Genomic DNA, 111,412 nt, shown 5'->3' on the forward strand with positions numbered 1-111,412 from the left:
CGCTGCCCGCACGGCACGGCCGGTGCGCAGCATCGAACGCTTCGCGCAGATGATGGGCCCCGCCGACGGGCCCAGCGAAATACTGACTTCGCGCCGCACCAGCTCGCCGGTGTTCGCTGCGCTGGTCAATGCGGCGGCCTCGCATTTCGTGGAGCAGGACGATGTGCACAACGGCTCGGTGTTCCACCCGGCGGCAGTCGTCATTGCCCCAGCACTCGCCGTTGCGCAGAGCATCGGAGCGAGCGGTGCGCAACTGCTGACCGCTGTTGTCGCGGGCTACGAGGTTGGCATCCGTGTCGGCGAATTCCTCGGCCGCTCGCACTACAAGACCTTCCACACGACCGCGACGGCAGGCACGCTCGCGGCAGCCGCTGCGGTGGGCAGTTTGCTGAACCTCACGCCGCAGCAGATGCTGCATGCCTTCGGCTCGGCCGGCACCCAATCGGCCGGTGTGTGGGAGTTTCTGCGCGACGCGGCCGATTCCAAGCAACTGCACTGCGCGCATGCGGCAGCGAGCGGACTGATGTCGGCTTACCTGGCGCAGGACGGTTTCACCGGCGCGGCGAAGATCCTCGAAGGTGCGCAGGGCCTGGGCGTCGGTATGTCGAGCGATGCAGACCCGGCAAAGCTCACCGACGGCCTCGGCACGCGCTGGACGCTGGCCGAAACTTCCTTCAAATATCACGCCTCCTGCCGCCACACCCACCCCGCCGCCGACGCGCTGTTGCAGGTGATGACGCAGAACAAGCTGAAGCCCACCGACGTGTCGCACGTGACCACGCACGTGCACCAGGGCGCCATCGACGTGCTCGGCCGCGTGACCGTGCCGGCCACCGTGCACCAGGGCAAGTTCTCGATGGGCACAGTGTTGGGCCTCATCGCCGTGCACGGCCGCGCGGGTCTCGGCGAGTTCGACCGCGACTTTCTAGCGCCCGAGGTATCTGCCTTCCGCGACAAGGTGACGATGCAGCTCGACGAAGAAGTCGACACCGCCTACCCCGCACGCTGGATCGGCAAGGTCAGCGTGCAGACCACCGACGGCCGCATGCTGCAAGGCCGTGTGGACGAACCCAAAGGCGACCCCGGCAACAGCCTGGATCGCGCGGAGATCGAAGACAAGATGCAGCGCCTGGCGCACTACGGCGAGGGCGTGACGGCCGACGAGGCGAAGGCGCTGTGCCAGCGCATCTGGCAACTGGCGAGCGCCGACAAAGTGGGCCGCTGGCTGCCCTGAGTCCCGCTACGGCGCGACGAGGTGGTCGAACAGCTCGCGCGCGGAGGCCGGCAACTGCTCGCGGTTACGCGCGATCAGCTTCAGCTCGCGCTCGGCCCAGGCATCGCTGAGCGCCACGGTCGAGATGCGCATCGCCATCGACAGCCTTTGCGCGGAAGACGCCGGCAGCACGCCGACCCCCACGCCCGCTTCGATCATCAGGCAGATGGCCTCGAAGCTGCTGACCTGGATGCGCGGGTTGAATCCCCGCCCAGCGAGTTCGGCGCGCCGCTGCAGGAAGCGGTGGATGGCGCTGCCGTGGTGCAGGCCCACGTGCTGCTCGTCGAGCGTGTCGGCAAAGGCCACCGAAGATGCGCCCGCAAGGTGGTGCGTGGTGGGCACGACCAGCACGAGCTGGTTGCTGCCAAACGGGCGCGCATCGAAATCGCCCGTGTGCACGTCGCCAGCAAGGATGCCGATGTCGGCCTCGCCGTCGGCCACCGCGCGCACGATCTCTTCGCTCAGGTATTCGCGCAGGTCGACCTGCACGGCGGGATGCTGCGTGAGGAAGCCGGCCAGCTTCTGCGGCAGGTATTCGGTGATCGAGGTGGTGTTGGCGAACACGCGCACATGGCCCTTGATGCCCTTGCCGAAGTCCTGCATGTCGCAGCGCAGGTGCTCCATCTGCTGCATCACGCGCTTGGCGTGGTACAGCACCGCCTGCCCCGCAGCCGTGAGGCTCACGCCCTGCGCGCTACGGTGCAGCAGCTTGCCGCCCACGGCCTCTTCCATCTGCTTGATGCGGGTGGAGGCGGCGGCCAGCGAGATGCAGGCCTTCTCGGCGCCGCGCGTGAGGCTGCGCGCGTCCGCCACGTAGACGAACAGTTTCAGGTCGAACAGGTCGAAGTGCAGGTTCACCGGGCGCGGGCATCAAAGAGGAAGGGAACGCGCATTGTCCGGCGAATGGTGCCGCGTACGCCCTCTTGCGGGTTTGTCCTCAGACCGGGTCCCAGCTGAACACGTCGGCCGAGCGGTCCAGCGGGAAGAAGCTGGCGCGCATCGCGGGCATGGCGTGCTCGGCAATGCTCTGCGGCGTCCAGCCCTCGGAGCGGTGGATGGAGCGCACCGGGCGCGGCTGGCTGATGAGCGAAATTTCGTTGTTGCGCACCGAAAAGATCTGGCCGTTGACCGCGCCGGCCGCATCGCTCGCGAGGTACACCGCAAGCGGCGCGACCTTGGCTGGCGTCATCTGCTTGATCTTGTCGACGCGGGCGCGCTGCTCGTCGGTGTCGGTGGGAATGGCGCCGATCATGCGGCTCCAGGCAAAAGGTGCGATGCAGTTGGAGCGCACGTTGAATTTCTGCATGTCGAGTGCAATCGACTTCGACAGCGCCACGATGCCGAGCTTGGCGGCCGAGTAGTTGGCCTGGCCGAAGTTGCCGATGAGGCCCGAGGTCGATGTCATGTGCACCAGCGCGCCCGAGTTCTGCTCCTTGAAGTGCGTGGCTGCCGCGCGGCTCACGTAGTAGGAGCCGTACAGGTGCACCTTGAGCACCGAGTCCCACTCATCGGCCGACATCTTGTGAAAGAAGCGGTCGCGCAGGATGCCTGCGTTGTTGACCACCACATCGATGCGCCCGAAGCTGTCGACCGCGCACTGCACGATGCGCGCCACGCTGGCGGCGTCGGCCACGTTGTCGGTGTTGGGCACGGCCTGCCCGCCGGCCGCGCGAATCTCGTCGACCACCTGCTGCGCGGGGCCGGCGCTTCCGCCAGCGCCGTCGAGCGCGGCGCCGATGTCGTTGACCACCACCTTCGCGCCATGGGCCGCCATGGCCAGCGCAATGTCGCGCCCAATGCCGCCGCCCGCGCCCGTGACAACGACCACTTTTCCTTCAACCATGTTTGTCTCTGCTCCGGATGTTCCGCCCGCAGGTTCGCGGGCGAATTTCAGAATGCCACAGGCGGGACAGGAGCGGGTTTCGGGTTTCCGAAGAGGGGCTTAAGGGAAGCTTCGGCCTATTGCCGCGCCGTACGGATATTCAACGGCAGCGCCTGCGGCGAACTCGTGCGGAACGGATTGATGTCCAGCCCGCCGCGCCGCGTATAGCGCGCATACACCATGAGCTTGGTCGGCTTGCAGCGGTTCCAGATGTCCGTGAACATGCGCTCGGCGCAGGGCTCGTGGAATTCGTTGTGGTTGCGAAAGCTCACGATGTACGCGAGCAGCCCGGCCTGGTCGATGGGCGGGCCGCTGTAGCGGATCTGCACGCTGCCCCAGTCGGGCTGGCCGGTGACGAGGCAGTTGCTCTTGAGCAGGCGGCTGGTGAGGGTTTCGTTCACGTGCACCTGCGTAACGTCGCTGCTCAGCAGTTCGGGCGCGGGCTGGTAGTGGGTGCACTCGATGTCGAGGCGGTCGAGGTCGAGGCCGTCGAGTTCGTGCACCGGCTCGCGGTCGAACATGTCGGGCGCCAGCAGCTTCACGCCGATGCCGGCCGACTGGTCGCTGCCGCGCCATGCGGCTTCGGACAGGTCGGCGCGCAGGCGCTCACGCACCGCGTCGACGCTCGCGAACTGGCTGTTGTTGAAGCTGTTGAGATAGAGCTTGAAGCTCTTGCTCTCGATGATGTTGGGCGTCTCGCACGGAATGGTGAAGTGCGCGATGGCCAGCTGCGGCTTGCCGCGCAGGTTGAGCCAGCTCACTTCGAAGGCGCTCCACAGGTCGGCGCCGAAGAACGGCAAGGCGCCGGTCTTGATGCCCATGGCCTCGCGCTGCGTGGCGCGCGCGATGGGGAACAGCAGCGTAGGGTCGTAGTGGTCGGCATAGGCCGAGGCGCGGCCGAGCTGCGATTGCTCGGGCGTGTTGGGGTTCGTCGGGTCGTGGCTCATGGCTTGGCTTCTCTGGATTCCTTGGCTTCGGCCGCATGCGCGAACGGAGCGATGTGGTTGGCGAGGATGGTGCACACCTCGGGCGGCAGGTCATGGCCCATGCCGGGAACGGGGACGAATTTCGAGCCCGGAATGCGTTTGGCAGTGTCCTCGCCGCAGGCGATGGGCACGAGCGCATCGGCGTCGCCGTGCAGCACCAGCGTGGGCGACTGGATGCGCGGCAGCACCTGGGGGCGGTCGGCATCGGCGCCGATGGCCAGCATCTGCCGCATCAGGCCGGCCGGGTGGTACGAGCGCCGCATGCCGAAGGTAAGGCGCTCGGCCAGTTCTTCGTCGGTCTGCGGGTAGGCGGGGCTCTGGATGAGCCGCAGCAGCCTGATGCTGTGCGCGACCAGTTCGGGCTCGCTGTTGCCCGACGGACGGCGCATGAGCATGGAGGTGACTTCGCGGCGCGGGCCAGGCAGGCCGCGCGCACCGCTCGAACTCATGATGCTCACGAGGCTGGTCGCGCGCTGCGGCGCGGTGGCGGCCAGGCGCTGGGCAATCATGCCGCCCATGGACGCGCCGACGATGTGGGCCTTGGCTATGCCCAGCGCGTCGAGCACGCCGAGCGAGTCGAGAGTCATGTCCTGCAGGGTGTAGGCCGAGCGCACCTTCAGGCCGAGGCGGTGGCGAATGGTTTCCCACACCAGGTTGCCGACGCCTGCGTGGTCGAAGCCCTGGCTCAGGCCGATGTCGCGGTTGTCGTGGCGCACCACGCGAAAACCCGCCTCCACCAGTTGCTGCACGAAGCCGGTGGGCCAGGCCACCAGCTGCATGCCCAGGCCCATGATGAGCAGGATGACTGGGCGCCCTTCGCCTCCGGTGTCGTCGACTTCGATCTGCAGCCCGTTGGCGGTGACTTTCATTGGTTCCCTGGTCTTCTTTCCTTGGTCTTCTACTTGAACTCGCGCTCGCGCAGCCACTTGGTGGCGACCCACTTCTCGCCCGCCAGCACCGGCGCGCCGCCGTGCAGGGTACGAGTGACGGGGTCGGGCCGGTCGTAGCTGAAGAACACGCCGCAGCCGCGCACGGGCGCCACTTCGAGGCCCACGTCGGGGAAGGTGGTGGCGCCGCCGCCTTCGGGCTCCTGCAGGTACATCACGAGCGTGGCAACGCGCTGGCCGCCACGCTTGAGGATGGTGGGCGTGCCCGGCTCGTTCGGGTCGAAGTAGTCGTAGTGCGGGCGGTACTGAGCGCCGGGGGCATAGCGCAGGATCTGCAGGCCTTCGCCGAATTCGAGCGGCCAGCGCAGCAACATCGCGATGCGCTGCTCCAGCCGCGCGACGATCTCGTTCTCGCCGCGCTCGAAGAACATGCCGTCGCTGGTGCGGTCGACGTTCAGCACCTCGCCGCCGGTGCGCGTCTCAACGGTGAGCGAACGGGCGAGTCGCACGCGCGCAGCCGCGATCAGGCCTTCGCACTCTTCGGCAGACAGCAGGTTGCCGAAGACGATGACACGCGGATGCCGCATGGTCTGCAGCACCTGCACGCGGCGGTCGCCCGCGTCGAGGTGCAGCGGCGCGCCATCGAGGTCGGGGCCGGGCATTTCTGTGTGCACGGGCGGCAGGGCCACTTCCACATTGGGGAAGCCGGCTTCGAGCTGGGCCAGCGCCGTGTCTGCGGCAGCATCGTGCCAGCCGGCCGCGCGCATGGACGCACGCAGCGCCGGCACCGAGTGCCCGGCCGCGAGCTGGGCCACCAGCCACTCGCGCAGTTCCGGACTGATTGGTTGGGACATCAGACTTTTCTCCTGAACACCAGCCTTTCGGCTGTGGACACATCGGCGTCGAAACCATAACCCTCGAGGTCGAACTTTTCCAGTGCCTTGGGCGTGGCCGCCTTGTGCTGCACGGCCCAGCGCGCCAGCAGCCCGCGGGCTCGCTTGGCGAAGAAGCTCACGATCTTGTACTTGTCGCCCTTCCACTCCTCGAACACGCATTCGACCACACGGGCCTTGAGCACCTTTTTGTCGACCGACTTGAAGTACTCCTGCGAGGCGACGTTGACGACCACCGGGGTGCGGTCGGCCGCGAGGCGCTCGTTCAGGTGCTCGGCGATGCGCGAGCCCCAAAAGGCGTAGAGGTCCTTGCCGTGGCGGTTGGCGAGCGACGTGCCCATTTCGAGGCGGTAGGGCTGCAGCAGGTCGAGCGGGCGCAGCAGGCCGTAGAGGCCGCTGAGGATGCAGACGTGGTCTTGCGCCCAGTCGAGCTGCGCCCTCGTGAGCGTGCGAGCGTCGAGGCCGCCGTAGACGTCACCGTCGAAGGCAAAGGCAGCCTGGCGGGCATTCTTCGCGCTGCTCTTGCTGGACCAGGCCTCGTAGCGGGCCACGTTCAGGGCCGAGAGCTTGTCCGACAGGTGCATGAGCTCAGAAATCTGCTGGGGCGACTTCTCGCGCAGCAGCTTGATCAGTTCGACAGAAGGGCCGCGCGGAGACTCGAAATGGGGTTGGGTGGAGGGGAGTTCGGAGGGGAGCGGGGTGTCGTAATCGAGCGACTTTGCAGGGGAAAGCAGGAAGAGCATGCCGGAATTATCAGTGGCTGCCGTGACGCCAGGCCGCCCCGGTAAAATCGCGGGCTATCCCACCCTGTCCCCCCAACGGCTCCCTGAAGGGCCGTTCTGCATTTCCCATGAGCGAACCCATCACCCCTTCCGCCCAGCCCGGCCTCGACAGCCTGTCGAAATCGTTCGAACCCGCCGCCATCGAGGCGCACTGGGGCCCGGAATGGGAAAAGCGCGGCTACGCCAAGGCCGGCTTCCGCGGCACGCAGCAGCCCAAGGAAGGCGCCGAGTCGTTCGCGATCCAGCTGCCGCCGCCCAACGTGACGGGCACGCTGCACATGGGTCACGCGTTCAACCAGACGATCATGGACAGCCTCACGCGGTATCACCGCATGAAGGGCGACAACACGCTGTGGGTGCCGGGCACCGACCACGCCGGCATCGCAACGCAGATCGTGGTGGAGCGCCAGCTGCAGGAGCAGAAGGTCAGCCGCCACGACCTGGGCCGCAAGAACTTCGTGGCGCGCGTGTGGGAGTGGAAAGAGAAGTCGGGCAACACCATCACCGAGCAGATGCGCCGCATGGGCGACACGGTGGACTGGAGCCGCGAATACTTCACGATGGACGACGACCTTTCGGCAGTCGTGACGCAGACCTTCGTGAAGCTGTACGAAGAAGGCCTGATCTACCGCGGCAAGCGCCTGGGCAACTGGGACCCGGTGCTCAAGACCTCTGTGAGCGATCTCGAAGTCGAGAGCGAAGAAGAAGACGGCTCGCTCTGGCACATTGCCTACCCGCTGGAAGACGGCAGCGGCACGCTGACCGTGGCCACCACCCGGCCCGAAACCATGCTGGGCGACACGGCCGTGATGGTTCACCCGGAAGACGAGCGCTACAAGCACCTGATCGGCCAGCGCGTGAAGCTGCCGCTGGTGGACCGGCTGATTCCGATCATTGCCGACGACTACGTCGACAAGGAATTCGGCACCGGCGTGGTGAAGGTCACGCCCGCCCACGACTACAACGACTACGCAGTCGGCCAGCGCCACAAGCTCGAGATGATCGGCGTGCTGACGCTGGACGCGACCATCAACGACAACGCACCCGAGAAGTACCGCGGCCTGGACCGCTTCGTGGCGCGCAAGGCCATCGTGGCCGACCTCGACGCGCTGGGCCTGCTGGTCGAGGTGAAGAAGCACAAGCTGATGGTGCCGCGCTGCGCGCGCTCGGGCGCCATCGTCGAGCCGATGCTCACCGACCAGTGGTACGTGGCCATGACGCGCCCCGGCGCCGACGGCCAGTCGATCGCGCAGAAGGCCATCGACGTGGTGAAGTCGGGCGAGGTGCGCTTCGTGCCCGAGAACTGGGTCAACACCTACAACCACTGGATGGAGAACATCCAGGACTGGACCATTTCGCGCCAGCTGTGGTGGGGCCACCAGATTCCGGCCTGGTACGACGAGGAAGGAAATGTGTACGTGGCCGAGAACGAGGCCGACGCGCAAGCCAAGGCGCCGGGCAAGAAGCTCGTGCGCGACGAGGACGTGCTCGACACCTGGTACTCGTCGGCGCTGGTGCCCTTCTCTTCACTGGGCTGGCCTGAAAAGACGCAGGACCTCGACCTGTACCTGCCCTCGACCGTGCTGGTAACGGGCTACGACATCATCTTCTTCTGGGTCGCCCGGATGATCATGATGACCAAGCACTTCATCGGCAAGGTGCCGTTCAAGCACGTGTACATCCACGGCCTGGTGCGCGACGCGCAGGGCAAGAAGATGAGCAAGTCCGAAGGCAACGTGCTCGACCCGGTCGATTTGATCGACGGCATCGAGCTGCCCCAGCTGCTGGACAAGCGCACGCAGGGCCTGCGCAAGCCCGAGACGGCGCCTGCAGTGCGCAAGAACACGCAGAAGGAGTTTCCGGACGGCATTCCGGCCTTTGGCGCCGATGCGCTGCGCTTTACCTTCGCCTCGCTGGCTTCGCTGGGCCGCAGCATCAACTTCGATTCGAAGCGCTGCGAGGGATATCGCAACTTCTGCAACAAGCTGTGGAACGCCACGCGCTTCGTGCTGATGAACTGCGAAGGCCAGGACTGCGGCCTGCTGGAGCACACGAAGGAAGAGTGCAAGGTTGGCGGACCGGCGCATGGCTACCTGAAGTTCAGCCGCGCCGACTACTGGATCGTGTCGCAGTTGCAACGCGTGGAGGCCGAGGTGGCCAAGGGCTTCGAGGAATACCGCCTCGACAACGTGGCCAATGCGATCTACCAGTTCGCCTGGGACGAGTTCTGCGACTGGTACCTGGAAATTGCCAAGGTGCAGATCCAGACCGGCGACGATTCACAGAAACGCGCCACGCGCCGTACGCTGATCCGCACGCTCGAAACGCTGCTGCGCCTGGCGCACCCGGTGATTCCGTTCATCACGGAAGAGCTGTGGCAGAAGGTGTCGAAGGTTGCAGGACGTGAGGGCGAGTCGATCATGATCGCGGCCTATCCGAAGAGCCAGCCGGAGAAGATCGATGAAGCGGCCGAGGCGCATGTGGCGCGGCTGAAGGCGCTGGTCGATGCATGCCGCACGCTGCGCGGCGAGATGAATGTCTCGCCCGCAACGCGCCTGCCGCTGTACGCAGTGGCCGACGATGCCGAGGGCGCGGCCTTCCTGCGCGAATCGGCGCCGGTACTGCAGGCACTCGCCAAGCTGAAGGAAGTGAAGGTCTTCGACGACGAGGCCTCGTGGTCGGCCGCTGCCGAAGCGGCGCCGGTGGCGGTGGTGGGCGCTGCGCGCCTGTGCCTGCACATGGAGATCGACAAGGCTGCAGAGAAAGTTCGCATCGGCAAGGAAATCGCGCGCATCGAAGGCGAGATCGCCAAGGTGCACGGCAAGCTCAGCAACGAAGCCTTCGTCGCAAAGGCTCCGCCGGCCGTTATCGAGCAAGAACGTAGACGTCTGACTGACTTCACGGCCATGCTGGAGCGTTTGCGCGACCAGCTTGTGCGCCTCGGCTGACAGACGCAGGGCTTTGAAGGCGTTTAGGATTCCAAGAGCGGCTGCGCGCCGCTGCGCCTCCTAACTCCCCTCTTCAAGAAAGACGCTGAGCTGCCCATGTCCACTCCTTCGACCCGCATCCGCAAGGCCGTATTCCCCGTTGCAGGCTTTGGTACTCGCTTCTTGCCAGCCACCAAGGCTCAGCCCAAGGAAATGCTGCCGGTGGTCGACAAGCCGCTGATTCAGTACGCCGTCGAAGAGGCTTACGCCGCGGGCATCCGCGACATGATCTTCGTGACCGGCCGCAACAAGCGCGCCATCGAGGACCACTACGACACCGCCTACGAGCTAGAAAGCCAGCTCGAGGCCAGCGGCAAGACCGCCCTGCTCAACATCGCGCGCTCGGTCATGCCCGACGACATGACCTGCTCCTACGTGCGCCAGCCGCGCATGCTGGGCCTGGGCCATGCGGTGCTGTGCGCCGAACACCTGGTGGGCAACGAACCCTTTGCCGTGCTGCTCGCGGACGACCTGATGGTCGGCCCCGATGGCGGCGAGCCCGTGCTGGCACAGATGACCTCGGCCTTCGCCCGCCTCGGCGGCTCGCTGCTGGCGGTGCAGGAAGTGCCGCTGGCACACGTCAAGCGCTACGGCATCGTGGCCGGCGACGCGGTCGAAGAAGGCCTGATAAAGGTCAACCGCATGGTCGAGAAGCCGAAGCCCGAAGACGCACCCTCGCGCCTGGGCGTGGCGGGCCGCTACATCCTCACGCCGGGCGTGTTCGATGAGATTCGCAACCAGCCCAAGGGCGCAGGCGGCGAGATCCAGCTGACCGACGGCATCGCGGCGCTGATGAAGAAGGAATCGGTCTACGCGTATTCGTACAAGGGCATCCGCTACGACTGCGGCAGCAAGGAAGGCTTTCTGCAGGCGTCGGTGGAACTGGCGCTGGCGCACCCCGAGGTGGGTGCGGAGTTCCGCGAATACCTCAAGAGCCTGAAGCTGTAATCGCCTCGCCTCTGCTTCGAGGTGCCATCACGAACAAAGGGCCGCTGCTGCGGCCCTTTTGTTTTGTTTCTTTTGCTTTGTCAGCGACGCTTGAGCACGTGGATGAAGTCGCTGCCGACGGTTTCCTGCTCCATCAACTCGTTGCCCGTCTGGCGCGCGAAGGCCTGAAAGTCGCGGATCGATCCCGGGTCGGTCGACACCACCTTCAGCAATTGCCCGCTCAGCATCTCGTTGAGCGATTTCTTCGCCTTGAGAATGGGCAACGGGCAGTTCAGCCCGCGCGTGTCGAGCTCACGGTCAACTTGCATTGCCCGGCTCCGGCGGCAGGTTCAGGCCACGGCGGCGCTCTTCGTTTTCGGCGGCGGTGAAGAACACGGGCTCGTGCCCGCGCGTGCGCAGCCAGTCGGCCAGCGCATAGCCGGTGCCGGCGGGCCAGCACCTGAGATCGGGCAGGTCATAGAGGCGGTAGTCGACCAGTTCGGGCGAGAGCTTCACGTCGCCATCGGCCACCACGTGGTACGCGATGATGATCTGGTTCATGCGCTGGAAGTCGTACGCGCCGACGAGCTTGGTGGCGCTGACGTCGAGGTTGGTTTCTTCTTTCACCTCACGCGCAATGCCTTCCTCGGGCGTCTCGCCGGCTTCCATGAACCCGGTGATCAGCGCAAACATCTTGCCCGGCCATGCCGCATTGCGCGCCAGCAGCACCTGGCCGCGGTACTCGACGATGGCCGCAAGCACGGGGGTCGGGTTGTTCCAGTGTGTATGGCCGCAGTTGGGGCAGCGCAGGCGCTCCTTGGGGCCGCCGTCTTCCATCAACGCGATCCACTCGAGCGGCGTGGCGCAGACCTGGCAGAACTTGGGATGGGGCATGGGGTCTCTTTTCTTTTTTGTGGCTGCCTGAGCGCCTTGAGCGGGCGCTGCTGCCGGTCGTTGCTTATGCGGGGAAAACGCCGGTCGACAAGTAGCGGTCGCCCCGGTCGCAGACCACGAACACGATGGTGGCGTTCTCGACCGTCTTCGCCACTTCGAGCGCGGCCCACAACGCACCTGCGGCCGAGATGCCGCCAAAGATGCCCTCTTCGCGCGCGAGACGCCGGCACATTTCTTCCGCGTCGTCCTGGCTCACGCTGATTTCTTCGTCGACCCGGCTCGGGTCGAAGATCTTCGGCATGTATTCGGCAGGCCATTTGCGGATACCCGGAATGCGCGAGCCTTCGGCCGGCTGCGCGCCGATGATGCGCACTGCCGGGTTCTTCTCTTTCAGGAAGCGCGAGACGCCGGTGATGGTGCCGGTGGTGCCCATGGCGCTCACGAAGTGCGTGACCTTGCCCTTGGTGTCGGCCCAGATCTCGGGGCCGGTGGTCTCGTAGTGGATGCGCGGGTTGTCGGGGTTGGCGAACTGGTCGAGCACGCGGCCCTTGCCCTGCGCGACCATCTGCTCGGCGAGGTCGCGCGCGTATTCCATGCCGCCGCTCTTGGGCGTGAGCACAAGCTCGGCGCCGAAGGCCTTCATGGTCTGGGCGCGCTCCACGGAGAGGTCCTCCGGCATGATGAGCACCATGCGATAGCCCTTGATGGCCGCGGCCATGGCCAGGGCGATGCCGGTGTTGCCGGAAGTGGCTTCGATGAGGGTGTCGCCGGGCTTGATCTCGCCGCGCTCTTCGGCGCGCCGGATCATCGAGAGGGCCGGCCGGTCTTTGACCGAACCGGCGGGATTGTTGCCCTCGAGCTTGCCGAGAATCACGTTGCCGCGCTTGGCGTTTTCTGCGGCGTTGATGCGTTGCAGTGCGACCAGGGGGGTCTTGCCAATGGCGTCTTCGATCGTCGGATAATTCATGGCAGCCACTGTGCCATAATTTTAGGCTTCGTTCAGAACCCTGCCCGGGTGGTGAAATTGGTAGACGCAGGGGACTCAAAATCCCCCACCGAAAGGTGTGCCGGTTCGATTCCGGCCCCGGGCACCATACTTTGGCTCTCCCCCAGGCTACGCGCACTTCGTGTCGCTTCGCCTTCCCCCTACCGGGGGCGACACCGGTGGCCCGGCGAAGCCGGTTCCACGGTGTCCCTGGAATGGGCCCTGCTCTCCCCTATGTCGGCTCGTTCTGTTCGCGCAGGCCTGTATGCACCGTCGGGTGCGAAAGCCGCACCCGCAGTTCGCGCTTGAGACGTGTGTTGTCCAGCCGGCGCGATTCCCCCATGAAACTCAGCAGTTGCAGCGGCAGTTGCCGCTCGGCCTCGCCGCGGGCCACACGCGGCGGGCGCGGCATGCCGTAGAGGTCGGCGGCCAGGTCTACGTAGTCGCCCATGCGCAGTTCGGTGTCGTCCGAGGCATGCACGATGCGCTGCGGCTTGCCGCGGAACAGCGCCGCCACGCAAGCGCGGGCTAGGTCGTCGGCGTGGATGTGGCTGGTGTAGACGTCGTCTTCGTGCCTCAGCACGGGCGTGCCGCGCTGCAGGCGGCCGCGCGGGGTGCCGTTTTCGCGATCGGGTGCGTAGATGCCCGGAATACGCAGGATGCTGGCGCGCACGCCGGCGCTGCGGCCCAGCCAGCGCACTGCGCGTTCGGCGTCCACGCGGCGGTGGGAGCGTGGGGTGTCGGGGCGCACGACGCGGGTTTCGCTCACGCGGGCGCCGCCGCAGTCGCCGTACACACCGCTGGTCGAGCCGTAGACGAAGGTGGAAGGCACCGACCGCAGCCGCAGTGCCCGCGCCAGTGCGGTGGTGCGCTGGTCGCGCCACCAGGCCGCGCCGCCGTCACGGGCGGGCGGTGCCAGGTGCAGCACTCGCGTTGCGATGCCCGCCAGGCGGCGCAGGGTGGCTGCGTCGTCCAGATTGCCCACCAGCGGGCGGATGCCGGCCGTGCGCAGGGCGCCCACGCGGTCGGCCGACGAAGTGAGCGCCACCAGTTGCATGCGGCCGCGCAGGTCGCGCGCCACGCGCTGGCCGACGTCGCCGCATCCGACGATCAGCAGGCGTTCGCGCCGGAAACGCGCTGGCAGAGCGCCGGAGGGGCTATTGATTGAAGGCAAAATCCTGTTCCTGTCCCAATTCAGTGCTCACCGGGTCTTACGCACGGCCCGGGCTGAGTTCACCCTCGAAGAATACCGATGACTGCTACAGCGCCGCATGAGGCGGGCTTTTCCATCCACGTCGAACCCAGCGGGCGCCATTTCGTGGTCCACGGCGACGAAACCATCCTGGCAGCCGGCATTCGCCAGGGCATCGGCCTTCCCTATGGCTGCAAGGACGGCGCCTGCGGCTCGTGCAAGTGCAAGAAGCTCTCGGGCGAGGTCACCCTCGGCCCGCACCAGAGCAAGGCCCTGAGCGCCGAGGAACAACTCGCCGGCTACGTGCTGACCTGCTGTGCCCACGCCAAGAGCGACGTGGTGCTCGAATCGCGCCAGGTCACGGAGGCCGGGGCGCTGCCGATCCGCAAGATGCCGGTGCGGGTGCTGGCCCTCACGCGCCAGTCGCACGACGTGATGATGGTGCGCCTGCAGTTGCCGGCCGGCGAGCCGCTGCAGTTCTACGCAGGCCAGTATGTGGAGTTCATCCTGCGCGACGGCGCGCGCCGCAGCTACTCGATGGCCAATGCGCCACACACGCTGGGCGAGCCCGGCACGGGCATCGAACTGCATCTGCGGCACCTGCCCGGCGGCAAGTTCACCGACCATGTGTTCGGCACGATGAAGGAAAAGGAAATCCTGCGCATCGAAGGCCCCTTCGGCAGCTTCTTCCTGCGCGAGGACTCCGCCAAGCCGATGATCCTGCTGGCCTCGGGCACGGGCTTCGCGCCAATCAAGGCACTGCTGGAGCACATGAAGTTCAAGGCCATCGACCGGCCCGCCACGCTCTACTGGGGCGGCCGCCGGCCCGAAGACCTGTATATGGACGGCTGGGTACGCGAGCAGATGGCACAGATGCCGAACCTGCGCTACGTACCCGTCATCTCCAACGCCACGCCCGAAGACAACTGGACCGGCCGCACCGGCTTCGTCCACCAGGCCGTGCTCGAAGACTTCGCCGACCTGTCGGGCCACCAGGTCTATGCCTGCGGCGCGCCCATCGTGGTCGACTCGGCCAAGCGCGACTACGTGGCGCTGGCGGGCCTGCCTGAGGAAGAGTTTTTTGCCGACGCGTTCACCACAGAGGCCGACAAGGCCCTTCCCTGAGACAAACCCGAAAAAGATCCCCAAGAAAAAATGAAAACGAGACACTTCCTCCTCACCCTGATCGCAAGCACCACCGCCCTGCTGGGTGCCGGCCACGCCATGGCGCAGCAACAGCGCCCCATCCGCCTCGTCGTTCCGTATGCGGCGGGCGGCCCGATCGACAACACGGCGCGCATCCTGGCCGAACGCGTCAAGGACACGCTGGGTCCGGTCATCATCGACAACAAGCCCGGCGCGGGGGGCAACATCGGCGCCGACATCGTGGCGAAGGCGCCCACCGACGGCCTGACGATCGGCATCGCGGCCACCGCCACCAACGCGGTGAATCCGTGGCTCTACAACAAGATCCCGTTCAACGCCGCAACCGACTTCGCGCCGATCACGCAGATGGTCCGCGTGCCCAACGTGCTGGTGATGAACGCCGACACGGCCAAGCGCCTGAACATCAATAGCGTGGCCGACCTGATCCGCTATGCCAAGGCCAACCCGGCCAAGCTCAACTACGGCAGCGGCGGCAACGGCAGCGCCGGCCACCTCGCGGGCGAGCTGTTCAAGAAGGAAGCGGGCATCTTCGCGCTGCACATTCCGTACAACGGCGGTAGCCCGGCGCAGTTGGCGCTGATCTCGGGGCAGGTCGATTTCAACTTCGACAACCTCGCCACCGCCGCACCGAACATCCGCTCAGGCAAGCTGAAGGCGATTGCGGTGACGACGCTGCAGCGCAGCGCCTCGCTGCCCGACGTGCCGCCCATCGCCGACACGCTCAAGGGCTTCTCGATCGACACATGGTGGGGCCTGGTCGCGCCGGCGGGCACGCCGCACGACGTGGTCGTGAAGCTCAATCAGGCCTTCGTGGCAGCGCTGAATGCACCGGAAACGAAGACGCGCTTCGCCGGACTGCTGGCAGAGCCGGTGGCCAACTCGCCGGAGCAGTTCGGCGCTTTCATGAAGACCGAACTCTCGAAGTACGAAGCGGTGGTGAAAGCCACCGGCGCGAAGGTCGACTGAGTTATTCGCCCAAGTAGGCGGCCCGCACGCGCGGGTCGCTCAGCAGTTCCTTGGCGTCACCGTTCATGGTGATGAGCCCCGACTCCATCACGTAGCCACGGTCGGCCAGCTGCAGTGCGCGGTTGGCGTTCTGCTCCACCAGCAGGATGGTCACGCCCTGCGAGGCCACGGTCTGCACCACCTCGAAGATCTTGTCGCACATGATCGGCGACAGGCCCATGGTGGGTTCGTCAAGCAGCAGCACCTTGGGGCGCGCCATCAGCGCGCGGCCCATGGCCAGCATCTGCTGTTCGCCGCCCGACATGGTGCCGGCCAGCTGGTCCTTGCGCTCGCGCAGGCGCGGGAAGGTGACGAACACGCGCTCCATGTCGCTCGCGATGGCGGCCTTGTCCTTGCGGATGTAGGCGCCGATCTGCAGGTTCTCGGTGATGGTCATGCGCGTGAACACGCCACGGCCTTCGGGCACCATCACGAGGCCCTCTTCCACCAGGTCCCACGCGCCGCGGCCCTTGATGCTGCGGCCCAGGAACTCGATGTTGCCGGCCCCGGCCGGCAGCGTGCCGGTGATGGCCTTCATGGTGGTGGTCTTGCCGGCGCCATTGGAGCCGATCAGCGAAACCAGTTCGCCTTCGCGCACCTCGAAGTCCACGCCCTTGACGGCCTGGATACCGCCGTAGCCGACCTTCAGGCCGGAGACCTTCAGCAGCGTCTTGCCGGTGGCCTTGGCTTGTGCGGCATTGGCCCGGGTTGCTTCTTCAGCGCTTGTCATGGTTGCGGTGCTCATTTCAGTGGCCTCCCGTGCCGAGGTAGGCCTCAATCACTTTTTCATTCTTCTGCACGTCGGCGGGCGTACCTTCGGCAATCTGCTTGCCGTAGTCCAGCACGGTGACGCGGTCGCACAGGCCCATGATGAGCTTGACGTCGTGTTCGATGATCAGGATGGTGCGGTCGTCGCGACGGATGCGGTCGATCAGCTCGCGCAGCAGTACCTTCTCGGTGGAGTTCATGCCGGCGGCGGGTTCGTCCAACGCGATGAGCTGCGGGTCGGTGGCTAGTGCGCGTGCAATTTCGAGGCGGCGCTGGTCGCCGTACGACAGCGTGCGCGCCTTGTAGTCGGCAAACTTGCCGATGCCAACGTAGTCGAGCAGTTCGTGCGCGCGGTCGGCAATGGCTTTTTCTTCGGCCTTGAAGCTGCCGGTGCGCAGCATCGCGCCGAACACGCCCGACTGCGTGCGAATGTGGCGCCCGACCATCACGTTCTCGAGTGCCGTCATTTCGGCGAAGAGGCGGATGTTCTGGAAGGTGCGTGCAATGCCGGCCTTGGCCACTTCATGCACGGCCGTCGGCTGGTAGGGCTTGCCTGCGAGTTCGAAGGTGCCGCTGTCGGGCGTGTACAGCCCGGTGATCACGTTGAAGAAGGTGGTCTTGCCTGCGCCGTTGGGGCCGATCAGGCCGTAGACCTGGCCGCGCTTGATGGTGATGCCCACGTCGGACAGGGCTTGCAGCCCGCCGAAGCGTTTTGAAATTCCACGAACGTCGAGGATGGTGTCTGTCGTCATGTTGATTTTTCCTTCGGCGTTCAGGGATTGATCGACATGGGACGCTCGGCACCGCCGGGCAGTTCGTCGGCGGGAGAGTCAATGCCCGGCGCATGCGTTTGCAGCGATCCGGGGGCCACGGCCGCATGGGTCGGGTCGACGGGCACGCCGCCCTTCTTGGTCAGGGACTTGCCATGCTCCGGCGACGGCCACAGGCCGCGCGGACGCACCAGCATGATGATGATCATGGCGAGCGCAATGAAGAGCTGGCGCAGGATGGACGCGTCAAGGCGGCCACCGGTCAGCGACTGCAGCGGACCGGCAACGTAGCGCAGCACTTCGGGCAGCGCTGCCAGCAGCACGGCACCGAGAATGACGCCGGGCAGGTGGCCGATGCCGCCGAGCACGACCATGGCCACGATCATCACCGACTCCATCAGGCTGAAGGACTCGGGCGACACGAAGCCCTGGAAGGCCGCGAACATCGCGCCGGACACGCCGCCGAAGCTGGCGCCCATGCCGAAGGCCAGCAGCTTCATGTTGCGGGTGTTGATGCCCATCGCCTTGGCGGCGATTTCATCTTCGCGGATGGCCATCCAGGCGCGGCCGACGCGAGAGGTCTGCAGGCGGTGCGAGATGATCACCGTGGCGACCACCAGCGCGAGGAACAGGTAGTAGTACAGCGAGACCGACGAGATCGTGAAGCCGTCGAACTTCCATGCCTTGCCGAGGTCGAGGCCCCAGAACTTGATGGAGTCGATGGCGGTGATGCCCTTCGGACCGTTGGTGATGTTCACCGGCTGGTCCAGGTTGTTCAGGAACACGCGGATGATTTCGCCGAAGCCGAGCGTGACGATGGCGAGGTAGTCGCCGCGCAGCTTGAGCGTGGGCGCGCCGAGCAGCACGCCGAGACAGCCGGCCACCACCAGCGCCAGCGGTATCACGATCAGCAGCGAGGTGTGCATGCCGTTCGGGAACATCTGGGCGAACCACGGGAAGGTCTCGGTCAGGTGCGACGAGCCCATGAGCGCGAAGAGATAGGCCCCCACCGCGAAGAAGGCGACGTAGCCCAGGTCGAGCAGGCCGGCGTAGCCGACCACGATGTTCAGGCCCAGGGCCAGCAGCACGTAGAGCAGTGCGATGTCGGCGATGCGCACCCAGGCGTTGCCCTGCATCTGCAGCAGCAGGGGCAGCGCGAGCACCGCGATGATGCCGATGACGTAGAGGGCGAGGTTCTTGCTGTTCTTCATGTCTCGCTCCTTACGCACGGTCCGCCACGCGTTCGCCGAGCAGGCCGGACGGACGCAGCGTGAGCATGACGATCAGCACGATGAACGCGAAGATGTCGCTGTAGTTGCTGCCCAGCACACCGCCCGTGATGGTGCCGATGTAGCCCGAGCCGATGGCTTCGATGAGGCCGAGCAGGATGCCCCCGACCACCGCGCCGGCCAGGTTGCCGATGCCGCCGAACACAGCCGCGGTGAAGGCCTTCAAGCCGGGCAGGAAGCCCATCGCGTGCTGCGCGATGCCGTAGTTGGACGCGTACATCACGCCGGCAATGGCCGCGAGCACGGCGCCGATGATGAAGGTGGCCGAGATGACCATGTCGGGGCGGATGCCCATGAGCGCGGCGACGCGCGGGTTCTCCGCGGTGGCGCGCATTGCGCGGCCGAGCTTGGTGTAGTTGACCAGCCACATGAGCACCACGAGCGAGAACGCCGTGACGCTCAGGATCATGACCTGCGTGGGCGAGATCACCGCGCCGCCCACGTGGATGGGGTCGGTCGGCAGCAGGTTGGGATACGCCTTGTTGGTCGGCTTCCAGATGATCATTGCCAGCGTCTGCAGCAGGATCGACATGCCGATGGCGGTGATCAGCGGCGCGAGCTTGGGGCTATTGCGCAGCGGCCGGTAGGCCACTTTTTCGATCACGAAGTTGAGAGTTGCCGCGACGACGCAGGCAATGATCAACGCGATGAGGAGGATCAGCCAGCCCGGTGTGTTGGGCATGCCGTCCTTCATGAGTCCGATGATGGTCCAGCTCGTGAGAGCCCCGACCATCAGCACTTCTCCGTGCGCAAAGTTGATCAGATTGATGATGCCGTACACCATGGTGTAGCCCAAGGCTATCAAGGCATACATGCTGCCGAGAACCAGACCGTTGATGATCTGCTGCAGCAAAATGTCCATATCGCGATTCCCTATGTGTTGCACCGTTGCGGGGTGCCATTCACCCACCAGGGCACCGGTTTGGCGCCCCTGAGCTGACAAGCAAAAAACCAGCCAACATGTGTCGCTGGCGGATTTGTGGGCGGGATTGTAAGCACGCACCAGCGCTGATTTGGTGCGCTCGGACCGGGGTTTACCCGCTCACGTCATGCTGTATGCGCGTGGGGTCATGCACGCTTTGCGCGCACGCTGCAAGATGGTATCGATGCCGGTATCGACGATCTTGTCAGCCGTTGCCTTCGGCATTCCGGCGGCGCAGTTCGCGCAGCTTTTCCGCGATGCGGATCTCGAGTCCACGCTCTACGGGTTCGTAGAAAACCTGGCCTTCCAGCCCGTCGGGAAGGTAGCGCTCGCCGGCGGCGAAACCGCCCTCCTCGTCGTGCGCATAGCGATAACCCTTGCCGTAGTCGAGCTCCTTCATGAGCTTGGTGGGCGCATTGCGCAGGTGCATGGGCACCGGGCGTGTGCTGTCCGTCTTCACGAGGGCGCGCACCGCGTTGTAGGCCTTGTAGACGGCGTTCGACTTGGGCGCGATCGCGAGGTAGACCACGCATTCGGCCAGCGCCAGTTCGCCCTCGGGCGTGCCGAGGCGCTCGTAGACCTCCGCCGCATCGAGCGCCAGGCGCAGCGCGCGCGGATCGGCCAGGCCGATGTCTTCGCTGGCCATGCGAACCAGCCGGCGCGCCATGTAGCGCGGATCGGCACCGCCGTCGAGCATGCGCACGAACCAGTAGAGCGCCGCATCGGGGTCGCTGCCGCGCACGGATTTGTGCAGCGCGCTGATGGTGTCGTAGAACTGCTCGCCGCCCTTGTCGTAGCGCCGCATGCGCTCGCCGAGCACACGCAGCAACCACTCGTCGGTGATGTGGTCGAGCTTTTCGGCACGGGCCGCGACGGCGAGTGTTTCGAGGGTGTTGAGGAGCCGGCGCGCATCGCCGTCGGCATAGGCCACGAGGCGGTCGACCGCCGCGGCATCGATGGCGGGCACGGCCTGGATGGCCTGCGCGCGCGCCACGATCTGCTTGAGATCGTCTTCGCCGAGCGACTGCAGCACGTACACGGCTGCGCGCGAGAGCAGTGCCGAGTTGACTTCGAACGAAGGGTTCTCGGTGGTCGCGCCGATGAAGGTGAAGAGACCCGACTCCACGTGCGGCAGGAAGGCGTCCTGCTGGCTCTTGTTGAAGCGGTGCACCTCGTCCACGAAGATGATGGTGCGCCGCTGCTCCAGCCCGTCGCGCGCGGAGGTGGCGCGGTCGACGGCTTCGCGGATGTCCTTCACGCCGCCAAGCACCGCGCTGATGCTCAGGAACTGCGCATCGAAGGCATCGGCCATGAGCCGCGCGATGGTGGTCTTGCCGGTGCCTGGCGGCCCCCAGAGGATGCAGGAATGCGGCTGGCCCGACTCGAAGGCGATGCGCAGCGGCATGCCCGGGCCGAGCAGGTGCTGCTGGCCGATCACCTCGCCCAGCGTCTTGGGACGCAGGCGCTCGGCGAGGGGTTGGTGGGCGGTGTTGGCCAAGCCTGTGGGCTTACTGCTTGACGACATCCGCGCCGGCCGGCGGCTTGAAGTCGAACACGCTGGCCGGCAGCGAGGGGTTGACCTCGACCTTGCTGAACTTGAGCACCGAGCGCTGGCCGAAGCTGTCGAGAATCTCAAGCGCCGCCAGCGCATCGCCCTGGAAGCCGACCTGCACGCTCTGCAACTGGCCGTCCTTGTTCTTCGGCGTTGCCTTGACCCACTGCAGGCCATCGCGCTCCGGCGCGGCTTCGAGCGTGAAATCGGCCTGCAGGGCTCGCAGATCGGGCGCGGCGGCAATCAGCGCCGCGGGCGTGGAGCCCAGCGCCTGAGCCTGCGCGCGCTGCGTGACCTGGTTCAGGTCGGCGTCGTAGAGCCACAGCGTCTTGCCGTCGGCCACGATGTTCTGCGCAAAGGGCTTCTGGTAGTCGAACTTGAATTTGCCGGGGCGCTGGAATTCGAAGGTGCCGGTCGATGTCTTTGTGCGGCCGGGCTGCCCTTCGCGCGCCGGGGCGGTCACGGTCTGGGTGAAATCGGCGCGGCCGGATTTGACCGTCTTCACGAAGGTTTCAAGGCTTTCGAGCCCGCCGGCCCAGGCGTTGGCGGAACTCAGGAGGCCGATCAATAGCCAATGACGCAATTTCAATTTGGATTCCTCTGAATAGCTGTGGCACTGGGCTTCGACCCTACCCGCCGCGAATTGCGGCAGGTGTAGGCCTTGATGAAGATTTGCAATGCCGCAAGGCGTTTTTGCAAATTGCCTTTCAGCACGTAACCTGAATTACGAAAGCTCGCAGCGAATTACTCCGCTGCGCGTGCCGGCACCAGAATTTCGCGCTGGCCGCTGCCACTCATGGCGCTGACGAGGCCAGCCTTCTCCATGTCCTCGACAAGGCGCGCGGCGCGGTTGTAGCCGATCTTCAGGTGGCGCTGCACCAGCGAGATGCTGGCCTTGCGGTTCTTGAGCACGACCTCGACCGCCTGGTCGTACATCGGATCTTTCTCGCTGTCGCTGCCGCCCAGCAGGTCTCCTTCACCGTCGCCATCGACCGTACCGCCTTCGAGCACGCCCTCGATGTAGTCAGGCTCGCCCTGGCTCTTGAGATAGGCCACCACGCGGTGCACTTCCTCGTCGCTGACAAAGGCGCCGTGCACGCGAATCGGCAGGCCCGTGCCGCTGGGCATGTAGAGCATGTCGCCCATGCCGAGCAGCGCTTCGGCGCCCATCTGGTCGAGGATGGTGCGGCTGTCGATCTTGCTCGACACCTGGAAAGCGATGCGGGTCGGGATGTTGGCCTTGATGAGGCCGGTGATCACATCGACGCTGGGACGCTGCGTGGCCAGAATGAGGTGGATACCGGCGGCGCGCGCCTTCTGCGCGAGACGGGCGATCAGCTCTTCGATCTTCTTGCCGACCACCATCATCAGGTCGGCCAGTTCGTCGATCACGACGACGATGTGCGGCTCTCGCTTGAGCGGCTCCGGATCGTCGGGCGTGAGGCTGAAGGGGTTGTAGATGAACTCCTCGCGCGCCTTGGCTTCGTCGATCTTGGTGTTGTAGCCGGCCAGGTTGCGCACGCCGAGCTTGCTCATGAGCTTGTAGCGGCGCTCCATCTCGGCCACGCACCAGTTCAGGCCGTGGGCGGCCTGGCGCATGTCGGTGACCACCGGCGCCAGCAGGTGCGGGATGCCTTCGTAGACAGACATTTCGAGCATCTTCGGGTCGATCATGAGCAGGCGAACGTCGCGTGCCTCGGCCTTGTAGAGCAGCGAAAGAATCATTGCGTTGATACCGACCGACTTGCCCGAACCGGTGGTGCCGGCCACCAGCACGTGCGGCATCTTCGCGAGGTCGGCCACCACGGGGTTGCCGATGATGTCCTTGCCAAGGCCCATGGTGAGCATCGACTTGCCTTCGTTGTAGATCTGCGAGCCCAGGATTTCACTGAGCTTGATCGACTGGCGCTTGGCGTTCGGCAGTTCGAGCGCCATGTAGTTCTTGCCCGGAATGGTTTCGACCACACGGATCGACACCAGCGAAAGCGAACGCGCCAGGTCCTTGGCCAGGCCAAGAATCTGCGAGCCCTTGACGCCGGTGGCAGGCTCGATTTCGTAGCGGGTGATCACCGGGCCGGGCGAGGCCAGTACCACGCGCACCTCGACGCCGAAGTCCTTCAGCTTCTTCTCGATCATGCGCGAGGTCATCTCGAGCGTATCGGCCGACACCGTTTCCTGGCGTGTCTGTGCGGCGTCGAGCAGGTCGACCTGGGGCAGCTTGCTGTCGGGCAGCTCCTTGAAGAGCGGCTTCTGGCGCTCCTTGACGACGCGATCGCTCCTGGGCACTTCGGTCATCGCGGGCTCGATCTGCACCGGCGGCGAAGGGGGGCGGCGCTTCGGGCGTGGCTCGACGCGGATTTCTTCTTCGTCGTCGGTGAAGGCGCCGGACGACGGCGCCAGCGAGGGCTCAGAGCGGCCCTGATCGCCGCCGCGCGTGAACGCCGGTTCGTCAGCCTCGGCACGCTCGCGGGCGGCCTGCTTGCCCATGGCGATGTCGGCGGCCAGTTCACGCTTCTCGCGGCGCGACTCGAACAACGAGTATGCGCGCGCACCGATGCGCTCGGCGATCAGGCTCCAGGAGAAGCGAAACACCAGCGCCGAACCGATCACGCCGCCGGCGATGGCCACCAGCGCCGAACCCGTGAAGCCCATCCAGCGCACGCTGGCCGGCCCCACGAGGTAACCCAGTGCGCCGCCACCAGAGCCCGGCAGATGGGCTTCGAGCCGGTACAGGCGCGACCATTCGAGCACGGTGCTCGCGCACAGCAGCAGGATGAGACCGAACCAGAAGGCGAGACGGCTGCGATTGAAGCGACCGCGCGGCACAGGTTGTTCGCCGGACGACGGCTCGCCACCGCGCAGCCAGTTGGCCAGCGACGACAGCCAGGCGCGCAGCCCGGCGAATAGGCACCACCAGACGGAATAGCCTGCAACGTAGTAGCTGCCATCGGCCAGCCAGGCGCCGATGCGGCCGCCCCAATTCTTGATTTCGCCCCCGGTGCCCGAAGTCGACCAGGCGGCGTCGGAAGGCGTGAAGCTCAGCATCGCGAGCAGCCAGAACAACAGCGCGGCAAATCCTGCGATCAGCGTGATTTCGTGGGCGAAGCGCATCGCGCGCATGCGCACGGGTTGCCCCTCGGCAGCAGAAGAAGATTGAAGCGTATTGAGCGAATAGGTCATGAAAAACACGGCACCCGGCCCGGGAAATCGAGAGCCGGAGGCACGAACACTACAACAAAAGGCCGGGACCGCCGGCAACGGCGGGCCCGGCCCCGGAGGCTCAAGCCAGTGACAGGAGCCGTTCCTTGACGATCATCGATCCGTCATCCATGGTCTGCACGAAGCCGCGCTCTTCGAGATCCTTCATCACGCGGCTCACCATTTCGCGTGAGGCACCGACCATCTTGGCCAGGTCCTGGCGGGAGATCTTGTCGCGCACCTTGAGATTGCCGGCACCGTCGTCGATTGCGAATTCGAGCAGCGAGCGGGCCACGCGTCCGTAGACGTCCATCAGCGCCAGCGACTCGATCTTTCGGTCGGCATGGCGCAGGCGCTGCACCAGGCCGCGCATGATGTTGTAGGCCATCGAGGAGTTCTCGGGCAGGCAACGCGCGAAGGCGTCGCGGCCCAGCATGAGCACGTCGCACTGGATTTCGGTGCGCACGGTGGCCGAGTGCGGCTCGTCGTCGATCAGGCTCATCTCGCCCAGGTAGTCGCCGGGATGCAGCGTGGCAAGGATGACCTCGCGCCCGCGGCTGTCGGCGCTGGTGACGCGTGCGCGCCCGGTCAGGATGATGTAGAGCGCATCAGACTTCTTGCCCTGCTCCACGACGACTTCTGCACGCTTGAAGCGCTTCTTGATGATCGCGTCCGCGATGCTGGCGGACTGCGTGGCCGTCAGCGACGCGAACAAAGGAACGCGCCGAAGCAATTCGAGGTTGGACAGCATCGACATTTATCAATCCCTGAGACAGCGCACGGAGCGACCCAGAGGGCAAGCCAATGGATTACTACAATCGCGCGCATTGAAAACACCGTTCACCCGGTGTTGAACCGGGCAGTGATACTCCATATATATCGCTACCACCCTGAAAATGTACACGCTGACGCAGCGCATATCCTAGGTTTTCTACCCATGTCCGCTTCCCAACACGCCAAGGTTTTGATTCTCGGCTCCGGTCCGGCCGGCTATACCGCCGCCGTCTATGCAGCCCGCGCAAACCTTCAGCCCCTGCTCATCACTGGCATCGCCCAGGGCGGGCAATTGATGACCACGACCGAGGTCGATAACTGGCCGGCCGACGTTCATGGCGTGCAGGGCCCCGACCTGATGCAACGCTTCCTGGAGCACGCCGAACGCTTCAAGACGCAGATCGTGTTCGACCACATCAACAAGGTCGACCTGAGCAAGCGCCCCTTCACCCTCACCGGCGACAGCGGCACCTACACCTGCGACTCGTTGATCATCGCCACGGGTGCTTCCGCGAAGTATCTGGGCCTCGATTCCGAACAGAAGTTCATGGGCCGCGGCGTCTCCGCATGCGCGACCTGCGACGGCTTCTTCTACCGCGAGCAGGAGGTCTGCGTGATCGGCGGCGGCAACACGGCCGTCGAAGAGGCACTCTATCTCGCCAACATCGCAAACAAGGTGACGCTGGTCCATCGCCGGGACAAGTTCCGCGCCGAACCCATCCTGATCGACAAGGTCAAGGAGAAGGTCGCCGAAGGCAAGATCGTGTTGAAGCTGCACAACGAACTCGATCAGGTGCTGGGCGACGACTCGGGCGTGACGGGCATCCGGATCAAGAACACGCAAACCGGCGCCACCGAGCAGATCGACCTCAAGGGCTGCTTCATCGCCATCGGGCATCACCCCAACACCGACATCTTCCAGGGCCAACTGGAGATGAAGGACAACTACATCCTGACCCGCTCGGGCCTGCAGGGTTTTGCCACGATGACCAGCATTCCGGGCGTCTTTGCCGCCGGCGACGTGCAGGACAACGTGTACCGCCAAGCCATCACGAGCGCGGGCACCGGCTGCATGGCGGCACTCGACGCCCAACGCTTCCTGGAGCAGGACGGCGCCCTGTAGCCAGTGCGGGGCCCAAAAGGGCTATAATCCGAGGCTTTGCCGAAACTGGGCTCTTTCACGAGCTTCGGCAAAGTCGGGGTACCGCCACCCGTTTCTGGCGAGGTCAAGCTGCAAAACACCCTGCAATCGCCCTGATTGCGCCGGTGCCAGCTGTTCAAGAAAGAGTGTCCTCATGGCACGCGTATGCGACGTAACGGGCAAAGGCCCGATGGTCGGAAACAACGTTTCCCACGCCAACAACAAAACCAAGCGCCGGTTCCTGCCGAACCTGCAATACCGCCGTTTCTGGGTCGAGACTGAAAACCGCTGGGTTCGCCTGCGTGTTTCGAGCGCTGCACTGCGCCTGATCGACAAGAACGGCATCGACGCCGTGCTCGCAGACCTGCGTGCACGCGGCCAAGCTTAAGGAGCTGAAACATGGCAACGAGCAAAGGCGGACGCGAAAAGATCAAGCTGGAATCCACCGCGGGTACCGGCCACTTCTACACGACCAGCAAGAACAAGAAGACGATGCCTGAAAAGATGTCGATCATGAAGTTCGACCCGAAGGCGCGCAAGCACGTCGAATACAAGGAAATCAAGCTGAAGTAATTCGGCTCCGGTTTTCTCAATAAAAACCCGCTGCTAACCCAGCGGGTTTTTTTGTTGCCCGTCGATTTGCAATGCAAGGATGGCGGGCACAAAAAAGCCGACCCTGAGGTCGGCTTTTCATTAAGCGCGGAACCGTTAAGCGCGAGCAGCGCGCAGGCGGGTCGAGAAGTCGCGCAGACCGGCAATGCCGCTGGCTTCTGCCCGATGGCACCAAGCCGCCAGATCGGCCGCCAACTGCTCGCGCGATTGCGAGGTGTTCAGCCAGAGCTGGCGCAGCTCTTCGCGCATCGTGACCATCTTGTCGAGCACCGGGTGGGCGGCGCGGGCCTGCACGACATGCGAGCGGGCCGAAGCAGGCACCTTGTCGTCGTCGCGGTGCAGCCAGCGCTTGGCTGCCTTGAGCACCGACAGGTCGGCACCCTTGGTCTTCAACGCATCCAGCTCCTGGCTGGTGGCACGGCGCATTTCGCGCGCATAACCGGCCATGACTTCGTAGCGGTTGGCGATGACGGCCTCGAGCGTCTTCTCGTTGGCCACAGGCTGGATGTCGCCCATCAGCATCTTCGGTGGCACCTTCTTGACCTTGGCCCAGCCGAGCTTCTGGAACGCCTGGATGTAGATCCAGCCGATGTCAAACTCGTACTTCTTGACCGAGAACTTGGCCGAAGTCGGGTAGGTGTGGTGGTTGTTGTGCAGCTCTTCGCCACCGATGATCAGGCCCCAGGGCATGATGTTGCGGCTGGCGTCGGGCGCCTCGAAGTTGCGATAGCCCCAGTAGTGACCAATGCCGTTGATAACGCCGGCAGCGGTGATGGGGATCCAGAGCATCTGCACAGCCCACACGGCCATGCCGAGCGTGCCGAACAGCGCCAGGTTGATCACCAGCATCAGGCCCACGCCTTGCCAGCTGTAGCGCGAATACAGGTTGCGCTCGATCCAGTCATCGGGCGTGCCGTGACCGTAGCGCTCCATCGTTTCCTTGTTCTTCGACTCGGCGCGATACAGCTCGGCGCCGCGCCAGAGCACTTCGTCGATGCCCTTGACCTGCGGGCTGTGCGGGTCGTCCTGGGTTTCGCACTTGGCGTGGTGCTTGCGGTGAATGGCGACCCATTCCTTCGTCACCATGCCGGTGCCGAGCCACAGCCAGAAGCGGAAGAAATGCGACGGGATCGGGCCCAGATCCATGGCCCGGTGTGTTTGCGTGCGGTGCAGGAAGATCGTGACCGCGGCAATCGTGATGTGCGTGGTGACGAGCGTGTACAGCACGACTTGCCACCATGCGATGTCCCACAGGCCGTGTCCGAGCCATTGGATGGCCGCGTTCAAAACGGCGGAGTCAGGAAGCAACATTGAGTCAGGTACTCCATGGCCACACGAAGGTGCAGCCTTCAGATAACCCGCGATTTTAAAGCGGCAGGCCTAAAACAAAGCCTTTAAACCTTCAAGAAAAGCGCAGATTAACCCTAGTTTGGAGTCCCGCCCCTATTTGCGGTTCCACACCGCGGCAAAGAAACCGTCGGTCGAATGGCGGTGCGGCCACAGCCGCAGGTAGCGCTTTGCGCCCTCCCCGCCGGCGCAAAGCGCCTCGAAACCTTCGATTTTCAGGCCCTGCAGCAATTCCGCCACATCCACGGGCATGAAATCGGGATTGGCGGCGCTGAAAGCCTCCGCAATCGCCTCGTTTTCCTCCGGCAGCACGCTGCAAGTGGCGTAAACCAGACGACCACCCGATTTCACGAGCCGCGCCGCGCTTTGCAGGATAGCGGTCTGCTTGACCGTCAATTCCTCGACCGATTTGAGCGACTGGCGCCATTTCAGGTCGGGATTGCGCCGCAGCGTGCCCAACCCCGAACAGGGCGCGTCGACCAGCACGCGGTCGATCTTGCCCGCCAGCCGCTTGATGCGGTCGTCGCGCTCATGGGCGATGGCGGCCGGATGAACGTTCGAGAGCTTGCTGCGCGCCAGCCGCGGCTTGAGCGCGTCGAGCCGGTGCGCCGACGTGTCGAAGGCATACAGCCGGCCAGTGTTGCGCATCGTCGCGCCAATGGCCAGCGTCTTGCCGCCCGCGCCGGCACAGAAATCGACCACCATCTCGCCGCGCTTGGCATCCAGCAGCAGCGCCAGCAGCTGCGAGCCCTCGTCCTGCACCTCGATGGCGCCACGGACAAAGGCATCCAGCTTGGTCAGCGCCGGCTTACCGTCGATGCGCAAGCCCCAGGGCGAGAACGGAGTCGCTTCCGATTTGATAGCAGCCTTGGCAAGCTCAGCATTCACTTCGGCGCGCTTGTCGGTCAGCGCGTTGACACGCAGATCGAGCGGCGCAGGCTGTTGCAGGGCTTCGACCAGCGGCCAGAAACCATCGCCCAGTTGCGCCTTCAGCGGGGCCACCAGCCACTCGGGCAGGTTGTGGCGATGGCGCTCCAGCAAGTCGTCCGGTTTCACGGCGTCGCAGTTGTCGAGCCAGCGCTTCTCGGTGTCGTTGAGTGCGCTCTTCAAAAAGTCGCGCGGGCCGTGAAAGCCCAGGATCGCCATGCGGCGCTCCTTCGAGCCACTGCCCGAGGGCGAGAGGTGGTCGAACAACAGCTTCTTGCGAAGCACGGTGTAGACGGTTTCTGCAAGCGTCGCGCGCTCGCGCGGACCGAACTCGCGGTGGTCGCGGAAGAACCGCGAAACGACCTGGTCGGCCGGGTGATCGAATTTCAGGACAAGGCCGACCAGATCGGCGGTGGCCTCCAACAGGGCTTTGGGGTGCATCCCCCGATTGTCTCAGCCGCCGCCCTGTCCGCCCCGAAGGGCTATGCGCCGCGCGTCCAGACCGCCCCGAAGGCTTCCCGCTCGATGTCTTCCAGCTTGGGCGAATGGCCGGCCCACAGCACCAGCGCAGCCCCCGGCAGGGTAAGTGTCTGCTCCAGCTGGCGGCACAGGTTCCAGCGGTCTTCGTCGTCGAGCCCCGGCAGCTCGACGAACACGATGTAGGCACGGCGCCACGGGAATTCGCGCAAGTTCTTGCGCACCAGCCAGGCCCGCGAGGCGGGCAGGCAACGCACGAGGTCAGCCCGCAGTTCGCCCAGTTCGTAGTCGTTGAGGTCGTGCCGCGAGATCTGGCTGAAAAACGGCGTGCCGGTGATCTCTTCCCAGGCGCGCTCCTCGGCCTCTTCCGCTTCCTTGAGGCGGCCGCGCCACAGCTTCAGCGCCTCTTCGTCGTGCGGGCCCGCGTCTGGATCTTCTAGCGAGGCCACTGCGCTCCTGGCCGCCCACCACCGGCTGGCCGCGCCGGAACCATGCAAGCGCTCGAGCACGGCAAGACGCGCCTCGCGATCGCTGGCGGGCAGCATCTGCGCCAGTCCCCGCAGCGCGCCAGGATGCTCCGGTGCGATCTGCAAGGCACTCTCGTAACGCAAGCGCACAGGAGCCGCCGGATCGAGCCGCCGCTCGGAGTCGGCCCATTCGACCATCTCGTCCGGCGTGTTGCGCTCGCCGCGCGCAGCCAGCACCGCGATGCGCTCTCGGATGCGTGCCCGATGCGCATGGTGCTGCTTCCAGTCGGCAGCATGAGCGCGGCGCCACTGGCTGTCGAAATACTCGATCCACTTCTTGCGGTCGGCCAGCAGTTCGAGTGCCGGGCGCATCGACCACTCGGGCATGACCGCCTTCTGGCCGAGCGCCTCCAGGCGGTCCCGCAAGACCGGGTGGGTGTCCTCCAGGTCGCTGACGCGGCGCATCGCCTCGCGCAACGCCTGGCGCGCGAAGTCGTCGCCGGGCGGTGTGCGCACGCGCTTGCGCAGGGCCGCGAACGGGCCCGGCGGCTGCGGCTCGTGCTCGGCGCGGGCCCAGTGCCAGGGCCAGAATTCGTTGGCGTACCAGTTGCCCTTGATCGCGATTTCGGTCAATGCGGCCGCCGCCACGGAAGCGCCCAGCAGCCTGCCCGAGATGCGGTCGGCTTCGTACTCGTCCTGGCGAGCCAGCGCGAAAGTCTTGGCTGCGAAGCGCGGGAAGTACCAGCGGAAGAAGGCCTGCGAGAACAGCGCCATCACGCCCTCGTTGCGCTGCAGGTTGGCGTCGAGCTTGAGCCACGACAGCCGGGTACGGTAGATCCACGCGCTCAGCTTGCCGTGGTTGCCACGCAGATGGCCGTACTCGTGCGCCAGCACCGACAGCAGCCGCCGCCGGTCGAGCATCATCAGAAGCGGCAGGCCAATGCTCAGCGAGTTGACCGCGCCGCCGAACAGCCCGAAGCGCGGCACCTGCCGGATGCTGGCGTTGAATTCGTCGTCTAGGTAGACGTGGTGGACCGGCGGCCCCTTGATCTTGCTGCGAATGCGGTCCAGCGCCTCGAAGAGTGCCGGCGCGTCTTCCCGATGGAGCTCGATGCCCTCAGGCTCATCGAAGCGCACCCAGAGCGCGCGCAGCGTGGCCCACAGCAGGCCCGCGGCGAACAGCAGCAGCCAGCCCCGCGTGAAGTTGAATCGCACCTCTCCGATCGAGGAAAGCACCCAGACGATGAGGCCTACCGAGAGCCCGAGGCAGCCCAGCACCCACAGGTAGCCGAGCGCGGCAAAGGCCGCGACGCTGCGTCGATAGCGCGCACTGTCGTCCGCACTGGCATGCTCGCTCAGTCGAACCAGGTGAACAAAATCAGCGCGATCCATCCGACTCCCGTCAAATCAAGCCCCGACAGTTTTTGAAGAAAGAAGCCCCGTTGAACGACGAAGACCTCCCACCCCTGATCGAAACGCCCCTCGGCCGCTACCGCCATTACAAGGGCGGCGAATACGAAGTGCTCGGCACCGTGCGGCACAGCGAGACGCTGGAGCCGATGACGCTGTACCGCGCCCTGTATGGCGCCCACGGCCTCTGGGTCCGGCCAGCCGCCATGTTCGGCGAAACCGTCGAGATTGACGGCGCGCTCCGGCGAAGATTCATTCCGATCTAGCCAGTCAGGCTGCGCACGCCCGTCCTGACTCAAAAGACTGCTACTTTTTCAGTAGCAATCCGCATTCCATCAACCGCAGCGGACGTCCGTCACGCGGCCGCGGGCGTCGACATCGAGATTGAGCCGGCCGCCGTTGAGTTCCATCGTGGCCGCATCGCCAGGCTTCAGCACGCGCACGACTCCGGCGCCCGAGCGCACGCGGGCAGCAGCTTCGAGCTGGGGCGTCAGCGGCTGGCCTACGGCAAAGCGGGCGCCATCTGCGTTGCATTGGTAGACCGGTTCAGGCGGCGGCGCAGGTGCCGGGGCGGGCGCGGGCGCCGGAGCAGCACAGCCCGCCATCAGGGCAGCGCCGGCAACGGCCAACAGCAACGATTTGGTTTTCACTTTCTGGACTCCCGAAAACCCGCGAATATAAACAACTTTAAGGTTTGTGACTCAATGTATCTGACAACCATCCGGCGATGGCACGCGGATACAACAGATGCTCCTGCGCCAGGACCCGCCCGGCCAGGGTGGCCGCGGTGTCATCGGGCAGCACCGGCACGACGGCCTGCGCCAGGATCGGCCCGTGGTCGAGTTCGGTGGTCACCTGGTGGACCGTCACACCCGCCACCTTGCAGCCCGCCTCGATGGCGCGCTGATGCGTGTGGAGCCCCGGAAACGCCGGCAGCAGCGAGGGATGGATGTTCACCAACCGACCGGCATAGCGGCCGACGAAGCCCGGCGTCAGGATGCGCATGAACCCCGCCAGCACCACCAGCGCCGGCGCGTAGCCGTCGACTACCTTCGCCAGCGCCTCGTCGAAGGCCTCGCGGGAAGCGAAGTCCTTGTGCGGGACCACCGCGGTGTCGATGCCGTGGGCCTTGGCAATCGCCAGCCCGCCGGCCTCGGCCTTGTTGCTCACTACCGCTGCAATGCGCGCGCCGAAACGCTCGGCCCAGCGGTCGCGCTCGGCGGCGCGCACGATGGCCGCCATGTTGGAGCCGCCGCCGGAGATCAGGATCACGATGTTCTTCATGGGAGGCGGGATTATCCGTGGCGCGTGTCTTGTCGCCGCGCGGACACCAGATCACAGCACGACCGTGCTAAAACTCGCAGTTCCGGAGACACACCGCGTCTGCGGTGAACCGATCAACACAGCGAGGCACGCATGGATTTGAGCTTCACACCCGAAGAACAGAAGTTCCGCGAAGAGGTTCGCGCCTGGGTCAAAGAAAACCTCCCCAAGGAGATTTCGCACAAGGTGCACAACGCGCTCGAACTGACGCGCGACGATCTGCAAGGCTGGGCCAAGATCCTCGGCAAGAAGGGCTGGCTGGGCTACGGCTGGCCCACCGAGTTCGGCGGCCCGGGTTGGACCGCCGTGCAGCGCCACCTGTTCGAAGAAGAAACCGCCCTCGCCGGCGCACCGCGCATCGTCCCATTCGGCCCCGTGATGGTCGCGCCGGTGATCATGGCCTTCGGCAACGCCGAGCAGCAGAAGCGCTTCCTCCCCGGCATCGCCAGCGGTGAAGTCTGGTGGAGCCAGGGCTACAGCGAACCCGGTTCGGGCTCCGACCTCGCCTCGGTCAAGACCAAAGCCGAGCGCAAAGGCGACAAGTACATCGTCAACGGCCAGAAGACCTGGACCACGCTCGGCCAGTACGGCGACTGGATGTTCAACCTCGTGCGCACCAGCAACGAAGGCAAGCCCCAGACCGGCATCAGCTTCCTGCTGCTCGACATGAAGTCGCCCGGCGTCACCGTGCGCCCGATCAAACTGCTCGACGGCGGCCATGAAGTGAACGAGGTGTTCTTCGACAACGTCGAAGTGCCCGCCGAGAACCTGATCGGCGAAGAGAACAAGGGCTGGACCTACGCCAAGCACCTGCTCTCGCACGAACGCACCAACATCGCCGACGTGAACCGCGCCAAGCGCGAGCTCGAGCGCCTCAAGCGCCTCGCCAGGAGCGAAGGCGTCTACGAAGACCAGCGCTTCCGCGACGAGATCGCCAAGCTCGAAGTCGACATCGTCGCGCTCGAGATGATGGTGCTGCGCGTGCTGTCGGCAGCCACCTCGGGCAAGAACTCGCTCGACGTGGCCGGCCTGCTCAAGATCCGCGGCAGCGAGATCCAGCAGCGCTACAGCGAACTGATGATGCTGGCCGGCGGCCCGTACTCGCTGCCGCTGATCCGCGAGGCGATGGAGGCCGGCTGGCAAGGCAATTTCCCGGGCGGCAACCCGGCGCTCGCGCCGCTGACGTCGACCTTCTTCAACATGCGCAAGACCACCATCTACGGTGGCTCGAACGAAGTGCAACGCAACATCGTCGCGCAGACGGTTCTGGGCTGAGGAGACACGAACATGGATTTCAATTTTTCCGACGACCAGGAACAACTGCGCGACGCCGTTCGCAAGTGGGTCGACAAGGGCTATGACTTCGAGCGCCGCCGCGGCATCGAGGCCAAGGGTGGTTTCTCGCGCGAGGCCTGGGACGAACTGGCCGAACTCGGCCTGGGCGGCCTGTACATCAGCGAAGACGACGGCGGCCTGGGCATGGGCCCGGTGGCCGGCATGGTCGTGATGGAAGAGCTGGGCCGCGGCATCGTGCTGGAGCCCTTCGCGCAGACGCTGATCGCCGGCGCGGTGCTCAGCGGCTATGCCGCTGCCGACACCAAGGACAGCTGGCTGCCGCGCATCGCGGGCGGCCAGGCCATCGTGGTGCTGGCGTACCAGGAGCGCAAGGCACGCTACCGCCTCGACGTGTGCGACGCCCACGCAGCAAAGGCCGGCACCGGCTGGTCGTTGAACGGCGCCAAGAGCGTGGTGCCCGTCGGCGACGAAGCCGACGCTTATCTCGTGCCCGCCAAGGTCGACGGCAAGATCGCCCTCTTCCTGGTCGAGCGCAGCGCCAGCGGCGTCGAAGCCCGCGGCTACGGCACGCAGGACGGCGCACGTGCAGCCGAAGTGGTGTTCGACAAGGCCGACGCCACGCTGGTAACGCTCGACGGCCTGGCTGCGCTCGAGTACGCCGTGGACGTCGGCATTGCCGCCACCTGCGCCGAAGCGGTCGGCGTGATGGACAAGACCGTGGCCGTCACCATCGACTACATGAACCAGCGCAAGCAGTTCGGCGTGACCATCTCCACCTTCCAGGCGCTGCGCCACCGCGTCGCCGACATGAAGATGCAGCTCGAACTCGCGCGCTCGATGAGCTACTACGCGACGCTCAAGCTCAACGCCCCGGCCGACGAGCGCCGCCAGGCGCTGGCCCGCGCCAAGTACCAGTTGGGTACGTCGATGCGCTACGTCGCCGCCAACTCGGTGCAGCTGCATGGCGGCATCGGGGTGACCGACGAATACATCGGCAGCCACTACTTCCGCAAGCTCACGCAGATGGAAATGACCTTCGGCGACACGCTGCACCATCTGGGTGAAGTGTCGGCTCGCATGCAGGACACGGCTGGCGTCTTCGCCTGACGGACTTTTTCCCCTAGCATCCAACGCCCGCCCGCCTTCGCGCCGGCGGGCGTTTTCACTTGGAACCCCAAACTCCAGGAACCCAGGAACGAAACATGCAATCCCGCCGCACCCTTCTTCTTGCCATGGCCGTCACAGGGACAGCCGCCACCGTCATGCTGACCGCCTGCGCCACCTCCCCAACGCCTTCGTACACAGAGCGCCCGCCCATCGTGTTCATGCACGGCAACGGCGACTCGGCCGCGCTCTGGCAAACGACGATCTGGCGCTTCGAGTCGAACGGCTGGCCGCGCGACCGGCTCTTCACGGTCGACCAACCCAATCCGGTCGCGCGCGACGACGACGCCGTGGCCCAGCCCGGGCGCAGCTCGACCGGCGAGTCGGCGGTGTTCCTCAAGGCTGAAGTCGACAAGGTGCTGAAGGTGACGGGCGCCAGCAAGGTCGTGCTGATCGGCAACTCGCGTGGCGGCAACACCATCCGCAACTACGTGCAGAACGGCGGCGGCGCGGCAGTCGTGAGCCACGTTGTGCTGGGCGGCAATCCGGCGCACGGCATCTGGGCGGTGAAGGGCTTCCGCGAGAACAACGAGTTCTCGGGGCTGTCGGGCTTCATGCAGCAACTCAATGCGCCGAAGGGACCGAATGGCGAGGAAGTCACGCCGGGCGTTAAATGGATGACCCTGCGCTCCGACAACAACGACAAGTACGCACAGCCTGACGGCGTGTGGATCGGCGCGCCCGGCAAGCCGACCAACATCGGCTTCGACGGGCCAGCGCTCAAGGGTGCGACCAACATCGTGCTGCCGCGCGTCGACCACCGCGAGACTTCGTTCTCGCCCGCCGTGTTCGCTGCGACGTGGCAATTTTTGACGGGTCAGGCGCCGCGCAGCACGGATGTCGCGGCGGAGGCGGATGTGGTGCTCAACGGCCGTGCGATCGGCGCGGAAAACCTTTCGCTGAACGGTGCGAAGGTGACCGTATACGCCGTCGACCCAGCTACTGGCGCGCGACTCGGCGAAGCCGTCTTCACCAAGTCAGTCGGCGCCGATGGTCGCTGGGGCCCTTTCAAGGCGCGCGGCGACGCAGCCTACGAGTTCGTCCTGGCCACTCCCAGCTACGGCACCACGCACATCTACCGCAGCCCGTTCCCGCGCAGCAGCAGCGTCGTGAACCTGCGGCCGGAGCGCGTCATACCCGCCGACAACGGGGCCAGCGCCGTCGTCGTGTTCACGCGCCCGCGTGGCTACTTCGATGCGCAGCGCGACACCATGCGCTTCGACGGCAAGAGCCCGCCCGCCGGCGTGCCGCCGAAGGGGTCGGGCGTGTCGACATCGCGGCTGCGCATCGAGGGCGGCGGCGCCCCGCGCGCTGTGAGCGGTGAGTTCAACGGCGAGCGCATCACGGGCCTGACCTGGCCGGCCGCGAGCGAACACACGACCGTGCTCGAGCTGACCTATTGAGGCACAGGCGGCCATGACCGACACGGACACCCCCTTCGTCCTGCAAGCGCGCGACGAGCGCGGCGTGGTGACGCTGACGCTGAACCGGCCAGCCTCGTTCAACGCGCTCTCCGAAGGCATGCTGGGCGCGCTCGAACAGGCGCTCGGCGAGATCGCGGCCGACGAAACCGTGCGCGCCGTCGTCATCGCTGCGGCGGGCAAGGCCTTCTGCGCCGGCCACGACCTGAAGGAAATGCGCGCGGAACCTTCGCTTGGCTACTACCAGCAGCTGTTCGAACGCTGCGGCGCGATGATGCTGTCGATCCAGAAGCTCCCCGTGCCCGTGATTGCGCGCGTGCACGGCATCGCGACGGCGGCGGGCTGCCAGCTGGTCGCGGTCTGCGATCTGGCTGTGGCCTCGAGCGAGGCGCGCTTTGCGGTCAGCGGCGTGAACGTGGGGCTGTTCTGCGCCACGCCGAGCGTCACGCTCTCGCGCAATCTCGGCCGCAAGGAAGCCTTCGAGATGCTGGTGACGGGCGAATTCATCAGCGCACAGGAAGCGCGCGAAAAGGGGCTGGTCAACCGGGTGGCACCGCCCGGAGAACTCGACGCTGCGGTCGAGGCGCTGGTGGCCAGCATCGTCGCCAAGCCCCGCCAGGCGCTTGCACTGGGCAAGGCCCTGTTCTACCGCCAGCTCGAAACCGGCATCGAGGCCGCGCTGGCCGACGCCAGCCAGACCATGGCCTGCAACATGATGGACGAGAGCGCACTCGAAGGCGTTCAGGCCTTCATCGAGAAGCGCCCGCCCGACTGGAAGCGCTGAAGCTAGGTGTCGTGCAGCCGCGAGCTTTGCGGCAGATGCGCCATCAGGAATTCCATCTGGTCGGCCAGGATGCGCCTGTTTCGCAGAATGAAATCTTCCCAGAGGCTGGGCACGTAGGGCGCATACAGCAGCGGCATGTTCGCCTGCTCCGGCGTGCGGCTGCTCTTGCGGTGGTTGCACGGCTTGCAGGCCGTGACCACGTTCATCCAGGTGTCGATGCCCTTCTGGGCGAACGGAATGATGTGCTCGCGCGTGAGCTCGTCTTCGTGGAAATGCCCGCCGCAGTACGCGCAGATGTTGCGGTCGCGCGAGAAAAGCTTGCTGTTGGTGAGCCCGGGCCGCTGCGCGAAGGGGTTGATGCGCGGCACGCCCTTGGTGCCGATGATGCTGTTGATCGCAATCTGCGACTGCTCGCCCGTGATCGCGTTATGGCCGCCACGGAACACCGCCACCTGCGCGCCCACTTCCCAGCGAACTTCGTCCGCCGCATAGTGGATCACCGCCTGTTCCAGCGAAATCCATGACTGGGGCAGCCCTTGGGCCGACAGCTTCAAGACCTTCACACACGCCTCCTCGAAAAGTGAGAGAACACGGAAAGACCAGGGACACGGAGCACATTGGAGGCCACGCCAATCAACGCACTACGTCACAATATACCGGCTTTGTGACAAATCGGCCTGATTCGCCCATTTGACGGGCGAAAGGCGCTATCAAAAAGATACTCACCGATGCAGGTTTTTCGCGGCTTCCGGCACCCGGGCGTAGCTCCTGCCTGCGCCCTCACCATTGGCAATTTCGACGGCGTGCACCGCGGCCACCAGGCCATGCTCGCGCTCTTGCAGACCGAGGCCCGCCAGCGCGGGCTGCCGAGTTGCGTGCTCACCTTCGAGCCCCACCCGCGCGACTATTTCGCCGCAATCACGAAGAAGCCCGACCTGGCGCCGGCGCGCATCGGCACGCTGCGAGACAAGCTCAGCGAGCTGGCTGCCTGCGGCGTGGCGCAGACCATCGTGCTGCCATTCGACGGCCGGCTGGCCTCCCGGTCACCCGAGGAATTCATCCAGAACGTGCTGATCGACGGCCTGGGCGCGCGCTACGTGCTGGTGGGCGACGACTTCCGCTTCGGCGCCAAGCGGGCCGGCGACTACGCCATGCTCGACGCGGCCGGCGATGCCCGTGGCTTCGACGTGGCGCGCATGAACAGCTACGAAGTGCACGGCCTGCGGGTTTCGAGTTCCGCCGTGCGCGAGGCGCTGGCCGAAGGCCGCATGGCCGACGCCCAGACACTGCTCGGGCGGCCGTACACCATCTCCGGCCATGTGGTCCATGGCCGCAAGCTGGGCCGGGCGCTGGGCGCTTCGGCGCCAGGCAAGGACGACGGCTTCCGCACCCTCAACCTGCGCTTCAAGCACTGGAAGCCGGCCGCCAGCGGCATCTTCGCAGTGCTGGTGCACGGCCTGGCTGACCAGCCGCTGCCGGGCGTGGCGAACCTCGGCGTGCGCCCCTCGCTGGACGCCAACGACGTCAACGCCGGGCGTGTTTTGCTGGAGACACATTGCCTGGAGTGGCCCTCCCATCTGGGCGCCGAAGGGGCCTACGGTAAAATCGTCCGCGTGGAACTTCTGCACAAACTGCACGACGAATTACGCTACACCAGCCTCGAGGCCCTTACTGCGGGCATCGCGAAGGATGGCCGCGACGCGCGCGCGTTCTTTGCATCGACCCACGCCGAAACCCACCGCCAGACCACGCGCGACCGAATTTAGCCCTGCACGCACCGTGCTGCCGCCCTTCGACAAGCTCAGGGCGAACGGCTTTACCTTCCGCACCGACACGCTTCATGCAGTTCGGGCTGAGCCTGTCGAAGCCCCCTGTTTCGCACTCCAACATGTCTGACGCTGCTTCCCCCAAAGATTACCGTTCCACGCTGAACCTGCCCGACACCCCCTTCCCGATGCGCGGCGACCTGCCCAAGCGCGAACCGGGCTGGGTGAAGGAATGGAACGACGAAGGCCGCTACCACCGCCTGCGCGACGCCCGCCACGGCGCGCCCAAGTTCATCCTGCACGACGGCCCGCCGTACGCCAACGGCCAGATCCACATGGGCCATGCGGTGAACAAGATCCTGAAGGACATGATCACCAAGGCGCGCCAGCTCGAAGGCTTCGACGCGCTATACGTGCCCGGCTGGGACTGCCACGGCCTGCCGATCGAGAACGCCATCGAAAAGCAGTACGGCCGCAACCTGAGCCGTGACGAGATGCAGGCCAAGAGCCGCGCCTTCGCCACCGAGCAGATCGCCCAGCAGATGGTCGACTTCCAGCGCCTGGGCGTGCTGGGCGAGTGGGACCATCCCTACAAGACGATGGACTTCGCCAACGAAGCCGGCGAGCTGCGCGCGTTCAAGCGCGTGATCGAGCGCGGTTTTGTCTACCGCGGCCTGAAGCCGGTGTACTGGTGCTTCGACTGCGGCTCCTCGCTGGCCGAGTTCGAAATCGAATACGCCGACAAGAAGAGCCAGACCGTCGACGTGGCCTTCAAGGCGCACGAGCGCGAGAAGGTGCTCAAGGCCTTCGGCACCGACCACACGATCCTCGGCGACATCTTCGCCGTGATCTGGACCACCACCGCATGGACCATCCCGGCCAACCAGGCGATCAACCTCAACCCCGACCTCGAGTACTCGCTGGTCGACACCGAGCGCGGCCTGCTGATCCTGGCCAACTCGCTGGTCGAGATGTGCATGACACGCTATGCGCTCGACGGCAAGGTGTTGGCCACGGTCAAGGGCGAGAAGCTCGGCGGCCTCGAATTCGAGCACCCGCTGTACGACGCCGACGCGGGCTACAAGCGCCTGTCGCCCGTGTACCTGGCCGACTACGCCACCGCCACCGACGGCACGGGCCTGGTCCATTCCTCGCCCGCCTACGGTCTGGACGACTTCAACTCCTGCATCGCCCACGGCGTGGCGTACGACGACATCCTGAACCCGGTGCAGGGCAACGGCAGCTACGCGGCCGACTTCCCGCTGTTCGGCGGCCAGAACATCTGGAAGGCCGTGCCGGAAATCATCGCCGCGCTGCGCGATGCCAACCGCCTGCTGACCACCGAGACCATCACGCACAGCTACCCGCACTGCTGGCGCCACAAGACGCCGGTGATCTACCGCGCCGCCGCGCAGTGGTTCATCCGCATGGACGAAGGCGAAGGCGTGTTCACCAAGGACAAGGCGCCCAAGACGCTGCGCCAGACCGCACTCGACGCCATCGAGCAGACCAGCTTCTACCCGGAGAACGGCAAGGCGCGCCTGCACGACATGATCGCCGGCCGTCCCGACTGGTGCATCAGCCGCCAGCGCAGCTGGGGCGTGCCGATCCCGTTCTTCCTGCACAAGGATTCGGGCGAACTGCATCCGCGCACGATGGAAATCATCGACCAGGCCGCCGACATCGTCGAAAAGGGCGGTATCGAGGCCTGGAGCCGCGCCACGGTCGAAGAGATCCTCGGCGCCGAAGACGCACCGCACTACACCAAGAGCACCGACATCCTCGAGGTGTGGTTCGACTCGGGCTCGACCTTCTCCCACGTGCTGCGCGGCACGCACCCCACCGTGCACCACGACACGGGGCCGGAAGCCGACCTGTACCTCGAAGGCCACGACCAGCATCGCGGGTGGTTCCACTCGTCGTTGCTGATCGCCTGCGCGCTGGAAGACCGCGCGCCGTACCGGGGCCTGCTGACGCACGGCTTCACGGTCGATGCCAAGGGCATCAAGATGAGCAAGTCGCTCAAGAACGGCATCGATCCACAGGAAATCAGCAACAAGCTGGGTTCGGAAATCATCCGCCTGTGGGTGGCGGCGAGCGACTACTCGGGCGACATCGCGGGCGACGACAAGATCCTGGCGCGCGTGGTCGATGCATACCGCCGCATCCGCAACACGCTGCGCTTCCTGCTCGCGAACACGAGCGACTTCGACGCTGGCAAAGATGCGGTGCCGCTCGACCAGCTGTTCGAGATCGACCGCTATGCGCTGTCGCGCGCTGCGCAGTTCCAGGCCGAGATCCTCGCGCACTACAAGGTGTACGAGTTCCACCCGGTGGTGGCAAAGCTGCAGATCTACTGCTCGGAAGACCTGGGCGGCTTCTACCTCGACATCCTGAAGGACCGGCTCTACACGACGGCCCCGGGTTCGCTGGCACGCCGCAGTGCGCAAACGGCGCTGTGGCACATCTCGCAAGCCATGCTGCGCTGGATGGCACCGTTCCTGAGCTTCACGGCCGAGGAAGCCTGGAAGTTCGTGAGCACCGGCAAGCCGGGCGAATCGATCTTCGCGCAGACCTACAGCCAGTTCGCCGCGCCCGACGAAGCACTGCTGGCCAAGTGGAGCCGCATCCGCGAGATCCGCGACGCGGTGAACAAGGACATCGAAGCGGTGCGCGCCGAAGGCAAGGTCGGCTCGTCGCTGCAGGCCAATCTGCAGCTGACGGCGCCTGCCGACGACTTCGCGCTGCTGGGCTCGCTGGGCGACGACCTGAAGTTCGTCTTCATCACCTCGGCCATCGCGCTGGCCGCCGGTGAAGCGCTGTCGACGGTGGTAACGCCAAGCGCCGCGCAGAAGTGCGAGCGCTGCTGGCACTACCGCGACGACGTGGGCCACGATGCGGCACACCCGACGATCTGCGGGCGCTGCACGAGCAACCTGTTCGGCGCCGGCGAATCGCGGAGCGTTGCCTGATGGCCGCCACCCGCTCCATGTCTTCTGCATCGCGTTCGCGCGGCGGCAGCATCTGGCCGTGGCTCGGGCTGGCGGTGATCATCGTGATCATCGACCAGTTCACCAAGACGCTGATCCTGGGCTACTACAAGCTCGGCGACGCGACCTACGTGACGAGCTTCTTCAACGTCGTGCGCGCGCACAACACGGGAGCGGCTTTTTCATTCCTCGCGGATCACTCGGGGTGGCAGCGCTGGCTGTTCACGATCATCGGCGTGGCGGCCGCGGTGTTCATCGTGTGGATGCTGAAGTCGCACGCAGGGCAGAAGCTGTTCTCGTTCGCCATGGCCTGCATCCTGGGCGGGGCCATCGGGAACGTGGTCGACCGGATGATGCACGGCTATGTCGTCGACTTTCTGAGCTTTCATGCGGGAAACTGGTACTTCCCGGCTTTCAATGCTGCGGACAGTGCGATCACGCTCGGGGCTATCTGCTTGATCCTGGATGAGATCCGACGGGTTCGCCGGGGCAAGTAAGTTTTCTCAGGGGCCCGATGGGCCCCTTCTTCTTTGGGGCGGTCCATCTTCGCAAAGCCCCGAGGGTTTCTCCCGCCTTCTTGCGATGTCATAACAAAGTCATACTGCTGCGGTTCAATGTAATCGATTACATGAACACCGCACGATGAGCATTCAAGCCGTTGCAGCCAAAGCCGGGGTCTCCGTGGCCACCGTCTCGCGCGCCTTCAACTTTCCCGGCAAGGTGACGCCCGCCACGCGCGAGTTGGTGGAGCGCGTAGCGCGCGAACTCAATTACGTGCCGAACGCCAGCGCGCGCACCTTGCGCACCCAGCGCAGCCGCGTGCTCGGCGTGGTGCTGCCCACGCTCCTGAACCCGACCTTCGCCGAATGCCTGCAGGGCATCGCGCGCGCGGCCGTCGCGGGTGGCTACGCGATCATTCCCGTCACTACGGGCTACAAGCTCGACGAAGAAGAGCGCGCCGTGCGTCTACTGCTCGCCGGCAATGTCGACGGGCTGATCCTCGTGGTGTCGAACCCTTCCACCTCGGCCGCCCTGCCCCGTCTCCAGTCAGCCGGCGTGCCCTATGTGCTCGCCTACAACCGGCACCCGGACCACCCTTGCGTGTCGGTCGACAGCGAAGGCGCGGTTGCCGACGCGGTCACGCGCCTCGTGCTGCTGGGCCACCGCCGCATCGCCATGGTCAGCGGCACGCTCGCCGCGTCGGACCGCGCGCAGCAGCGCTACCGCGGCTACCTGAAGGGCATGGCCGAGGCCGGGCTCGCCGCGCCCGCACTCATCGAAGTGCCCTTCGTCGAAACAGCTGTCGATGCACTCTCCAGCCAGCTGCAGGCGCGCAACCGCCCCACCGCGCTGATCTGCTCCAACGACCTGCTGGCCATTCGCAGCATCCGCGCCGCGCACCTCAGCGGCCTGTCGGTGCCTGGCGACCTCAGCGTCGTCGGCTTCGACGGCATCGCACTCGGTGAAGACCTCACGCCCGCGCTCACCACCATCACCCAACCCAACAGCGACATCGGCCGCCACAGCGTCGAGTTGCTGATCCAGGCCATGGCCGGCGGCGCCACGCTGCAGGCCGATGCAAGCCTGCTGCTTCCCCATGCCTTCCGAGACGGCGAGTCGTGCGCTTCAGTGCACGAAGACGACAACAACGCCGCGATTTCCTGACCCCGACCCTTCTCTCGTTCTTTGCCTACATCCATCCAAGGAGCTTCTTCATCATGTCCCTTCGCTTCCACCGCATGGCCCGCCTCGGCCTGCTCGCCGCCACGCTCATCGCCGGCAGCGCCATGGCGCAGACCGCCATTTGCTACAACTGCCCGACCGAATGGGCTGACTGGGGCACGCAGCTGAAGGCCATCAAGGCCAAGACCGGCGTCACCGTGCCGCCGGACAACAAGAACTCGGGCCAGTCGCTCGCTCAGATGGCGGCCGAGAAGGCCAGCCCCGTGGCCGACGTCACTTACCTCGGCGTGACCTTCGCGGTGCAGGCGGCCAAGGACGGCCTGGTCGAGCCCTACAAGCCGGCCGCATGGAAAGACATTCCCGACGGCCTGAAGGACCCGGCCGGCAACTGGTTCACCATCCACTCGGGCACGCTCGGCTTCATGGTCAACGTCGATGCGCTCAAGGGCAAGCCGATTCCGAAGTCGTGGGCCGACCTGCTCAAGCCCGAGTACAAGGGCCTGATCGGCTACCTCGACCCCGCCTCGGCCTTCGTCGGCTATGTCGGCGCGGTCGCGGTGAACGAAGCGCGCGGCGGCACGCTCGACAACTTCAAGCCGGCCATCGACTACTTCAAGGCACTGCAGAAGAACGAGCCCATCGTGCCGAAGCAGACCTCGTACGCGCGCGTGCTGTCGGGCGAAATCGCGATCCTGCTCGACTACGACTTCAACGCCTACCGCGCCAAGTACAAGGACAAGGCCAACGTCGCCTTCGTGATCCCGAGCGAAGGCACGCTGGCAGTGCCCTACGTGATGAGCCTGGTCGCCAAGGCCCCGCACGCGGCCGACGCGAAGAAGGTGCTCGACTTCACGCTGTCCGACGAAGGCCAGGCGATCTGGGCCAAGGCCTACCTGCGGCCGGTGCGCGCCAATGCGATGCCCAAGGACATCGAGGCGCAGTTCCTGCCCGCGAGCGAATACGCCCGCGCCAAGAGCGTGGACTACGGCCGCATGGCCGCAGCGCAGCGCGCCTTCTCCGACGAGTACCTGAAGGAAGTCCGCTGAGCGGACGCCACAAGCGATGACGCAAGCCACCATCTCCAACGCTTCTTCCAACGCCTGGAACCCGCGCTGGCGCCTGCTGGCCTGCGTCGCGCCCGCGGCCGCCTTCTTCGCGGCCTTCTGGCTGCTGCCGGTGGTGCGCCTGCTCACGCTGCCGGCCGACAAAGGCTGGGCCACCTACTTCGCCGTGCTGACCGACGCGCGTTACCTCACGAGCATGGCCAACACGGTCGCGCTCTCTGTGGCCGTGACGCTGGCCACGCTGGTACTGGGCGCGGCGGTGGGCATCTACCTCGCACGCCATGCCTTCATCGGCAAGCGCGTGCTGCTGTCGCTGCTCACGCTGCCGCTGTCGTTTCCGGGCGTGATCATCGGCTTCTTCGTGATCCTGCTGGGCGGGCGGCAAGGCGTGGTGGCCGACATCGGCGACAGTCTGTTCGGCGAGCGCATCACCTTCGCCTACGGCCTGCTCGGGCTGTTCCTGGCGTACCTTTATTTCTCGCTGCCGCGCGCCATTGCCACCTATGCAGCGGCGGCCGAGTCGATGAACACGCAGCTCGAAGAAGCGGCGCGTTCGCTCGGTGCCTCGCGGCTGCGCGTGGCGCGCGACGTGTGGATGCCCGAACTCGCGCCCACCACGCTGGCCTGCGGCGCCATCCTGTTCGCCACCTCGATGGGCGCCTTCGGCACGGCCTTCACGCTGGCCAGCAAGTTCGAGGTGATCCCGATCACCATCTACAACGAGTTCACCAACTACGCCAACTTCGCGCTCGCCGCGTCGCTGTCGATCTCGCTGGGCATCGTGACCTGGCTGGTGCTGTTCGTGGCGCGTCGCTTCGGCGCGAATCCCGTCGCACGCTGAGGCCTACGCACATGCGCAAGAACACACAACCGAAGGCCCCTTTCCTGCTCGCCGTCACGGTGATCGTGAGCCTTTTCATGATCGCGCCGATGCTGCTGTCGGTCATGGCGGGCCTCGTCAACAACTACAGCACCGGGCTGAAGAGCGGCCTCACCCTGCGCTGGCTCGGCGAGGTGTGGGAGAACTACGGCGGCACCGTCGGCTGGTCGCTCGCGCTGGCCGTGGCCTGCGTCGTCGGCACTGTGCTGCTGGGCGTGCCCTGCGCCTATGCGCTGGCGCGCAGCCGCTCGCGCGCCGCGCGCATCTTCGAAGAACTGCTGACGCTGCCAGTCGCGGTGCCTGGCCTTGCGACGGCGCTGGCGTTGATCCTCGCCTATGGCCAGCTCACTGCCTTTCGCCAGAGCTTCGCCTTCATCCTCGTCGGCCACATGATCTTCACGCTGCCCTTCATGGTGCGCACGGTGAGTTCGGCCTTCCAGCGCGACGACCTGCTCGCGCTCGAAGAGGCCGCGCGCTCGCTGGGTGCGAACTTCCGCCAGCGCTTCATGGGCATCCTGGTGCCGGCCGTGTTCCCGGCCATCGTGGCCGGCAGCCTGATGGTGTTCACGCTGTCCGTGGGCGAATTCAACCTCACGTGGATGCTGCACACCCCGCTCACCCGCACGCTGCCCGTGGGCCTGGCCGACAGCTATGCCTCGATGCGCATCGAGATCGGATCGGCCTACACGCTGGTCTTCTTCGCCGTCATTCTTCCGGTGCTGTGGGGCCTGCAGTACCTTGCCAACCTGATGCAGAAACGCCATGGAACTTGAACGTATCCCCGTCGACATTACGAACTGCGCAAAGACCTACGCAGACGGCACGCGCGGCCTGCAGCCCACCGACCTGAAGGTCGAGGCTGGCGAGGTGCTCGCGCTGCTGGGCCCTTCGGGCTGCGGCAAGACCACGCTGCTGCGGCTGATCGCGGGGCTGGAAGCACCCGACGCGGGCAGCCGCATCGTGTTCGGCGGGCAAGACGTCACGCTGCGCCCGGTCGAGCACCGCGGCGTGGGCATGGTGTTCCAGAGCTACGCGCTCTTTCCGCAGATGACGGTGGCGGCCAACATCGGCTACGGCCTGCGCATTCGCGGCGTCTCGCCCGATGAGGAAAAGCGCAGCGTCGGCGAGCTGGTCGACCTGGTGCGTCTCGGCGGCCTGGAGAACAAGCGCCCCGGCGAACTCTCCGGCGGCCAGCGCCAGCGCGTGGCGCTGGCGCGCGCGGTGGCCGTGCGCCCGCGCGTGCTGCTGCTCGACGAGCCGCTGGCCGCGCTCGACGCCAAGCTCAAGGAATCGCTGCGCGACGAGCTGGCCGAGCTGCTGCGCCGCCTGCACATCACGGCCATCCACGTCACGCACGATCAGCAGGAGGCGCTGGCCATCGCCGACCGGCTCGCGGTGATGCGCGCCGGCCGCATCGTGCAGGTGGGTCGCGGTGAAGACCTCTACCGCGCGCCCGCGCATCCTTTCGTTGCCGAATTCCTGGGCCGGGTCAATCGCCTGGAGCGCGAGGCCGATGCCATCGCGCAAGGCGTTGTCCGACTCGGAGGGTCAACCGTGCCCTGCCCGGGCGCGTGGCAAGGCCATGCGATGCTGCTCGTGCGGCCTGAAGACATCGAGGTCAGCGCGCCGCAGCCCGACTGGGGCGCCGCCACCGTCGAGCGCCGCACCTTCCTCGGCGACCGCGTGCAGTTGCACCTGCGACTGCGAGACCAGCCCGTGCTGGTGGCCGACGTGGGGCGCGACAATCCCTTCGGGCCGGGCGACGCAGTGGGTCTTCGCATCCACCCCGACCGGCTGATGACGTCGCAGGAAACAAGCGCATGACGACAACTCAGAACAAGAACACCTTCCTGGTTCAGCTGACCGACCTGCACATCCGCGAGCCGGGCAGGCTGGCCTATGGCCGCATCGACACGGCGCCGTACCTCGAACGCGCCGTGCAATCGGTGCTGGCCCTGCGCCAGCAGCCCGACGCGGTGGTCGTCACCGGTGACCTGACCGATTTCGGCCGCGCCGCCGAGTACGAGCACCTCGCCCGCCTGCTCGCCCCGCTGACCATGCCGGTCTACCTCATGCCCGGCAACCACGACGACCGCGACCAGCTGCGCCGCAGCTTCCCTAGCCATACCTACATGGGCACGGGCACCGATACCGACGGCTTCATCCAGTACTCAGTGCGCGTCGGCGACTTGCGGCTGCTCACGCTCGACACCTGCGTGCCCGGCGCCAGCCACGGCTCGCTGTGTGAGAAGCGGCTGGCCTGGCTCGAAGCGCAGCTCGACGCCTGCCGCGACGAGCCCGTCGTGGTCGCCATGCACCATCCGCCCTTCGAAACGCTGATCGGCCACATGGACGAGATCGGCCTGCTTCAAGGCGCCGATGCGCTGGAAGCCCTGCTCTCGCGCTACGGCAACGTCGAACGCGTGATCTGCGGCCACCTGCACCGTGCCATCGACGTGCGCTTCGGCGGCACTATCGCCTCCACCTCGCCGGCGCAGGCTCATCAGGTCTGCCTCGACCTGGCCCCGGACGCTGACTCGGCCTGGACGCTGGAGCCGCCTTCTTTCCGGGTGCACGCGTGGTCAGCGCGAGGACGCCGGCTCGTCACCCACCTCGCGGCATCAGGCAGCTTCGAAGGCCCCTATCCTTTCCACGACAACGGAGCCCTGATCGACTGAAGCGCTCACTTGTGGAAAATGGGGTCGAAACGAAGCAAAACGAAAAGGATAGAACCCGACCCCCATGAAGCATCTCCTGAATCTGCTGGCGGCCGTAGCCCTGCTGGTATGGGGCACGCACCTGGTCCGCACCGGCGTGCTGCGTGTGTTCGGCGCCAACCTGCGCAAGATCCTCGTGCAGAGCATGCGCAACCGTTTCACGGCCGCCCTCTCGGGCATCGGCGTGACGGCCCTGGTGCAGTCGAGCACCGCCACCTCGCTCATGACCTCGTCCTTCGTCGGGCAGGGCCTGGTCACGCTGCCGGCGGCGCTGGCGGTGATGCGGGGCGCAGACGTGGGCACTGCGCTGATCTCGGTGCTGTTCTCGGCAGACCTGTCGTGGCTTTCGCCAATGTTCATCTTCGTGGGCGTGGTGCTGTTCATCACGCGCTCGGCCACTGTGGCGGGGCGCGTCGGCCGGGTGCTGATCGGGCTCGGGCTGATGCTGCTGGCGCTGCAGCTGGTGGTGGAGGCGACCGAGCCGCTGTTCTCCTCGCCGGCAGTGCGCGCGCTGCTCGCATCGATCAGCAGCGACGTGCTGCTTGAAATCACCATCGGCTCGGTGCTGGCCATCGTGGCCTATTCGAGCCTCGCGGTGGTGCTGCTGGTCGCGGCCATGGCCACGTCGAACGTGGTGCCGCTGGACGTGGCGCTCGGCCTGGTGCTCGGTGCCAACCTGGGCAGCGGCCTGCTCGCGGTGCTGACCACGGCCAAGTCGGCGGTGTCGGTGCGGCAGGTGACTGTCGGCAACCTGCTCTTCAAGGCGCTGGGCGTGGCCGTCGTCGCGCCCTTCATCGGGCTGTGGATCCGTTATGTGCAACCGCAGCTGCCCAACCAGACGCACGGCGTGGTGTTGTTCCACCTGGCGTTCAACATCGTGATCAGCGTGGGGTTCATCGGCCTCACGCAGTGGGTCGCCAAGCTGGTAACGCGCATGCTGCCGGTGCCGCAGCAGCCGGCCGGCACCTCACGGCCGCATCACCTCGATCCGTCGGCGCTGTCGACACCGTCGCTCGCCATTTCGAATGCCGCGCGCGAGGCGCTGCACCAGGCCGACATCGTCGAGACCATGCTGATCGGCACGCTCGACGTGATCCGACACAACGATCTGAAGCTGGCGCAGGAGCTGAGGCAGCTCGACGACACGGTGGACGAGCTCTACTCGGCCATCAAGTACTACATGACCCGCATCTCGCGCGAGGCGCTGGGCGAAGAGGAAAGCCGGCGCTGGACCGACATCATCAGCTTCACGATCAACATGGAGCAGATCGGCGACATCATCGAGCGCGTGATCATCGATGTGGAAGACAAGAAGATCAAACCTCAGCGCAATTTCTCTGAAGCGGGCATGGCGGAAATCGTCGAGCTGCATGGGCGGCTGGTGGCCAACCTGCGGCTGAGCATGAGCGTGTTCCTGAACGGCAACGTGCGCGATGCGCAGAAGCTGCTCGAAGAGAAGGTGCGCTTCCGGAACCTGGAGCGGGCCTACGCCACGACCCACCTGGACCGGTTGTCGGACCGGACCACGCTGAGCATCGAAACCAGCTCGCTGCACATTGACCTGATCAGCGACCTGAAGCGGATCAACTCGCACATCTGCTCGATTGCCTATCCGATCCTGGAGTCGGCCGGAGCGCTGGCGCCCAGCCGGCTGAGGGAATCCCGGCTGGGAAAGATCGAGGGCTGACCGACTAGTCGGCCTGCTCGGCCGTCTTCAGCACGGAAGCCTTGCGCCCCCGCCGCGCATACCGCTGCGCCAGCACGGCGCAGACCATCAGCTGCATCTGATGGAACAGCATCAGCGGCAACACGATCGCGCCCACAGCGTGCGAAGCGAACAGCACCTTCGCCATCGGTATCCCGCTGGCCAGGCTCTTCTTGGAGCCGCAGAACACGATGGTGATCTCGTCCTCGGTATCGAAGCCCAGCTTGCGCGCCAGCAGCGTCGTAAGGCTCAGCGCCAGCCCCAGTACCACCGCGCACACCACCAGCAGCCCGACCAGCGCATGCGCGGGCACCTGCTTCCACAGGCCTTCGATCACGGCCGCGCTGAATGCCGTGTAGACGACCAGCAGGATCGAGCCCTGGTCCACGAATTTCAGCACCGCGGCGCGGCGCTGGATCCACTTGCCGATCAACGGCCGCAGCAGGTGCCCCACTACGAAGGGCACCATCAGCTGAAGCAGGATGCGTCCGATCGAGTCCAGCGACGAGCTTGCATGGCCGCCGTTCGGCAGCACCACGAGGTTGACCAGCACTGGCGTGATGAACACACCCAGCAGCGTGGAGGCCGATGCGCTGCAGATGGCGGCGGGCATGTTGCCCCGAGCCATCGCCGTGAATGCGATAGCCGACTGCACGGTGGCGGGCAGCACGCACAGGTAGAGCACGCCGGTGTAGAACTCGGGCGTCACCAGCGGCAGGAGCAAAGGCTTGAGCGCCAGCCCGAGCATCGGAAACAGCACGAAGGTGCTGCCGAACACCAGCAAGTGCAGCCGCCAGTGCGTGAGCCCGTTCACGATCGCCTCGCGCGACAGCTTGGCTCCATGCAGGAAGAACAGCAGGCCGATGGCGGCAGTCGTCAGCAACTCGAAGAAATGTGCAGCCTTGCCGCTTGCGGGCAGCAGGCTGGCAAAGGTCACGACCGAGAGGAGCGCGAAGGTGAAGTTGTCGGGAAGAAAACGGGGGCGGGACATGTTGCAACTTGGGGCGCTGCGCGCGTTGCAGGCGCGCAGGCCGACTCAGCAGGGGAATGTGTGATTTCCGCGCATGAATCTCGTCGCCAATTTGCGGAGCCCGGCGCGTGCTCCTCGCGCCTTTGGAGATGCATTTTCGGCGAAGTCCGGCATTGGCTGCCGGTCGGCGAAAAATGCCCCTGCCTCAGTGTGCGGCGGGCGAACTGAACTGCGCCTGACGATGGCGCAGGCAATAGTCGATCAGGTCGTCGATTTCGGTGGCCTTGTCGAACACGGCATCGGCGCCGAGGTGTGCGCACTTGCGCCGCATATCGGGCGTGGCGTAGTTACTCAGCACCACCATCTTCTGCGACGGGCCTCGGTGGCGGCACGCCTCGAGCACGCGAAAGCCGGTGCCGTCCTTCAGGAACAGGTCGACGATGGCCAGGTCCCATTGCGACAGGTTGTCCGACAGCCAGCGCGAGCCTTCCTCCTCCGACTCGGCCTCGCCGACCGGATCGACCCGCGCCACCTCGCGCAACGTACCCACAAGGCTCTTACGGATGGTGGGGTTGTCTTCAACGATGAAGGTGCGAACTGTGGTCATGGGCTGGCTCGTCTCTACGCTGTGTTCACAGGCTACAAAGTGCACCCGGCACAAGTCGAAGGCATGACACCCCACCGCCGGTAGGACAAGACTGGCGCCCTGTCCCACTGGAGCCATTCAGAGCGTCAGGATCGTGCAGCCCGTGGTCTTGCGCGCTTCCAGGTCGCGGTGCGCCTGCTGCACGTCGGCCAATGCATAGCGCTGGTCGATCGGGATCTTCACCGCGCCGCTTCGCACCACCGCGAACAGGTCGTCGGCCATCGCCTGCGTGCTTTCGCGCGTGGCCATGTGGGTGAACAGCGTCGGCCGCGTCACATAGAGCGAGCCCTTGGACGCCAGCAAGCCGAGGTTGACCGGTGGCACCGGACCCGAGCCATTGCCGAAGATGGCAAGCAGGCCGAAGGGGCGCAGGCAGTCGATCGAGCCTTCGAAGGTGTCCTTGCCCACCGAGTCGTACACCACCTTCACGCCCTTGCCGCCGGTAATTTCCTTCACGCGGGCCGCGAAGTTCTCGGTGCTGTAGTTGATGGCGTGCGCCGCGCCGTGCGCCAGCGCGAGCTTGCACTTGGCGTCGCTGCCGGCCGTGCCGATCAGCTGCAGGCCCAGCGCCTTGGCCCACTGGCAGGCGATCAGGCCCACCCCGCCGGCCGCAGCATGGAACAGGATGAAGTCGCCGGCCTGCAGGCCTTCGGCCGGCAGTGTCTTCTTCAGCAGGTACTGGGTGGTCAGGCCCTTGAGCATCATGGCCGCGCCGGTCTCGAAGGAGATGTCGTCGGGCAGCTTGCACACGCACTTGGCCGGCATCACGCGCAGTTCGCAGTAGGCGCCCGGGGGCGGGCTGGCATAGGCGGCGCGGTCACCGGGCTTCAGGTGCGTCACGCCCTCGCCCACCGCTTCGACGATGCCCGAGGCTTCCATGCCCAACTGCAGCGGCATCGCGAACGGGTAGAGCCCGCTGCGCTGGTAGGTGTCGATGAAATTCAGGCCCACGGCCTTGTGGCGGATGCGGATCTCGCCGGGGCCGGGCTCGCCGACTTCCACGTCGACGATCTTCAGTTCTTCGGGGCCGCCATGGCGGTCGATACGGACGGCTTTGCTCATCATCGTTGCAGTCTCCACACACAGGAAAAGAAGAAGGATGGGCATCCTGCCACGTCTGGGTTTCCCGTGGCGGCGCGGGGCATCATTGCCCGGTAGAGTCGGCGGCCATGCAGACACAGCCGCAGCGCCTCGCTCCCCTCACCGTTCTCCTGCTCATCGTTCCGCCGCTGCTCTGGGCCAGCAATGCCGTGGTCGGCCGGCTGGTGCGCGACATGGTGTCGCCGCTCACGCTGAACTTCGTGCGCTGGGTCATCGCGTTCGTGCTCCTGCTGCCGCTGGCCGCGCCGGTGCTGCGCCGCAACAGCCCGCTGTGGGAGCACTGGAAACGCTATGCGGTGCTCGGGCTGCTGGGCATCGGCCTGTACAACGCGTTCCAGTACCTGGCGCTGCAAACCTCCACGCCCATCAACGTGACGCTGGTCGGCTCCAGCCTGCCGCTGTGGATGCTCGCGACAGGGGCGTTGTTCTTCGGCGCTCGCATCAGTGCCCGCGAGATCGGCGGCGCGCTGCTGTCGATGGTGGGCGTGCTGCTGGTGCTCAGCCGCGGCGAATGGCAGCAACTGCTTGGGCTGCGGCTGGTGCCGGGCGACCTCTACATGATTTTGGGCACCATCGCCTGGGCCTTCTACAGCTGGCTGCTTGCGCGCACGCACGAGCCCAAGGCCGTGCGGCAGGACTGGGCCGCGTTCCTGATGTCGCAGCTGGTGTTCGGCGTCGCATGGTCGGGCGCACTGGCCGCCGGCGAGTGGACGCTGACACCCGCCCACATCGACCTGGGCTGGCCACTCATCGCCGCGATGCTGTTCATCGGCATCGGGCCCGCGGTGGTGGCGTATCGCTGCTGGGGCACGGGCGTGCAACGCGCGGGCCCGCAGGCGGCAAGCATCTTCATGAACCTCACGCCGCTGTTCGCGGCGGTGCTGTCAGCAGCCTTCCTGCGGGAGCCGCCGCATTGGTATCACGGCGCGGCGTTCCTGTTGATCGTGGGCGGAATCGTGGTGGCGTCTCGGCGCTGAAAACACCGGGCCTCGCGCAGCCTGGGGGCGAGCTCAGTAAGTTCCCGGGTAGGCCCCGCCGTCGGCCAGCACGTTCTGGCCGGTCATGTAGCCGGCCTGCATGCTGCACAGAAACGCGCAGATGGCGCCGAACTCCGCCGGCGTGCCGAAGCGCTTCGCAGGAATGTTCTTCTTGCGGGCTTCCCACACAGTGTCGAAGTCCTGGCCCGACTTCTGCGCGGCGCCGGCCATCGTGCCTTTGAGGCGATCGGTGTCGAAGGAGCCCGGCAGCAGGTTGTTGATGGTCACGCCCTGCGCCGCGATGGGCGTGCGCGCCACGCCGGCCACGAAGCCGGTGAGGCCGCTGCGCGCACCATTCGACAGGCCCAGGATGTCGATGGGCGACTTCACCGAGCTCGACGTGATGTTCACGATGCGGCCGAATCCGCGCTTGGCCATGCCGTCGACCGTGGCCTTGATCAGCTCGATCGGCGTGAGCATGTTGGCATCGACCGCCTTGATCCACGCCTCGCGGTCCCAGTTGCGGAAGTCGCCGGGCGGCGGGCCGCCTGCGTTGGTGACGACGATGTCGAAGTCATGGCCCAGCGCGAACACTGCGGCGCGGCCGGCTTCGGTCGTGATGTCGGCGGCCACATGTTTGACGAACGGGCCCGATGCACCGGCCGCCTCGTTCAGCTTCTTCGCAGCCGCTTCCAGTGCCTCGGCGCCGCGCGCCACGATCACCACGTTGACGCCCTCGCGCACCAGCGCCTCGGCGCAGCCGTAGCCCAGCCCCTTGCTCGCGCCGCACACCAGCGCGGTCTTGCCTGCAATACCCAGATCCATGTTGTTGCTCCTGTGAGTCAGTCAGTACGGCAAGGGGCTTCAGCGCCCCTTGCGTGTGAAAACGAAAATGCCCGCAATGACGAGCACAGTGCCGGCCGCGATCCACGGCGTGAACGGCTCGCCCAGTATGACCACCCCCATGAGGATGGTCGACAGCGGCCCGATCATGCCGGTTTGCGCGGCCACGGCGGGGCCGATGCGTTCGATGGCCATCATCACCATCAGCACGGGCACCGCCGTGCAAAGCGTGGCGTTGAGCACCGACAGCCAGATCACCTCGGGCGCCACCTGCATCGCCACGCTCATCGGTCGCGTCAGCACGAACTGCAGGATGCACAGCACGCAAGCCACGGTGGTGGCCAGTCCCACGAGCCGCAGCGACCCCAGGCGCTTGACGAACTCGCCGCTGTAGACGAGATAGCCCGCATAGCTCACCGCGCTCAGGAACACCAGGAACGCGCCCCACGCCGCCGCCCCGCCGCCCTTGCCGCCGCCCCCGGTCCACAGTTCGTGGCCGAACACCAGCAGCACGCCGGCATAGCTCACGATCATGCCCAGCACCTGCGGGCGCGTGGCGCGCCGCCGGTACATCAGCCAGCCGAACAGCAGCACCAGCGTGGGGTTGAGATACAGGATCAGCCGCTCGAAGCTGGCCGAGATGTACGCGAGCCCCGCAAAGTCGAGAAAGCTCGCGAGGTAGTAGCCCGAGAAGCCGAGCCCGATCACGCCGATCCAGTCGCGGCCCGTCAGCGCAGGCTTGCCGCGCCCCGCCCACCATGCCATCACGGCAAAGAGCGGCAGCGCGAACAGCATGCGCAGCATGATGAGCGTGATGGCGTCCACGCCGTAGCGGTACGCCAGCTTGACGATGATGGCCTTGCCGCTGAACGCGATGGCGCCCAGCGTGGCAAGGATCAGACCGGACGCATAGCCTTTTCTTGCGCCGTCGTGAGTGGGGATGCCGAGCGATGCGGCTGTCTTGTTCATCCCCCGATCATCGCGGCAACTTCAAACCCTTGCTTTTGCTCAGTACCCCGCAGCCACGCCGTCGCGGCGCGGATCGCTGGCGGCCACATAGCCCTCCACCGATGGCTCGCCCGCGCGCCAGATGAACTGGCCGGCGCCGAAGTCCTGGTACGAGTCGTTGATCACTTCCAGGTGATGGCCCAGGTCGCGCAGGCCCTGCACCGTGGCCGGGTTCATCGCGGCCTCCACGTTGATCTCGAGCCCCGCGTTGAAGCGCCAACGCGGCGCGTCGCAGGCGGCCTGCGGGTTCTGCTTGTAGTCGAGCATGCGAACCAGCGTCTGCATGTGGCCCTGCGGCTGCATGTTGCCGCCCATCACGCCGAAGCTCATCACCGGCTGGCCGTCCTTGGTGAGGAAGGCCGGAATGATGGTGTGGAACGGGCGCTTGCCCGGGGCCACCACGTTCGGGCTCTCGGCCTTCAGGCTGAAGCCGTGGCCGCGGTTCTGCAGGCTGATGCCGAATTCGGGCTCCACGCAGCCCGAGCCGAAGCCCATGTAGTTGCTCTGGATGAAACTCACCATCATGCCGCTCTCGTCGGCAGCCGTGAGGTAGATGGTGCCGCCCTTCACGGGGTTGCCGGCCTTGAAGTCCTGTGCGCGCTGAGCGTCGATGAGGCGGGCGCGCGAGGCGAGGTACGCATCGTCGAGCATCTGCTCGGTCGTGACTTCCATCGTCTTGCGTTCCGACACGTAGCGGTACACGTCGGCAAAGGCCAGCTTCATCGCTTCGATCTGCAGATGCTGCGATTGCACCGAGTCGACCGGCAGCGAGGCGATGTCGAATTTTTCGAGAATGCCGAGCGCGATCAGCGCGGCAATGCCTTGGCCGTTAGGCGGAATCTCATGCAGCGTGTGGCCGCGGTAGTCGCGCGAGATCGGCTTGACCCACTCGGGCTGGTAGGCCGCGAGGTCAGCCACCGTGAGCGCACCGCCCTGCTCGGCCGAGAACTTCGCCAGCGCCTCGGCGATTTCGCCGTTGTAGTAGGCCTCGCCCTTGGTGCGGGCAATGGCCTTGAGCGCACGCGCGGCGGCCGTGAAACGGAACAGCTCGCCCACCTCGGGCGCACGGCCCCACGGCAGGAAGGTCTGCGCAAAGCCCGGCTGCGAACCCAGCAACGGCGTGGCCGCGGCCCACTTGCCCTGCACCACCGGCGGCACCAGATAGCCGCGCTCGGCGATGTCGATGGCCGGCGCCAGCAGGTCGGCGAACGGCAGCTTGCCGAAGCGCTCGCTCATGGCAACCCAGCCACGCACAGCGCCCGGCACCGTGACCGAATCGATGCCGCGCATCGGTGGTGTGGTGGCGTCAGCGCCGTACTTGGACTTGAAGTACTCCGGCGTCCAGGCCTTGGGCGCGGGGCCCGAGGCGTTGAGGCCGTGCAGTTCCTTGCCGTCCCACAGGATGCAGAAGGCGTCGCTGCCCAGGCCGTTGCTCACTGGCTCGACCAGCGTCATCACGGCGGCAGTGGCAATGGCCGCATCGACCGCGTTGCCGCCCTGCTGCAGGATGCGCAACCCGGCCTGCGAGGCCAGCGGATGCGAGGTCGACACCACGTTGCGCGCGAAGATCGGGATGCGGGTCGAGAGGTAGGGGTTGTTGAAATCGAAGTTCATTTCGGCGTGCTCTTCTTTCTCTGCTTCATTCGTTGGTGATCTTGCGGTCGACGACGATCTTCTTCCACTTGGCGGCGTCGGCAGCGACCATCTTCGCGAACTGATCGGGCGTACCCGGCGTCGCGGTTTCGATGCCCAGGCGGGCGAGCTTCTCTTTCACTTCAGGATCGGCCAGCGCCTCGTTGGCCGCCTTGTTGATCTTCGCGACGATGTCCGCCGGCAGGTTCTTCGGGCCATAGAAGCCGAACCACGTGTTCGACTCGTAGCCCGGCAGCGTGTCGGCAATGGGCGGCAGTTCGGGCGCCAGCGGGCTGCGCTTGAGCGAGGTAACGCCCAATGCACGCAGGCGGCCGTCACGCACGTGCGGCATGCCGGTGGGCAGCGAGTCGAACAGCACGTCGATCTTGCCGCTGATGAGGTCGGGAATGGCCAGCGCCGTGCCCTTGTAGGGAATGTGCGTGACGAACACGCCGGCCTGCGCCTTGAACAGCTCGGCCGTGAGCTGCACGATGGTGCCGTTGCCGCTCGATGCGTAGTTGAGCTTGCCGGGGTTCCTCTTCGCGTAGTCGATCCACTCGCGCACTGTCTTGGCGGGCGAATTGACCGGCACCAGCATGATGCTGGCCGCGTCGCCCACGTGCGCGATGGGCGTGAAGTCGCGCACCGTGTCGTAGGGCAGCTTGCTGACGGCGGGGCCGATCGAGTGCGTGCTGGTGGTGGCCAGCAGGATCGTGTAGCCGTCGGCCGGGGCCTTGGCAGCCTGGTCGGAACCGATGGCCCCGCCAGCGCCGGGCTTGTTGTCGACCACCAGCGTGGTGCCGAGCTTCTCGCTCATCTTCTGTCCCAGCGTGCGGGCGAAGAGATCGGTGGCGCCGGCCGCCGGGAACGGCACGATCAGTCGGATCGGCTTGTTCGGGTAGCCCTGGGCCAGGCTGGCGGACGAGGCGGCCATGCCGAGCGCAACGGCGAGCACCTGGAGGAACTGGAGGCGTTTCATGTACGGAATTCTGTGCCTGTGAACGAAAAAAGGATGCTATGCAGCGGCAGCGCATCAAGCCAGATAATTCTGCTTATTCAACTATCAAAGCTGTTTATGGCAAGGAACACCGCTGAAGAGATCTCGCTGCAGCAGTTGCGGGCGCTGACGGCGGTGGCCGAAACAGGCAGCTTCACACTGGCGGCCGAGGCCCTGCAGCTCACGCAGCCGGCCATCAGCCATCTGGTCAAGCGCCTGGAAGAAGAGCTGGCGCAGCCGCTGGTGGTGCGCGGCCGCCGCATCCGCATGACCAATGCGGGCCAGATGATGGTCGACACGGCCGTGCGTGCACTGCGCCTCATCGATGAATCCGTCGACGCCTGCCGCTCGCAATCGCAGTTGCGCGAAGGCCGCATCGTGCTGGCGGTGGGCCATCTGACCGCCGGCGCCCTGCTGCCGCCGTTGCTCGGCCGCTTTTCGCAGAAGCACCCTACGCTCGCGACCACACTGCTCGACAGCACGGCAGATCAGATGATCTCGCGCATCCTCTCGCAGGAGGCCGACCTGGGCTTCGGCTCGGACATCGGCCAGAAGCATTCGGAGCTGGCAACGGAGCCGCTGTTCTCCGACCGCATGGCCCTCTTCGTGCGGGACGACCATCCGCTGGCGCAGCACGCCGTGGTCGAGGCCCGGCACCTTGAAGCGCTGCCCTTCATCCACGTCAACCCCGACGCCAATGTGTGGCGTGCCGTGAGCCGCCAACTGTCGAGCGTGGCCAATGTGTACCCGCGCGTGGTGCATCACGTGTCGATGCTGTCGACGGCCTTCGGCCTCATCCAGGCTGGCGCGGGAGTGGCGCTGCTGCCGCGCTATGTGGAAGTGCTGATGCCGGCCAACCTCCGCGCGCTGGGCGTGGTGCGGCCCACGCTGGAATATCCGGTGGTTGCCATTCGGCTGGCCAAGCATCCGCTCAATCCGGCTGCCATGGCTTTTCTGGCGATGGCTCGGCAGCATATGAAGCCGCCCCGAACGCGCACCTAGAGAGTCGTCGCATAAACGAAAAACGGCGCCCGAAGGCGCCGTCTTGAAGGGAGCAGAACGCCGTCAGTCTTCGACGAAGGCCTCTTCGCGCTTCGACTTCACAGCCGGCAGCAGCACGATGATCAGCAGCAATGCAGCCGCAGCCAGCAGGCTCGCCGAGATCGGACGCGTCACGAACACGCTCCAGTCGCCACGCGACAGCAGCAGCGAGCGGCGCAGGTTCTCCTCCATCATCGGCCCGAGGATGAAGCCCAGCAGTAGCGGCGCAGGCTCGCAACCCAGCTTGAAGAAGGTGTAGCCCACCAGACCGAAGATGCCCACCATCCAGATGTCGAAGGTGTTGTTGTTGGTCGAGTACACGCCGATCGCGCAGAACAGCACGATCGCCGGGAACAGGTACTTGTACGGCACCGACAACAGCTTGATCCACATGCCGATCAGCGGCAGGTTCAGGATGATCAGCATCGCGTTGCCGATCCACATCGAGGCGATCAGGCCCCAGAACAGCTCGGGGTTGCTGGTCATGACCTGCGGGCCGGGCTGGATGTTGTGGATCGTCATGGCGCCCACCATCAGCGCCATCACCGCGTTGGGCGGAATACCCAGCGTCAGCAGCGGGATGAAGGAAGTTTGCGCACCGGCGTTGTTGGCCGACTCGGGAGCCGCCACGCCGCGGATGTTGCCCTTGCCGAAGGGCACTTCGCCCGGCTTCAGCTTGGTCTTCTTCTCGATCGTGTAGGCCGCGAAGGCTGCCAGCAGCGCGCCGCCGCCAGGCAAGATGCCAAGAGCCGCACCCAGTGCCGTGCCGCGAAGCACCGCGGGAACCATGCGCTTGAAGTCTTCCTTGGTCGGGAACAGGCCCGAGACCTTGGCAGTGAACACTTCACGCTCGTCATCGGGGCGCGAGAGGTTGGCAATGATTTCGCCGTAACCGAACACGCCCATGGCGATGGCCACGAAGCCGATGCCGTCGGTGAGCTCCGGAATGTCGAAGCTGTAGCGAGCGACACCCGAGTTCACGTCTGTGCCGACCAGACCCATCAGCAGGCCCAGCACGATCATCGCGATGGCCTTGAGCAGCGAGCCCGAGGCCAGCACCACGGCGCCGATCAGGCCCAGGATCATCAGCGAGAAGTATTCGGCCGGACCGAACTTGAAGGCCAGCTCGGTCAGCGGCGGCGCGAAGGCGGCCAGGATCAGCGTGCCCACGCAACCGGCGAAGAACGAGCCCAGGCCGGCCGCAGCGAGCGCCGGACCCGCACGGCCCTTGCGCGCCATCTGGTAGCCGTCGATCACGGTCACCACCGACGATGATTCGCCCGGCAGGTTGACCAGAATCGCGGTGGTGGAGCCGCCGTACTGTGCGCCGTAGTAGATGCCGGCCAGCATGATCAGCGCCGACACGGGCGGCAACGCGTACGTGGCCGGCAGCAGCATCGCGATGGTCGCGACCGGGCCGATGCCCGGAAGCACGCCGATCAGCGTGCCCAGAATGCAGCCGACGAGGCAGTACAGCAGGTTGGTGAAGGTAAAGGCAACGCCAAAACCCATCGAGAGGTGTTCAACCAATTCCATGATGTGAGCAGCTTTCTTCTCAGCCGGTGATGAAGGTCGGCCAGACCTGGATCTGGAGCTTCAGCGCCCAGATGAACGCGACATAGCTGCCGACGGCCAGCACAGTGGCCAGGACGAGCACGCTGGGCAACTTGAACTCATGGCCCGCAAGGCTGGAGATGATCACCAGCGCGTAGATGGCGATGATCATGCCCATGGCCGGCACGCCGATGCTCGGCAGGCCGCCGAGCAGGATGCCGAATGCGAGGTTGGCGCCCAGGATGAACACCACCTGCTTCCAGGCCCACTTGCCGATCTTTTCGCCGTCGGTGGTTTCAACGGTGAGCCCGCTGAACATGATCCCGAGGCCGATGAGGGCCATCAGGATGCCGAGCATCAACGGGAAATAACCCGGACCCATGCGGGCCCCGGTGCCCACGGTGTAGGTGGTGGCGCCCCATGCGAACGCCACACCCACCACCGTGAACATCAGACCCGAGAAAAAGTCTTTCTGACTCTTGATCTTCACGAACAGTCTCCTCGAACAAATTTCGATGCGGGATTGTCGAGTCAGCTTCCGGTCAGACTGATGTGGATTCCACTAACCAAAGGCCTAGGGATAACCCGAAAGGTCTCAGCGGCCTCTCGGATGTTGAACTGCCGGATTATTCCAGCGGCGGCGTGGCGCTCAGCACCTCTTCGATGGTCGTCACGCCTTCGGCCACGCGCAGCGCGCCGGCCAGCCGCAGCGGCCGCATGCCGTCGATCACGGCCTGCCTGCGCAGCCCGCCCAGGTTGGGCTCCTTCGTGACCTGCGCCTTGAACGCCTCGCTGATGCTCAGCAGTTCGTACAGCCCCATGCGGCCCATGTACCCGGTCATGCGGCAATCGACACAACCCACCGGCTTGTAAGCGCGCACCGAGCCCGTGATCTGCCACGGCTTGACGATGGTCTCCAGCTTCTCGCGGGTGACGGTGTCGTCGGGCTGCTTGCAGTTGGGGCACAGCGTGCGCACCAGCCGCTGCGCGAGCACGCCCAGCATCACCGCGTTGATGAGGTACGAAGGCACGCCCAGCTCCATCATCCGCGTGATGGCGCTCGGCGCGTCGTTGGTGTGCAGCGTGCTGAAAACCAGGTGGCCGGTGAGCGCGGCCTGCACCGCCATCTCGGCAGTGGCGAGGTCGCGGATTTCGCCGACCATGATGATGTCCGGGTCCTGCCGCATCAGCGCGCGCAGGCCTTCGGTAAACCCGAAGTCCAGCTGCGGCTGCACCTGCGTCTGGTTGAACGAGGGCTCGATCATTTCGATCGGGTCTTCCACCGTGCTCACGTTGACCTCTTCGGTCGCCACGCGCTTGAGCGTGGAATACAGCGTGGTGGTCTTGCCCGAGCCCGTGGGCCCGGTCACCAGGATGATGCCGTTGGGCCGCGTGACCAGCTGTTCCCAGCGCTGCGCGTCGTGCTGCGCGAAGCCCAGCGCGTCGAGGTCTTTCACCGCGGTGTCGGGGTCGAAGATCCGCATCACCATCTTCTCGCCGAAGGCGGTCGGCAGGGTCGACAGGCGCATTTCGACTTCGTCGCCGCGCATGTTGCGGGTCTTGATGCGGCCGTCGAGCGGGCGGCGCTTTTCCACCACGTCCATGCGGCCCAGCAGCTTGATGCGCGCGACCATCGCGTTCATCACGCCCATCGGCATCTGGTAGGCCGGATGCAGGATGCCGTCGATACGGAAGCGGATCACGCCCTGCTCGCGGCGCGGCTCCAGGTGGATGTCGCTCGCGCGCTGGTCGAAGGCGTACTGCCACAGCCAGTCGACCACCTGCACCACGCTCTGGTCGTTGGCGTCGAGCTGCTTGTTGCTCTTGCCGAGCTCCACCAGCTGCTCGAAGCTCGCGCCGCCGGTGTTGCCGCCGGCCTTCTGCGCGGCGCGCACCGACTTCGCCAGCGCGAAGAACTCGGCCGTGTAGCGTTGGATGTCAGCCGGGTTGGCGACCACGCGGCGCACCGAGCGGCGCGCCTGGCGCTCGACCTCGGCGATCCAGTCGGTGAGGAAGGGCTCGGCCGTGGCCACCACCACCTCGTTGGGCAGCACCTGCACCGGCAGCACCTTGTGGCGCTCAGCATAGGCGGCGCTCATGGTGTCGGCCACCTTGCCCACGTCGACCTTGAGCGGGTCGATGCGCAGGTACGTGAGCCCGGCGCGGCCCGCGAGCCATTGCGTAAGCATTTCGAGGTCTAGCGGCTTGTTGTCGCTCTCTCGCGTCATGGCCACGTTGGCCAGCCGCACCAGCGGTGCCTGCCGGCTTTCGGCCTGCGCGCAACGCGCGATGGTGCGCTTGGCTTCGACCGGGGAAATCACGCCATCGGCGGCGAGCCATTCAATAAGGCGCCGAAGGTCGAGCGGGCCTTCGTGGCGGGCGGCCAGGGGGGCGGGAGCAGAAACAGCGGGAACAGCGCTCATGGGCCGGCAGGTCGAGTGATTGAAATATTCAGAGGCTTGAAGACACGCAACCATTTCGGCGCGGGCAAGCCCCAGCGAGTCTGGATCGTTTGGGCGCGCTCGGCAAGCGCATCGCGCTTTGGACGGCTCGGGGTGCGCTGCGCGAGCACCACCGTGTTGCCTTCGCGCGTCGGCTTGAAGGCCCAGACGGCATCGGCGCCGAATGCGCCTGCAATCTTTTCGAGGCTGCGCTCGTAGCTCGACGAGCGGCCGAAGAGGTTGACCGTCATGCAGCCGTCTTCGGTGAGCAGCGCGCGGCAGTCGGCGTAGAACTCTTCGCTGTCGAGCACGGGCGCGGCGGCCTCGTGGTCGTACAGGTCGACCTGCAAGGCATCGACAGTGCCGTGCCATTCGGGCTTGCGGATCTCGGCTGCGGCGTCGGCGATCACCACGCGCAGCTTCGGGTCGTCGGGCGGCAGCTTGAACCAGCCGCGGCAGGCCGACACGACCTGCGGATTGAGCTCGATCGCGGTGGTGCGCATGCGCAGGATCTTGCGGCTGAACTTGGTGAGCGTGGCCGCACCCAGGCCGAGCTGCATCGCATGGCGGGTGGCCACGGTCTTGCCGTCGGCAAAGAGCAGCCAAGCCATCATGCGTTGCACGTATTCGAGTTCGATCTCGAAAGGCGCGTCGAGCTTCATCGAACCCTGGACCCATTCGGTGCCCAGGTGCAGGTAGCGGATGTCGCCCCAGTCGGAGAAATTGACTTCGGGGAGAGAAATAGAAGTTTTGCTCGATGCCATCGATGCCGTCAGACGACTAGTTTGTGGGTGGCCAGCACCTCGCGCCACGCCGCAAGCTTGCGCTCGAAGCTCCACGACGCATTGGCAGGACTGGTGGAAGGCAGCTGGTAGACCGGCACGCCGAGGGTGCGCGTGTGGCGCGCATGCTTGAAGCTCTCGCCGCCGTTGTGCGCAATGGCGGCGAGCTTCGGCAGGTGCAGCCCGGCAATGTCGTTCGCCACGGGCGCGCGGATGGCCGAGTCGAGGCTGCCCTCGCGCTCGCAGGACGCATACACGTCCCACACGCCCAGGCCGCGGTCGAGCAGCCAGCGGCAGCGCTGCGCGTAGCTGTCTACACCCGACGGCAAAGGGACTTCGGGCCAGACAGCTTGCAAGATCTTCCAGAACTGGTTTTGGGGGTGTGCATAGTACTGCTGCCGTTCGAGCGACTTGACGCCCGGGAAGCTGCCGAGGATGAGCACGGCCGTTGCGGGCGAGACGATGGGCGCCAACCCCGTGAGCATGGAGCTGGCGGCATCGGATGTGGCGGGGGGATTCATGGCCGGCATCGTGCCACCGTCCCGCACGCACTTGCGCGGCCCATGAAAAAACCCGCCGAAGCGGGTTCTTTCGCGAGGGCCGAAGCCGGCTTGTCAGCTCTTACTTCTTGGCGGCTTCGTTCTCGGCCGTGCCGGGGATCTTCTCGCCGATGGCCTTGCCGGTGCTGCGCATGCCGTCGGCCGTCTTGTGGCCGGCGCCCTCGACGACTTCACCGGTCTTGGTGGCCGCGTGCTTGGTGGCGGTGGTGGCCTTCTTGGTGGTGCGCTTGGTGGCGCTCCAGGCCTTCTTGGTGCCCTTTTCGGTGGCGGCGACGGCCTTCTTGGTCGTGCGCTTGGTGGCGTCAACGGCGTCCTTGCCGGCTTCCTTCACTTTTTCAGTGGTGGAGGGCTCGGCCGGGGCCGGGGCGGTGGCAGCAGGCGCGGTGGTCTGGGCCACGGCCGACACGCCGATGGAGGCGAGCGCCAGCGCGAGGACGACGGGCACGGTGCGAATGAAAGACGTGGTCATGTAAAGCTCCTTGTTGGATGAAGTTTTGAGTGACTGACTTGCCACTGAACCAGCAACGAACTGGTGAAGTTCAAGGATGACAGCAAATCCACGCCATCTGCACGCATCCGGGCAGGTCGGGGCATTGGCCTACGCGGGTTGCGGCGGGCGTTCCGACATGGCCATGAGGTTTTCGAGACGCGGAAGCGTTTCGAGCGCGTTCCGGGTGGTGGCCGCGGCCAGTTCGTCGATGCCCATGCCCCGCAGGCCGGCCACCACTTCGGCGATGCGCGGCAGCTCGGCCGGCTCGTTGCGGCCCTGCGGCTCGCCGGCATCGCGCTGGGCCTGCGTGCGGTACAGCCAGTGCGGCTGGATGTCGGGCGCATCGGTTTCCATCACGATCGATTCGATCGGCAGCGTGGTGGCGAGCCGCCGCAGTTGAAGGGCCCGCTCGAAGGTCACCGCGCCGCCGAAGCCCAGCTTCAGGCCGAGATCGATGCACGCATGGGCCTGCTGCTCGCTGCCGTTGAAGGCATGGGCAATGCCCTGCCACGGTCTGCCGCCCGCCGTCTGGCGAAGATGCTTGAGCACCTTGTCAACCGAGCGCCGCACGTGGATGAGCACGGGTAACCCATGCCTGCGTGCCAGTTGCAACTGAGTGTGAAAAAAACGCTCCTGCTTCGGGCCGTCGAGCCCCTCGACGAAGTAGTCGAGCCCGATCTCGCCGACCGCTACCAGCCGCGGGTCGCCGCGCCGTGCTGTCAACTCGGCATCGAGGGTTTCGAGGTCTTCGTCCTTCGCCTCGCCGGTGCACAGCGGGTGGATTCCCAGCGCGTAGGCATCGCCCTGCGCATGGGCCAATTCGCGCACGGTGGCGAAATTGAAGACGGCCACCGCCGGGATCACGCACATCGCCACCCCCAGCCCGGCGGCGCGGGCGCGCAGGGCCGGCATCTCCGCACCGAATTCGGGCGCATCCAGATGGCAGTGGGTATCGACGAAGGTAGCCATCGCACGATGATGCCTGATGGGATGCGCAGGCGCGGAAAGCGTGCTACTGTGAACTCCTTCACGCGATTTTTTAGCCGGAGGTGCTCCGATGCGCAGGCCCGCTTTCTACAGCCGTTCGCCCCGCACGCTGCCACCGGCCGCAGACGAGGCGGCCGAACGGGCGGATGCGCCAGCATCGGCCGAAAACGCTGGCGGGGGCCAGGCCCTGCAGGCTGCTCCCACGAAAAAACCCGGCTGGCAACCCGGCCGCCGCAGCTTCGCGCTGCTCTTCGTACTGTCGGCCGCGCTGGTCACCGGCGCCGCCCTGTGGATGCCGCGCCCGGGCGCCAAGGCCCTCACTCAAAAAGACATCGATGCGGCCGTGCTGCGCACGCTGCAGACCAACACACTGCCCTCGCCCGCGGCCAAGGCGGCCGACATCATCCGGCCCTCGGTGGTGCGGGTGGTGAGCTACGGCGAAGAAAAGCACACGCCCGAAGCCAAGACCCAGAAGCGCGGACGCAACATCGCCAAGGGCAAGCCGCCCGAAGCCCCCAACGACGGCGAGGCCCCGGGCGAAGTCGAGCGCGGCGTGGGCACGGGCGTGGTGATCGTCGACAAGGGCGTGATCCTCACCAACCTGCACGTGGTCGCAGGCGCCGACAAGATCAAGGTCACCTTCTACGACGGGCTGGAAGCCATCGCCACCATCACCGGCGTGCAGCCCGAGAACGACCTCGCGGTACTGCAGGCACAAAAGATTCCCGACGACCTGATCCCCGCCACCATGCGCTCGACCGCCGACCTGCGCCCCGGCGACCAGGTGGCGGCCGTGGGCTTTCCATTCGGCATCGGGCCGTCGGTGTCGGCTGGCGTGGTGTCGGGCCTGAAGCGCTCGTTCCGCTCGCCCGAGGGCAAGCAGGAGCTGGGCAACCTGATCCAGTTCGATGCCGCAGCCAACCCCGGCAATTCGGGCGGTCCGCTGATCAACATGGATGGCGAGGTGCTCGGCATCGTCACCGCCATCCTCAACCCGACGCAGCAGCGCACCTTCATCGGCATCGGCTTCGCTGTGCCCATCGAGAACGCCGCTTCCGCCGCAGGTTCTCCACCGTTCTGACCGATCCTTCTTCGAAAGTCCTTCGCATGAGCACAGCAGAGACCGCCAACCCCACGCCCGCCGGCACCGCCGAACTGATGGAGCAGATCCTCTACGAGGTGAAGCGCGTGGTCGTGGGCCAGGACCGCTTTCTGGAGCGCGTGATGGTCGGCATGCTCGCGGGCGGGCACCTGCTGGTCGAAGGCGTGCCGGGCCTTGCGAAGACGCTCACCATTAAGACGCTGGCCGACACCGTGCGCGGCCAGTTCAAGCGCATCCAGTTCACGCCCGACCTGGTGCCCGCCGACCTCGTGGGCACGCGCATCTACAACCAGAAGACCGGCGAGTTCAGCACCTCGCTGGGCCCGGTGTTCGCCAACCTGCTGCTGGCCGACGAAATCAACCGCGCGCCGGCCAAGGTGCAGAGCGCGCTGCTCGAAGTGATGCAGGAGCGCCAGGTCACCATCGCCGGCGAAACGCACAAGGTGCCGCGCCCCTTCCTCGTGATGGCCACGCAGAACCCCATCGAGACCGAGGGCACCTACCCGCTGCCCGAGGCGCAGGTCGATCGCTTCATGATGAAAGTGCTGGTCGACTACCCGAGCGACGAGGAAGAATTCGTCATCGTCCAGCGCGTGATCGGCCCGCCCGTCAACGCCACGCCGGTCGCCACCACCGAGCAGCTCGCGGCGCTGCAGGCCGAGGCGCGGCGCGTGTACGTCGACCCTTCGCTCATTCAATACGCCGTGAAGCTGGTGTCGGCCACGCGCACGCCCGAGAAGCACGGGCTGAAGGATCTGCGCCGCTTCATCACCTTCGGCGCCAGCCCGCGCGCCAGCATCAGCCTGACCGAGGGCGCGCGCGCCCTGGCGCTGCTGCGCGGCCGCAGCTATGCGCTGCCGGAAGACATGACGGCGCTGGTGCCCGACGTGCTGCGCCACCGCGTGACGCTTTCCTACGAAGGCTTGTCCGAGGGCCTGACGCCCGACGGCCTGGTCGAGAAAATCATGCGTGCAGTCCCCGCCCCTCCCAAGCCTCTCGAACATGAAAAGCTGGTGGCGTAAGGCCCCCGCGGCCGCAAACGACGAACGGCTCGCCGCAGAAGCCGGTGGGGCCGAACGCGCGCTGCGCCGGCTCGAATGGACCGTGATCCGCCGCCTCGACGGCCTGCTGCAGGGCGACTACCGCACGCTGATGCGCGGCACCGGGCTCGACCTGGCCGACCTGCGCGAGTACCAGCACCACGACGACGTGCGCCACATCGACTGGAACGTCACCGCGCGGCTGCAGACGCCGCATGTGCGCGTGTTCACCGAAGACCGCGAGATGGCCGCGTGGTTCGTGCTCGACCTGAGCCGCTCGGTCGACTTCGGCTCGGGCCTGAAGGCCAAGCGCGAGATCTCGGCGGGCTTCGTCGGCGTGCTGGCGCGGCTGCTCACGCGGCACGGCAACCGGGTTGGCGCGCTGGTCTACGGCAGCGACCTCGAAGCGGTGATTCCGCCGCGCAGCGGACGACGCCACGTGCTGCACCTGCTGCATGCGATGGAAAAGCGCGCCGGCAAGGCCGAGACCGTGCCCACGCAGAAAGGCATGACGCGCCTGGACGACCTGCTCAAGTCGGCCGCCACGCTGATGCCGCGCCGCTCCACCGTGTTCGTGGTGTCCGACTTTCTGAGCGAGCCCGGTTGGGAGCGCCCGCTGGGCCAACTGGTGCAACGCCATGAAGTGGTCGCCGTGCGCCTGTTCGACCCGCTCGAACTCGAACTGCCCGACCTCGGCCTGGTGCCGCTGCGCGATGCCGAGACCGGCGAGCAGCTGTGGGTCGACACCCACGACGCGGGCTTTCGCAAGCGCTTCGCGCGCCTGGCGTCCGAACGTGAAACCGCACTGCGCGAGGCGCTGGCAAGGGCAGGCGTCGACGCACTCGAGCTCTCTACCCAGGACGACCTGGTGGAAGCCATCGTCCGTTTCGCCGATATGCGCAAGCGCCGCACGCGCATCGGCGGCCCAGCTGGCATGAAGGCGGTGGCAGCATGACTTTTCTCTGGCCTCAATTCCTCTGGCTGCTGGCGGCCCTGCCGCTGCTGATCCTGCTCTACCTCTGGCTGCTGCGCCGCAAGAAGAAGCTGGCGGTGCGCTACGCCAGCCTGTCGATCGTGCGCGAGGCCATGGGCACCGGGCAAAGCGTGCGGCGGCACATTCCGCCCTTGCTGTTCCTGCTGGCCATGGCAGCGATGCTGGTGGCCGCGGCGCGGCCGATGGCGGTGGTGGTGCTGCCGTCGAACCAGCAGACCATCATCCTGGCGATGGACGTGTCAGGCAGCATGCGCGCGGCCGACGTGCTGCCCAACCGGCTCGTGGCGGCGCAGGAAGCAGCCAAGAGCTTCATCAAAGATTTGCCGCGCAGCGTGAAGGTGGGCATCGTCGCCTTCGCGGGCAGCGCGCAGGTGGCGCAACTGCCCACCACCAACCACGAAGACCTGGTGACCGCCATCGACAGCTTCCAGTTGCAGCGCGCCACCGCCACGGGCAATGCCATCGTGGTGTCGCTGGCCACGCTTTTCCCCGACGCGGGCATCGACGTCGAACAGTTCAGCGCGCCGAGCCGCCAGCGCGGCATGCCGATCGACCAGAACGAGAAGAAGCTCAAGGACTTCACGCCCGTGGCGCCGGGCTCATTCACCTCGGCCGCGATCATCATGCTGACCGACGGCCAGCGCACCACCGGCGTCGACCCGCTCGATGCGGCCAAGGCCGCGGCCGACCGCGGCGTGCGCATCTACACGGTGGGCGTAGGCACGGTCGATGGCGAAACCATCGGCTTCGAAGGCTGGTCGATGCGCGTGCGGCTCGACGAAGACACGCTCAAGGCCATCGCCAACAAGACGAACGCCGAGTACTTCTACGCCGGCACCGCGAACGACCTGAAGAAGGTCTACGAGACACTGAGCTCCAAGCTCACGGTGGAGAAAAAGGAAACCGAAATCTCGGCGCTGTTCGCGATGTGCGCGGCGGTGCTGACGCTGCTGTCGGCGGGGCTGTCGCTGCTCTGGTTCAACCGGATTCTTTAGCAGCCGACTTTCGCGGCTTGGCCGCCGGCGCATCGGGCGTCTTGACCGCCCCGATGCCCCCCAGGAACAGATCAGCCACGATCGGCGCAATGGCCGCGTGATCGAGCCGCCCGCCGGGCTTCATCCAGGTGAACATCCAGTTGATCATGCCGAACAGCAGCATGGTCAGCGGCTTGGCGAGATCGTCGCTCGGTGCGCCGGGGCGCAGTGCGGACACGGCGCGCGCAAAGCCCGCGACCACCTCGCGCTCCTTGTCGAGCACGCGTTCGCGGTCGGCTTCCGCGAGAAAGCGCACGTCGTCGGTCAGCACGCGGTGCGCGTCCTGCGCGCCGGCATATTCCTCGACGATGCGATAGATGAAGCGGCGCAGGCGCTGCTCGTCGGTATGCGTCGAGGCCTCTTCCTCGGCCACCAGCGCCGCGAGCTTGGAGACGTGCGTCTCGGCGATGCTGATCAGCAGGCTGCTCTTGTCCTTGTAGTAGTGATAGAGCGTGGCCTTCGAGAGGCCACAGGCCTCGGCCACCTGGTTCATCGAGGTGGCGGGATAGCCGCTGCGCGCGAACAGCTGGGCGGCCTGCGCGAGGATCAGTTCACGCTGATCGTCGTAAGTGGCGGATCTTCCACGCGGCATCGGGTCGGTTTCCTGGGTTTGGCTGTTGGGGACAACGCGCGATCTTGCACGAAGCGCGGATCGGGGGATCGGGTCAGCCCCGCTTGGTCGCAATGAGCGAACGCACCTCGGTGGCCGGCAGGCGCGGACGGTCTTTTTCTACCTGCGCGAGCGGCGTCACTTCATGCAGGCTCGCGAGGCTGCGCACCGTGAGCTCCTGGTAGGTCTGCGTGCCTTCGAGCTTCCACGCGATCTCGTCATCGCTCAGCTCGCGCTTCACCTTGGCCGGAATGCCCGCGACCAGCGAGCGCGCCGGCACCTTCATGCCGGCCGGCACGAAGGCGCAGGCCGCGACGATGGCCTTCTCGCCGATCTCGGCCTCGTCCATCACCACCGCGTTCATGCCCACCAGCGCGTCGCGCCGCACGATGCAGCTGTGCAGGATCGCGCCGTGGCCGATGTGGCCATTGACCTCGATCACCGTGTCGTTGTCGGGAAAGCCGTGCACACAACAGTGGTCCTGCACGTTCGAGCCCTCCTCCAGCACGATGCGGCCGAAGTCGCCGCGCAGGCTGGCGCAGGGGCCTACATAACAGTTCGGGCCGACGATCACGTCGCCGATCAGCACGGCAGTGGGGTGCACGTACGCGCTCGGGTCGACGACCGGAATTACGTCGTCGATGGAGTAGCTGGGCATTCGGTCTCCTTTATTTTTTGCGGGACTCAGGGTTTGCCCTGAATAGCTCCAGCTTGTGCCGGTTGCAGGCTCGATACTAAAATCAACCGAACGGTCGGTCAATAGTGTTTGCACTCCGATCCACTCCCACAAAGGATGAAAGAGACACGCAATGACTGAGCCTTTGGTACTCACCGGCAACGCCGGCGCCGTACGCACGTTGAGCCTCAACCGCCCCGCGGCGCTCAACAGCTTCACGACACAGCTGCACGCCGAACTCATGGCGGCGCTGGAGCTGGCGGCTCAAGACGAGAGCGTGCGCTGCGTGGTGCTCACGGGCGCAGGCCGCGCCTTCTCTGCCGGGCAGGACCTGGCCGACCCTTCGGTCGCCCCCGACCCGACGCCCGGCGCCGCGCCCAAGGACCTGGGCCACGTCATCTCCACTTACTACGCCCCGCTGGTCGCGCGCCTGCGCTCGATGCCGGTGCCGGTGATCGCCGCCGTCAACGGCGTGGCGGCCGGAGCGGGCGCCAACCTCGCGCTGTGCTGCGACCTCGTGGTGGCCGCCCGCTCTGCCAGCTTCATCCAGGCTTTCACCAAGATCGGCCTCGTGCCCGACACCGGCGGCACCTGGCTGCTGCCGCGCCTTGTGGGTTCGGCTCGCGCGCTCGGCATCGCGCTGCTGGGCGACAAGCTGCCCGCCGAAGAAGCAGCGCGCATCGGCCTGATCTGGCAGTGCGTGGACGACGCGGCGCTGACCGAAACCACGGCAGCGCTCGCACTGAAGCTGGCCGGCATGCCGACCCGCGCCCTCGTCGCCACGCGCCAGGCCATGGCCGCCGCGCAAGACATGGACCTCGGCGCGGCACTCGCCGAAGAAGCCCGCCTCCAGCGCGGCATGGGCAACGCCAACGACTACCGAGAAGGCGTCGAAGCCTTCCGCGCCAAGCGCGCGCCCGTGTTCAAGGATCGCTGAGCCATGACCGACACCACCCGCACCCCCCAGCAGACGGCCGAATACGTCCGCGACGGCATGTTCGAGAACGACAACGCCAGCAAGGGCCTGGGCATGCGCATCGTAGAGGTCGGCCCCGGCCAGGCCACCATCGAGATGCGCGTGCGCGCCGACATGCTCAACGGCCACGCCATCTGCCACGGCGGCTTCATGGCCACGCTGGCCGACTCGACCTTCGCCTTTGCCTGCAACTCGTACAACGAGCTGACCGTGGCCTCGGGTTTTTCCATCGACTTCATCGCCCCGGCGCGCGAGGGCGACCTGCTCACCGCGCGCTGCCACGAAGTGTCGAAGGCCGGGCGCACCGGCGTGTACGACACCGAAATCACCAACCAGCGCGGCGAGCGCATCGCGATGTTCCGCGGCCGTTCCTACACAGCCAAGGGCCGCCCCGCCGTCCCGAACGCCGCTGCCGCCTGAGGAGACAACAGACATGACCGTGAAGCACCCCGCCCCCGGCGACCTCGACCCCATCGAAACCGCCAGCCGCGACGAGATCGCCGCGCTGCAGCTCACCCGCCTGCGCGCCACGCTGCAGCGCGCCTACGACAACGTGCCGCACTACCGCAAGGCCTTCGACGCCAAGGGCGTTCACCCCGACGACCTGAAGTCGCTCGCCGATCTGTCGAAGTTTCCGTTCACGGTGAAGAGCGACCTGCGCGACAACTACCCCTTCGGCATGTTCGCCGTGCCGCGCGAAAGCGTCGCGCGCATCCATGCATCGTCGGGCACCACCGGCAAGCCGACCGTGGTCGGCTACACGCTGAAGGACATCGACACCTGGGCCAACCTCGTGGCGCGTTCCATCCGCGCTGCGGGCGGGCGGCCCGGCGACATGGTGCACGTGTCGTACGGCTACGGCCTCTTCACCGGCGGCCTCGGTGCGCACTACGGCGCCGAGCGCGCGGGCTGCACCGTCATCCCGATGTCGGGCGGCCAGACCGAGAAGCAGGTGCAGATCATCCAGGACTTCAAGCCGAACATCATCATGGTCACGCCCAGCTACATGCAGGTGATCATCGAGCAGTTCGAGCGCCAGGGCCTCGACGCGAAGGAGAGCTCGCTGAAGGTCGGCATCTTCGGCGCCGAGCCATGGACCGAAGCCATGCGCCGCGACATCGAGGCCAAGGCCGGCATCGACGCCGTCGACATCTACGGCCTGAGCGAAGTGATGGGCCCCGGCGTGGCCAGCGAATGCGTCGAGAGCAAAGATGGCCCCGTCATCTGGGAAGACCACTTCTACCCCGAGATCATCGACCCCGAGACCGGCGAGCTGAAGGCCGACGGCGAAGAAGGCGAACTGGTCTTCACCTCGCTGAGCAAAGAGGCCATGCCCATCGTGCGCTACCGCACGCGCGACCTCACGCGCCTGCTGCCGCCCACCTCGCGCTCGTTCCGCCGCATGGGCAAGATCGTCGGGCGCAGCGACGACATGATGATCATCCGCGGCGTCAACGTCTTCCCCACGCAGGTGGAAGAAATCGTGCTCGCACACAAGGCGCTGTCGGGCCTCTACCAGGTGCACGTGAGCCGCGCCGACAAGCTCGACCAGGTCGAGGTGCACTGCGAACTCAACCCCGCCGACGCCGCCTCGGCAGACCGCGCCGCCATCGGCGAATGGGTGCAGCACCGCGTGAAGACGCTCATCGGCATTTCCACGCGCGTGGTGGTCCATGCGCCCAACGAGATGGAACGCACCCAGACCGGCAAGGCACGCCGCGTGATCGACACGCGCCCGCGCTGAACCACCCCTCACACCCCACCGAAAGGACACGCACATGTACACCCAGGCAATGGACACCATGGGCAAGGACGCAGGCGACGGCAAGCAGAAGGCCGTGCGCTCCGCAGAGGAAATGCGGCTCGAAGAGCGCTTCGACGCGCACATCGATGCCGGCGACTTCATCGAGGCAAAAGACTGGATGCCCGAGCACTACCGCAAGACGCTGGTGCGCCAGATCAGCCAGCACGCGCACTCCGAAATCGTCGGCATGCTGCCCGAAGGCAACTGGATCAGCCGCGCGCCCACGCTCAAGCGCAAGGCCATCCTGCTGGCCAAGGTGCAGGACGAAGGCGGCCACGGCCTCTACCTGTATGCCGCCGCCGAAACGCTGGGCACCTCGCGCGACCAGATGTTCGACGCGCTGCACAGCGGCAAGGCCAAGTACAGCTCGATCTTCAACTACCCCACGCTGACCTGGGCCGACATGGGCACCATCGGCTGGCTGGTCGATGGCGCGGCCATCATGAACCAGGTGCCCATCTGCCGCTGCTCGTATGCACCGTACGCCCGCGCCATGATCCGCATCTGCCGCGAGGAGAGCTTCCACCAGCGCCAGGGCTACGAGGCCCTGCTCACCATGATGACCCACGGCACCGACGCGCAGAAGGCGATGGTGCAGGACGCGGTCAACCGCTGGTGGTGGCCGTCGATCATGATGTTCGGCCCGCCGGACGACCAGTCGCCCAACAGCGCGCAATCGATGCGCTGGGGCATCAAACGCTTCAGCAACGACGAACTGCGCCAGAAGTTCATCGACGCTGCCGTCGAGCAGGCCGCCATCCTCGGCGTGACCCTGCCCGACCCCGACCTGAAGTGGAACGAAGAGCGCCAGGCACATGACTTCGGCGCCATCGACTGGAGCGAGTTCTGGCGCGTGATCGCCGGAGACGGCCCCTGCAACCGCGAACGCCTGCAAGCGCGTGTCGACGCATGGGAAGACGGCGCATGGGTGCGCGAAGCCGCGATGGCCCACGCCAACAAGCAACCAATGAAGGAGGCCGCATGAGCGCCCCAAATACCCAAGACAGCAAGCAAGAGTGGCCCCTGTGGGAAGTGTTCGTGCGCAGCAAGGCCGGCCTCGACCACAAGCACTGCGGCAGCCTGCACGCGGCCGATTCGAAGATGGCGATCCAGATGGCGCGCGACGTGTACACCCGCCGCCAGGAAGGCAGCAGCATCTGGGTGGTGCGCTCCGAGCAGATCGTGGCCAGCGACCCGGGCGACAAGGACATGTTCTTCGACCCGGCGGAAGACAAGGTGTACCGCCACCCGACCTTCTACGCGCTGCCCAAGTCGGTCGACCACATGTGAGCAAGGCCAGGACCATGCAAGCATCGATCGAACTGAACCGCACGCCCGCCGTGCAGTACCTGCTGCGCATCGGCGACACCTGCCTGGTGCTCGCGCAGCGCCTGGGTGAATGGTGCGGCCACGCACCTGTGCTGGAAGAAGACATCGCGATGGCCAACATCGCGCTCGACCTCGTCGGCCAGGCGCGCGCGCTGCTCACGCACGCCGGCAAGCTCGAAGGAGCCGGCCGCGAGCACGACGAAGACCAGCTGGCCTACCTGCGCGACGAGCGCGACTACTTCAACCTCACCATCGCCGAACTGCCGCGCGGCGACTTCGCCTTTGCCGTGGTGCGCAACACGATGGTTTCGACTCTGCTCAAGCTGCTGTGGCAGCGCCTCGCCGCATCGAACGACGCCGAAGTGGCCGCCATCGCCGGCAAGGCCGTGAAGGAAGCTCGCTACCACCAGCAGCACTCGGGCGACTGGGTGGTGCGCCTGGGCGACGGCACCGACGAATCGCGCCAACGCACTGAAAAAGCGCTGAAGCAGTTGTGGCTCTACGTGCCCGAGCTCTTCGAAAGCGATGCCGTCGATGCCGAAGCCAGCGCCAGCGGCCTCGGCCCGGCGTGGAGCGAACTGCGCGAACCTTGGCTCGGCGAGATGCAGCAGGTGCTCGACGCAGCCGGCCTCGCCATGCCGAAGGAAGCCGCCTTCCGCAGCAACGGCAAGCGCGGCGTGCACAGCGAGCACATGGGCTACATCCTCGCGGAGATGCAGCACCTGCAGCGCAGCTACCCCGGGGGCGTGTGGTGACCACGGCCGACCTCATGGCAGCCTCGCGCGTCGATGCCGCGTGGGCCGTGCTGCACACCGTGCTCGACCCCGAGGTGCCGGCCGTGTCGGTCTGCGACCTCGGCATCGTGCGCGACGTGATCGAGCACGACGACGGCCTGGAGATCGTGCTCACGCCGACGTACTCCGGCTGCCCCGCGACCGAAGCCATCGAGCACGACGTGCTGGCCGCAATCGAGCAAGCCGGCCTCGGCCGCGCCCGCGCCACCCTGCGCCGCGCCCCCGCCTGGAGCAGCGACTGGATCAGCGACGAAGGCCGCGCCAAGCTCAAGGCCTACGGCATCGCGCCGCCGGCCCACCTCACACCCGAAGCCGCGGCCAACACCGCAATGCCGATCAAGCTCTTCGGCCGCATCGCAGGCGAACGCATCGCCTGCCCGCGCTGCGCGAGCGAGCGTACCGAACGCCTCTCGGCCTTCGGCTCGACCGCTTGCAAGGCGCTCTATCGCTGCATGGCCTGCCGCGAACCGTTCGAACATTTCAAGCCAATCTGAAAAAGCGCCCCAAGCGATGAGCACCCTCTTCCACCCCTTGCGCGTGAAGGCCATCGAGCCCGACACGGCCGAGGCCGTCATCGTCTCGTTCGAAGTGCCGGGCGACCTGCAGCAAGTCTTCGGCTTCACGCAGGGCCAGTACCTCACCCTGCGCCACGACATCGACGGCCAGGACCTGCGCCGCTCCTATTCGATCTGCGCCGGCCTCGACGACGGCGAGCTGCGCGTCGGCGTGCGCAAGGTGCGCGGCGGCGTGTTCTCCAACTGGATCAACGCCAGCCTGCAGCCCGGCGACACGCTGCAGGTGATGGCGCCGCAGGGCCGCTTCTTCGTGCCCATCGAGCCGGCCTCGGTGCGCCACCACGTCGGCATTGCGGGCGGCAGCGGCATCACGCCCATCCTGTCGATCATGAAGACGGTGCTGGCGCGCGAGCCCGCGAGCCGCTTCACGCTGATCTACGGCAACCGGCAGCTGCAGTCCACGATGTTCAAGGAGGAAATCGAAGACCTGAAGAACCGCTACATGACGCGCCTCGTGCTGCAGCATGTGTTCTCCGACGAGCACACCGATTCGCCTCTGGGCTTCGGCGTGATGAACCGCGAGAAGATCGGTGAGTTCTTGAAGAGCGTGGTGCCGGCCGCGAAGATCGACCACGTGTACGTGTGCGGCCCGTTCCAGATGAACGACGAGGCCGAGGCCGCGCTGCTGGCGGCCGGCGTGCCCGAAGACCGCATCCACATCGAACGCTTCGGCGTCGCCCTGCCCTCGGCCACCCAGGTTGGTGCAGTGGTGCACGAGGCGCAGCCCGGAGACGCCAGGCAGGCGCGCATCGTCATCGTGCGCGACGGCCTGCAGCGCGAGATCACCTACACCGAAGGGCAGCCCAGCATCCTCGATGCGGCATCGGCCGCGGGCCTTGAAGTGCCCTTCTCGTGCACCTCGGGCGTGTGCGGCACCTGCCGCGCCAAGTGCGTTGACGGGGAAGTCCGCATGGAAAGAAACTTCGCGCTCGACAAGAATGAAGTAGCCGCGGGATTCATCCTGACCTGCCAGGCCCACCCCCTGACCGAACGAGTAACGCTCTCATTCGACGAGCGCTAGCACTTCAACGTTTTTTCAACCCGGAGACAAGACCAAATGAAATTCTTCTTCAAGCCCCTGCTGATCGCCGCGCTGTGCGCAACCGCCGCCGCATCGTGGGCCGACGTCACTGTCGGCGTGACGGTCTCGGCCACCGGCCCTGCCGCCTCGCTCGGCATCCCCGAGAAGAACACCATCTCGCTGATGCCCAAGACCCTCGGGGGCCAGAAGATCAACTACATCGTGCTGGACGACGCGTCGGACACCACCGCAGCCGTGGCCAACACGCGCAAGCTCATCACCGAGAACAAGGTCGACATCGTGCTGGGTTCTTCCACCACGCCCACCTCGCTCGCCATGATCGACGTGGTCAGCGAGGCCAAGGTGCCGATGATCTCGGTGGCCGCCTCGGCCCGCATCGTCGAGCCCGTGGACGCCAAGAAGCGCTGGGTGTTCAAGACGCCGCAGAACGACATCATGATGTCGCTCGCCATTGCCGAGCACATGGCCTCCAACGGCGTGAAGACCGTCGCCTTCATCGGCTTTGCCGACGCCTACGGCGAAGGCTGGTCTGAAGAATTCGCCAAGGCCGCTGCGCTGAAGAAGATCACCGTGGTCGCCAACGAGCGCTATGCGCGCACCGACACCTCGGTCACGGGCCAGGTCCTGAAGATGATGGCCTCCAAGGCCGACGCCGTGCTGGTCGCGGGTGCGGGCACGCCGGCCGCGCTGCCGCAGAAGGCGCTCAAGGAGCGCGGCTACACCGGCAAGATGTACCAGACGCACGGCGTGGCGAACGCCGACTTCCTGCGCGTCGGCGGCAAGGACGTGGAAGGCACCTTCCTGCCGGCCGGCCCGGTGCTCGTGGCCGACCAGTTGCCCGCCAGCAACCCGGTGAAGAAGTCGGCCCTGACCTATGTGACTGCCTACGAAGCCGCCTATGGCAAGGGCACGGTGTCGACCTTCGGCGCGCACGCCTGGGACGCCGGCCTGCTGATGAGCTCGGCCGTGCCGGTCGCGCTGAAGAAGGCCCAGCCCGGCACGCCCGAGTTCCGCGCCGCATTGCGCGACGCGCTGGAGCAGACCAAGGAAGTGTCCGGCGCGCATGGCGTTTTCAACATGACCGAGAAGGACCACCTGGGCCTGGACCAGCGCGCGCGCGTGATGGTGAAGATCGAAAACGGCGCCTGGAAATACCAGCCCTGATATCGCCCGGCCGATCCGGCCTGACCTGACTTGTTGAGAAGCGGGCCGAGCCCGATCGAAAGTTTTCGTATGGATCTGCAGATCGCCCTGTTACTGGGGCAGGACGGCATCGTCAACGGTGCCGTCTACGGTTTGATGGCGCTCGCGCTGGTGCTGGTGTTTTCAGTCACGCGCGTCATCTTCATTCCCCAGGGCGAGTTCGTCGCCTTCGGGGCGCTCTCCATGGCGATGCTGCAGGCCGGCCGCGTGCCGGCCACGCTGTGGCTTCTGCTGGTGCTGGCTGTCGCGGTGCTGCTGGTGGAGTTCTGGCGCTGGAAGCGCGGCGCGGTGGTCGACTGGGCCTCCGCGCTCGCTTGGTGCGTGGTGCTGCCGGCAGCCGCGGCCGCGCTGGTGCTGCTGCTCAAGCCGACCTCGATGGCGGGCCAGACGCTCGCCACGCTGCTGCTCATCATGCCGCTCGGCCCGCTGCTCTATCGCCTGGCCTACCGGCCGCTGGCGGATGCCAACGTGCTGATGCTGCTGATCGTCTCGGTCGCGCTGCACGGCGTGCTGGTCGGCCTGGGCCTGCTGTTCTTCGGTGCCGAGGGTTCGCGTACCACGCCGTTCTCCGAGGCGCGTTTCGACATCGGCGGCATTCCGGTCAGCGGGCAATCGCTGGTGGTGGTTGGTGTCACGCTGCTGCTGGTGATTGCCATGTTCCTGTTCTTCGGCCGCTCGATGGTGGGCAAGGCGCTGCGCGCCACCGCCATCAACCGGGTGGGCGCACGACTGTCGGGCATTCCGACCGAACTGTCGGGCGACCTGAGCTTTGCGCTCGCAGCGCTCATCGGCGCCATCTCGGGCCTGCTGATCGCGCCGATCACCACGGTGTATTACGACACCGGCTTCCTGATCGGCCTGAAGGGCTTTGTCGCCGCCATCGTCGGCGGGCTCGCAAGCTATCCGCTGGCATTGGCCGGTGCGTTGCTGGTCGGCCAGCTCGAATCGTTCGCCTCTTTCTGGGCCAGCCCGTTCAAGGAAGTGCTGGTCTTCACCCTGATCATTCCCGTGCTGTGGTGGCGTTCGCTCAACAGCCATCATGTGGAGGACGAAGAATGAGCGCGTCTTCTTCGAACAACATTGCCGTGCCCGCACAACCCGAAGGCAAGCCGCTGGTCACGCCGCGCCAGCTCACGCTGGTGTGCGTGGTGCTGCTGGCGCTGGCCTGGGGCTTCCTGCCCGAGTTCACCGTCTCGGTGCTCAGCAACATTGGCCTCTATGCGCTGGTCGCTGCCGGGCTGGTCATGCTGACCGGCGTGGGCGGCATGACATCCTTCGGTCAGGCCGCCTTCGTGGGCATGGGCGCGTATGCCACTGCATGGATCTGCACGTCGCCCACCGCCGCCGCGTGGCTGGGCGGCGCGGTCAGCCCGGCCTTGCTTCCATGGGCCGGCCTGCTGCTTGGGCTGGTGTTCACCTTCGCACTCGCCTGGGCGCTGGGTTCGGTCACGCTCAAGCTGCAAGGCCACTACCTGCCGCTGTGCACCATCGCCTGGGGCCTGAGCCTGTACTACCTGCTGGGCAACATGGACTTCCTCGGCGGGCAGACCGGCATCACCGGCGTGCCGCCGCTGGTGGTGGCCGGCGTGTCGCTGGCCACGCCGCGCATGCTGGGCGTGGTGATCTGGGCGGCGCTGCTGCTGGCGCTGTGGGCGCTGCACAACCTGCTCGATTCGCGCGAAGGCCGCGCCATCCGCGCGCTCAAGGGCGGGCGGCTCATGGCCGAGTCGATGGGTGTCGACACGGCACGCCACCGCATCAAGCTCTTCGTGCTGGCCGCGCTGCTCGCAGCGGTGTCGGGCTGGCTCTACGCGCACCTGCAGCGCTTCGTGAACCCGACGCCCTTCAACCTGAACATCGGCATCGAGCTGCTGTTCATGGCGGTGGTCGGCGGTGCCGGCCATCTGTGGGGCGCTGTGCTGGGGGCAACGCTGATCACGCTGCTGAAGGAAAAGCTGCAGGACATCCTGCCCGCGTTGCTCGGCAGCAGCGGCAACTTCGAAGTGATCGTGTTCGGTCTGCTGATGCTCTTCGTGCTGCAGCGCTTTTCCGATGGTTTGTGGCCCACGCTGGCGCGCATCGTGCGCCGCTGGGTGCGCGATGACGCGGCGGGCAAGAAAGCCGCAGCAGCAGCGACCGCCAAGGCTCCTACCGTGCAGCTCGCACAACGCGCCCTGCCACCCAGCGGCGAACTGCTGCTGCAGGCCAGCGACGTGAGCAAGCGTTTCGGCGGCTTGGTCGCCAACAACTCGATCTCGATGACGCTGAAGGCCGGCGAGATCCACGCGCTGATCGGCCCGAACGGCGCAGGCAAGAGCACCTTCTTCAACATGATCTCGGGTGTGGACGACCCCACCTCGGGCGAGGTGAAGCTCGCGGGCCAGTCGATGGCAACGAAGCCGTCGCGCGCCTTTGCCGCACTGGGCCTGGGCCGCACCTTCCAGCACGTGCGCCTGCTTGGCCAGCGCAGCGTGGTCGAGAACGTAGCGCTCGGCGCCCACCTGCGCGCAAAGCGCGGCTGGCTCGCGGCAATGCTGCGGCTGGACCGCGCCGAAGAAGCCGCGCTGATGGCCGAAGCCCGCAAGCAGATCGAACGCTGCGGCCTAGGCCCACATGCCGACACGCCAGCCGCATCGCTTTCCTTGGGACAGCAGCGCGTGGTCGAAATCGCCCGCGCGCTCGCTGGCCAGCCTTCGGTGCTGCTGCTCGACGAACCCGCAGCCGGCCTGCGCCATCTTGAAAAGCGCGCCCTCTCTGTGCTGCTGAGCCAGCTGCGCGCCGAGGGCCTCGGCATCCTCGTGGTGGAACACGACATGGAGTTCGTGATGAACCTCGCCGACCGCATCACGGTGCTCGAATTCGGCACTGTCATCGCCACCGGCACGCCCGCCGAAGTGCAGGCCAACCCGCGCGTGCTCGAAGCCTACCTGGGCGGCGCCGACGACGAACTGCTGGAAGACGCACGATGAGCCATCCTTTGCTTCAACTCGAGGACTTCTGCGTCGCCTACCGCACCGTGGAAGCGGTGCACAACGTGCGCCTGCAGGTAAACGAAGGCGAGATCGTCACCGTGATCGGCCCCAACGGCGCGGGCAAGACCACGCTGCTGTGCGCGGCCATGGGCCTGCTGCAATCCACCGGCCGGCTCTCGCTGGGCGGCGAGCGCATCGCGCGCCCCGGCGTCGAGACGATGGTGGCGCGCGGCGTGGCGCTGGTGCCGGAGCGGCGCGAGCTGTTCGGCGAGATGTCGGTCGAAGACAACCTGCTGCTCGGCGGCTTCTACCAGTGGCGCAAGGGCAAGCGCGACCAGCGCGCGCGCATGGACGAGATCTTCGAGATCTTCCCGCGCCTGCGCGAGCGCCGCCCGCAGATGGCATCGACGCTCTCCGGCGGCGAACGCCAGATGCTGGCCATCGGCCGCGCGCTGATGGCGCGGCCCCGCCTGCTGATGCTCGACGAACCATCGCTCGGCCTTGCACCGCTGGTGGTGCGCGAAGTGCTGCGCGTGGTGTCGCAACTGCGCAGCCATGGCGTGTCGGTGCTGCTGGTGGAGCAGAACGCCCGCGCCGCACTGCAGGTAGCCGACCGCGCCTACGTGCTCGAAATGGGCGCCGTGGCGCTCGAGGGCAAGGCGCGCGACCTGCTGCACGACCAACGAATCATCGACACCTACCTGGGCATCGGCAAGAAGGACTGACCCAGTCTTCGACCCGGCGCCATTGACCAAAGGACACGCACCATGACCACCACCCTCCAAAGCTACATCGCCGGCCGCTGGATCGGCCAGCAGGCCGCGCAGCAATTGCGCAGCGCCGTCAACGGCCAGCCCGTGGCAAGCACGCACGCCGAGGCCATCGACTTCGCCGAAGCATTGGCCTACGCGCGCCGCACCGGCATTCCCGCGCTGATGGCGCTCGACTTCCAGCAGCGCGCCGAACGCCTGAAGGCGCTGGCCAAGTACCTGGCCGCGAACAAGGAAACGCTCTACGCCGTCTCGGCCCACACGGGTGCGACGCGCGCCGACAGCTGGATCGACATCGAGGGCGGCGCGGGCACGCTGAGCGCTTACGCCAGCATCGGCACCAACGAGCTGCCCTCGGGCAACCTCGTGCACGAAGGCCCGGCCTTTCCGCTCGGCAAGAAGGGCGGCTTCGCAGGCACGCACATCCTGGTGCCGCGCGGTGGCGTGGCAGTGCACATCGACGCGTTCAACTTTCCCATCTGGGGCCTGCTCGAGAAGTTCGCGCCCAGCTTCCTCGCGGGCATGCCCTGCATCGGCAAGCCGGCCACGGCCACCAGCTACCTCACCGAAGCGCTGATGCGCCTCATCGTGCAGTCGGGCATCCTGCCCGCGGGCAGCCTGCAACTGGTCATCGGCAGCACGGGCGACCTGCTCGACCGGCTCGAAGGCCCCGACGTGGTGACCTTCACCGGCTCGGCCGACACCGCGGCCAAGCTGCGCGTGCACCCGAACATCGTGCGCCAGTCGATCCCGTTCAACGCCGAGGCCGACTCGCTGAACTGCGCGATCCTCGCGCCCGACGTAACGCCCGACGACGAGGAGTTCGATCTCTTCGTGAAGGAAGTGGCGCGCGAGATGACCACCAAGGCCGGCCAGAAGTGCACGGCCATCCGCCGCGCGATCGTGCCGCGCCAGCACCTCGATGCGGTGGCCGAGCGCCTGCGTGCGCGGCTCGCGAAAACTGTCGTCGGCGATCCGTCGCGCGAAGAAGTGCGCATGGGCGCCCTCGCCTCGCGCGACCAGCAGGCCGATGTGGCCGAGCGCGTGGCCACGCTGCTGAAGGGCGCGGAGCTGGTGTACGGCGAGCGCGACGGCTTCTCGCCGGTGGGCGACGGCGTGAGCGAAGGTGCGTTCTTCGCGCCCACGCTGCTGCTGAGCCGCAAGCCGCTCGAACACGACGCTGCGCACGACGTAGAAGCCTTCGGCCCCGTCAGCACGCTGATGCCCTATGACGGCATCGACGAGGCGCTGGCACTGGCCGCGCGCGGCCGTGGCAGCCTGGTGGGCACGCTGGTCACGCGCGACCCGGCCATCGCGGCCAAGGCAATTCCGGTTGCTGCCGCATGGCATGGCCGCCTGCTGGTGCTCGACCGCGAGGCCGCGGCCGAGTCGACCGGCCACGGCTCGCCGCTGCCGCAGCTCAAGCACGGCGGCCCTGGCCGCGCGGGCGGCGGCGAAGAACTCGGCGGCCTGCGCGCCGTGAAGCACTACCTGCAGCGCGCCGCCGTGCAGGGCTCGCCCACCATGCTGGCCGCCATCACCGGCGAGCACGTGCGCGGCGCGGCCGTGCGCGAGAGCGATGTGCACCCCTTCCGCCGCTACTTCGAAGACCTGCGCATCGGCGACTCGCTGCTCACGCACCGCCGCACTGTCGGAGAGGCCGACATCGTGGCCTTCGGCGGCATCTCGGGCGACTACTTCTACATGCACTTCGACGAGGTGGCCGCGAAGCAATCGCCCTTCGGCAAGCGCATCGCGCACGGGTACTTCGTGCTATCGGCAGCGGCTGGCCTCTTCGTGTCGCCTTCGCCGGGCCCGGTGCTGGCCAACTACGGCCTCGACACGCTGCGCTTCACCAAGCCCGTGGGCATCGGCGACACCATCCAGGCGCGCCTGACCTGCAAGCGCAAGATCGACCGCAACAAGAAGGACGCGAGCGGCCAGGGCCAGGGCGTGGTGGCATGGGATGTGGAGGTGACGAACCAGGACGGCGAGCTGGTCGCCAGCTACGATATCCTGACGCTCGTTTCCAAGAAGCCCGAAACCACCTCCACTCCAGCCTCTACCTGATGTTCGATCTCACTGGCAAAGTCGCGCTCGTCACGGGCGGCAACGGGGGCATCGGCCTCGGCATGGCGCAGGGCCTTGCCAAGGCCGGCGCGCGTGTCATCGTCGCCGCGCGCAATGCGCAGAAGTCGGCCGCTGCCGTCGAAGCGCTGAAGGCGCTGGGCAGCGACAGCTTCGCACTCGAAGCCGACGTGAGCGACGAAGCCTCGGTGCAGAAGCTGTTCGACGATGCCGCCGCGCGCTGCGGCCGGCTCGACATCCTCGTCAACAACGCCGGCACCAACATACGCAAGCCGGTCGACCAGCTCTCGCTGGACGAGTGGCACAAGGTGATGAACACCAACCTTACCAGCGCCTTCCTGTGCAGCCGCGCCGCGCACCCGCACCTGAAGGCTGCGGGCGGCGGCAAGATCATCAACATCGGCTCGATGATGTCGATCTTCGGTGCGGCCTACGCACCGGCCTATGCCGCGAGCAAGGCCGGCATCGTGCAACTCACCAAGTCGACGGCGCTCTCGTGGGCGGCCGACAACATCCAGGTCAACGCGATCCTGCCGGGCTGGTTCGAAACCGAACTGACCGACGGCGCGCGCAGCCAGGTTCCGGGCCTGTACGAGCGGGTGAAGGCCCGCGCCGCCGCCGGCCGCTGGGGCCAGCCGGCCGACATTGCCGGCACCGCCGTGTTCCTCGCGAGCCCTGCGTCTGACTACGTGACGGGCACGGCCATTCCCGTCGACGGCGGGTTTTCCATCTCGGGCTGAAGCCCGCGGGCCGTGTAAATTCGCCCGCCATGCTCTTCTGGATCCAGATCTTCCTTTTCGTCGCCGGCACGGCCGCGCTGCTGTACGTGTCGCGCGGCCCTCTGAGCCAGCCCGGCTCGCACGGTTTTTACCGCTTCTTCGCATGGGAATGCATGCTGGTGCTGATCGTCGTGAACCTGCCCATGTGGCACGACGATCCGTTCTCGCCGAAGCAGATCGTCTCGTCGCTCTTCTTCGTGCTGTCGATCTGGCTGCCGATCCACGCGGTGCGGCTGCTCAAGGCGCAGGGCAAGCCGACCGAGGCGCGCAGCGACGACCCCGCGCTGTACGGCTTCGAGAAAACCTCGACTATCGTCAGCACCGGCGCCTTCCGCTATATCCGCCACCCGATGTACACGGCGCTGATGCTGCTGGCCTGGGGCGCTTTTCTCAAGCAGTTCACCTGGCTCACGCTGGCGCTGGTGCTCGCGGCCACGGTGCTGCTGTTTCTGACGGCGCTGCGCGACGAGCAGGAGTGCATCGCGCACTTCGGCGATGACTACCGTGCTTACATGCGGGGTACGCGGCGGTTCATTCCGTTTGTGCTCTAGGGCTGTTCACACGCACGTCATCCACAACCTTGCGGGATGCTGACCCGCCCGATCAGGTTCTGTTCACACGGCACTCCTAATATCCGCGCATGCTGCTCGCACGCGTTCGCCGTTTCGCTGAAGCGCACTACAAGGCGTGGTGCGTTGCGGGCACTCTGCTGATCTTTCTGCAGCCCTTCATCGCGGTGCATTTCCGCTGCGACGGGCTGGAAGACGAGCCGATGCTGCGCTTGCGTAACCTCAGCGAAACCACGCAGTTCGAAGCCGACGATCGCGCGGATCATCCGTCCGACCGCGAGACGACGGTGTTCACCCAGGCGCCGGCGAGCATCGATCACCCCGATGCCTTCAAGCTCGGGCTGAACACGCTGATGGCGATGGTGCTGGCACTGCTGCCGCTGGCCGTGGCTGTCGCGCGGCTGGTGGTGCCCATCGTGCGCGAAGCGCCCGAGCACGTGCCGCCGCACGGCGGTGCTCCGCCTCTCTCGCAGCCCTGGCGGCTTCTGCCGCCCACTGCTGCACCACCTTCCGGGATCTGAGACACGACGCCTCGCGCGTCTGGTGGTCCGCTGCTTCGCGCTGCGGGCTCCTGCGTCCCTCTCGAAAGGTTTGACCATGTCCGGATTTTTCTGGTGCGCGCGCCGCACCGGGTGCTGTCGCACGCCTATTGTTTTCTTCAGCTTGCCGAAGGTGGCGCCATGAACGCGCTGAACCTCACACTCTTTCAATGGCTCACGGCCGGCAGCCAGCCGACGCCGTGGGTGCTGTCGGTTGCATCGGCCTTCGCGCTCTGGGGCAGTTGGCTGTGCGCGGCCGTGCTCGTCGTGGCGCTGTGGCGGCATCACGCCGACCGGGCCTACCTTTGCATCGTGGCAGCGCTCGCGGGCTTCGCCTCGATGGCCTCGCACGCGATTGCGCTGTCGCTCAACGCGCCGCGGCCCTTCATGCTGGGGCTGGCGCCGTCGTACATCGAGCATGCAGGCCGCGGCTCGCTGCCCAGCACGCACGCGACGGTGATGTTCATGGTGGCGCTGGCCTTCCTGCTGCGCCCCAGCCTACGCAGGCTGAGCGTGCCGCTGCTGGTGCTGGCAGCCGTCACCGGATGGGCGCGCGTGTACGTGGGCGTTCATTTTCCGCTCGACATCGCCGCCGGCCTGCTGCTCGCGGTCGCGATCGCAGGGCTGCTCGCCGCAGCGCAATGGCTCGCGCACCGGTTCATTTCTTTTCCGGCGTCGCACGCTGGCCGCACGCGCGACGACAAGACAGCGGCCGCTTCTTTCTGGAGGCATCCATGATCTCCCCGACCAACGCCAGCAGGCATTCGCGCGCACCGGCCAGGCTGCCGCAGGCCGAGGTTCCTGCGCCACGCACGGCCACGCCTTTCACCCCACCGGCCGGAGCGCGCAGCATCTCCTGTGTGATCCCCTGCTTCAACGAGGCGGCCAACCTGCGGCACCTGCTGCCGCTGCTCGAAGACATCCTCTGGGCGACGCACATGCACTGGGAGATCATCGTGGTGGACGACGGCAGCACCGACGACACCGCTGCGGTAGCAGAGGCGTGGTGCGAGCTCTCGGGCTTTCGCTGCATCTCGCTGTCGCGCAACTTCGGCAAGGAGGCCGCGCTCACAGCAGGCCTCGCAGCGGCCACGGGCGACGCGGTGGTGCTGCTCGACGGCGACCTGCAGCACTCGCCGCAACTCATCCACACGATGGTCGCACAGTGGGTGGCCGGCGCGGAGGTGGTGTACGCAGTGCGCGAGGAGCGCAGCGATGAAAGCCGCTTCAAGCAACTCGGCAGCCGGCTCTTCTACAGCCTCGTCAATTCGTCGGACCGCTTTGCCGTCCCCAAGGATGCGGGCGACTTCCGGCTGATGGACCGCAAGGTGGTCGATGCGCTCATGAGCCTGCCCGAGCGCAGCCGCTTCATGAAGGGGCTGTACGCCTGGGTAGGCTTTCGCGCGGTGGCGCTGCCCTACACGCCCGCGCCACGCGCGGAAGGCAGCAGCACGTTCAACGCACGCCGGCTGGTGCGCCTGGCCATCGACGGGCTCACCGCCTTCACCACCTGGCCGCTGCGCATGGTCAGCGTGGTGGGCCTGCTGCTGGCGTTGCCGGCCTTCGGTTACGGTGCTTTCGTGGCAATCGACCACCTGCTGTACGGCAACACCATCTCGGGCTGGACCACCATCGTCGTGAGCCTGATGTTCTTCATCGGCATCCAGATGATCTCTACCGGCATCGTGGGCGAATACATCGCGCGCATCTACGAGGAGGTCAAGGGCCGTCCGCTGTACGTGGTGCGCGAAGAGCACGGCACGGGAATCGAGACCGGCAAGCCATGAAGCAATTCGCCCCTCCATGGCGGACCGTGCCCCGGCCGCTGTGGCTCATTGCCGCGTTCTTCGCGTGGCTGCTGGCCACCGCCTGGCTCCGTCCGCTGATGGCGCCCGACGAGGGCCGCTACGGCGGCGTCGCGCTCGCGATGCTGCACTCCGGCGACTGGCTGGTGCCGCGGCTCGACGGCCTGCCCTTCTTCCACAAGCCACCGCTCTTCTACTGGATCGGCGCCGCCGCGATGGCGGTGACCGGGCCGGTGGAATGGGCGGCGCGGCTACCGTCCGTCCTTGGTGGTGGCGCGGCGGCGGCTTCGCTGTTCTTCTTCCTGCGCCGATGGACGACAGTGCCGCAGGCGCTGCTGTCGACCGTGGTGCTGGTGACCACGCCCTTCTTCTTCCTGGGCGCGCAGTTCGCGAACCTCGACATGCTGGTGGCCGGCTGCATCTCTGCCACGGTGCTGCTGGCGGCCGGCGCCGCAATGGCGAAGGAGCGCCGGGAACCATGGCGCGCGCTGCTGGCTGGCGCCTACCTGTTCGCCGCGGCCGGGTTGCTGGCCAAGGGCCTGATCGGCCTCGTGCTGCCCGCGATGGTGATCGCGATCTGGTGCGCGGCAACGCGCAGGCTCGCAACACTGCGGCTCGCGTTGTGGCTACCCGGCTGGGCAATCGTGCTGGCAGTGGCCGGCCCGTGGTTCGTCGCGATGCAGATGAAGTACCCGGATTTCTTCGACTACTTCGTCATCACGCAGCACTTCCGCCGCTTTGCCTCATCGGGCTTCAACAACGAGCATGGCTTCTGGTTCTACCTGCCGGTGCTCGCAGGCTTCACGCTGCCATGGTTCGCCTGGGTGTTCGTGCCCAGGGGCAAGGACGGCACCGCGCGCCCCCGGCTCGGCGATGTCGACTGGTTGATGTGGATCTGGCTCGCAGTCATCGTGGTTTTCTTCTCGCTGCCGCGCTCCAAGCTCGTCGGCTACGTGCTGCCTGCCCTGCCGCCGCTGGCCTACCTGATCGCGCAGCGCGTGCTCGCGGGCCGCGCGCTGGAGACCCTGCTGCCCAAGGTACGCGCAATGGCGTTGGGGGCCGCCGCCGTGTGCATCGCCTGCGTGGTTGCCATTTCGATCCTTTCATCGCCGCCGGGCACAAGGCTGCGGCTGCCGGCCGGGCAGGTGGTCGCACCCGGCGACCAGGTGCTGATGCTCGACAGCTACTACTACGACATTCCCTTCTACTGGAACCTGCGCGAACCGGTGCTGGTGTCGGACGACTGGAAAGCCGCAGCACTGGACACACGCGACAACTGGCGCAAGGAGATCTCCGACGCCGGCCGCTTCGAGCCGGAGCGCGCAGCCCGCACGCTGATCGACCACACGCAGCTCGCAGCCACGCTGTGCGTGCCCCGCACCACATGGCTCGTCGCTTCGAACACGGCGCAGCTCACGCACCCCTGGCTCTTTCGCGCGCAACTGGTGGCGGTGAACGACGGCGTCGCCGCCTGGCGTTTCGCTGGCAGCGCCACGAGCGACCCACACTGCCTGGATGCCACGCCCGCCCCAACCTCTGGAACGAACGGCGATGAGTGAGGCCCTGCGCTACCTCTGCATCTGCGCGGACGACTTCGGCATGAGCGCGGGCATCAACTCCGCCGTGTTCGACCTGGCCGAGCAGAGAAAGATCTCCGCGACCAGTTGCATGGTGCGACGCGATGCCTGGTTGACCGGAACGAGGATGCTGCGGCGCATCGACCCGGCCCGGTTCGATACCGGCCTGCATCTGGACCTCACGCGGCCCGCGCGTGCCGGTGGCACTGAACCCGGCCTGTTCGGGCTGCTCGCGCGGACGTACACACGCACGGCGTTCGCACCGGGGCTGCAGGCCGACATCCGCGACCAGTTGACGCGCTTCGAGGACGCCATGGGCCGCGCGCCCGCCTTCGTCGACGGGCACCGGCACGTGCACCAGTTTCCGGTCGTGCGCGATCTGCTGGTGGAGGAAATCACGCGGCGCTATGCCGCATTGCCGCCCTGGATCCGCAGCACAGCACCAGGCTTGCGCCGGGGCCCCGACCGGTTGAAGGCCCGGGTCATCCACGCCCTGGGTGGCGCGCGACTGTCCACACTGGCCGCGCAACGCGGCATTCCCATGAGCAGCCACCTGCTGGGCGTCTACGATTTTTCGGGCGACATGCAGCAACACGAGCAGCGCCTGTCCGAATGGATCTCGGCGTGCAATACCGGCGACGTGCTCATGTGCCACCCCTCCGCCGGCATCGAGCCGGGCGACCCGCACGGTGCTGCCCGGTTGCGCGAGTACGCATTGCTGCGCGAACTGGTGCTGGCGCCGCAGGACGGCAGCAACGGGATAGCGCTCGCGCCGCTCTCGCAACACCTGCGGCGAGGCTGACAAGCCGGTCGCGTAACATCCGCGCCACCCTCCCTCCGCGCCCTGCCCAATGCCCTCCCCGAAAAGCGCCGCCTTTCCCTCGGTGGCGCAAGCCGCCCTCCTGTTCGTGGCGCTGTTCCTCTGCGAGTTCGTCATTGGCGCAGCGCTGCGCGACGCCAACGTATGGCTGGAGCTCAACACCATGCAGATCGGTGTGCTCGCAGCCGTGCTGGGCAACGGCTGCGTGTTCGCGGTAGTGATGCACGCCCAGAAGCTCACGTACCGCGAACTGTTCCACCAGTCGCCGGCTTCCGCCGGGGCAGTGCTCATGCTCGTGGTGCCGCCGGTGCTGCTGCTGGTGCCCGCGCTGCTGCTGACGATTACTTCCGCGCTCAACCTGCTGATGCGCGTTGTCCCGCTGTCGGCCTGGGAAGAATCGATGTTCAGCCGCATGGCCGACGGCAGCATCGCCGCCGTGCTCGCGGTGTGCGTGCTGGCGCCGCTGCTTGAAGAAATGCTGTTCCGCGGCATCGTGCTGCGCGGCTTCCTGCAGCGCTATCCGCGATGGCAGGCGATCTTCATGTCGGCACTGTTCTTCGGCGCGGCGCACATGAACATCTACCAGTTCGTGGTCGGCTTCGTGATGGGCACCGTGCTCGCGTGGCTGTACGAGCGCACGCGCTCGCTCATTCCGTGCATTGCGCTGCACGCCGCCTACAACACAACCACCTTGCTGCTGGCCGACTGGCTGGACGCTGCATCGCCCTCGCGCCTGCTCTGGGCCGTGCTGCTGGCGCTGGCGGCCGCCGTGTGCGGCGCGCTGGCCTTGCGGGCGATGCTGGTGCCGCGCGCGGCGCGGGGCACTTCGGCCTGAACTTCCTCTAGCGAGATAGCGGCGGCAGTGGCTGCGCGTCGACCGCATCGCCATCGACGATGAAGTGCCCACCCGCTACATGGTGCAAGGTGCGCAGCTCGTCGTGCCCGGTGAAGTTCCAGCGACCGTTGGCGAACACGCGCGAGTCAGCCTGCGCGGCGATCACCTCGCCAAGGAACAGGTCGTAGCGCTGCTGGATCGAGGGCTCGGGCAACAGCCGGCATTCGAGCCAGGCCGCGCAGCCTTCGAGCAGCGGCGCATCAGTGGCCGTGCCCGTGAAAGTCTCCAGCCCATAGGCGGCGAACTTGTCCTGCCCCGACTTCTCGACGATCTCGCGGCCAGAGCTGTTGCCCAGCGCTTCGGTCAGGTCGAGCTGCGCACGCACCGGCACCTGCAGCGCGAAGCTGCCTGCGCCTTCGAGCAGCACACGCGTCCAGGTGCTCTTGTCGAGCACCACCGCCACCTTGGGCGGATCGAAGTCGAGCGGCATGGCCCAAGCTGCGGCCATGATGTTGCGCTGGCCGCCATGCGCGGCGCTCACAAGTACGGTGGGGCCGTGGTTCAGCAGGCGGTAGGCTTTGTTCAGTGCAACGGGCTGGCGGTGGGAGGCGGTCATGGGCGGGGTTGCTCAGGTTGAGATTCGTCCGCGGGGCAGCCGGCGGACGGTGACTGGGCGGATGCGCAACGCATTGGCGCCGGTCACGGCGAAATCGTACCTGTCATGCGCCCAGCTCGCATCCCACTATCGAGCCTTCGACACATGTGACGCAAGAACCGCCGATGCGAATGCGCCCGCCCGCATCCACGTTCACTTCGATGCGTCCATCCCGACCGACACAGCGCCCCTGGGTCGCAAGGTAGTCCTTTCCATCGGCGGGCAACAGGCCTCGCGCCCACAGGAATGCGGCCACGCTGCCGTTGCCGCTTCCGCACACGGGGTCTTCCGTCACGCCGCACGAAGGCGCAAAGGTGCGAACTTCTATTGCGGCATCTCCGGCCTGATGCGGTCCGAACACTGTCAGACCCGTAACGCCCAGGCGGCGCTCGAGGTCTGCCAGCCTCGCAAGATCCGGATGCAAGCCGATGACGCTGCCCGCATCGTCCATGTGTGCGATGAGCCAGACCGGCCCCACATTCACGATGGCCGGTTCAATCTTCAGCTTGCTTCCGAGAATCGACTCCAGCTCTGCCAGATCTGCCTTGCCCAAGGCGTCCAACCTTGCCGGTGGCAGCGCGAAGCTCAGGCGGCGGTCGTCACCTGTTTGCGCAACAGTCAGTTCGACAAGGCCGATGCTGCACTCCTGAATCAATCGCCCACTGCTGCGCGGCACGACACGTCCGGCCTCCAGCGCCGCATGAGCGCTGCCGAGCGTGGGATGACCGGCAAAGGGAAGCTCGCTGCGTGGAGTGAATATCCGCAATCGATAGTCGGCCTCCCCCGACAAGGGCGGAAGCACGAAGGTCGTCTCCGACAGATTGGTCCAGCCCGCGATGGCCTGCATCTCGCCGGTATCGAGCCCCTCGGCGTCGAGGACCACCGCAACCGGGTTGCCCAGGAAAGGCCTGGAGGTGAAGACATCGACCACTCTGTAGGATCTTTTCATGATTCCGCTTCCTATCGCTCGCTCGCGACTACGCCATCGATTTCTGTCGCTTCGATACCGTACCTTGCCATCCGGGCTCGATGGTCGGTTGTGCCCAGATAAGCCCGGAGTTGCCTGTTCACCGCCTGTACGAGTTCCAGGTTGTTCTTGTTGAACGAGAAGGCCCCGACAGGGAGCCGTCCGCCCGCGCTATTTTCATTCGCAACCATCTCCAGGTTCTTGTGGGTCGCTGCAAGAACGCGACTGCCGACCGTGGTGCTCACGTATGCGTCGATCTTCCCCGCCAGGAGTGCGACAACAGCGGCAGGCTGATCCTTGAACGTCACGATCCGGTCTTCAGCGACACCCGAAGACTTTGCCGAATCGATCTGCACGGTGCTGACGACGGCGCCCAAGCGGGCATCGCGGTGGGACGCGATTGCCTGGTAGCCCGTCAACGCCTTCGGATTTCCGCGCGGAACCAGGAACCCATCTCCGATTGCCCAGACCGGCTCGCTGAACGTGACTTTCCTGGCGCGCTCGGGCGTCACGAAGATCGGCACGTTCATGTCCCAGCGTCCTTCCTGCACACCGGGCAGGAGTTCTTCGAAAGAGGTCAGGTGGTGCTCGATGCTCGAAACCCCGATCGCTCGAAGCACCACATTGGCCAGTTCGATGTCTGCCCCGGTCGCCGTTCGATCCGGGCCTGTCCAGTAGAAAGGTGGCTCCTCGATGTATGCGATTCGTACTTTCATGCTTTGCTCGACTTTCTTGAAGGGAAACACACGGCTCATGTGTCGATCACTCTGCAACGGCGTCGAGGCTCGACGAAAGAGCGGCCAACGCCGCCCCCAGACGCGCTGGAGGCAGATACCCGAAGCCCAGCCGGAACACCCTGTCGCTTTCGCCAAACCACTTGCCCGACGCAAGCTGCAAGTCGTGCTGAGGCAGCAGGCTCCAGAAGCGCGAGACGGCGGCATCGTCGAGCGCATCGGCGCGCAGCCTGAGGCAGCACAGCGCGCCGCCCTCCGGTCTTATCCACTCGATGCGGCTGTGCTCGCCTTGGCACCAATCCGACAGTTCCTGCAGGGCGCCGGCAAGAAGCCGGCGTCTCGGCACGAGCACCCTTTCCCTGTGGCGCAACAACGCCGCAGCGAGTGTTTCGTCGAGAACCGATCCGGAGATCACGGTGTTCATCTTCGCGATCGTGAGGCGTGACCTGAGCTCGGCGTCCGCAACCGTGAGCCAACCGGTCCGCAGCCCCGGCGCGCCGAGCGCCTTTGAAACAGACGCACCGGTCACGACGCGCGGATCGAGACTTGCAAAACTCTCGGCCGCTGTGTCGTCTCCGTAAGTGGCCTCGCGATAGGTCTCGTCGATGAAAAGCAGCGCGTGCGGAGACAGGCGCTCCATCGATCCGAGGAGCTTCTCTACATCAGCGCGAGAGGTTCGAACACCGCTCGGGTTCTGGGGAGAGGCGATGCTCACCAGCTTTGTCTTCGATGTCAGATTCGCCTCGATCTGATTCAGGTCCAAGCGGTAGCCGCTCTCGAACGAAAGCTTCACCTCGCGTACGGTCACGCCGGCCCCCAGGAGACAGTCGCGGCTGGGCGGAAAGCACGGTGTCGCCAGCACCGCCTCGTCGCCGGAACGGCAGACTTCGAACGCAAGCAGGAAAAGCCCCAGCGCCGTGCCTTGCGTCGTGATGACGTGTTCTGCCGAAACCTTGCAGGCATCCGCGATCTCCTGGCGAAGAGCGAGTGCACCGGCAGACGTGCCGTAGCCAAGCTTCAGATCGCGAATGTTTTCCAGGCCGGGGAAGTCCAGCAACTCGCCGAAGCTCAGGTCCTGCGACGTGCTTTCCGCCAGGTTGAACGGACGGTTCACATCGAGAAGAGAAATGATCTCGTTGTAGGGAAACCTTCCACGCCATACCGAAGGAGTTACCTCTCGCAGGTTGGCTCGCCGGCCATCGGCAAGACTCTCTTGAACAGCTGTCATTCTTTCGCCTCGATCCCGTTTTCAATACTGGGACGGGCGAATCGTATCGAGCAGGAGGCAACCGCAACAGCCACAGTTTTTCGCTTTTTCGACCAGCACAGTTCGCTTGGCAAAGCGCACTCATGCAATCGACAATCGCACTCGTCTTCACGATGAGCGCAACCATGGACGTGCACGCACCCTACCGATACGAGCAGTTGGCCGACCTCATCGTCGACATGATCGACAACGGCGCGCTTTCCCCAGGGATGCGCGTTCCGTCCGTTCGCGCCATCAGCGAGCAGCATCGGATCAGCATTGCGACTGCGCTGCAGGCATATCGCATGCTCGAGGACCAGGGGATTCTTGTGGCGAGGCCGCAGTCGGGCTTCTACGTTTCGAATGCGCGCCATGCAGCATTCGCCCTGCCTTCCACCTCCCGGCCTCGCGCGAGGGCATCGACCGTTTCGATCAGCGGTGTTGTTGCAACCTTGCTCGAGCACGCCTCGAACATGTCGCTCGTTCCGCTCGGATGCGCAGTGCCCGATGCGGGCTTGCTGCAGTCGCAGCGGCTCGACTTCACGCTCGCACGCATGGCGCGCCAGCACGGCTCGCGCCACAACGTCTACAGCCCGCCGCGCGGCGAGCCCAGCCTGCGCCGCGAGATCGCGAAGCGGTCAATGCGCATCGGACATGCACTCTCTCCGGACGACGTGCTCATCACCAGTGGTTGCACCGAGGCGCTGACGCTCGCACTCGGCGCCGTGGCCAAGCCGGGCGACACGATAGCCGTCGAATCACCCACCTACTTCGGGCTACTGCACACCCTCGAGGTTCTGGGCCTGAAGGCACTGGAACTGCCGACGGACCCAACTCGTGGCGTCGACATCGCGGCGCTGGCGCGCCTGCTCGGAAAAGAGCCAGTAGCGGCCTGCGTGCTTTCGTCGAGCTTCAACAATCCATTGGGGTCCGCGATGGCTGAAGCAGACAAGAGGTCGCTGCTTGCGCTGCTGTCGGAACACTCTATCCCCTTGATCGAAGACGACGTCTACGGCGACATCCACTTCGGCCGCGACCGGCCCAAGCCATTCATCGCGCTGGCTCAAAGCGCCAACAGGGTCATCTACTGCAGCTCCTTCTCGAAGAGCCTTGCGCCGGGATACCGGGTCGGCTGGATCGTGCCTGATGCCTATTCGCAGCAGGTGATGGAACGCAAGCTGGCGTTCAGTCTTTGCAGCCCGGTCCTGCCGCAACTCGCGGTCGCGGAGTTCCTGGCGAGCAACGCCTATGACATTCATCTGCGCCGGATTCGGCGCATCCTCGAGGAAAACCTCACGCGCATGGTGCGTGCGATAGAAGCCAGTTTTCCGGCTGAGACAAAAGTGAGCCGGCCCGCTGGCGGCTTCATGCTCTGGCTTGAGCTTCCAAAGCAGTTCGACTCGCGCGCGCTGTTCGAAGAAGCGCTGGAGCATGGCATCTGCTTTGCGCCCGGCGACGTGTTCTCTGCAAGCCGGCGCTTTCGCAATTGCCTGCGGCTGAGCGCGGGGCACGCCTGGACCGAGCGGATCGACGCTGGTGTACGGCGGCTGGGGCGGCTTGCGCGGGCGCTGCTTGATCGGTGATCGATGGCTGAGGAGCGCAACCATTTCGTGCAAGGCAAGCACCTGTTTAGAACAATGCACTGACTGTACAGACGCGCCGCAGCAGCGGACACTCCACGCCCTTTCAACGCCGGAGCCCCTTCAGTGAATCCATCGCAAGCCAGCCGCACCGCCCTAGCAACCTCGCTGATGCGAGCCATTCACTCACGCAGCGACCCCGCCCCACTGCTGGATGACCCGTGGGGAGACCGACTTGTGCCGGAGACCGTGCGGGCCGCTTTCCGCGAGCGGGCGCAGGCGCAGTTCGATTCAGCCCCTCACGGCGATGCGCTCGACGCCGCGCTGCGTGCGAACGCGGCGTATGCCGAGGTCGTCCTGCGATCGCGCTACACGGAAGACGCCCTGCAGGCGGCCGTCGCCAGGGGTGTCGGGCAGTACGTGATCGTCGGCGCGGGCTTCGACAGCTTCGTGTGCCGCCGCCCCGCATGGGCTGAAGGATTGACGGTGTACGAAGTCGACCACCCCGCCACGCAGCAACTGAAGCGCCAGCGCCTGCAGGCCTGCGGCGTGGCTGAGTCGGCATCGGTGCATTTCATCGAGGCGGACCTGTCCGTGGAAAGTCTCGGCGCGGCATTGGCCCGCTCGCCCTTCGACGCGACCCGGCCTGCGTTCTTCTCGTGGCTCGGCGTGACTGTGTACCTGCCGCGCGAGGCCAATCTGGCCGCGCTGCGCGCCATCGCCACGTGCACCTCGTCGGCAGATAGCGAACTGGTCTTCACCTACATCGATGAGGCCGTGCTCGATGACCGGCATGCGGATGCGGACAACGAGGCCTTTCGCAAGCTGCGCGAAGAAGTGTCCGCCGTTGGTGAGGCCTTCATGTCCGGCTTCGATCCTGCGAACCTGAAAGCGCTGTTGATGGACACCGGCTTGCAGTTGTTGGAGGACCTCGATGGTCACAAGGCCGTTGCGCGCTACGACCTACAGGGACTCAACGGCCTGCAGCCGGTTGGCGCCGCGCACATCGCGCACGCGCGGGTCATACGCGCCTGACCTGCGTGGCTATACTGCGCCCGTCACGTCGAAAACAGGCGTGATCGGGATTGGCGTCCCGTGCAATCACTGCGACACAAGCCGCAGTTTCCCCGCAGGGTCTGCGGCTTTGTCGTTCGTGCCTCCAGTTTTGGCGGCTCGACGGGAGGGCTCGCGCCCTGCCGGTTTCACGCAAGTGATTGCCCGGTACGCCAACCCGTCGAGCTGCCGCCCTCAATTGGCGTTGAGTGCGTCGGTTTCAGCAAACCGCAATCACTTGGAGGCCATTCATGGCTGCATCCGCTCGCGCGTCCGCGCACGTCACCTCAGTTCCCGAACCTTCTGAAGCCGCCAGCGTTGAATCGCTTGCGCTGCAAGCATGCGATGACATCGACAGTCTTCATGCCGTGCAACGTGCGTATGCGGGCCTCGAGAAACTCATCGTTCCACAGGGCGTGAATGACACGGAAGAGGTTTATCCGACCCGCACCGAACTCAGCGCGCTGGTGCGGGTGGTCAATGAGGAACTGCAGCGGCGGATCAAAGCAGCCGACGCTACGATGCAGTCGTTGCGCGTTGCCCTGAGCGAAGGCAGTGCGCGATGAACGCCTTCTAGGTTATCGATGCACGGCTACATCAGTCCAAAAGGACGACCGTCACCGGAAACTTATCGACAGCATCAAAACGTTGCTCAGACGGCCGAGCAACCCAATGCAATTCAACAAAGCAAACTATGTTGCAGAGGCCATAAACAAAGCACGCGCCCAACCCGCAATGGCTATGAAAGCAAGACCGGGCGCAATCATGAGCGCTACGCCGACATCAAAGAGTCTAGACAGGCCAGGCTCGTCGACTCCAAATGCGATGCGAGAGACGAGATTCGCGAATCCAAACCACAAGGCCGCACCTGCGACCGAGCCCACCGCCATCAAGAGCCACCGCCTTGGTTGATCGGGTGCGAGTTTGTGATGCCAGACAAACAAGGCACAGACCACCCACAGGGCATAGGCGAAGATCCACATCGGCTTCGCAACCTCAGTGCTCGGCACCAACAGCGATGTAATTGCCACCAGTATGCTCAAAACCACCAATCCAACTAGATTGGCTTTCATTTTTTGCATGAGCACGCCTCTCTCGCCTGAATCATTGCAACAGAGCCAAAGGGCATCAGGAATGCTCCTCCAACCTCAGCAATTCCCGACACGACGCCCGAGAACCCTGCCAGCTTAGACCCAAGCGAATATCCCAATGAAAGGTTTCCGGGATTGGCTTTCATGAGCGCGTTGCCAGCAATTCCAGGGCCTTTTGCGACAAGCGCTTTTTCTGCGCCGATCTTCATTCCCTCCTTGAGGGCTCCATAGGCATCCGGGTTGGCAACGGGAAGATACTGCTGCAAATTGCCAAAGTTGATCGCCTTGGTCCATGCATCGCCGTAGTTGTCACGGAGAAATTTTTGTACGCACGGATCGTTGACAGGCGGGAGTGGTTCTGGCACCAGAATAGGGACCTCTTCCATAGGTACTCCGTGAAGCAGGCCCACTGGATCCGTGAAGATCAACGGATTGCCATCCACATATCCGAACCGATTCCACCCTCCGTCGAGCCCAATCGGGTCCGGCTGGCTGTACCGCCCCGTCCTGCTGTCATAGCTCCTGAAGTAGTTGTAGCTGAGACCTGACTCCTCATCCGCATACTGCCCCGGATACCGCAGGTTGAACTTCACCTCCGAGATGCTCGTGGTGCCCGGGTTCGGTGTTGTTTCAGTGTTGGCGAACCGGTACCTCGCCAGCGTCGGCTTGTCCTCCCCGAACGCGCTGTAGCTCCACTGCCAGACTGCTTGGCCATCTGCGTTCGTCAACTTTCGCGGCGTGTTCAGGTGATCGCTGTGCACTGCAAACGTGGCGCCGTTGACGATGGCCGCAACCGGCATCGGCCCATTGCCCGTCGGCAGGTAGATGTACTGACTCTGCCCCGCACTGTTCGTGCCCCCGCTGCCCACCTCGGCGATCAGCGTGCCCTGCTCATCGTAGACATAGGCGTAGCCCAGTTGCTCCGCCTGTGTCGTGCTCGGGCTCCACAGCTTCGTGAAGAACGCGATCAGGCTTTGCATGAAGCCCGGGTCGGCCTCGTCGCCCTGGCTGGGCGGATACAGCGGCTCGGTCTTGAACACCCGCTGCCCCAGCGCGTTGTGCGCATAGCGCGTGGTCGGGCTGACATCGGTCGCACCCGTCGTCGCAGCCGCCAGCCGCCCTTCGGCGTCGTAGGTGTAGCTGCGCAGGCCATCCGTCAGGAGGTCGCCGTTGGCGTTGTAGCCGTAGGTGACGCTCGTGCTGCTCGCGCCGTTGATGGTCTGGCTGAAGCCCGTGAGCTGGTTGCTTGCTGACCCCACCGTGTAGGTGCGGTTGGTGCTCGTGCCATTGAGTGCCCGGGTGCTGCTGTTGCGGTTGCCGTTGGCGTCGTAGCCAAAGCCTGCCGTGTTGCCCGTGGCGTTGAAGCTCACGATGCGCCCCACGGCGCTGTAGCCCACGCTCCAGGTGACGTTGGCATTGGCGATGGTGCTGTGGGTCGGATCGGTGTCGCCGGGCTGGTAGAGGTTCTGCGTCAGGCTGGTGATGCGCCCGGCTGCGTCATAGGTGTAGCTGCTGAACTCGGTGGCGGTCAGCCGGCCTGCGGTGTCGTAGGTGCGGCTGGCTGCGATGGAGGGGCTGGAGAACGCCCAGCTCCACGCCGTGGGCTGGCCCAGCGGGTTCCAGGCGATGCCGGTGACCAGCGGGTTGCCGTTCAGGCTCAGACCTGTCAGGCGGCCGGTGCTGTCGTAGGTGTGCGTGAGCACGCCGCCGCCGTTGGGGTAGCCGATGCTGGCCAGCGTGCCGTTGGGGTTGTAGGTGTAGCTGACCTGCTGGATGCTTCCGTTGGCCAGGGTCTGCTTCTTGAGGGTGACGCGGCCGAAGGTGTCGCGGGTGTACTCGGTGGTGCCGCTGCGGTCGACGATCTCGGACAGATAGCCCTTGCTGTTGGCCGTGAGGTCGTAGCGCAGGGTGGTGGTCTTGCCGTCGGCGAAGACCAGACCAATGGGGCGGCCCAGGGCGTCGCGGGTGATGGTGGTCGCCTGGCCCAGGGCGTCGGTGATCTGGCTGGGCAGGCCCAGGTTGTCGTACTGGGTGCTGGCTCCACCTGTATCGGCGCTGCTCTCGGTTGTTGCGTTGCCTTGGGCGTCTCGGGTGTAGGCGGTGGCCACGCCCTTGAAGTCCTTGGCTTCGGTGACGGCGTCCAGGGCGTTGTACTTGAGGGTGGCGCTGGCGCTGGCCGCGTCAGTCACGCTCTTGACGCGGCGCAGGTTGTCCAGGCCGTACTGCGTGCTCTGGTTCAGGCCGTTGGTCTGGGCAATCAGCTCGCCGTTGGCGTCGTAGCCGAAGGTGTTGCTCTGGTTCGCGCCTTCGGTCTTGCCTGAGAGACGATTGATGTTGTTGACCGTGCGGGCCACGCTCCAGGCGACGTTGCCGGCGCTGTCCTTGATTTGCTCGGCGGTGCGGTTGCCCATGCCGTCCAGGGTGTAGGTGCCGCTCTCGCCTCGGTTGTTGCTCCAACCCACTAAGCGGTGGGCTGCGTCGTAGGCATACGTCAGGACGAGGCCCGTGGGCAACGACACGGTCTCGACGGTGCCATAGGGCTTGTAGGTCAGGACAGTGGTCTGGCCGCCGACGGATTGAGTCAGCAGGCGGTCGCGCTGGTCGTAGGTGTAGGTGGTGACGAGGCCGTTGGGGGCTGTCGAGCTGACGACGCGGTTGGCGTTGTCATAGGTGTAGCTGGTGGAGTGGCCCAGCGCATTCGTCGATGTGAGGGCGTTACCCCGGGTGTCGTAGGTGTAGCTGGTGACCGCGCCATTGGGCTCTGTGGTCGTATCGACCAGTTGCGATGCGTTGTAGGTCCATTGCCAGAGTTGGGCCTTGTTGGTGGCTGTGTCGGCGACAGTCCGGGTCAGGACATTGCCGACGGCGTCGTAGGTGTAGGCAGTTGTGCGGCCGGGCTCGGTGACCAGTGAGGGTAGACCAAAGGATGAATGCCACTGAGTCGTGGTGGTGCGCGCATCGGTGCCAACGGCTTCAGTGACACTGGTGGGCAGGCGGCGGGCCGTGTCCCATACATAGTCCGTGCGAAAGCTCAAGAAGTCGGTCTCACTGGTGACGAGGCCGTTGGCATCTTGCACACGGCTGGCGGCATCGGACTCGCCTTCACCGGAGGGGAGGCTGCCAGCCGTCACGGCCAGCTTGCCCTTGGTGATGCTGTAGCCGTAGCCCCGGCTGGTGTTGAGCGGATCGACCACATTAGCCGAGCGACTGGAAGGGTAGCTGACCTGGTAGCGCGAGACGCCGCCGGCCAGTTCACTGACGATGGCTCGGCCCTGGCTGTCGTAGCTGAACGTGCCCCATCGCGCGCCGGCCTCGTCAAGGATGCCGGTGAGGGCCTGCGGGTAGGTGCTGTTTTCGTAGAGGAAGGACCGGCTCTTGCCGTCGGGGTACGCCACAGTGACCAGACGACCCGAAGCATCGTAGGTGTAGCCGATGATGCGGCCATCGGGTGTAGTGACGTATGCCAACTTGTCGTTGGCATACGAAAAGACCAAGGTGCGCCCAAAGGGGTTGCTAACGGCGGCGAGGTGTCCAGCACCGTCATAACCGTATGTGGTGATGGAGCCGTTGCGCTCCGTCTTGGATTGAGGCTTGCCGTCGGCGGTGAAGGCTATGACGGAGTCATCATCAGCACGCTTGTAGAGCCAGGCGCCTCCGATTTCGGCCAGGGTATCGGCGCTGTTGGTGGCGCTCCAGGTCGAGGTGCCTGCCGCCTTGATGAAGCTGCGCACGTAGCCTTCGGGGTCAGCAATGGCGGCTGCGGTCGGTAAGTTGATGGGGGTCAGCTTGAGGCGGATGGCGTGGTTGTGAGCCCACACGCGGCCGAACTCGCCGTCGGGCCGTGAGACGTCATTTCCCCAGCTGCTGCGGTAGGTGCGAGTCAGAGACAGGGGAGCGGGACCGGAGTCGGCCCAGTCAAGTTCAAAGCGGTACTTTTCTGCAGATGCAGGCGTAATGGGGAATCGCGTCCGCAGACCGGCTGCAGGCGCCTTGCACGATTGACCGACTAGCTGTTCAGGCTCGGGGGCAGCAGCCTCGCAGACCGTAGCACCAGCGTTTTCCAGAAAGCCGGGCCTACATTGGCATGCTGTCCCACCGCCGTTTGCCTGCTCCTCTATGCTGTTGTTGGGGCACTGGCCAGTGGAAACCTCTGAAACGATAAACGTCATCGTGTTCTCGATGGCATTTGTCATGACATACAGCAACGAGCACCTCGCATCGGATCCGATAGTCGATGACAGGTAGCGAGAAGGATCTCCTAGCCAGGCCTTCGATCCAACCTCGCAGGCTTGCTCTGGCGATGCCGACAGTGGGTGCCACGCCCCGATATCGAGGCGGTATCCCGTCAGGTAAGGCACATAAGCCGAAGCAACGGGCGACCACATGCAAAAAAGCGGCATGAAAAGGATCGCTGCTGCTCCGTACAGCCACCGGGACACGCGATGTACACGACGACTCGACAAAACTCGAGTACACCAAAACGCCTTCCAGCCCTTCATCGCGCGCTCCCTCATGCTTTCTCGTTTACGTGTCTGAGCAGCCAAGGCCAGCGCCTCATAGGCCGCAATGATCAGAATTTCTCTTGAACGGTCACCCCCTCAGGTGACGCAGGCTGCCAAACAGCACACTCCATACAAGCTATTTCAACCTAGCCGAGAGCCTGCACACAGACAACGACAGCTTGATGGCACGTAGGGACGAACTCTGCCGCCAGCGTCATGCAGCATGGCCGCGCGCACATTCGGCCCACGCCGCCACCCCTAAACGTGAAACGCCGCCAACCCACCCACCACAAGCCCCGCCACCGCCACACCAAACATCGCCCGCTCAAGCCACTTCTTCTTCGTCAGCAACGCAATAGCAGCCAGCGCAATCGAAACCTGCAACACAGTAGTAGCCTGAGCCCACCGATGATGCTGATGCATCTGCTCATCCGACTGTGCGTCCCATCGGCTCGCCTCCGCCTCCAGCTTCTTCGCCTCGGTCTGGATGTCGGTCTTCTCTTGCTCGTAGCGCGTCACCTTGGCCTGCCAGCCTTGCCTGCGCCCGTCGTCGGTAGCGGTGTCGCGCGCGAACTCAGCCAGCGCCTGCTTGGTGCTCTTCGACTGGAAGTAATTCCACTGGTTCGAAGCCTCGGTCTTCTTGATGGCGGCGTTGTTCTTGTAGAGGCCGGCGTTGGCCTGCGTGGCCCCGCCCATATACGAGAAGATCGCGCCGACGGTGGCGATCACGGCGGTGCACACCGCGATCTTGCTCGTCATGCTCATGCCGCCGGAATGCGCTGCTGCTGTGTCGTCATGGCCGCTGCCATGGCCGCCTGATGCAGCGTGTTCCAGTTCGTGGTCGTGCGGGCCGTGCACGTGAAAGCCGTGTCCTGACATGGGATCCTTGCTGAAATATGGTTTTTAGGGCGCGCGAGAGTATGCACGGTCGCGCGACGTTATCTCCCTGCGCCGTCAGGTTCCGGTCCGCTACCCATTGCCAGCATGAAGCGACAACAACAAACTTGCCCATGACCGCCGAAACTCCCCCGATGCCGACGCCCTCGAAAGCCCCCCGCCGTCCTGGCCTCGCCGACGTCGTGGCGGGTGTCTCCATCGCGGGCCTGTTGCTGCCAGAGGCGGTGGCGTACTCAGGCATCGCCGGGCTGCCGCCGCAGGCCGGTGTGATCGCGCTGTTCGCGGGCCTGCTGGTCTACGGTCTCTTCGGCAGCAGTCGCTTCGCGATCGTCTCTGCCACTTCGTCTTCCGCCGCGGTGCTGTTCGCGGCCACGATGTCGGTGACGGGTGTCGATGCGGCCACGCGGCTGGCGTTGGGTGCGGGCATCGTGCTGCTGGCCGGTGTGTTCTTCGTCATCGCGGGCATCGCCCGCCTCGGCGCGGTGTCGAGCCTTATTGCCAAGCCGGTGCTGCGCGGCTTCGCGCTGGGGCTGGCGCTGACCATCGTGGTCAAGCAGTTGCCAAAGGTGCTGGCGGTGCAGCCGGCGCACAGCGATTTCTTCCGCCTCGCCGCGGGGCTGGTGGCCGAATGGCGGCACTGGAATCTTGCAGGCGCAGCGATGGCGCTTGTCGCGCTCGTGCTGCTGCGCGGCCTGGCACGTTGGCGTGCGGTGCCGGCAGCCCTGCTGGTGATCGTGGCCGGCATCGTGCTCGACGTGAGCGGCCTGTGCCACGCCTGGGGCGTGGCGGCGGTGGGGCCGATCTCGCTCGACTTCTCTCACCCGACCGTGCCGCAGCTCGACCGCGCGCAGTGGCAGAACCTTGGCGGGCTGGCCTTCGCGATGGCGTTGATCCTCTATGCCGAGTCTTACGGTTCGATTCGCACCTTCGCGATGCGCCATGGCGACAACGTGTCGGCCAACCGCGACCTGCTGGCGCTCGGTGGCGCGAACCTTCTGTCGGCGCTGTTCCAGGGTATGCCGGTGGGCGCGGGCTACTCGGCCACGTCGGCCAACGAATCGGCCGGTGCGAGGAGCCGCGCGGCCGGCATCGTGGCAGGGCTGGTGGTGCTGGTGGCGGTGCTCACGCTGTTGCCGTGGATCGCGCACACGCCCGAGCCGCTGCTGGCGGCCATCGTGATCCACGCGGTGAGCCACACGCTGAGCCCGGCGGCGCTGCGGCCGTACTTCCAGTGGCGGCGCGACCGGCTGGTGGCGCTGGTGGCGATTGCCGCGGTGCTGCTGCTGGGCGTGCTCAACGGGTTGCTGGCGGCCATCGGAGTAAGCCTGCTGTTGCTGCTTCGCGGCTTCTCGCGCACGACCGTGAGCTGGCTCGGCCGGCTGGGCCAGAGCCACGACTTTGTCGACACGGCACGCCACCCCGAGGCCGTGGTGCCGCCGGGCGTGCTGATCGCGCGGCCCGACGTGCCGCTGTTCTTCGGCAATGCGGATGCGGTGTTCGCATCGATCCGCGCGCGCATCGACGCGACGCCGGGGCTGCAGCGCATGGTGCTGAGCCTGGAAGAGTCGGCCGACCTCGACGCGACGAGCATCGAGGCGCTGTGCGACTTCGCGGCCTATGTGCGCGTGCGCGGTGCGCGCCTGTCGCTGGCGCGCGTGAAGGACGACGTGCGCGATCTGCTGGCCAAGGTGAACTCGCCCGATTTGCGTGCCGACGTTTACGCGCCTTGGAGTGTGGACGACGCGGTGCAACCGCAGGTTGCCGCCTGAACGAGCCTGGGCTACAGGCGCTTCAGCCCGCCAGGAAGTCCGGCTGGCGAAACTTCTTCTCAAGAAACTGCCCGTTGGCCACCAGCGCGGCCGCGTCGCTCGAAGCCACGTTGGCGACGATCTCGCGCAGCTTGGCATCGAGCAGGCCCAGCTGTTCGCCGAGCAGCTGGCGCGCGGTCTTGCCGTCTTTCACGGCATGGGTGATGCGGAAGGCCGGCGGCAGCGCAACGTAGTTGGCGAGGGTTTCGGGCAGGTAGCGCAGCACGGTCTCGCGCACGGTGAACAGGTCATCGCCATGCGAGCCCGTACCGACGAGGCGCGGCAGCACCTCGCCCACCGAGCCGCGCACGTTGTCGAGGCTCTTGCGCATGTCTTCGGTGAGGTGCGGCTGCGCCTGCGCGACCACGCGGTCGAGGCGCTCCAGCGTCTGCTCGACGCTGAGGCTGTCTTCGATGCGGCGTTCGAGTTCGGGTGCCCTGCGGCCCAGCAGCCAGCCGGCCACGTACAGGCCGGCGGTGATCAGCAGCCACCCGCTGTCGATGACGCCAGCGAACAGCAGCGCCGGCCCCAGCAGTGCCAGCGCGCAGCCCAGGATGTTGCCGTTGCCGTAGAGAAACAGCAGCGCGCGCAGTTTGAGCGAGCGCTCCGGCATCACTGGTAGCCCCGGATTTCCTTGAACACCTGCCCCAGCTGCAGCTTGCGGCCGTCGAACTCGCGGCCGCCGGAGAGCTGCGCGATCTGCTGCATCTCGCTCACGTTCGCCTCGCCGAAGAGGATGGGGAAGATGCGCGCTGGCAGGCCGCCCGCCGCGTAGCGGTCGCGGAACTCGTGCGGCTTCAGGCCCGCGTTGTTCTCGCCGTCGGTCAGCAGCACGATGCTCACGAAGCGATCGGGCTCGCGCTGCTGTTCCTTGCGCGCCACTTCTTCGGCGGCAGCGAGCGCCGAGTAGATGGCCGTGCCGCCGTTGGCCGTCATCGCGTCGGCTTGCTGGCGCAGCGTGGCGCGGGCCGCGTCGATCCGGTCGGCGTCGAAGCGCACCCACACAGGCTCCTGCACCTCGGTGGAGAAAGTGATCAGCACCACGCGCTCGCGGCTCTGGAAGGCGCTGTAGCGGGCACTGGCGGTGGTGGCTTCGTCAGCACCCGAGAGCAGCTTGAGCGCCTCGCGCATCGAGGCCAGCCGCTTGCCCGCCATCGAGCCGCTGAGGTCGAGCACGAAGATCGAGGTGGCGGGTTTGCGCCATTTCGACTGGTAGGTGCCGAGCACCGCATCGATCACCTCCAGGCGGTTGGGAAAGCCCAGCTCGGCCACGGCGGCGGTAGGCAAGGCGCCGGCGGCGGCAACCTCGGGGTTGGCGGGGCGCAGGAACGCGGCCGACAGCGCATCGCGCTGGAACGGCGCGGCCTTCAGCGTGCCCACGAGCTGGGTGTAGGCCTCGCGCTTGTCGGCGTTGAGCAGCATCAGCGGGTAGTCGGCCGAGATCATGCCGTCGCGCGGGTAGATCAGCGTGAGCTGGTCGGCGGCGGGCAGCTTCTCATTGGCACGCAGGATCACGGCTTCGTAGTTGACCATCGCGTCGATGGCGGACGGGTCCTTGATGTAGGCGTCGGCCAGCCAGCCCGAGCTGCCGGCGGTGAGCTTCTGGCCGGAGAGAAAGGCCTTCAGCGTTTTCTCGTCCACGTCTTGCGCGGTCAGGTCTTCGGTCTTGCCCGCCAGCGCGGAGGCCACCGCGAACAACGCGCTCATGCCGGTGTTGGAGCTGGTGGCGTTGGTCATGCCGTAGCGCAGCTGGCCTGCGCCCGCGGCCTTCGCGATTTCGGCCCAGCCTGGCGGCTTCTTGTTCCAGCCGAGCTGCACGGCCTTGGCGCTCTTTACGCCGAGCGCAATGCGCGAATAGAAGAGCTTGTCGCGCGCCAGCGGCTTGGTCTGCAGCGCAAGCGCAGGATACGCGCCGTTGGGCGGCAGGATGGCGTCGAAGCGCTCGCCAGCGTTGATGCGCTCGACGATGTCGAGCGTGCCAGCGTACGAGAGCTTCACGTCCACACCGGCTGCCTTTGCGGCTGCGACGATGGGGGCTTCGAGGTCCTTGAGCTCCGAGCCCGCGAGGATGGTGAAGGTCGCGGTGGACGCCGTAGCCGGCGCTGCATTCATCGCCTGCGGCGGCTCTTCCTTGCCGCATGCAGCGAGGCCCAGTGCCAGGGCAGCCAGTGCGAACAGCCGCGTCAACCAGGGCAGCAAGCTCACAGCGCAACCTCGCCGCGCGGCGACTGCAGCGCCTCGGTCGTTTCCTGGCGGCGCACGCGGTCGAGGTAGGTGCGGCTCTTCGCAACTTCATTCGTCAGCGTGTCCACCGTGGTCTGCATGGAGTCAAGCGCCTTGCTCTTGAAGTCGGCAATCGTGTCCATGGTCTGGTAGATGTTGGCAAAGGCCTGCTGCAGCTTGGCGATCTCGATGGTGCTGGAGGCGGCCTGCTGGTGAATGGCGCTGCTCTGGTCGCGCAGCATCTCGCTGGTGCTGGCGATGAGGTTGCCGGTGGTGGCGTTGAGCGCGCTGATCTGGTCGAGCACCAGCTTCTGGTTGGACAGCGCCTGCGCGACGATCACGGCGGTGCGCAGCGCGGCCACAGTGGTGGTGGTGGCGCGGTCCACGCCCTTCATCAGCTCCAGGTTGTTCTTGCGGATCATGTCCAGCGCGAGGTAGCCCTGGATGTTCACCGCGAGCTGCGTGAGCAGGTCGGTGACCTTCTGGCGCGAATAGAAAAGCATTTCCTCGCGGATCACGCGGGCCTTCTCGGGGTCGGTGGCTTCCAGCGCACGGGCCTTGGCGTCGAGCTGGCCATCAAGGGCCTTGCCGATGTGCACGTATTTCTCGAGCCGTTCCATCAGCGTCCAGAGGTTGACTTTTTCCTGCTCGATGGCGGTGTTGTCGCGCAGCAGCTCGTCCTTGCCGCGCTTGAGCGATTCGATGATGGCGTTCAGGTGCGTCTGCGACGACTGGTAGCGCTCGAAGTAAGCGAGCAGCTTGTTGCCCAGCGGAATGATGCCGAGCAGCTTGCGCGCCGAGAACAGGTCGCCCTGCTTCGAGGGGTCGAGGTCTTCCACCTGGTGGCGCAGGTCGATCAGCGACTGGCCGATTTGCGCGCCCTTGTCGAACAGTCCGTTGCGCAGCGAACCCACGGGCCGGTCGAGCATGCGGTTGGAGACCGATGCAGAGGCCTCGATGTCCTTGTTGCCCATCGAGTGGATGCGCTCCACCGCTTCCTTGAACTGCGGATGCTGGCTGTCGTGCGCGGTGATGTCGTCGATGAAGCGCGCCACCTGCGCGTCGAGCTCGGCCACGTCCTCAGGCTTCAGCCGTACCTTGCCGCTGGCCGACTCGACCGGCACCAGGGCGACGGGCGCGGGCGGTTCGAGCGTGAAGGCCTGCGGTGGCTGCAGGTCGATGGGCGCGGGGGCTGTTGCGGTGGTGGTGGTTGCGGTGACAGGCGCGTTCATGAGGTCGTTCCTTGATTCGTTCATTCGTTCGGTTCGTTCACTTGAAGCGGGCTTCGATGCCCGTGGTCATCCGTTCGAGCCACTCGAAGCTCGGCGGGTCGATCACGTCGACCAGCACGTCAGGCACCTTCACGCCGCGCGCGGCCCAGGTTTCGGGGCCCTTGGTGTCGCCGCCGGTGCGGTAGCCGTATTCGTGTGCGAGCTCACGCAGGGCCGGGTCGTTCTCCAGTGCCGCGCCGAGCCGCGCGCCGCCGGGCGTGTAGGGCACCAGCACGTGCTTGGAGTAGACGGTGGGCTTGGGGTAGAGCAGCACCATGTCGCTCTTGAGGCGGTCGGGGTTCTTGAGCCAGAACTCGATCATTTGCGACTCGTAGGCCACCAGCAGCGGCGCCTTGCCCATGCCGAGCGCCAGGTAGTCTTCGAACGGCCCGGCCGACGATTGCTCCTGGAAGCCCTGGCGCAGGAAGAGCGGCGCAACCACGGGCATGACGCGGTCCACGTCTTCCTGGCTCTGCACGATCTGCTGGCTGTTGGCGAGGTAGCTCGCCAGCGCGAGGTACATCGCCGCCGAGTTGGAGGTGCGTACGTCGGTCGAGTTGATGAGCAGCGACTTGCTGGTGGAGAAAGCGCTGCTGGCCTTGAGCTCTTTCCAGCGCGTGCCCTTCTCGATCATGGCCATCAGGCCCGGCAGGTCGACCACGTAGTAGAAGTCGCCCTGCTTCTGCGCGATGCCGTTGGCCACGAGAATTTCCGCAATCGGCCGCCAGCTGGCCAGCACGATGGGCGTGTAGAACGGATTGAAGACATTCGGAGCCTTGGCCAGCGTCTTGAGCTGCGCCGCAGCGGGCGCGCCCGAGGGAAAGCCGAAGTCGAACTTGCTGGCGTCGTAGCGGCTGGCAATGGCGCGCGAGCCGGCCTTCTCGACGGTGACTGTGATGCCCTGCGCGGCCAGCGCCTTCTGCACGCGCGGGTCGGCGAAGAAGGTTTCTTTTTCTGAGCCGATCAGGCCGCGCAGCGTGACCTGTTTCTGCTGCTCGATGCGCGCAGCGGCGGCGGTGGCCGATTCATCGTGCAGGCGGGTGTTCGAATACCAGACGCCGGACCCGACCGCGGCCAGCAGGACGACGGCCAGCGCTGGTGCGATCAGCTTGCGGA

At 66.0% G+C, this 111,412-nt stretch carries 105 protein-coding genes and 1 tRNA gene (2 of these 106 running past the window's edge); 55 read left to right on the forward strand and 51 right to left on the reverse strand.

Features of this window, described 5'->3' with window-relative positions; translation table 11 throughout:
- A protein-coding gene (locus NWF24_RS24570; protein ID WP_258350825.1) for an MmgE/PrpD family protein crosses the window boundary here: on the forward strand, positions 1-1,234 show its 3' portion. The gene continues 128 nt to the left of window position 1, outside the view; 1,234 of the gene's 1,362 nt are visible here — the last part of the coding sequence; its start codon lies off the left edge, out of view; it ends in the stop codon at positions 1,232-1,234.
- Positions 1,235-1,240: 6 nt separating this feature from the next.
- Here the strand turns inward: NWF24_RS24570 and NWF24_RS24575 are convergent, their stop codons facing one another.
- The 6 genes from NWF24_RS24575 to yaaA form a co-directional block, all read right to left on the reverse strand.
- Positions 1,241-2,131, reverse strand: coding sequence for a LysR family transcriptional regulator (locus tag NWF24_RS24575; protein ID WP_258350826.1), 891 nt, complete (start codon positions 2,129-2,131; stop codon positions 1,241-1,243).
- Between the two features lie 79 nt (positions 2,132-2,210).
- Positions 2,211-3,116 carry an SDR family NAD(P)-dependent oxidoreductase gene (locus tag NWF24_RS24580; protein ID WP_258350827.1) on the reverse strand — a complete coding sequence of 302 codons (906 nt, stop codon included), beginning with the start codon at positions 3,114-3,116 and terminating at the stop codon, positions 2,211-2,213.
- Between the two features lie 116 nt (positions 3,117-3,232).
- Positions 3,233-4,102 carry an NADPH-dependent 7-cyano-7-deazaguanine reductase QueF gene (gene queF / locus NWF24_RS24585; protein ID WP_258350828.1) on the reverse strand — a complete coding sequence of 290 codons (870 nt, stop codon included), beginning with the start codon at positions 4,100-4,102 and terminating at the stop codon, positions 3,233-3,235.
- The gene (locus tag NWF24_RS24590) at positions 4,099-5,010 is read right to left on the reverse strand and encodes an alpha/beta fold hydrolase (RefSeq protein ID WP_258350829.1); all 912 of its coding nucleotides are present in this window, start codon (positions 5,008-5,010) and stop codon (positions 4,099-4,101) included. Before NWF24_RS24590 ends, queF begins: the two co-directional genes overlap by 4 nt.
- A gap of 29 nt (positions 5,011-5,039) precedes the next feature.
- Positions 5,040-5,882: a 2OG-Fe(II) oxygenase gene (locus tag NWF24_RS24595; protein ID WP_258350830.1), complete on the reverse strand. Its 843-nt coding sequence runs from the start codon at positions 5,880-5,882 to the stop codon at positions 5,040-5,042.
- Positions 5,882-6,664 (reverse strand): peroxide stress protein YaaA, encoded by a 783-nt coding sequence (yaaA, locus tag NWF24_RS24600; protein WP_258350831.1) that lies wholly within the window; start codon positions 6,662-6,664, stop codon positions 5,882-5,884. Before yaaA ends, NWF24_RS24595 begins: the two co-directional genes overlap by 1 nt.
- A 107-nt stretch (positions 6,665-6,771) precedes the next feature.
- Between yaaA and NWF24_RS24605 the strand changes: the two genes are divergently transcribed.
- Together NWF24_RS24605 and galU are read left to right on the forward strand one after the other, a co-directional pair.
- A complete protein-coding gene (locus NWF24_RS24605; protein WP_258350832.1) occupies positions 6,772-9,651 on the forward strand; it encodes a valine--tRNA ligase in 2,880 nt (959 codons plus the stop codon).
- A 96-nt stretch (positions 9,652-9,747) separates the two neighbouring features.
- Positions 9,748-10,638, forward strand: a complete 891-nt coding sequence (gene galU, locus NWF24_RS24610) for a UTP--glucose-1-phosphate uridylyltransferase GalU (RefSeq protein ID WP_258350834.1) — start codon at positions 9,748-9,750, stop codon at positions 10,636-10,638.
- A gap of 80 nt (positions 10,639-10,718) precedes the next feature.
- On the opposite strand, the gene NWF24_RS24615 is transcribed toward galU, so the two are convergent.
- From NWF24_RS24615 to cysM, 3 genes are all read right to left on the reverse strand, one after another.
- On the reverse strand, positions 10,719-10,946 hold the full coding sequence (locus tag NWF24_RS24615; RefSeq protein ID WP_093049013.1) for a sulfurtransferase TusA family protein: 228 nt from the start codon (positions 10,944-10,946) through the stop codon (positions 10,719-10,721).
- On the reverse strand, positions 10,936-11,511 hold the full coding sequence (locus tag NWF24_RS24620) for an NUDIX domain-containing protein (RefSeq protein WP_258350835.1): 576 nt from the start codon (positions 11,509-11,511) through the stop codon (positions 10,936-10,938). The genes NWF24_RS24615 and NWF24_RS24620 overlap by 11 nt, the downstream gene beginning before the upstream one ends.
- Before the next feature lie 64 nt (positions 11,512-11,575).
- Complete coding sequence (gene cysM / locus NWF24_RS24625) at positions 11,576-12,478, reverse strand: cysteine synthase CysM (protein WP_093049007.1); 903 nt, start codon at positions 12,476-12,478, stop codon at positions 11,576-11,578.
- 42 nt (positions 12,479-12,520) lie between these two features.
- On the opposite strand from cysM, the gene NWF24_RS24630 reads away from it, so the two are divergent.
- Positions 12,521-12,605 (forward strand) — tRNA-Leu (locus NWF24_RS24630).
- 123 nt (positions 12,606-12,728) lie between these two features.
- Here NWF24_RS24630 and NWF24_RS24635 read toward each other — a convergent pair.
- Positions 12,729-13,670: an SDR family oxidoreductase gene (locus NWF24_RS24635; RefSeq protein ID WP_258350836.1), complete on the reverse strand. Its 942-nt coding sequence runs from the start codon at positions 13,668-13,670 to the stop codon at positions 12,729-12,731.
- A gap of 78 nt (positions 13,671-13,748) precedes the next feature.
- Between NWF24_RS24635 and NWF24_RS24640 the strand changes: the two genes are divergently transcribed.
- Together NWF24_RS24640 and NWF24_RS24645 are read left to right on the forward strand one after the other, a co-directional pair.
- Positions 13,749-14,813, forward strand: coding sequence for a CDP-6-deoxy-delta-3,4-glucoseen reductase (locus NWF24_RS24640; protein ID WP_258350837.1), 1,065 nt, complete (start codon positions 13,749-13,751; stop codon positions 14,811-14,813).
- Positions 14,814-14,843: 30 nt separating this feature from the next.
- Positions 14,844-15,821 carry a Bug family tripartite tricarboxylate transporter substrate binding protein gene (locus NWF24_RS24645; RefSeq protein ID WP_258350838.1) on the forward strand — a complete coding sequence of 326 codons (978 nt, stop codon included), beginning with the start codon at positions 14,844-14,846 and terminating at the stop codon, positions 15,819-15,821.
- 1 nt (position 15,822) lies between these two features.
- On the opposite strand, the gene NWF24_RS24650 is transcribed toward NWF24_RS24645, so the two are convergent.
- The 8 genes from NWF24_RS24650 to NWF24_RS24685 form a co-directional block, all read right to left on the reverse strand.
- A complete protein-coding gene (locus NWF24_RS24650; protein WP_093050343.1) occupies positions 15,823-16,590 on the reverse strand; it encodes an ABC transporter ATP-binding protein in 768 nt (255 codons plus the stop codon).
- Positions 16,591-16,606: 16 nt separating this feature from the next.
- Positions 16,607-17,380, reverse strand: a complete 774-nt coding sequence (locus tag NWF24_RS24655) for an ABC transporter ATP-binding protein (RefSeq protein ID WP_258350839.1) — start codon at positions 17,378-17,380, stop codon at positions 16,607-16,609.
- Positions 17,381-17,400: 20 nt separating this feature from the next.
- Positions 17,401-18,609: a branched-chain amino acid ABC transporter permease gene (locus NWF24_RS24660; protein WP_258350840.1), complete on the reverse strand. Its 1,209-nt coding sequence runs from the start codon at positions 18,607-18,609 to the stop codon at positions 17,401-17,403.
- Between the two features lie 10 nt (positions 18,610-18,619).
- Positions 18,620-19,549 (reverse strand): branched-chain amino acid ABC transporter permease, encoded by a 930-nt coding sequence (locus tag NWF24_RS24665; protein WP_258350841.1) that lies wholly within the window; start codon positions 19,547-19,549, stop codon positions 18,620-18,622.
- A gap of 265 nt (positions 19,550-19,814) precedes the next feature.
- Positions 19,815-21,107, reverse strand: a complete 1,293-nt coding sequence (locus NWF24_RS24670; RefSeq protein WP_093075747.1) for a replication-associated recombination protein A — start codon at positions 21,105-21,107, stop codon at positions 19,815-19,817.
- Positions 21,108-21,117: 10 nt separating this feature from the next.
- A complete protein-coding gene (lolA, locus tag NWF24_RS24675) occupies positions 21,118-21,750 on the reverse strand; it encodes an outer membrane lipoprotein chaperone LolA (protein WP_093172343.1) in 633 nt (210 codons plus the stop codon).
- Between the two features lie 155 nt (positions 21,751-21,905).
- The gene (locus NWF24_RS24680) at positions 21,906-24,341 is read right to left on the reverse strand and encodes a DNA translocase FtsK (protein ID WP_258350842.1); all 2,436 of its coding nucleotides are present in this window, start codon (positions 24,339-24,341) and stop codon (positions 21,906-21,908) included.
- Between the two features lie 100 nt (positions 24,342-24,441).
- Entirely contained in the window at positions 24,442-25,116 is a 675-nt protein-coding gene (locus NWF24_RS24685; RefSeq protein ID WP_093048975.1) for a Crp/Fnr family transcriptional regulator, read from the reverse strand.
- A gap of 180 nt (positions 25,117-25,296) precedes the next feature.
- Here NWF24_RS24685 and trxB point away from each other — a divergent pair, with 180 nt between their 5' ends.
- From trxB to rpmG, 3 genes are all read left to right on the forward strand, one after another.
- Positions 25,297-26,256, forward strand: a complete 960-nt coding sequence (gene trxB, locus NWF24_RS24690; protein WP_258350843.1) for a thioredoxin-disulfide reductase — start codon at positions 25,297-25,299, stop codon at positions 26,254-26,256.
- A 172-nt stretch (positions 26,257-26,428) separates the two neighbouring features.
- Entirely contained in the window at positions 26,429-26,662 is a 234-nt protein-coding gene (rpmB, locus tag NWF24_RS24695) for a 50S ribosomal protein L28 (protein WP_007830293.1), read from the forward strand.
- Between the two features lie 11 nt (positions 26,663-26,673).
- Complete coding sequence (gene rpmG / locus NWF24_RS24700; RefSeq protein ID WP_007830291.1) at positions 26,674-26,847, forward strand: 50S ribosomal protein L33; 174 nt, start codon at positions 26,674-26,676, stop codon at positions 26,845-26,847.
- Positions 26,848-26,982: 135 nt separating this feature from the next.
- On the opposite strand, the gene NWF24_RS24705 is transcribed toward rpmG, so the two are convergent.
- From NWF24_RS24705 to NWF24_RS24715, 3 genes are all read right to left on the reverse strand, one after another.
- Complete coding sequence (locus NWF24_RS24705) at positions 26,983-28,197, reverse strand: DesA family fatty acid desaturase (RefSeq protein ID WP_258350844.1); 1,215 nt, start codon at positions 28,195-28,197, stop codon at positions 26,983-26,985.
- Positions 28,198-28,329: 132 nt separating this feature from the next.
- The gene (locus NWF24_RS24710; protein WP_258350845.1) at positions 28,330-29,601 is read right to left on the reverse strand and encodes an RsmB/NOP family class I SAM-dependent RNA methyltransferase; all 1,272 of its coding nucleotides are present in this window, start codon (positions 29,599-29,601) and stop codon (positions 28,330-28,332) included.
- Between the two features lie 41 nt (positions 29,602-29,642).
- Positions 29,643-31,496, reverse strand: coding sequence for a M48 family metallopeptidase (locus NWF24_RS24715; RefSeq protein ID WP_258350846.1), 1,854 nt, complete (start codon positions 31,494-31,496; stop codon positions 29,643-29,645).
- Positions 31,497-31,546: 50 nt separating this feature from the next.
- On the opposite strand from NWF24_RS24715, the gene NWF24_RS24720 reads away from it, so the two are divergent.
- Positions 31,547-31,780 carry a DUF1653 domain-containing protein gene (locus NWF24_RS24720; RefSeq protein WP_258350847.1) on the forward strand — a complete coding sequence of 78 codons (234 nt, stop codon included), beginning with the start codon at positions 31,547-31,549 and terminating at the stop codon, positions 31,778-31,780.
- Between the two features lie 69 nt (positions 31,781-31,849).
- Here NWF24_RS24720 and NWF24_RS24725 read toward each other — a convergent pair whose 3' ends face one another.
- On the reverse strand, positions 31,850-32,164 hold the full coding sequence (locus tag NWF24_RS24725) for an I78 family peptidase inhibitor (protein ID WP_258350848.1): 315 nt from the start codon (positions 32,162-32,164) through the stop codon (positions 31,850-31,852).
- Positions 32,165-32,201: 37 nt separating this feature from the next.
- A complete protein-coding gene (purN, locus tag NWF24_RS24730; protein WP_258350849.1) occupies positions 32,202-32,798 on the reverse strand; it encodes a phosphoribosylglycinamide formyltransferase in 597 nt (198 codons plus the stop codon).
- Between the two features lie 132 nt (positions 32,799-32,930).
- On the opposite strand from purN, the gene NWF24_RS24735 reads away from it, so the two are divergent.
- The 4 genes from NWF24_RS24735 to NWF24_RS24750 all read left to right on the forward strand — a co-directional run bounded on the left by NWF24_RS24735 (position 32,931) and on the right by NWF24_RS24750 (position 37,502).
- On the forward strand, positions 32,931-34,112 hold the full coding sequence (locus NWF24_RS24735; RefSeq protein WP_258350850.1) for an acyl-CoA dehydrogenase family protein: 1,182 nt from the start codon (positions 32,931-32,933) through the stop codon (positions 34,110-34,112).
- A gap of 12 nt (positions 34,113-34,124) precedes the next feature.
- Positions 34,125-35,240, forward strand: a complete 1,116-nt coding sequence (locus NWF24_RS24740) for an acyl-CoA dehydrogenase family protein (RefSeq protein ID WP_258350851.1) — start codon at positions 34,125-34,127, stop codon at positions 35,238-35,240.
- Positions 35,241-35,335: 95 nt separating this feature from the next.
- A complete protein-coding gene (locus tag NWF24_RS24745) occupies positions 35,336-36,700 on the forward strand; it encodes an alpha/beta fold hydrolase (RefSeq protein ID WP_258350852.1) in 1,365 nt (454 codons plus the stop codon).
- A 13-nt stretch (positions 36,701-36,713) separates the two neighbouring features.
- On the forward strand, positions 36,714-37,502 hold the full coding sequence (locus NWF24_RS24750) for an enoyl-CoA hydratase (protein WP_258350853.1): 789 nt from the start codon (positions 36,714-36,716) through the stop codon (positions 37,500-37,502).
- Between the two features lie 2 nt (positions 37,503-37,504).
- Here the strand turns inward: NWF24_RS24750 and NWF24_RS24755 are convergent, their stop codons facing one another.
- The gene (locus NWF24_RS24755; RefSeq protein ID WP_093048940.1) at positions 37,505-38,065 is read right to left on the reverse strand and encodes an HNH endonuclease; all 561 of its coding nucleotides are present in this window, start codon (positions 38,063-38,065) and stop codon (positions 37,505-37,507) included.
- 165 nt (positions 38,066-38,230) lie between these two features.
- Here NWF24_RS24755 and NWF24_RS24760 point away from each other — a divergent pair, with 165 nt between their 5' ends.
- The 10 genes from NWF24_RS24760 (at position 38,231) to NWF24_RS24805 (ending at position 50,289) form a co-directional block, all read left to right on the forward strand.
- Positions 38,231-39,268, forward strand: a complete 1,038-nt coding sequence (locus tag NWF24_RS24760; RefSeq protein WP_258350854.1) for a bifunctional riboflavin kinase/FAD synthetase — start codon at positions 38,231-38,233, stop codon at positions 39,266-39,268.
- Positions 39,269-39,390: 122 nt separating this feature from the next.
- Positions 39,391-42,240, forward strand: a complete 2,850-nt coding sequence (gene ileS / locus NWF24_RS24765) for an isoleucine--tRNA ligase (RefSeq protein ID WP_258350855.1) — start codon at positions 39,391-39,393, stop codon at positions 42,238-42,240.
- Positions 42,240-42,755, forward strand: coding sequence for a signal peptidase II (gene lspA / locus NWF24_RS24770; protein ID WP_093048934.1), 516 nt, complete (start codon positions 42,240-42,242; stop codon positions 42,753-42,755). Before ileS ends, lspA begins: the two co-directional genes overlap by 1 nt.
- A gap of 145 nt (positions 42,756-42,900) precedes the next feature.
- The gene (locus NWF24_RS24775) at positions 42,901-43,923 is read left to right on the forward strand and encodes a LacI family DNA-binding transcriptional regulator (protein WP_258350856.1); all 1,023 of its coding nucleotides are present in this window, start codon (positions 42,901-42,903) and stop codon (positions 43,921-43,923) included.
- 53 nt (positions 43,924-43,976) lie between these two features.
- Entirely contained in the window at positions 43,977-44,987 is a 1,011-nt protein-coding gene (locus NWF24_RS24780) for an ABC transporter substrate-binding protein (RefSeq protein ID WP_258350857.1), read from the forward strand.
- Positions 44,988-45,003: 16 nt separating this feature from the next.
- Entirely contained in the window at positions 45,004-45,846 is an 843-nt protein-coding gene (locus NWF24_RS24785; protein WP_258350858.1) for an ABC transporter permease, read from the forward strand.
- Positions 45,847-45,857: 11 nt separating this feature from the next.
- Positions 45,858-46,658 carry an ABC transporter permease gene (locus tag NWF24_RS24790; RefSeq protein ID WP_258350859.1) on the forward strand — a complete coding sequence of 267 codons (801 nt, stop codon included), beginning with the start codon at positions 45,858-45,860 and terminating at the stop codon, positions 46,656-46,658.
- The gene (locus tag NWF24_RS24795; RefSeq protein ID WP_258350860.1) at positions 46,648-47,709 is read left to right on the forward strand and encodes an ABC transporter ATP-binding protein; all 1,062 of its coding nucleotides are present in this window, start codon (positions 46,648-46,650) and stop codon (positions 47,707-47,709) included. The genes NWF24_RS24790 and NWF24_RS24795 overlap by 11 nt, the downstream gene beginning before the upstream one ends.
- The gene (locus NWF24_RS24800) at positions 47,706-48,563 is read left to right on the forward strand and encodes a phosphodiesterase (protein WP_258350861.1); all 858 of its coding nucleotides are present in this window, start codon (positions 47,706-47,708) and stop codon (positions 48,561-48,563) included. The genes NWF24_RS24795 and NWF24_RS24800 overlap by 4 nt, the downstream gene beginning before the upstream one ends.
- A gap of 64 nt (positions 48,564-48,627) precedes the next feature.
- Positions 48,628-50,289, forward strand: a complete 1,662-nt coding sequence (locus NWF24_RS24805) for a Na/Pi cotransporter family protein (RefSeq protein ID WP_258350862.1) — start codon at positions 48,628-48,630, stop codon at positions 50,287-50,289.
- Positions 50,290-50,293: 4 nt separating this feature from the next.
- On the opposite strand, the gene NWF24_RS24810 is transcribed toward NWF24_RS24805, so the two are convergent.
- The 3 genes from NWF24_RS24810 to NWF24_RS24820 form a co-directional block, all read right to left on the reverse strand.
- Positions 50,294-51,298, reverse strand: coding sequence for a bile acid:sodium symporter family protein (locus tag NWF24_RS24810; RefSeq protein WP_258350863.1), 1,005 nt, complete (start codon positions 51,296-51,298; stop codon positions 50,294-50,296).
- 184 nt (positions 51,299-51,482) lie between these two features.
- Positions 51,483-51,884: a response regulator gene (locus NWF24_RS24815; protein WP_258350864.1), complete on the reverse strand. Its 402-nt coding sequence runs from the start codon at positions 51,882-51,884 to the stop codon at positions 51,483-51,485.
- A gap of 117 nt (positions 51,885-52,001) precedes the next feature.
- Positions 52,002-52,985 (reverse strand): quinone oxidoreductase family protein, encoded by a 984-nt coding sequence (locus NWF24_RS24820; protein ID WP_093050337.1) that lies wholly within the window; start codon positions 52,983-52,985, stop codon positions 52,002-52,004.
- Between the two features lie 107 nt (positions 52,986-53,092).
- On the opposite strand from NWF24_RS24820, the gene NWF24_RS24825 reads away from it, so the two are divergent.
- Entirely contained in the window at positions 53,093-54,001 is a 909-nt protein-coding gene (locus NWF24_RS24825; protein ID WP_258350865.1) for a DMT family transporter, read from the forward strand.
- 33 nt (positions 54,002-54,034) lie between these two features.
- Here NWF24_RS24825 and NWF24_RS24830 read toward each other — a convergent pair whose 3' ends face one another.
- Genes NWF24_RS24830 through NWF24_RS24845 form a run of 4 tightly spaced genes read right to left on the reverse strand, consistent with a single transcriptional unit; the run spans position 54,035 to position 58,463 of the window.
- Positions 54,035-54,826 (reverse strand): SDR family oxidoreductase, encoded by a 792-nt coding sequence (locus NWF24_RS24830; RefSeq protein WP_258350866.1) that lies wholly within the window; start codon positions 54,824-54,826, stop codon positions 54,035-54,037.
- Positions 54,827-54,865: 39 nt separating this feature from the next.
- Positions 54,866-55,813: a DMT family transporter gene (locus NWF24_RS24835; RefSeq protein WP_258350867.1), complete on the reverse strand. Its 948-nt coding sequence runs from the start codon at positions 55,811-55,813 to the stop codon at positions 54,866-54,868.
- A gap of 39 nt (positions 55,814-55,852) precedes the next feature.
- Positions 55,853-57,466: a gamma-glutamyltransferase family protein gene (locus NWF24_RS24840; RefSeq protein ID WP_258350868.1), complete on the reverse strand. Its 1,614-nt coding sequence runs from the start codon at positions 57,464-57,466 to the stop codon at positions 55,853-55,855.
- Positions 57,467-57,491: 25 nt separating this feature from the next.
- Positions 57,492-58,463, reverse strand: a complete 972-nt coding sequence (locus tag NWF24_RS24845) for a Bug family tripartite tricarboxylate transporter substrate binding protein (protein WP_258350869.1) — start codon at positions 58,461-58,463, stop codon at positions 57,492-57,494.
- A gap of 96 nt (positions 58,464-58,559) precedes the next feature.
- Here NWF24_RS24845 and NWF24_RS24850 point away from each other — a divergent pair, with 96 nt between their 5' ends.
- Positions 58,560-59,483, forward strand: a complete 924-nt coding sequence (locus tag NWF24_RS24850) for a LysR family transcriptional regulator (RefSeq protein ID WP_258350870.1) — start codon at positions 58,560-58,562, stop codon at positions 59,481-59,483.
- Positions 59,484-59,546: 63 nt separating this feature from the next.
- Here the strand turns inward: NWF24_RS24850 and NWF24_RS24855 are convergent, their stop codons facing one another.
- From NWF24_RS24855 to NWF24_RS24885, 7 genes are all read right to left on the reverse strand, one after another.
- Positions 59,547-61,058, reverse strand: coding sequence for a tripartite tricarboxylate transporter permease (locus tag NWF24_RS24855; RefSeq protein WP_093048886.1), 1,512 nt, complete (start codon positions 61,056-61,058; stop codon positions 59,547-59,549).
- 19 nt (positions 61,059-61,077) lie between these two features.
- The gene (locus tag NWF24_RS24860) at positions 61,078-61,566 is read right to left on the reverse strand and encodes a tripartite tricarboxylate transporter TctB family protein (RefSeq protein WP_093048883.1); all 489 of its coding nucleotides are present in this window, start codon (positions 61,564-61,566) and stop codon (positions 61,078-61,080) included.
- 136 nt (positions 61,567-61,702) lie between these two features.
- Entirely contained in the window at positions 61,703-63,499 is a 1,797-nt protein-coding gene (locus NWF24_RS24865) for a GspE/PulE family protein (RefSeq protein ID WP_093048880.1), read from the reverse strand.
- Entirely contained in the window at positions 63,496-64,281 is a 786-nt protein-coding gene (locus tag NWF24_RS24870) for a spermidine synthase (RefSeq protein ID WP_258350871.1), read from the reverse strand. Before NWF24_RS24870 ends, NWF24_RS24865 begins: the two co-directional genes overlap by 4 nt.
- 8 nt (positions 64,282-64,289) lie before the next feature.
- Positions 64,290-64,820 carry a DNA-deoxyinosine glycosylase gene (locus NWF24_RS24875; RefSeq protein WP_258350872.1) on the reverse strand — a complete coding sequence of 177 codons (531 nt, stop codon included), beginning with the start codon at positions 64,818-64,820 and terminating at the stop codon, positions 64,290-64,292.
- A 100-nt stretch (positions 64,821-64,920) separates the two neighbouring features.
- A complete protein-coding gene (locus NWF24_RS24880) occupies positions 64,921-65,328 on the reverse strand; it encodes a hypothetical protein (protein ID WP_258350873.1) in 408 nt (135 codons plus the stop codon).
- 129 nt (positions 65,329-65,457) lie between these two features.
- Positions 65,458-66,318 (reverse strand): TatD family hydrolase, encoded by an 861-nt coding sequence (locus NWF24_RS24885; RefSeq protein ID WP_258350874.1) that lies wholly within the window; start codon positions 66,316-66,318, stop codon positions 65,458-65,460.
- A gap of 88 nt (positions 66,319-66,406) precedes the next feature.
- Between NWF24_RS24885 and NWF24_RS24890 the strand changes: the two genes are divergently transcribed.
- From NWF24_RS24890 to NWF24_RS24905, 4 genes are read left to right on the forward strand one after another with little or no spacing between them, the layout of a single operon-like run.
- A complete protein-coding gene (locus NWF24_RS24890) occupies positions 66,407-67,417 on the forward strand; it encodes a S1C family serine protease (RefSeq protein ID WP_258350875.1) in 1,011 nt (336 codons plus the stop codon).
- Positions 67,418-67,443: 26 nt separating this feature from the next.
- On the forward strand, positions 67,444-68,460 hold the full coding sequence (locus tag NWF24_RS24895; protein ID WP_258350876.1) for an AAA family ATPase: 1,017 nt from the start codon (positions 67,444-67,446) through the stop codon (positions 68,458-68,460).
- A complete protein-coding gene (locus NWF24_RS24900; protein WP_258350877.1) occupies positions 68,441-69,433 on the forward strand; it encodes a DUF58 domain-containing protein in 993 nt (330 codons plus the stop codon). The genes NWF24_RS24895 and NWF24_RS24900 overlap by 20 nt, the downstream gene beginning before the upstream one ends.
- On the forward strand, positions 69,430-70,467 hold the full coding sequence (locus NWF24_RS24905; RefSeq protein WP_258350878.1) for a VWA domain-containing protein: 1,038 nt from the start codon (positions 69,430-69,432) through the stop codon (positions 70,465-70,467). The genes NWF24_RS24900 and NWF24_RS24905 overlap by 4 nt, the downstream gene beginning before the upstream one ends.
- On the opposite strand, the gene NWF24_RS24910 is transcribed toward NWF24_RS24905, so the two are convergent.
- Positions 70,451-71,098 carry a TetR/AcrR family transcriptional regulator gene (locus NWF24_RS24910; RefSeq protein ID WP_258350879.1) on the reverse strand — a complete coding sequence of 216 codons (648 nt, stop codon included), beginning with the start codon at positions 71,096-71,098 and terminating at the stop codon, positions 70,451-70,453. The two genes, NWF24_RS24905 and NWF24_RS24910, sit on opposite strands and share 17 nt — an antisense overlap.
- Positions 71,099-71,171: 73 nt before the next feature.
- Positions 71,172-71,774 carry a phenylacetic acid degradation protein PaaY gene (locus NWF24_RS24915; RefSeq protein ID WP_258350880.1) on the reverse strand — a complete coding sequence of 201 codons (603 nt, stop codon included), beginning with the start codon at positions 71,772-71,774 and terminating at the stop codon, positions 71,172-71,174.
- Positions 71,775-71,925: 151 nt separating this feature from the next.
- Between NWF24_RS24915 and NWF24_RS24920 the strand changes: the two genes are divergently transcribed.
- The 21 genes from NWF24_RS24920 to NWF24_RS25020 all read left to right on the forward strand — a co-directional run bounded on the left by NWF24_RS24920 (position 71,926) and on the right by NWF24_RS25020 (position 92,269).
- Positions 71,926-72,729, forward strand: coding sequence for an enoyl-CoA hydratase-related protein (locus NWF24_RS24920; RefSeq protein ID WP_258350881.1), 804 nt, complete (start codon positions 71,926-71,928; stop codon positions 72,727-72,729).
- A 3-nt stretch (positions 72,730-72,732) separates the two neighbouring features.
- Entirely contained in the window at positions 72,733-73,188 is a 456-nt protein-coding gene (gene paaI / locus NWF24_RS24925) for a hydroxyphenylacetyl-CoA thioesterase PaaI (RefSeq protein ID WP_258350882.1), read from the forward strand.
- 13 nt (positions 73,189-73,201) lie between these two features.
- Complete coding sequence (paaK, locus tag NWF24_RS24930) at positions 73,202-74,512, forward strand: phenylacetate--CoA ligase PaaK (RefSeq protein WP_258350883.1); 1,311 nt, start codon at positions 73,202-73,204, stop codon at positions 74,510-74,512.
- A 34-nt stretch (positions 74,513-74,546) separates the two neighbouring features.
- The gene (gene paaA / locus NWF24_RS24935; RefSeq protein WP_258350884.1) at positions 74,547-75,557 is read left to right on the forward strand and encodes a 1,2-phenylacetyl-CoA epoxidase subunit PaaA; all 1,011 of its coding nucleotides are present in this window, start codon (positions 74,547-74,549) and stop codon (positions 75,555-75,557) included.
- Complete coding sequence (gene paaB / locus NWF24_RS24940) at positions 75,554-75,862, forward strand: 1,2-phenylacetyl-CoA epoxidase subunit PaaB (RefSeq protein WP_093048835.1); 309 nt, start codon at positions 75,554-75,556, stop codon at positions 75,860-75,862. The genes paaA and paaB overlap by 4 nt, the downstream gene beginning before the upstream one ends.
- Positions 75,863-75,876: 14 nt before the next feature.
- Positions 75,877-76,656 (forward strand): 1,2-phenylacetyl-CoA epoxidase subunit PaaC, encoded by a 780-nt coding sequence (gene paaC, locus NWF24_RS24945; protein WP_258350886.1) that lies wholly within the window; start codon positions 75,877-75,879, stop codon positions 76,654-76,656.
- A gap of 14 nt (positions 76,657-76,670) precedes the next feature.
- Positions 76,671-77,189: a 1,2-phenylacetyl-CoA epoxidase subunit PaaD gene (paaD, locus tag NWF24_RS24950; protein WP_093076070.1), complete on the forward strand. Its 519-nt coding sequence runs from the start codon at positions 76,671-76,673 to the stop codon at positions 77,187-77,189.
- A 16-nt stretch (positions 77,190-77,205) separates the two neighbouring features.
- Positions 77,206-78,291 carry a 1,2-phenylacetyl-CoA epoxidase subunit PaaE gene (paaE, locus tag NWF24_RS24955; RefSeq protein WP_258350887.1) on the forward strand — a complete coding sequence of 362 codons (1,086 nt, stop codon included), beginning with the start codon at positions 77,206-77,208 and terminating at the stop codon, positions 78,289-78,291.
- Between the two features lie 36 nt (positions 78,292-78,327).
- Positions 78,328-79,476, forward strand: a complete 1,149-nt coding sequence (locus NWF24_RS24960) for an ABC transporter substrate-binding protein (protein WP_258350889.1) — start codon at positions 78,328-78,330, stop codon at positions 79,474-79,476.
- 69 nt (positions 79,477-79,545) lie between these two features.
- A complete protein-coding gene (locus NWF24_RS24965) occupies positions 79,546-80,574 on the forward strand; it encodes a branched-chain amino acid ABC transporter permease (protein ID WP_258350890.1) in 1,029 nt (342 codons plus the stop codon).
- Positions 80,571-82,484 carry a branched-chain amino acid ABC transporter ATP-binding protein/permease gene (locus NWF24_RS24970; RefSeq protein ID WP_258350891.1) on the forward strand — a complete coding sequence of 638 codons (1,914 nt, stop codon included), beginning with the start codon at positions 80,571-80,573 and terminating at the stop codon, positions 82,482-82,484. The genes NWF24_RS24965 and NWF24_RS24970 overlap by 4 nt, the downstream gene beginning before the upstream one ends.
- Positions 82,481-83,212, forward strand: coding sequence for an ABC transporter ATP-binding protein (locus NWF24_RS24975; protein WP_258350892.1), 732 nt, complete (start codon positions 82,481-82,483; stop codon positions 83,210-83,212). Before NWF24_RS24970 ends, NWF24_RS24975 begins: the two co-directional genes overlap by 4 nt.
- A gap of 42 nt (positions 83,213-83,254) precedes the next feature.
- Positions 83,255-85,327, forward strand: a complete 2,073-nt coding sequence (gene paaZ, locus NWF24_RS24980) for a phenylacetic acid degradation bifunctional protein PaaZ (protein WP_258350893.1) — start codon at positions 83,255-83,257, stop codon at positions 85,325-85,327.
- A complete protein-coding gene (locus tag NWF24_RS24985) occupies positions 85,327-86,085 on the forward strand; it encodes an SDR family NAD(P)-dependent oxidoreductase (RefSeq protein WP_258350894.1) in 759 nt (252 codons plus the stop codon). The genes paaZ and NWF24_RS24985 overlap by 1 nt, the downstream gene beginning before the upstream one ends.
- 29 nt (positions 86,086-86,114) lie before the next feature.
- Entirely contained in the window at positions 86,115-86,675 is a 561-nt protein-coding gene (locus NWF24_RS24990; protein ID WP_258350895.1) for a methyltransferase family protein, read from the forward strand.
- An 89-nt stretch (positions 86,676-86,764) separates the two neighbouring features.
- Positions 86,765-87,214: a hypothetical protein gene (locus tag NWF24_RS24995; protein ID WP_258350896.1), complete on the forward strand. Its 450-nt coding sequence runs from the start codon at positions 86,765-86,767 to the stop codon at positions 87,212-87,214.
- Between the two features lie 159 nt (positions 87,215-87,373).
- Positions 87,374-87,970 carry a phosphatase PAP2 family protein gene (locus NWF24_RS25000; protein ID WP_258350897.1) on the forward strand — a complete coding sequence of 199 codons (597 nt, stop codon included), beginning with the start codon at positions 87,374-87,376 and terminating at the stop codon, positions 87,968-87,970.
- Positions 87,967-89,019: a glycosyltransferase family 2 protein gene (locus NWF24_RS25005; protein WP_258350898.1), complete on the forward strand. Its 1,053-nt coding sequence runs from the start codon at positions 87,967-87,969 to the stop codon at positions 89,017-89,019. The genes NWF24_RS25000 and NWF24_RS25005 overlap by 4 nt, the downstream gene beginning before the upstream one ends.
- Positions 89,016-90,596 carry an ArnT family glycosyltransferase gene (locus tag NWF24_RS25010; protein ID WP_258350899.1) on the forward strand — a complete coding sequence of 527 codons (1,581 nt, stop codon included), beginning with the start codon at positions 89,016-89,018 and terminating at the stop codon, positions 90,594-90,596. Before NWF24_RS25005 ends, NWF24_RS25010 begins: the two co-directional genes overlap by 4 nt.
- A complete protein-coding gene (locus NWF24_RS25015; protein WP_258350900.1) occupies positions 90,589-91,416 on the forward strand; it encodes a ChbG/HpnK family deacetylase in 828 nt (275 codons plus the stop codon). The genes NWF24_RS25010 and NWF24_RS25015 overlap by 8 nt, the downstream gene beginning before the upstream one ends.
- Positions 91,417-91,465: 49 nt before the next feature.
- Positions 91,466-92,269, forward strand: a complete 804-nt coding sequence (locus tag NWF24_RS25020) for a CPBP family intramembrane glutamic endopeptidase (protein ID WP_258350901.1) — start codon at positions 91,466-91,468, stop codon at positions 92,267-92,269.
- Between the two features lie 7 nt (positions 92,270-92,276).
- On the opposite strand, the gene NWF24_RS25025 is transcribed toward NWF24_RS25020, so the two are convergent.
- The 4 genes from NWF24_RS25025 to NWF24_RS25040 form a co-directional block, all read right to left on the reverse strand.
- The gene (locus NWF24_RS25025; RefSeq protein WP_258350902.1) at positions 92,277-92,885 is read right to left on the reverse strand and encodes a flavin reductase family protein; all 609 of its coding nucleotides are present in this window, start codon (positions 92,883-92,885) and stop codon (positions 92,277-92,279) included.
- Between the two features lie 103 nt (positions 92,886-92,988).
- Positions 92,989-93,873, reverse strand: a complete 885-nt coding sequence (locus NWF24_RS25030) for a PhzF family phenazine biosynthesis protein (RefSeq protein ID WP_258350903.1) — start codon at positions 93,871-93,873, stop codon at positions 92,989-92,991.
- An 11-nt stretch (positions 93,874-93,884) separates the two neighbouring features.
- Complete coding sequence (locus NWF24_RS25035; RefSeq protein WP_258355348.1) at positions 93,885-94,607, reverse strand: transporter substrate-binding domain-containing protein; 723 nt, start codon at positions 94,605-94,607, stop codon at positions 93,885-93,887.
- Between the two features lie 46 nt (positions 94,608-94,653).
- Positions 94,654-95,853 carry a pyridoxal phosphate-dependent aminotransferase gene (locus NWF24_RS25040; RefSeq protein WP_258350904.1) on the reverse strand — a complete coding sequence of 400 codons (1,200 nt, stop codon included), beginning with the start codon at positions 95,851-95,853 and terminating at the stop codon, positions 94,654-94,656.
- 152 nt (positions 95,854-96,005) lie between these two features.
- On the opposite strand from NWF24_RS25040, the gene NWF24_RS25045 reads away from it, so the two are divergent.
- The 3 genes from NWF24_RS25045 to NWF24_RS25055 all read left to right on the forward strand — a co-directional run bounded on the left by NWF24_RS25045 (position 96,006) and on the right by NWF24_RS25055 (position 99,070).
- Positions 96,006-97,454: an aminotransferase-like domain-containing protein gene (locus NWF24_RS25045; RefSeq protein WP_258350905.1), complete on the forward strand. Its 1,449-nt coding sequence runs from the start codon at positions 96,006-96,008 to the stop codon at positions 97,452-97,454.
- Between the two features lie 123 nt (positions 97,455-97,577).
- Positions 97,578-98,486: a class I SAM-dependent methyltransferase gene (locus NWF24_RS25050; RefSeq protein WP_258350906.1), complete on the forward strand. Its 909-nt coding sequence runs from the start codon at positions 97,578-97,580 to the stop codon at positions 98,484-98,486.
- A gap of 269 nt (positions 98,487-98,755) precedes the next feature.
- The gene (locus NWF24_RS25055) at positions 98,756-99,070 is read left to right on the forward strand and encodes a hypothetical protein (protein WP_258350907.1); all 315 of its coding nucleotides are present in this window, start codon (positions 98,756-98,758) and stop codon (positions 99,068-99,070) included.
- Positions 99,071-99,196: 126 nt separating this feature from the next.
- On the opposite strand, the gene NWF24_RS25060 is transcribed toward NWF24_RS25055, so the two are convergent.
- The 3 genes from NWF24_RS25060 to NWF24_RS25070 form a co-directional block, all read right to left on the reverse strand.
- Entirely contained in the window at positions 99,197-99,586 is a 390-nt protein-coding gene (locus NWF24_RS25060) for a hypothetical protein (protein WP_258350908.1), read from the reverse strand.
- Positions 99,574-103,764 (reverse strand): RHS repeat-associated core domain-containing protein, encoded by a 4,191-nt coding sequence (locus NWF24_RS25065; protein ID WP_258350909.1) that lies wholly within the window; start codon positions 103,762-103,764, stop codon positions 99,574-99,576. Before NWF24_RS25065 ends, NWF24_RS25060 begins: the two co-directional genes overlap by 13 nt.
- Before the next feature lie 591 nt (positions 103,765-104,355).
- Positions 104,356-104,976, reverse strand: coding sequence for a DUF4337 domain-containing protein (locus NWF24_RS25070; protein WP_258350910.1), 621 nt, complete (start codon positions 104,974-104,976; stop codon positions 104,356-104,358).
- A 131-nt stretch (positions 104,977-105,107) separates the two neighbouring features.
- Here NWF24_RS25070 and NWF24_RS25075 point away from each other — a divergent pair, with 131 nt between their 5' ends.
- On the forward strand, positions 105,108-106,763 hold the full coding sequence (locus NWF24_RS25075; protein WP_258350911.1) for a SulP family inorganic anion transporter: 1,656 nt from the start codon (positions 105,108-105,110) through the stop codon (positions 106,761-106,763).
- A 22-nt stretch (positions 106,764-106,785) separates the two neighbouring features.
- Here the strand turns inward: NWF24_RS25075 and NWF24_RS25080 are convergent, their stop codons facing one another.
- The 4 genes in view from NWF24_RS25080 to NWF24_RS25095 are tightly spaced (at most 37 nt apart) and all read right to left on the reverse strand, a layout consistent with a single transcriptional unit that may run on beyond the window.
- Positions 106,786-107,415, reverse strand: a complete 630-nt coding sequence (locus NWF24_RS25080) for a hypothetical protein (RefSeq protein WP_258350912.1) — start codon at positions 107,413-107,415, stop codon at positions 106,786-106,788.
- Positions 107,415-109,007 carry a vWA domain-containing protein gene (locus tag NWF24_RS25085; protein ID WP_258350913.1) on the reverse strand — a complete coding sequence of 531 codons (1,593 nt, stop codon included), beginning with the start codon at positions 109,005-109,007 and terminating at the stop codon, positions 107,415-107,417. The genes NWF24_RS25080 and NWF24_RS25085 overlap by 1 nt, the downstream gene beginning before the upstream one ends.
- Positions 109,004-110,257: a toxic anion resistance protein gene (locus NWF24_RS25090; RefSeq protein WP_258350914.1), complete on the reverse strand. Its 1,254-nt coding sequence runs from the start codon at positions 110,255-110,257 to the stop codon at positions 109,004-109,006. The genes NWF24_RS25085 and NWF24_RS25090 overlap by 4 nt, the downstream gene beginning before the upstream one ends.
- Positions 110,258-110,294: 37 nt before the next feature.
- Positions 110,295-111,412, reverse strand: the 3' portion of a protein-coding gene (locus NWF24_RS25095) for a hypothetical protein (RefSeq protein ID WP_258350915.1). The gene runs 7 nt beyond the window's last position; the window shows 1,118 of its 1,125 coding nt (coding positions 8-1,125); its start codon lies off the right edge, out of view; it ends in the stop codon at positions 110,295-110,297.

The organism is Variovorax paradoxus (assembly GCF_024734665.1).
Lineage (GTDB): Bacteria > Pseudomonadota > Gammaproteobacteria > Burkholderiales > Burkholderiaceae_C > Variovorax.

Excerpts from the sequence above, each read along its gene's own strand:
- NWF24_RS24590 (WP_258350829.1), bottom strand. The coding sequence starts at position 5,010 with ATGAAAGTCACCGCCAACGGGCTGCAGATCGAAGTCGACGACACCGGA.
- NWF24_RS24660 (WP_258350840.1), bottom strand. The coding sequence starts at position 18,609 with ATGAAGAACAGCAAGAACCTCGCCCTCTACGTCATCGGCATCATCGCG.
- NWF24_RS25045 (WP_258350905.1), top strand. The coding sequence starts at position 96,006 with ATGAGCGCAACCATGGACGTGCACGCACCCTACCGATACGAGCAGTTG.
- paaZ (WP_258350893.1), top strand. The coding sequence starts at position 83,255 with ATGACCACCACCCTCCAAAGCTACATCGCCGGCCGCTGGATCGGCCAG.
- NWF24_RS24875 (WP_258350872.1), bottom strand. The coding sequence starts at position 64,820 with ATGAATCCCCCCGCCACATCCGATGCCGCCAGCTCCATGCTCACGGGG.
- queF (WP_258350828.1), bottom strand. The coding sequence starts at position 4,102 with ATGAGCCACGACCCGACGAACCCCAACACGCCCGAGCAATCGCAGCTC.
- NWF24_RS24595 (WP_258350830.1), bottom strand. The coding sequence starts at position 5,882 with ATGTCCCAACCAATCAGTCCGGAACTGCGCGAGTGGCTGGTGGCCCAG.
- NWF24_RS24840 (WP_258350868.1), bottom strand. The coding sequence starts at position 57,466 with ATGAACTTCGATTTCAACAACCCCTACCTCTCGACCCGCATCCCGATC.
- NWF24_RS24855 (WP_093048886.1), bottom strand. The coding sequence starts at position 61,058 with ATGGAATTGGTTGAACACCTCTCGATGGGTTTTGGCGTTGCCTTTACC.
- NWF24_RS25015 (WP_258350900.1), top strand. The coding sequence starts at position 90,589 with ATGAGTGAGGCCCTGCGCTACCTCTGCATCTGCGCGGACGACTTCGGC.
- NWF24_RS24620 (WP_258350835.1), bottom strand. The coding sequence starts at position 11,511 with ATGCCCCATCCCAAGTTCTGCCAGGTCTGCGCCACGCCGCTCGAGTGG.
- NWF24_RS25070 (WP_258350910.1), bottom strand. The coding sequence starts at position 104,976 with ATGTCAGGACACGGCTTTCACGTGCACGGCCCGCACGACCACGAACTG.
- NWF24_RS24880 (WP_258350873.1), bottom strand. The coding sequence starts at position 65,328 with ATGACCACGTCTTTCATTCGCACCGTGCCCGTCGTCCTCGCGCTGGCG.
- galU (WP_258350834.1), top strand. The coding sequence starts at position 9,748 with ATGTCCACTCCTTCGACCCGCATCCGCAAGGCCGTATTCCCCGTTGCA.
- NWF24_RS24985 (WP_258350894.1), top strand. The coding sequence starts at position 85,327 with ATGTTCGATCTCACTGGCAAAGTCGCGCTCGTCACGGGCGGCAACGGG.
- NWF24_RS24905 (WP_258350878.1), top strand. The coding sequence starts at position 69,430 with ATGACTTTTCTCTGGCCTCAATTCCTCTGGCTGCTGGCGGCCCTGCCG.
- yaaA (WP_258350831.1), bottom strand. The coding sequence starts at position 6,664 with ATGCTCTTCCTGCTTTCCCCTGCAAAGTCGCTCGATTACGACACCCCG.
- rpmG (WP_007830291.1), top strand. The coding sequence starts at position 26,674 with ATGGCAACGAGCAAAGGCGGACGCGAAAAGATCAAGCTGGAATCCACC.
- NWF24_RS24825 (WP_258350865.1), top strand. The coding sequence starts at position 53,093 with ATGCAGACACAGCCGCAGCGCCTCGCTCCCCTCACCGTTCTCCTGCTC.
- NWF24_RS25055 (WP_258350907.1), top strand. The coding sequence starts at position 98,756 with ATGGCTGCATCCGCTCGCGCGTCCGCGCACGTCACCTCAGTTCCCGAA.
- paaI (WP_258350882.1), top strand. The coding sequence starts at position 72,733 with ATGACCGACACCACCCGCACCCCCCAGCAGACGGCCGAATACGTCCGC.
- NWF24_RS24790 (WP_258350859.1), top strand. The coding sequence starts at position 45,858 with ATGCGCAAGAACACACAACCGAAGGCCCCTTTCCTGCTCGCCGTCACG.
- NWF24_RS24655 (WP_258350839.1), bottom strand. The coding sequence starts at position 17,380 with ATGACGACAGACACCATCCTCGACGTTCGTGGAATTTCAAAACGCTTC.
- NWF24_RS24885 (WP_258350874.1), bottom strand. The coding sequence starts at position 66,318 with ATGGCTACCTTCGTCGATACCCACTGCCATCTGGATGCGCCCGAATTC.
- paaD (WP_093076070.1), top strand. The coding sequence starts at position 76,671 with ATGGCAGCCTCGCGCGTCGATGCCGCGTGGGCCGTGCTGCACACCGTG.
- NWF24_RS24645 (WP_258350838.1), top strand. The coding sequence starts at position 14,844 with ATGAAAACGAGACACTTCCTCCTCACCCTGATCGCAAGCACCACCGCC.
- NWF24_RS24760 (WP_258350854.1), top strand. The coding sequence starts at position 38,231 with ATGCAGGTTTTTCGCGGCTTCCGGCACCCGGGCGTAGCTCCTGCCTGC.
- NWF24_RS24910 (WP_258350879.1), bottom strand. The coding sequence starts at position 71,098 with ATGCCGCGTGGAAGATCCGCCACTTACGACGATCAGCGTGAACTGATC.
- NWF24_RS24795 (WP_258350860.1), top strand. The coding sequence starts at position 46,648 with ATGGAACTTGAACGTATCCCCGTCGACATTACGAACTGCGCAAAGACC.
- NWF24_RS24800 (WP_258350861.1), top strand. The coding sequence starts at position 47,706 with ATGACGACAACTCAGAACAAGAACACCTTCCTGGTTCAGCTGACCGAC.
- NWF24_RS24750 (WP_258350853.1), top strand. The coding sequence starts at position 36,714 with ATGACCGACACGGACACCCCCTTCGTCCTGCAAGCGCGCGACGAGCGC.
- NWF24_RS24850 (WP_258350870.1), top strand. The coding sequence starts at position 58,560 with ATGGCAAGGAACACCGCTGAAGAGATCTCGCTGCAGCAGTTGCGGGCG.
- NWF24_RS25075 (WP_258350911.1), top strand. The coding sequence starts at position 105,108 with ATGACCGCCGAAACTCCCCCGATGCCGACGCCCTCGAAAGCCCCCCGC.
- NWF24_RS24865 (WP_093048880.1), bottom strand. The coding sequence starts at position 63,499 with ATGAGCGCTGTTCCCGCTGTTTCTGCTCCCGCCCCCCTGGCCGCCCGC.
- NWF24_RS24830 (WP_258350866.1), bottom strand. The coding sequence starts at position 54,826 with ATGGATCTGGGTATTGCAGGCAAGACCGCGCTGGTGTGCGGCGCGAGC.
- NWF24_RS24920 (WP_258350881.1), top strand. The coding sequence starts at position 71,926 with ATGACTGAGCCTTTGGTACTCACCGGCAACGCCGGCGCCGTACGCACG.
- NWF24_RS24665 (WP_258350841.1), bottom strand. The coding sequence starts at position 19,549 with ATGGACATTTTGCTGCAGCAGATCATCAACGGTCTGGTTCTCGGCAGC.
- NWF24_RS24775 (WP_258350856.1), top strand. The coding sequence starts at position 42,901 with ATGAGCATTCAAGCCGTTGCAGCCAAAGCCGGGGTCTCCGTGGCCACC.
- NWF24_RS25090 (WP_258350914.1), bottom strand. The coding sequence starts at position 110,257 with ATGAACGCGCCTGTCACCGCAACCACCACCACCGCAACAGCCCCCGCG.
- NWF24_RS24710 (WP_258350845.1), bottom strand. The coding sequence starts at position 29,601 with ATGCACCCCAAAGCCCTGTTGGAGGCCACCGCCGATCTGGTCGGCCTT.
- NWF24_RS24680 (WP_258350842.1), bottom strand. The coding sequence starts at position 24,341 with ATGACCTATTCGCTCAATACGCTTCAATCTTCTTCTGCTGCCGAGGGG.
- NWF24_RS25080 (WP_258350912.1), bottom strand. The coding sequence starts at position 107,415 with ATGCCGGAGCGCTCGCTCAAACTGCGCGCGCTGCTGTTTCTCTACGGC.
- NWF24_RS25000 (WP_258350897.1), top strand. The coding sequence starts at position 87,374 with ATGAACGCGCTGAACCTCACACTCTTTCAATGGCTCACGGCCGGCAGC.
- NWF24_RS24805 (WP_258350862.1), top strand. The coding sequence starts at position 48,628 with ATGAAGCATCTCCTGAATCTGCTGGCGGCCGTAGCCCTGCTGGTATGG.
- paaE (WP_258350887.1), top strand. The coding sequence starts at position 77,206 with ATGAGCACCCTCTTCCACCCCTTGCGCGTGAAGGCCATCGAGCCCGAC.
- NWF24_RS24715 (WP_258350846.1), bottom strand. The coding sequence starts at position 31,496 with ATGGATCGCGCTGATTTTGTTCACCTGGTTCGACTGAGCGAGCATGCC.
- NWF24_RS24745 (WP_258350852.1), top strand. The coding sequence starts at position 35,336 with ATGCAATCCCGCCGCACCCTTCTTCTTGCCATGGCCGTCACAGGGACA.
- NWF24_RS24605 (WP_258350832.1), top strand. The coding sequence starts at position 6,772 with ATGAGCGAACCCATCACCCCTTCCGCCCAGCCCGGCCTCGACAGCCTG.
- NWF24_RS25030 (WP_258350903.1), bottom strand. The coding sequence starts at position 93,873 with ATGAAAAGATCCTACAGAGTGGTCGATGTCTTCACCTCCAGGCCTTTC.
- NWF24_RS24740 (WP_258350851.1), top strand. The coding sequence starts at position 34,125 with ATGGATTTCAATTTTTCCGACGACCAGGAACAACTGCGCGACGCCGTT.
- ileS (WP_258350855.1), top strand. The coding sequence starts at position 39,391 with ATGTCTGACGCTGCTTCCCCCAAAGATTACCGTTCCACGCTGAACCTG.
- NWF24_RS24835 (WP_258350867.1), bottom strand. The coding sequence starts at position 55,813 with ATGAACAAGACAGCCGCATCGCTCGGCATCCCCACTCACGACGGCGCA.
- NWF24_RS24615 (WP_093049013.1), bottom strand. The coding sequence starts at position 10,946 with ATGCAAGTTGACCGTGAGCTCGACACGCGCGGGCTGAACTGCCCGTTG.
- NWF24_RS25065 (WP_258350909.1), bottom strand. The coding sequence starts at position 103,764 with ATGACGTTTATCGTTTCAGAGGTTTCCACTGGCCAGTGCCCCAACAAC.
- NWF24_RS24870 (WP_258350871.1), bottom strand. The coding sequence starts at position 64,281 with ATGGCATCGAGCAAAACTTCTATTTCTCTCCCCGAAGTCAATTTCTCC.
- NWF24_RS24705 (WP_258350844.1), bottom strand. The coding sequence starts at position 28,197 with ATGTTGCTTCCTGACTCCGCCGTTTTGAACGCGGCCATCCAATGGCTC.
- NWF24_RS24895 (WP_258350876.1), top strand. The coding sequence starts at position 67,444 with ATGAGCACAGCAGAGACCGCCAACCCCACGCCCGCCGGCACCGCCGAA.
- cysM (WP_093049007.1), bottom strand. The coding sequence starts at position 12,478 with ATGAATTATCCGACGATCGAAGACGCCATTGGCAAGACCCCCCTGGTC.
- NWF24_RS24915 (WP_258350880.1), bottom strand. The coding sequence starts at position 71,774 with ATGCCCAGCTACTCCATCGACGACGTAATTCCGGTCGTCGACCCGAGC.
- NWF24_RS24735 (WP_258350850.1), top strand. The coding sequence starts at position 32,931 with ATGGATTTGAGCTTCACACCCGAAGAACAGAAGTTCCGCGAAGAGGTT.
- NWF24_RS24780 (WP_258350857.1), top strand. The coding sequence starts at position 43,977 with ATGTCCCTTCGCTTCCACCGCATGGCCCGCCTCGGCCTGCTCGCCGCC.
- NWF24_RS24785 (WP_258350858.1), top strand. The coding sequence starts at position 45,004 with ATGACGCAAGCCACCATCTCCAACGCTTCTTCCAACGCCTGGAACCCG.
- NWF24_RS24845 (WP_258350869.1), bottom strand. The coding sequence starts at position 58,463 with ATGAAACGCCTCCAGTTCCTCCAGGTGCTCGCCGTTGCGCTCGGCATG.
- NWF24_RS25060 (WP_258350908.1), bottom strand. The coding sequence starts at position 99,586 with ATGCAAAAAATGAAAGCCAATCTAGTTGGATTGGTGGTTTTGAGCATA.
- paaA (WP_258350884.1), top strand. The coding sequence starts at position 74,547 with ATGTACACCCAGGCAATGGACACCATGGGCAAGGACGCAGGCGACGGC.
- NWF24_RS24965 (WP_258350890.1), top strand. The coding sequence starts at position 79,546 with ATGGATCTGCAGATCGCCCTGTTACTGGGGCAGGACGGCATCGTCAAC.
- NWF24_RS24970 (WP_258350891.1), top strand. The coding sequence starts at position 80,571 with ATGAGCGCGTCTTCTTCGAACAACATTGCCGTGCCCGCACAACCCGAA.
- NWF24_RS24580 (WP_258350827.1), bottom strand. The coding sequence starts at position 3,116 with ATGGTTGAAGGAAAAGTGGTCGTTGTCACGGGCGCGGGCGGCGGCATT.
- purN (WP_258350849.1), bottom strand. The coding sequence starts at position 32,798 with ATGAAGAACATCGTGATCCTGATCTCCGGCGGCGGCTCCAACATGGCG.
- paaK (WP_258350883.1), top strand. The coding sequence starts at position 73,202 with ATGACCGTGAAGCACCCCGCCCCCGGCGACCTCGACCCCATCGAAACC.
- paaC (WP_258350886.1), top strand. The coding sequence starts at position 75,877 with ATGCAAGCATCGATCGAACTGAACCGCACGCCCGCCGTGCAGTACCTG.
- NWF24_RS24685 (WP_093048975.1), bottom strand. The coding sequence starts at position 25,116 with ATGTCGATGCTGTCCAACCTCGAATTGCTTCGGCGCGTTCCTTTGTTC.
- NWF24_RS24640 (WP_258350837.1), top strand. The coding sequence starts at position 13,749 with ATGACTGCTACAGCGCCGCATGAGGCGGGCTTTTCCATCCACGTCGAA.
- NWF24_RS25010 (WP_258350899.1), top strand. The coding sequence starts at position 89,016 with ATGAAGCAATTCGCCCCTCCATGGCGGACCGTGCCCCGGCCGCTGTGG.
- NWF24_RS25005 (WP_258350898.1), top strand. The coding sequence starts at position 87,967 with ATGATCTCCCCGACCAACGCCAGCAGGCATTCGCGCGCACCGGCCAGG.
- NWF24_RS25040 (WP_258350904.1), bottom strand. The coding sequence starts at position 95,853 with ATGACAGCTGTTCAAGAGAGTCTTGCCGATGGCCGGCGAGCCAACCTG.
- NWF24_RS25020 (WP_258350901.1), top strand. The coding sequence starts at position 91,466 with ATGCCCTCCCCGAAAAGCGCCGCCTTTCCCTCGGTGGCGCAAGCCGCC.
- trxB (WP_258350843.1), top strand. The coding sequence starts at position 25,297 with ATGTCCGCTTCCCAACACGCCAAGGTTTTGATTCTCGGCTCCGGTCCG.
- NWF24_RS24900 (WP_258350877.1), top strand. The coding sequence starts at position 68,441 with ATGAAAAGCTGGTGGCGTAAGGCCCCCGCGGCCGCAAACGACGAACGG.
- paaB (WP_093048835.1), top strand. The coding sequence starts at position 75,554 with ATGAGCGCCCCAAATACCCAAGACAGCAAGCAAGAGTGGCCCCTGTGG.
- rpmB (WP_007830293.1), top strand. The coding sequence starts at position 26,429 with ATGGCACGCGTATGCGACGTAACGGGCAAAGGCCCGATGGTCGGAAAC.
- NWF24_RS24820 (WP_093050337.1), bottom strand. The coding sequence starts at position 52,985 with ATGAGCAAAGCCGTCCGTATCGACCGCCATGGCGGCCCCGAAGAACTG.
- NWF24_RS24815 (WP_258350864.1), bottom strand. The coding sequence starts at position 51,884 with ATGACCACAGTTCGCACCTTCATCGTTGAAGACAACCCCACCATCCGT.
- NWF24_RS24990 (WP_258350895.1), top strand. The coding sequence starts at position 86,115 with ATGCTCTTCTGGATCCAGATCTTCCTTTTCGTCGCCGGCACGGCCGCG.
- lspA (WP_093048934.1), top strand. The coding sequence starts at position 42,240 with ATGGCCGCCACCCGCTCCATGTCTTCTGCATCGCGTTCGCGCGGCGGC.
- NWF24_RS24960 (WP_258350889.1), top strand. The coding sequence starts at position 78,328 with ATGAAATTCTTCTTCAAGCCCCTGCTGATCGCCGCGCTGTGCGCAACC.
- NWF24_RS25025 (WP_258350902.1), bottom strand. The coding sequence starts at position 92,885 with ATGACCGCCTCCCACCGCCAGCCCGTTGCACTGAACAAAGCCTACCGC.
- NWF24_RS25035 (WP_258355348.1), bottom strand. The coding sequence starts at position 94,607 with ATGAAAGTACGAATCGCATACATCGAGGAGCCACCTTTCTACTGGACA.
- NWF24_RS24890 (WP_258350875.1), top strand. The coding sequence starts at position 66,407 with ATGCGCAGGCCCGCTTTCTACAGCCGTTCGCCCCGCACGCTGCCACCG.
- NWF24_RS24650 (WP_093050343.1), bottom strand. The coding sequence starts at position 16,590 with ATGACAAGCGCTGAAGAAGCAACCCGGGCCAATGCCGCACAAGCCAAG.
- NWF24_RS24995 (WP_258350896.1), top strand. The coding sequence starts at position 86,765 with ATGCTGCTCGCACGCGTTCGCCGTTTCGCTGAAGCGCACTACAAGGCG.
- NWF24_RS24975 (WP_258350892.1), top strand. The coding sequence starts at position 82,481 with ATGAGCCATCCTTTGCTTCAACTCGAGGACTTCTGCGTCGCCTACCGC.
- NWF24_RS24810 (WP_258350863.1), bottom strand. The coding sequence starts at position 51,298 with ATGTCCCGCCCCCGTTTTCTTCCCGACAACTTCACCTTCGCGCTCCTC.